At 35.9% G+C, this 107,240-nt stretch carries 98 protein-coding genes, 2 pseudogenes and 1 riboswitch; of the genes and pseudogenes, 9 read left to right on the top strand and 91 right to left on the bottom strand.

Annotated features, from left to right (window positions below; all coding sequences use genetic code 11):
• Both V7147_RS02295 and V7147_RS02300 read right to left on the bottom strand, forming a co-directional pair.
• The coding region (locus V7147_RS02295; protein WP_335366237.1) for an NAD(P)-binding domain-containing protein at positions 1-279 on the bottom strand (279 nt) is incomplete at its 3' end.
• Between the two features lie 145 nt (positions 280-424).
• Positions 425-772, bottom strand: a complete 348-nt coding sequence (locus V7147_RS02300) for a hypothetical protein (RefSeq protein ID WP_335366238.1) — start codon at positions 770-772, stop codon at positions 425-427.
• Between the two features lie 219 nt (positions 773-991).
• Here V7147_RS02300 and V7147_RS02305 point away from each other — a divergent pair, with 219 nt between their 5' ends.
• On the top strand, positions 992-1,618 hold the full coding sequence (locus V7147_RS02305; RefSeq protein WP_335366239.1) for a hypothetical protein: 627 nt from the start codon (positions 992-994) through the stop codon (positions 1,616-1,618).
• 136 nt (positions 1,619-1,754) lie between these two features.
• On the opposite strand, the gene V7147_RS02310 is transcribed toward V7147_RS02305, so the two are convergent.
• The 7 genes from V7147_RS02310 to V7147_RS02340 form a co-directional block, all read right to left on the bottom strand.
• Entirely contained in the window at positions 1,755-4,907 is a 3,153-nt protein-coding gene (locus V7147_RS02310; protein WP_335366240.1) for a glycoside hydrolase family 2 TIM barrel-domain containing protein, read from the bottom strand.
• A gap of 84 nt (positions 4,908-4,991) precedes the next feature.
• Complete coding sequence (locus tag V7147_RS02315) at positions 4,992-5,825, bottom strand: carbohydrate ABC transporter permease (RefSeq protein WP_335366241.1); 834 nt, start codon at positions 5,823-5,825, stop codon at positions 4,992-4,994.
• Positions 5,825-6,691, bottom strand: a complete 867-nt coding sequence (locus tag V7147_RS02320) for a carbohydrate ABC transporter permease (protein WP_335366242.1) — start codon at positions 6,689-6,691, stop codon at positions 5,825-5,827. The genes V7147_RS02315 and V7147_RS02320 overlap by 1 nt, the downstream gene beginning before the upstream one ends.
• A gap of 69 nt (positions 6,692-6,760) precedes the next feature.
• Entirely contained in the window at positions 6,761-8,035 is a 1,275-nt protein-coding gene (locus V7147_RS02325) for an ABC transporter substrate-binding protein (RefSeq protein ID WP_335366243.1), read from the bottom strand.
• Positions 8,036-8,285: 250 nt separating this feature from the next.
• On the bottom strand, positions 8,286-9,296 hold the full coding sequence (locus V7147_RS02330) for a LacI family DNA-binding transcriptional regulator (protein ID WP_335366244.1): 1,011 nt from the start codon (positions 9,294-9,296) through the stop codon (positions 8,286-8,288).
• 200 nt (positions 9,297-9,496) lie between these two features.
• On the bottom strand, positions 9,497-10,486 hold the full coding sequence (mgrA, locus tag V7147_RS02335) for an L-glyceraldehyde 3-phosphate reductase (protein WP_335366245.1): 990 nt from the start codon (positions 10,484-10,486) through the stop codon (positions 9,497-9,499).
• Positions 10,487-10,564: 78 nt separating this feature from the next.
• Complete coding sequence (locus V7147_RS02340) at positions 10,565-12,061, bottom strand: methyl-accepting chemotaxis protein (protein WP_335366246.1); 1,497 nt, start codon at positions 12,059-12,061, stop codon at positions 10,565-10,567.
• A 240-nt stretch (positions 12,062-12,301) separates the two neighbouring features.
• Here V7147_RS02340 and V7147_RS02345 point away from each other — a divergent pair, with 240 nt between their 5' ends.
• Both V7147_RS02345 and V7147_RS02350 read left to right on the top strand, forming a co-directional pair.
• Positions 12,302-13,537, top strand: a complete 1,236-nt coding sequence (locus V7147_RS02345; RefSeq protein WP_438824533.1) for an MFS transporter — start codon at positions 12,302-12,304, stop codon at positions 13,535-13,537.
• Positions 13,538-13,826: 289 nt separating this feature from the next.
• A complete protein-coding gene (locus V7147_RS02350; protein WP_335366248.1) occupies positions 13,827-14,006 on the top strand; it encodes a Fur-regulated basic protein FbpA in 180 nt (59 codons plus the stop codon).
• 220 nt (positions 14,007-14,226) lie between these two features.
• On the opposite strand, the gene V7147_RS02355 is transcribed toward V7147_RS02350, so the two are convergent.
• The 9 genes from V7147_RS02355 to hpf form a co-directional block, all read right to left on the bottom strand.
• On the bottom strand, positions 14,227-15,036 hold the full coding sequence (locus tag V7147_RS02355) for an energy-coupling factor ABC transporter ATP-binding protein (RefSeq protein ID WP_335366249.1): 810 nt from the start codon (positions 15,034-15,036) through the stop codon (positions 14,227-14,229).
• Positions 15,033-15,587 carry an energy-coupling factor ABC transporter ATP-binding protein gene (locus tag V7147_RS02360; protein ID WP_335366250.1) on the bottom strand — a complete coding sequence of 185 codons (555 nt, stop codon included), beginning with the start codon at positions 15,585-15,587 and terminating at the stop codon, positions 15,033-15,035. Before V7147_RS02360 ends, V7147_RS02355 begins: the two co-directional genes overlap by 4 nt.
• Before the next feature lie 23 nt (positions 15,588-15,610).
• Positions 15,611-15,874: an ATP-binding cassette domain-containing protein gene (locus V7147_RS02365; protein WP_335366251.1), complete on the bottom strand. Its 264-nt coding sequence runs from the start codon at positions 15,872-15,874 to the stop codon at positions 15,611-15,613.
• Positions 15,871-16,641: an energy-coupling factor transporter transmembrane component T family protein gene (locus V7147_RS02370; protein WP_335366252.1), complete on the bottom strand. Its 771-nt coding sequence runs from the start codon at positions 16,639-16,641 to the stop codon at positions 15,871-15,873. The genes V7147_RS02365 and V7147_RS02370 overlap by 4 nt, the downstream gene beginning before the upstream one ends.
• Before the next feature lie 12 nt (positions 16,642-16,653).
• Positions 16,654-17,256: an ECF transporter S component gene (locus tag V7147_RS02375; protein ID WP_335366253.1), complete on the bottom strand. Its 603-nt coding sequence runs from the start codon at positions 17,254-17,256 to the stop codon at positions 16,654-16,656.
• A 543-nt stretch (positions 17,257-17,799) separates the two neighbouring features.
• A protein-coding gene (gene prfB / locus V7147_RS02380) for a peptide chain release factor 2 (RefSeq protein WP_335366254.1) occupies positions 17,800-18,901 on the bottom strand; the annotation gives its coding sequence in 2 pieces (ribosomal slippage) (positions 17,800-18,828 and positions 18,830-18,901; 1,101 coding nt in all).
• Positions 18,902-19,026: 125 nt separating this feature from the next.
• Complete coding sequence (gene secA / locus V7147_RS02385) at positions 19,027-21,537, bottom strand: preprotein translocase subunit SecA (protein ID WP_335366255.1); 2,511 nt, start codon at positions 21,535-21,537, stop codon at positions 19,027-19,029.
• A 309-nt stretch (positions 21,538-21,846) separates the two neighbouring features.
• Entirely contained in the window at positions 21,847-22,914 is a 1,068-nt protein-coding gene (locus V7147_RS02390; protein ID WP_335366256.1) for a GGDEF domain-containing protein, read from the bottom strand.
• A 155-nt stretch (positions 22,915-23,069) separates the two neighbouring features.
• Positions 23,070-23,630 carry a ribosome hibernation-promoting factor, HPF/YfiA family gene (hpf, locus tag V7147_RS02395; RefSeq protein WP_335366257.1) on the bottom strand — a complete coding sequence of 187 codons (561 nt, stop codon included), beginning with the start codon at positions 23,628-23,630 and terminating at the stop codon, positions 23,070-23,072.
• Positions 23,631-24,163: 533 nt separating this feature from the next.
• Here hpf and V7147_RS02400 point away from each other — a divergent pair.
• Both V7147_RS02400 and V7147_RS02405 read left to right on the top strand, forming a co-directional pair.
• Entirely contained in the window at positions 24,164-24,652 is a 489-nt protein-coding gene (locus V7147_RS02400) for a CBO0543 family protein (protein WP_335366258.1), read from the top strand.
• Positions 24,649-25,122: a CBO0543 family protein gene (locus V7147_RS02405; protein ID WP_335366259.1), complete on the top strand. Its 474-nt coding sequence runs from the start codon at positions 24,649-24,651 to the stop codon at positions 25,120-25,122. The genes V7147_RS02400 and V7147_RS02405 overlap by 4 nt, the downstream gene beginning before the upstream one ends.
• Positions 25,123-25,151: 29 nt before the next feature.
• On the opposite strand, the gene V7147_RS02410 is transcribed toward V7147_RS02405, so the two are convergent.
• From V7147_RS02410 to V7147_RS02580, 36 genes and pseudogenes are all read right to left on the bottom strand, one after another.
• Positions 25,152-26,237, bottom strand: a complete 1,086-nt coding sequence (locus V7147_RS02410; RefSeq protein ID WP_335366260.1) for a sensor domain-containing diguanylate cyclase — start codon at positions 26,235-26,237, stop codon at positions 25,152-25,154.
• Positions 26,238-26,248: 11 nt separating this feature from the next.
• Positions 26,249-26,336: riboswitch (cyclic di-GMP riboswitch) on the bottom strand.
• 285 nt (positions 26,337-26,621) lie between these two features.
• The gene (locus V7147_RS02415) at positions 26,622-26,969 is read right to left on the bottom strand and encodes a hypothetical protein (RefSeq protein WP_335366261.1); all 348 of its coding nucleotides are present in this window, start codon (positions 26,967-26,969) and stop codon (positions 26,622-26,624) included.
• A complete protein-coding gene (gene fliS, locus V7147_RS02420; RefSeq protein WP_335366262.1) occupies positions 26,969-27,370 on the bottom strand; it encodes a flagellar export chaperone FliS in 402 nt (133 codons plus the stop codon). Before fliS ends, V7147_RS02415 begins: the two co-directional genes overlap by 1 nt.
• A gap of 34 nt (positions 27,371-27,404) precedes the next feature.
• Positions 27,405-28,910 carry a flagellar filament capping protein FliD gene (fliD, locus tag V7147_RS02425; protein ID WP_335366263.1) on the bottom strand — a complete coding sequence of 502 codons (1,506 nt, stop codon included), beginning with the start codon at positions 28,908-28,910 and terminating at the stop codon, positions 27,405-27,407.
• Positions 28,911-28,924: 14 nt separating this feature from the next.
• A complete protein-coding gene (gene flaG / locus V7147_RS02430) occupies positions 28,925-29,296 on the bottom strand; it encodes a flagellar protein FlaG (protein ID WP_335366264.1) in 372 nt (123 codons plus the stop codon).
• A gap of 330 nt (positions 29,297-29,626) precedes the next feature.
• Positions 29,627-29,860: a flagellin gene (locus V7147_RS02435; protein WP_335366265.1), complete on the bottom strand. Its 234-nt coding sequence runs from the start codon at positions 29,858-29,860 to the stop codon at positions 29,627-29,629.
• Positions 29,803-31,356: a flagellinolysin gene (locus V7147_RS02440; RefSeq protein WP_335366266.1), complete on the bottom strand. Its 1,554-nt coding sequence runs from the start codon at positions 31,354-31,356 to the stop codon at positions 29,803-29,805. Before V7147_RS02440 ends, V7147_RS02435 begins: the two co-directional genes overlap by 58 nt.
• 479 nt (positions 31,357-31,835) lie before the next feature.
• Positions 31,836-32,792 carry a glycosyltransferase family 2 protein gene (locus V7147_RS02445; protein WP_335366267.1) on the bottom strand — a complete coding sequence of 319 codons (957 nt, stop codon included), beginning with the start codon at positions 32,790-32,792 and terminating at the stop codon, positions 31,836-31,838.
• Positions 32,793-32,835: 43 nt separating this feature from the next.
• Positions 32,836-34,143, bottom strand: a complete 1,308-nt coding sequence (locus tag V7147_RS02450) for a glycosyltransferase (protein ID WP_335366268.1) — start codon at positions 34,141-34,143, stop codon at positions 32,836-32,838.
• 9 nt (positions 34,144-34,152) lie between these two features.
• Positions 34,153-35,409 (bottom strand): UDP-glucose dehydrogenase family protein, encoded by a 1,257-nt coding sequence (locus V7147_RS02455; protein ID WP_335366269.1) that lies wholly within the window; start codon positions 35,407-35,409, stop codon positions 34,153-34,155.
• 23 nt (positions 35,410-35,432) lie between these two features.
• Positions 35,433-36,611, bottom strand: coding sequence for a glycosyltransferase (locus V7147_RS02460; RefSeq protein WP_335366270.1), 1,179 nt, complete (start codon positions 36,609-36,611; stop codon positions 35,433-35,435).
• 23 nt (positions 36,612-36,634) lie between these two features.
• Positions 36,635-37,732, bottom strand: coding sequence for an FkbM family methyltransferase (locus V7147_RS02465; protein WP_335366271.1), 1,098 nt, complete (start codon positions 37,730-37,732; stop codon positions 36,635-36,637).
• 21 nt (positions 37,733-37,753) lie between these two features.
• Complete coding sequence (locus V7147_RS02470; RefSeq protein ID WP_335366272.1) at positions 37,754-38,887, bottom strand: FkbM family methyltransferase; 1,134 nt, start codon at positions 38,885-38,887, stop codon at positions 37,754-37,756.
• The gene (locus tag V7147_RS02475; protein ID WP_335366273.1) at positions 38,881-39,966 is read right to left on the bottom strand and encodes an NAD-dependent epimerase/dehydratase family protein; all 1,086 of its coding nucleotides are present in this window, start codon (positions 39,964-39,966) and stop codon (positions 38,881-38,883) included. Before V7147_RS02475 ends, V7147_RS02470 begins: the two co-directional genes overlap by 7 nt.
• A gap of 31 nt (positions 39,967-39,997) precedes the next feature.
• Positions 39,998-40,777 (bottom strand): glucose-1-phosphate cytidylyltransferase, encoded by a 780-nt coding sequence (gene rfbF, locus V7147_RS02480; protein WP_335366274.1) that lies wholly within the window; start codon positions 40,775-40,777, stop codon positions 39,998-40,000.
• Positions 40,778-40,804: 27 nt separating this feature from the next.
• On the bottom strand, positions 40,805-42,544 hold the full coding sequence (locus tag V7147_RS02485; RefSeq protein ID WP_335366275.1) for a glycosyltransferase family A protein: 1,740 nt from the start codon (positions 42,542-42,544) through the stop codon (positions 40,805-40,807).
• A 50-nt stretch (positions 42,545-42,594) separates the two neighbouring features.
• Positions 42,595-44,469 (bottom strand): glycosyltransferase, encoded by a 1,875-nt coding sequence (locus tag V7147_RS02490; protein ID WP_335366276.1) that lies wholly within the window; start codon positions 44,467-44,469, stop codon positions 42,595-42,597.
• 136 nt (positions 44,470-44,605) lie between these two features.
• On the bottom strand, positions 44,606-45,418 hold the full coding sequence (locus V7147_RS02495; protein WP_335366277.1) for a flagellin: 813 nt from the start codon (positions 45,416-45,418) through the stop codon (positions 44,606-44,608).
• Between the two features lie 185 nt (positions 45,419-45,603).
• On the bottom strand, positions 45,604-45,837 hold the full coding sequence (gene csrA / locus V7147_RS02500; RefSeq protein ID WP_335366278.1) for a carbon storage regulator CsrA: 234 nt from the start codon (positions 45,835-45,837) through the stop codon (positions 45,604-45,606).
• 3 nt (positions 45,838-45,840) lie between these two features.
• Positions 45,841-46,287, bottom strand: a complete 447-nt coding sequence (gene fliW, locus V7147_RS02505) for a flagellar assembly protein FliW (RefSeq protein WP_335366279.1) — start codon at positions 46,285-46,287, stop codon at positions 45,841-45,843.
• A 15-nt stretch (positions 46,288-46,302) separates the two neighbouring features.
• Positions 46,303-46,875: a DUF6470 family protein gene (locus V7147_RS02510; protein WP_335366280.1), complete on the bottom strand. Its 573-nt coding sequence runs from the start codon at positions 46,873-46,875 to the stop codon at positions 46,303-46,305.
• A 50-nt stretch (positions 46,876-46,925) separates the two neighbouring features.
• On the bottom strand, positions 46,926-47,813 hold the full coding sequence (flgL, locus tag V7147_RS02515; RefSeq protein WP_335366281.1) for a flagellar hook-associated protein FlgL: 888 nt from the start codon (positions 47,811-47,813) through the stop codon (positions 46,926-46,928).
• A gap of 9 nt (positions 47,814-47,822) precedes the next feature.
• Positions 47,823-49,412: a flagellar hook-associated protein FlgK gene (gene flgK, locus V7147_RS02520; RefSeq protein WP_335366282.1), complete on the bottom strand. Its 1,590-nt coding sequence runs from the start codon at positions 49,410-49,412 to the stop codon at positions 47,823-47,825.
• A 20-nt stretch (positions 49,413-49,432) separates the two neighbouring features.
• The gene (locus V7147_RS02525) at positions 49,433-49,924 is read right to left on the bottom strand and encodes a flagellar protein FlgN (RefSeq protein ID WP_335366283.1); all 492 of its coding nucleotides are present in this window, start codon (positions 49,922-49,924) and stop codon (positions 49,433-49,435) included.
• 88 nt (positions 49,925-50,012) lie between these two features.
• Positions 50,013-50,273 (bottom strand): flagellar biosynthesis anti-sigma factor FlgM, encoded by a 261-nt coding sequence (flgM, locus tag V7147_RS02530; RefSeq protein WP_335366284.1) that lies wholly within the window; start codon positions 50,271-50,273, stop codon positions 50,013-50,015.
• A 77-nt stretch (positions 50,274-50,350) separates the two neighbouring features.
• Positions 50,351-50,755 (bottom strand): TIGR03826 family flagellar region protein, encoded by a 405-nt coding sequence (locus tag V7147_RS02535; RefSeq protein WP_335366285.1) that lies wholly within the window; start codon positions 50,753-50,755, stop codon positions 50,351-50,353.
• Positions 50,756-50,838: 83 nt separating this feature from the next.
• Entirely contained in the window at positions 50,839-51,543 is a 705-nt protein-coding gene (locus tag V7147_RS02540) for a ComF family protein (RefSeq protein ID WP_335366286.1), read from the bottom strand.
• A 3-nt stretch (positions 51,544-51,546) separates the two neighbouring features.
• Positions 51,547-51,828 (bottom strand): late competence development ComFB family protein, encoded by a 282-nt coding sequence (locus tag V7147_RS02545; protein ID WP_335366287.1) that lies wholly within the window; start codon positions 51,826-51,828, stop codon positions 51,547-51,549.
• Positions 51,829-52,081: 253 nt separating this feature from the next.
• The gene (locus V7147_RS02550; RefSeq protein ID WP_335366288.1) at positions 52,082-52,669 is read right to left on the bottom strand and encodes a class D sortase; all 588 of its coding nucleotides are present in this window, start codon (positions 52,667-52,669) and stop codon (positions 52,082-52,084) included.
• A gap of 66 nt (positions 52,670-52,735) precedes the next feature.
• Entirely contained in the window at positions 52,736-54,226 is a 1,491-nt protein-coding gene (locus tag V7147_RS02555; protein ID WP_335366289.1) for a DEAD/DEAH box helicase, read from the bottom strand.
• A gap of 63 nt (positions 54,227-54,289) precedes the next feature.
• Entirely contained in the window at positions 54,290-55,132 is an 843-nt protein-coding gene (locus V7147_RS02560) for a DegV family protein (protein ID WP_335366290.1), read from the bottom strand.
• Positions 55,133-55,271: 139 nt separating this feature from the next.
• The gene (locus V7147_RS02565) at positions 55,272-55,643 is read right to left on the bottom strand and encodes a hypothetical protein (protein ID WP_335366291.1); all 372 of its coding nucleotides are present in this window, start codon (positions 55,641-55,643) and stop codon (positions 55,272-55,274) included.
• Positions 55,644-56,244: 601 nt separating this feature from the next.
• A complete protein-coding gene (locus V7147_RS25145) occupies positions 56,245-57,192 on the bottom strand; it encodes a methyl-accepting chemotaxis protein (RefSeq protein WP_438824534.1) in 948 nt (315 codons plus the stop codon).
• Positions 57,184-58,245, bottom strand: a pseudogene (locus V7147_RS25150) (cache domain-containing protein); the annotation flags it as partial. The pseudogene V7147_RS25150 and the gene V7147_RS25145, both read right to left, overlap by 9 nt.
• 218 nt (positions 58,246-58,463) lie before the next feature.
• Positions 58,464-59,420, bottom strand: coding sequence for a DUF4145 domain-containing protein (locus V7147_RS02575; protein WP_335366293.1), 957 nt, complete (start codon positions 59,418-59,420; stop codon positions 58,464-58,466).
• Between the two features lie 122 nt (positions 59,421-59,542).
• Positions 59,543-59,716: pseudogene (locus V7147_RS02580) on the bottom strand (LuxR C-terminal-related transcriptional regulator); the annotation flags it as partial.
• A gap of 131 nt (positions 59,717-59,847) precedes the next feature.
• Here V7147_RS02580 and V7147_RS02585 point away from each other — a divergent pair.
• Positions 59,848-60,549, top strand: a complete 702-nt coding sequence (locus tag V7147_RS02585) for a class I SAM-dependent methyltransferase (RefSeq protein WP_335366294.1) — start codon at positions 59,848-59,850, stop codon at positions 60,547-60,549.
• A gap of 34 nt (positions 60,550-60,583) precedes the next feature.
• On the opposite strand, the gene V7147_RS02590 is transcribed toward V7147_RS02585, so the two are convergent.
• A complete protein-coding gene (locus V7147_RS02590; protein WP_335366295.1) occupies positions 60,584-61,273 on the bottom strand; it encodes a response regulator transcription factor in 690 nt (229 codons plus the stop codon).
• Positions 61,274-61,535: 262 nt separating this feature from the next.
• Positions 61,536-62,675: a sensor histidine kinase gene (locus tag V7147_RS02595; RefSeq protein WP_335366296.1), complete on the bottom strand. Its 1,140-nt coding sequence runs from the start codon at positions 62,673-62,675 to the stop codon at positions 61,536-61,538.
• A gap of 358 nt (positions 62,676-63,033) precedes the next feature.
• Here V7147_RS02595 and V7147_RS02600 point away from each other — a divergent pair, with 358 nt between their 5' ends.
• On the top strand, positions 63,034-63,669 hold the full coding sequence (locus V7147_RS02600; protein ID WP_335366297.1) for a YigZ family protein: 636 nt from the start codon (positions 63,034-63,036) through the stop codon (positions 63,667-63,669).
• A 25-nt stretch (positions 63,670-63,694) separates the two neighbouring features.
• Entirely contained in the window at positions 63,695-64,777 is a 1,083-nt protein-coding gene (locus V7147_RS02605; RefSeq protein ID WP_335366298.1) for an LCP family protein, read from the top strand.
• A gap of 23 nt (positions 64,778-64,800) precedes the next feature.
• On the opposite strand, the gene V7147_RS02610 is transcribed toward V7147_RS02605, so the two are convergent.
• From V7147_RS02610 to V7147_RS02765, 33 genes are all read right to left on the bottom strand, one after another.
• Positions 64,801-65,487 (bottom strand): hypothetical protein, encoded by a 687-nt coding sequence (locus V7147_RS02610; protein WP_335366299.1) that lies wholly within the window; start codon positions 65,485-65,487, stop codon positions 64,801-64,803.
• Positions 65,456-66,949 (bottom strand): O-antigen ligase family protein, encoded by a 1,494-nt coding sequence (locus tag V7147_RS02615; protein ID WP_335366300.1) that lies wholly within the window; start codon positions 66,947-66,949, stop codon positions 65,456-65,458. Before V7147_RS02615 ends, V7147_RS02610 begins: the two co-directional genes overlap by 32 nt.
• Positions 66,950-67,016: 67 nt before the next feature.
• Entirely contained in the window at positions 67,017-68,126 is a 1,110-nt protein-coding gene (locus V7147_RS02620) for a DegT/DnrJ/EryC1/StrS family aminotransferase (protein ID WP_335366301.1), read from the bottom strand.
• Positions 68,127-68,154: 28 nt separating this feature from the next.
• A complete protein-coding gene (locus tag V7147_RS02625; protein ID WP_335366302.1) occupies positions 68,155-69,264 on the bottom strand; it encodes a glycosyltransferase family 4 protein in 1,110 nt (369 codons plus the stop codon).
• A gap of 288 nt (positions 69,265-69,552) precedes the next feature.
• Positions 69,553-70,887: a nucleotide sugar dehydrogenase gene (locus V7147_RS02630; protein ID WP_335366303.1), complete on the bottom strand. Its 1,335-nt coding sequence runs from the start codon at positions 70,885-70,887 to the stop codon at positions 69,553-69,555.
• A 167-nt stretch (positions 70,888-71,054) separates the two neighbouring features.
• Entirely contained in the window at positions 71,055-71,963 is a 909-nt protein-coding gene (locus V7147_RS02635) for an NAD-dependent epimerase/dehydratase family protein (RefSeq protein ID WP_335366304.1), read from the bottom strand.
• 30 nt (positions 71,964-71,993) lie between these two features.
• Positions 71,994-73,322 (bottom strand): flippase, encoded by a 1,329-nt coding sequence (locus tag V7147_RS02640; RefSeq protein WP_335366305.1) that lies wholly within the window; start codon positions 73,320-73,322, stop codon positions 71,994-71,996.
• Positions 73,303-74,568 carry a glycosyltransferase gene (locus V7147_RS02645; RefSeq protein ID WP_335366306.1) on the bottom strand — a complete coding sequence of 422 codons (1,266 nt, stop codon included), beginning with the start codon at positions 74,566-74,568 and terminating at the stop codon, positions 73,303-73,305. Before V7147_RS02645 ends, V7147_RS02640 begins: the two co-directional genes overlap by 20 nt.
• A 156-nt stretch (positions 74,569-74,724) precedes the next feature.
• Positions 74,725-76,464: a cell wall-binding repeat-containing protein gene (locus tag V7147_RS02650; RefSeq protein ID WP_335366307.1), complete on the bottom strand. Its 1,740-nt coding sequence runs from the start codon at positions 76,462-76,464 to the stop codon at positions 74,725-74,727.
• A 207-nt stretch (positions 76,465-76,671) separates the two neighbouring features.
• Complete coding sequence (locus V7147_RS02655) at positions 76,672-78,879, bottom strand: N,N-dimethylformamidase beta subunit family domain-containing protein (protein ID WP_335366308.1); 2,208 nt, start codon at positions 78,877-78,879, stop codon at positions 76,672-76,674.
• A 149-nt stretch (positions 78,880-79,028) separates the two neighbouring features.
• On the bottom strand, positions 79,029-81,248 hold the full coding sequence (locus V7147_RS02660) for a SpoIID/LytB domain-containing protein (RefSeq protein WP_335366309.1): 2,220 nt from the start codon (positions 81,246-81,248) through the stop codon (positions 79,029-79,031).
• Between the two features lie 197 nt (positions 81,249-81,445).
• Positions 81,446-82,084, bottom strand: coding sequence for a sugar transferase (locus tag V7147_RS02665; RefSeq protein WP_335366310.1), 639 nt, complete (start codon positions 82,082-82,084; stop codon positions 81,446-81,448).
• Positions 82,085-82,092: 8 nt separating this feature from the next.
• Positions 82,093-83,244: a DegT/DnrJ/EryC1/StrS family aminotransferase gene (locus V7147_RS02670; RefSeq protein ID WP_335366311.1), complete on the bottom strand. Its 1,152-nt coding sequence runs from the start codon at positions 83,242-83,244 to the stop codon at positions 82,093-82,095.
• Between the two features lie 14 nt (positions 83,245-83,258).
• A complete protein-coding gene (locus V7147_RS02675; RefSeq protein WP_335366312.1) occupies positions 83,259-84,485 on the bottom strand; it encodes a glycosyltransferase family 4 protein in 1,227 nt (408 codons plus the stop codon).
• 16 nt (positions 84,486-84,501) lie between these two features.
• The gene (locus tag V7147_RS02680; RefSeq protein ID WP_335366313.1) at positions 84,502-85,212 is read right to left on the bottom strand and encodes an acyltransferase; all 711 of its coding nucleotides are present in this window, start codon (positions 85,210-85,212) and stop codon (positions 84,502-84,504) included.
• A 26-nt stretch (positions 85,213-85,238) separates the two neighbouring features.
• Positions 85,239-87,113: a nucleoside-diphosphate sugar epimerase/dehydratase gene (locus tag V7147_RS02685; protein ID WP_335366314.1), complete on the bottom strand. Its 1,875-nt coding sequence runs from the start codon at positions 87,111-87,113 to the stop codon at positions 85,239-85,241.
• Positions 87,114-87,417: 304 nt separating this feature from the next.
• A complete protein-coding gene (locus tag V7147_RS02690; protein ID WP_335366315.1) occupies positions 87,418-88,917 on the bottom strand; it encodes a cell wall-binding repeat-containing protein in 1,500 nt (499 codons plus the stop codon).
• A 154-nt stretch (positions 88,918-89,071) separates the two neighbouring features.
• Entirely contained in the window at positions 89,072-90,952 is a 1,881-nt protein-coding gene (locus tag V7147_RS02695) for a cell wall-binding repeat-containing protein (RefSeq protein WP_335366316.1), read from the bottom strand.
• A 270-nt stretch (positions 90,953-91,222) separates the two neighbouring features.
• The gene (pssE, locus tag V7147_RS02700) at positions 91,223-91,708 is read right to left on the bottom strand and encodes a PssE/Cps14G family polysaccharide biosynthesis glycosyltransferase (RefSeq protein ID WP_335366317.1); all 486 of its coding nucleotides are present in this window, start codon (positions 91,706-91,708) and stop codon (positions 91,223-91,225) included.
• Entirely contained in the window at positions 91,705-92,181 is a 477-nt protein-coding gene (gene pssD, locus V7147_RS02705) for a PssD/Cps14F family polysaccharide biosynthesis glycosyltransferase (RefSeq protein ID WP_335366318.1), read from the bottom strand. Before pssD ends, pssE begins: the two co-directional genes overlap by 4 nt.
• The gene (locus V7147_RS02710) at positions 92,159-93,271 is read right to left on the bottom strand and encodes a glycosyltransferase (protein WP_335366319.1); all 1,113 of its coding nucleotides are present in this window, start codon (positions 93,269-93,271) and stop codon (positions 92,159-92,161) included. The genes pssD and V7147_RS02710 overlap by 23 nt, the downstream gene beginning before the upstream one ends.
• Positions 93,272-93,293: 22 nt before the next feature.
• On the bottom strand, positions 93,294-94,595 hold the full coding sequence (locus tag V7147_RS02715) for an O-antigen ligase family protein (protein WP_335366320.1): 1,302 nt from the start codon (positions 94,593-94,595) through the stop codon (positions 93,294-93,296).
• A 147-nt stretch (positions 94,596-94,742) separates the two neighbouring features.
• Positions 94,743-95,420 carry a sugar transferase gene (locus V7147_RS02720; RefSeq protein WP_335366321.1) on the bottom strand — a complete coding sequence of 226 codons (678 nt, stop codon included), beginning with the start codon at positions 95,418-95,420 and terminating at the stop codon, positions 94,743-94,745.
• A gap of 391 nt (positions 95,421-95,811) precedes the next feature.
• Positions 95,812-95,937: a hypothetical protein gene (locus tag V7147_RS02725; protein ID WP_335366322.1), complete on the bottom strand. Its 126-nt coding sequence runs from the start codon at positions 95,935-95,937 to the stop codon at positions 95,812-95,814.
• A 231-nt stretch (positions 95,938-96,168) separates the two neighbouring features.
• Positions 96,169-97,173 (bottom strand): acyltransferase family protein, encoded by a 1,005-nt coding sequence (locus V7147_RS25155; RefSeq protein WP_438824532.1) that lies wholly within the window; start codon positions 97,171-97,173, stop codon positions 96,169-96,171.
• A gap of 609 nt (positions 97,174-97,782) precedes the next feature.
• Positions 97,783-98,109 (bottom strand): hypothetical protein, encoded by a 327-nt coding sequence (locus V7147_RS02730; protein ID WP_335366323.1) that lies wholly within the window; start codon positions 98,107-98,109, stop codon positions 97,783-97,785.
• A 36-nt stretch (positions 98,110-98,145) separates the two neighbouring features.
• A complete protein-coding gene (gene galU / locus V7147_RS02735; RefSeq protein WP_335366324.1) occupies positions 98,146-99,027 on the bottom strand; it encodes a UTP--glucose-1-phosphate uridylyltransferase GalU in 882 nt (293 codons plus the stop codon).
• Positions 99,028-99,072: 45 nt separating this feature from the next.
• Positions 99,073-99,474, bottom strand: a complete 402-nt coding sequence (locus V7147_RS02740; protein WP_335366325.1) for a hypothetical protein — start codon at positions 99,472-99,474, stop codon at positions 99,073-99,075.
• 84 nt (positions 99,475-99,558) lie between these two features.
• Positions 99,559-100,599, bottom strand: coding sequence for a glycosyltransferase family 2 protein (locus tag V7147_RS02745; protein WP_335366326.1), 1,041 nt, complete (start codon positions 100,597-100,599; stop codon positions 99,559-99,561).
• Between the two features lie 18 nt (positions 100,600-100,617).
• Complete coding sequence (locus V7147_RS02750) at positions 100,618-101,268, bottom strand: acetyltransferase (RefSeq protein WP_335366327.1); 651 nt, start codon at positions 101,266-101,268, stop codon at positions 100,618-100,620.
• Between the two features lie 43 nt (positions 101,269-101,311).
• Entirely contained in the window at positions 101,312-102,364 is a 1,053-nt protein-coding gene (gene rfbB / locus V7147_RS02755; RefSeq protein WP_335366328.1) for a dTDP-glucose 4,6-dehydratase, read from the bottom strand.
• 55 nt (positions 102,365-102,419) lie between these two features.
• The gene (rfbA, locus tag V7147_RS02760; RefSeq protein ID WP_335366329.1) at positions 102,420-103,295 is read right to left on the bottom strand and encodes a glucose-1-phosphate thymidylyltransferase RfbA; all 876 of its coding nucleotides are present in this window, start codon (positions 103,293-103,295) and stop codon (positions 102,420-102,422) included.
• Positions 103,292-104,452, bottom strand: a complete 1,161-nt coding sequence (locus tag V7147_RS02765) for a DegT/DnrJ/EryC1/StrS family aminotransferase (RefSeq protein WP_335366330.1) — start codon at positions 104,450-104,452, stop codon at positions 103,292-103,294. Before V7147_RS02765 ends, rfbA begins: the two co-directional genes overlap by 4 nt.
• Before the next feature lie 170 nt (positions 104,453-104,622).
• On the opposite strand from V7147_RS02765, the gene V7147_RS02770 reads away from it, so the two are divergent.
• Positions 104,623-105,558 (top strand): amidohydrolase family protein, encoded by a 936-nt coding sequence (locus tag V7147_RS02770; RefSeq protein ID WP_335366331.1) that lies wholly within the window; start codon positions 104,623-104,625, stop codon positions 105,556-105,558.
• Positions 105,559-105,693: 135 nt separating this feature from the next.
• On the opposite strand, the gene V7147_RS02775 is transcribed toward V7147_RS02770, so the two are convergent.
• Both V7147_RS02775 and V7147_RS02780 read right to left on the bottom strand, forming a co-directional pair.
• Positions 105,694-106,752 carry an ABC transporter permease gene (locus V7147_RS02775; protein WP_335366332.1) on the bottom strand — a complete coding sequence of 353 codons (1,059 nt, stop codon included), beginning with the start codon at positions 106,750-106,752 and terminating at the stop codon, positions 105,694-105,696.
• 16 nt (positions 106,753-106,768) lie between these two features.
• Positions 106,769-107,240 (bottom strand): ATP-binding cassette domain-containing protein (locus tag V7147_RS02780; RefSeq protein WP_335366333.1); only part of this gene is annotated, 472 nt, incomplete at its 5' end.

Here is a 107,240-nt window from a genome sequence, read left to right on the forward strand (position 1 = left end):
AATTGAATTTGATTTAATTCCATATAACACTCCATTTTCACCAAGGACTACCTGTCGAACAATATCCGGGTTAGGGAGCATACATATAATAATTTCTGTAATTTCAGCAATAGCTTTAGGATTGGGCTGAATTACTGCACCTTTGCTCTTAAGTGATAAACATAAAGATTCTTGTACATCGTAAACATGTACTTCCATTCCTTCTTCTAATAAATGACCAGCCATTAAACCACCCATTGCACCTAAACCTATAAATCCAATTGTTTGCTTTTTATTCAAAATAATAACCACCCTTAATTTATTCTATTAGTTCTCTACGCCTTCACTTTGGAAACCTTTACAAAAATCTTTAATAAAAAAGTCAATCATTAGTTATTTGTCAAAACACTTTTTCAAAAATNNAACTAGAATTTATTAAGGTATATTAATGATTTCTTAAGGAAAAAAGAAAAAAACTGGCAGTTTCTAATGTTAACCTGTTAGAAAGCCCCAAGTATGTCTCGTTGATTTTTTCAACTAATCGATTCATTGTTTCAGACATGTTATCCACAGATGCCTGGAAGTCTGTGATTTTTGTGAGTAAAAGATCAATCGTTTCATTCCCAATGTCAGCCGCCTGAATCACATTTTCCGTTTGAGTACTCAGGTGTTTGAAACCTTTTACAAGCTCCTGGACAACTTTGTTAAGATCATCGCCGGATTCGGTTATGGTCGTAGCTGCTTCATTTTGCGAATTCATTCCGGATGAGATTCCAGAAACCGCGATCGTCATCTCATAAAAGGAATTTCTTCGATAAAAATGAATAATCATTCATATTTGAAATTTAGGTCAAACCAACAGCTAGGATTCAAATCATATTTAACCTACTCTTTCTTTTAAGAGAACTTTTTTAAAAATAGAGCAGTCTTTACCTATTAGAAACCACTTTAATAAAGTATAAGAACCCTTGGTATGTGTTAGCTTAAATAAAAATGGCTTAGGAGAGCTAATATGCAAAAGTCTGCATTTATGCTTTTTGCTCTATTCGTGTTGTTTCTAACTGCATGTTCTGGAAATAAGGAAGAGAATAACACAAATAAGAACAATGAACCTCCAGAACAAGCAAAAGATGAAAAGATCGGTGTTGACAAAGGTTTATTAAATGTCGAAATTACACTACCTGCTTCCATGTTTGAAGGGGAAGATATCGATCAGTTGATAGCCGACGCGAAGGCAGAAGGAGTTAAGGAAGTTATCCAAAATGAGGATGGCTCCCTGACATACAAGATGTCAAAGGCAGAACATAAGAAAATGATGGATGAAATGAAAACATCAATCCTTGAGACAATCGAAGATATGAAAACAAGTGAAGATTATGTATCAATCAAAGATGTGACCTATAATAAGGGTTTCACTGAGTTCACCTTAGTCGTCGATAAAGCCGCGTACGAAAATAGTTTGGACGGGTTTGCCGTTTTCGGTCTTGGAATCTCAGAAGCCTATTATCAATTGTTTAATGGTGTAAATGAAGATGATTATAAGGTAACCATATCCGTAAAAGACCAGGCTACAGGTGAGGTTTTTGGTAAAACGGTTTACCCAGACGATTTAGAAAATCTAGATACAGAAACAGAATAAACGGTTACGTGACGGGAATCCCACCCACTATATATTGCGACCCTGCCCGGTCGCTCGCACAGTGTACCTGTCCCTCTGTCCCACTAAAAATGCCTGTCATCACAGGAAATATCCCATAATGACAGGCATCAAAAAATTACATCATTTTACTTAATACAATCGGTGATTGCTCTCTTTTTGAAAAGGCACGGAAGCTTACTGTGAAATGGAAATCCTCATTTTTTAATTGATATTGCTCGAGAACTCCAGGTCCACAGCTCGCTGATCCTAAACCTTGTTGCTTGTAATCTACGTTAAAGGTGATAAAGTCATCCTTCACTAAATCATAGGTATGGTTCGCCTTTTCTAGCGTTTCAGTCGAATAATAGCTTGCACTAAAATCGAAGCCTGGTTTTCCAGCTACTAGTATCCCAACTCCTGATAGGTCTGTTAACGATGCCCATCTCACTTCATGACGATTTCCATTTTCCTGCGGAACAACATAGGATGTGTGCAGCTCATCTACCGTCTTCGACCAAACCCCAAAACGATTTGCTAGTTTACTATCGGAATAAGATTCACCTGGACCTCTACCATACCAGTCGACCTGATCCAACTGAGGCTTCAATTTCATTTGTAGGCCTAGCTTCGGTAATGTAGTCGATGACTCACCTTGTTTCTTTCCGTCCACTTCAATCCTCATAGACCCACTATTGGAAATCGTATACGTCATTGCTGTATCAAAGCCCCAGGCATGTGTAGAAGGAGCTAGTCGAGATTTCACGTAAATTTTCACCTGATCCTTAGTTGGTGATAGCTCATACTCAACCACTAATACGCGACTTTGCATACGATCTAGACCGTATTGTCTCCACTCTGCCGCCTCTTTTTTAACACTAAATTCTTCTAAGCCTAGTCTGTCGTTTTCTGTTGGCGCTCTCCAGATGTTAATCTTTGGGCCTTGTTCTACTAATTCGATCCCTTCGTGCTTCCATGATTCGAGTACCCCATACACTTTATCGAAGCCATACTCGAAAGACTCTCCGCTTACGACAAGCTTATGTTCAGTTTCCTCCACGACTAAAGGACGATACTCCCTACTATCATTCACTTCCACAGGCTTCGTAACAGGCAATTCAAATTGGGCCCAAGCAACTTCATGACCCGCTTTTGCCCATTTTGTATCAGTTGACTGATTGAACTGAAGGTTTAACCAGTAATCGGTGTTAGCCATTTTCACGATTGGCCATGCAAAAGGAATGGAAATTTCCCCTGACTCTCCAGGAAAAATAATAGGCATCTCTAGCATTCCACCATCTAATACGTTTCCATCTGAAACAAGAGACCATGAAATCGTGAGGTGATCTAATGTATTAAAATTGTACAGGTTCTGTAAGCGAACAGTTCCATTTGTAAGATCAATCGCCTCAACTCTTACAGGTTCAACCACTTTTTTATATTCTAATAAAGCTGGAGATGGAGTGCGATCTGGCATGACAAGACCATCGATAACAAATGTGCTGTCATGAGGGGTTTCCCCAAAATCGCCGCCATATGCAAAATATTCCTTGCCATCTTCTGTATATTGGCGAATACCATGGTCTAACCATTCCCACACGAACCCACCTTGAAGGCGTTCATACTTATAAAATAAATCAAAATACTCTTTGAACCCACCAGGTCCATTCCCCATTGCATGGGCGAATTCACATAAAATATGTGGTTGAGCCAAATCCGTTCGGCTACCTAATTTCTCCATAATGGCATGAGGCGTATACATGGTTGAGAACATATCAGCCGCTTCATGCAGACGTGTTGGGTTATTATTCTCTTGCGTCATAATGAAACGAGTTTCCCCTTCATAATGAACAAGTCTTGTTGGATCCTTTTCCCTTACCCACTTGGCCATTTCGATGTGATTTTGCCCAAATCCAGATTCATTTCCTAACGACCAAATAATAATAGAAGGATGGTTTTTATCTCGTTCTACCATTCTCTTCATTCGGTCTACATACGCATCCTTCCATTCCGGATCCTGACTTAATTGGTGTGGCTTCCCAATAAAATCAAATCCATGACACTCGAGGTCTGCCTCATTGATGACATATAACCCATACTCATCACATAAATCGTAAAAACGCGGGTCATTCGGGTAATGCGCCGAACGCACTGCGTTGATGTTATGCTGCTTCATAAGCTCAATATCTTTTATCATCCAGTCGAGCGGAACTGCACGACCTAAGTCTGGATGGTGATCGTGACGGTTGACCCCTTTAAAAAGAATCGGCACCCCATTCACCTGTATTAAGCCATCCTTTAATTCCACCTGTCTAAATCCAACCTTCGATGGGATTACTTCGATAATATTTCCCTTGTCATCCTTTAACGTCATAACCAGGTAATATAAATACGGAGTTTCCGCAGTCCATTTTGATGGATTAGTCACTGGTATACGAGTATCGAACTTTGCTTCACTTGACCCGTCCAATTGAAATTTTACTTCCCGTTTCGCTTCTGCAATCTCACTATAGTTATGATCAAACAGCTGAATGTCCAACTGATATTCCGCTGAACTTCCGACACGTGAATGCACGACAGATTCAATCTGTAATTCCGCATCTTTATACGTTTTATCCAAGTTCGTTTTTACAAAGAAGTCGTGTGTATATACTTTCGGTTTTGCAAGTAAATACACATCTCTAAAAATACCACTTAACCACCACATGTCCTGATCTTCGATATAGCTACCATCTGACCACTGATAAACCCGAACGGCAATGGTATTTTCCCCTTCATGAAGAAAGTCTGTTACATCGAATTCAGAAGCCATGCGACTCCCTTGACTGTAACCTACAAACTTACCGTTGATCCACACATGAAAGGCACTATCTACCCCTTCAAAACGGAGAAAGACTAGATCACTTAGCATTTTACTATTTACATAAAATTGACGTCGATACGATCCCGTCGGGTTTACAGTCGGTACATAGGGAGGATCGACAGGAAATGGATAGCGGAAATTTGTATAATGGGGGTTACCATACCCATGTAACTGCCAGCTCGAAGGAACCTGTAAATCATCCCACTTACTAGTATCATAGTCATTTTCATAGAACGAAGCCGGGGCATGTTCAGGAGTTTCGGCATAGTGAAATTTCCACATACCATTTAATAAGGTAAAACCATAGGCACGGCCTCTTTCAAAACTAAGTGCATCCTCTACACTCTGATAAGACATAAAATAAGAACGATCTTCTAATCTGTTCCTATGAAGTATATGTTGATTTTCGTAATCGCTTAACTGCATCATTTTTACCTCCATGTCACAAGGGTTCTGGTCCCTCGTCCCACCTTATTTTTAAAGGGACAGTGAACCTGTCCCCATGTCTCTTGATTATTTAATTGCACTTCCAAGCATGCCTTGGATAAAATGTTTTTGTAGTGCAAGGAAGAATATAATAATTGGGACTGTTGCAATCAATATCCCAACATTGATTTGTCCATAGTCAATGATCGAAACACCCCGTAGACTCGATAACGCAACTGGGAATGTGTACATATCAGTTGAAGTCGTTACTACTAATGGCCACAGAAAGTTATTCCATTGGGACAAGAATAAAAAGATGGAAGTAGCTGCAAGCGCTGGCTTCATAGACGGAACCACGATACGAAAGAAAATCCTCATTTCTCCTGCCCCATCCATACGAGCCGCTTCAATCAATTCTGTTGGAAAAGCCAAAAAGTTTTGTCTCATCAAAAAGATGGCAAAAGGCGTAACAACAGTTGGCAAAATAAGTGCTACATACGTATTTAATAATCCGTAATCCGCCATCATCCTAAACTGAGGAATAAGGAGCGCCTGATACGGAATCATCATTGATAATAGAAAAGTCGTAAAAATAAACTTATTTCCTTTAAATTCAAATTTCGCCAAGGCATAGGCAGCCATTGTCGAAACAATTAGTGCCAAAATCACATAAACACCCGAAACAAATACGGAATTAAACAACACGCGCCAAATATTAAGGCTCTCATTTAAGTTCGTAAAGTTCGTTAAAAATTGATCTCCAAACGTCAAAGTCGGGGGATTTGAGAACATTTTACTCGTATGATTTGTTGCACCAACTAGCATCCAATAAAATGGGAAGATTGAAATCAAGATACCAATTACCAAGAGAAGATAAAGTCCTGCTTTTCTCGAGAATCTTGATGCTTTATTTTCCTGCATTATTTACCATCTCCCGTTACTTTTGATTGAATAAGTGATAGAACCGCAACGATAACAACAACTACATATGCAATTGCAGAAGCATAGCTAAAGTCATAATATTTGAATCCATAATTATAAATCATCAGACCAAGCGTTGTAGTTGAATCCCCAGGTCCACCTTTTGTAAGGTTAAATGGTTCATCAAACAGCTGTAAGGTCGCGATTGTTGAGATAATTGAAGTGAATAATATAATTGGCTTCAATTGAGGTATTGTGATGGAGAAGAATTGTCGAACCTTCCCAGCACCATCCATGGAAGCTGCTTCATAGGTTTCCTCTGAAATATTTTGCATTGCAGCAAGATAGATAACCATGTTATAGCCCGTCCATCTCCATGTCATTGCAATAATAATTGAAACCTTTGCCCAAAATGGGTCATTCAACCAAGGTATAGAATCAATACCCAATAGACCTAAAAATTGATTCAAAATACCTTTATCCATCAGAATGATAGAGAATAAAATAGAGTATGCAACTAATGAAGTTACAGCTGGCAGAAAGAACCCTGTACGGAATAACCCCTTAAACTTTAATAGCTTACTATTTAATAGAGCTGCAAGAATAAGTGCAAATAGAATCATAATCGGCACTTGAACTATGAATATGATAAAGGTATTAAATAGAGCTTGATGGAATGTTGTGTCCTTGAGCAATCGTACATAGTTATCAAGTCCAGCAAATACGTAGACCCCACCTTCAGAGGTTTGAAAGCTCAAAATAAAGGAAGAGATAATCGGGTACACCGTGAATATAAGAAATAAAATGAGCGCTGGGGCTAAAAATAAATACGGTGTCAATTTTGTTTTGCTGATTCGATTCATCATGTTGTTGTCTAACCCCCTAATTCATGGGAGGGGTAACGAAAGTCTCTTTTGTTACCCCAGCTTTGTTCATTATTTTTTCATTCGGTTTTCAATATTTTTCTTTGCCTGTTGCATTGCTTCTTTAGCACTCTTACCGTTCAATGCTTCACCTTGTGCTTTTACAATCTCATCACGGGCAATTGGATCATTTTTTGTATAAGTGATGGTTGGAATCTTGTCCATTTCGTCTGCTAAGAAACGCCAAATTTTTTGATTTCCGAAGAATGGTACTTCTTCATCAAACATTGCAGATTCAAACACCGGTGCATAGGTAGGGAATAATCCGCCATCCATTGCAATCTCTTGTGCCTCAACACTTGTCGTAAACCATGATAAGAAATCATATGTTTCTTGAACCTTATTACCAGTTGATGGAATTACAAATGAACTACCACCTTGAACAGATGAACGAGATCCATTTTCCTTATGTGCTGGTAATGGCATTAAGCCCCACTTACCGTCTGTGTCAGGCGCTTGTTGTTTAATCGTTCCAACTAACCAACCACCCGCAATAACAGATGCAGTATCTGAATTCGCGAATGAAGTTACCCATGCATCCCATCCAGTCACACCCAGAAGAGCATCTTTATCATGTAAACCTTTTAATACTTCAAGAGCATTTACAGAAGCCTCACTACCAACGGTTAGATTATTATCCTCGTCGTAATAACCTTCACCTTCCTGGTTTAAAATGATTGTGTATACATTCGCATCTGCTTGGTCAAAGCTAAGCATCGCTTTCCCAGTTGCTTCTTTAATTTTTCCACCAGCTTCTACGTAATCATCCCACGTCTTGATCTCTTCAGGATTTACGCCCGCTTCTTCAAAAAGATCCGTACGATAAAATATAGCAGCTGGGCCTGTATCAAAAGGCATTGCATAAATATTTCCGTCTTTTGAAGCAGCATCTATCTTAAATTCAGGAAAATCCTTCTTGAATTCGTCATAGCCAAGTTCACTTAAATTTGCAAATGCACCAGGGAAGGCTTCTAGTTTACCTTGAAGCTCATCGTCTGTTTGAAGCATTCCATCCGGTAAGCCTTTCCCACCAGCTTGCAAACCTGTTGTTGTTTTACTCTTGATGTCCTGACCACCTGTTTCAATAATTTTCACTTTAAAATCAGGGTGATCTTCTTTATAAATTTCAGCAGCTTTTTCTAAAACTGGAACGTTAATATTGTTTGCCCAGATTGTGATGGCATCGTCCTTTGATGCACCTTGTCCACTTGAATTACCACTTCCACAAGCAGTTAAAGAACCAGTTAGTAAAATACCAGCCATTAGCAAACCAAATTTATTTTTCATAAAAAACACCTTCCTTTTTTAGCAAATTGTTTACTAATGGAATCATAACATTTTTAACTAAACATGTAAACGGTTAATTTAAATTATTTTACTAAAACATTATTCACTTTTTTACTAATCATTTGACGTTTTTTCCATTACATAACAAGAGTCATTTTTACTCTCTCCACGCAATATATATTTCATACTATGAGTTCGGGTATGCTGAAAAAATGATTCAAAAAGCACAAAAAAAGCGAGCTAGTTCTGCTCACTTTTTCTCATCTATTGACGGTGTACTTTTTCGAAAAACTGGTTTCCCTTGTATATATACCGTTTTCGCCGTTGTTCTATTTTTAGTAAGCCTTTCCTCTACCAAATCCAACCCAGTTTCACAAAGAGTTGGAATATCAATATGAAAGGTTGTTAATGGTGGGGAAACATATTTCGTTACACTAATATTATTAATACTAAAGAATGCGACTCTTTGGGGGATGGGAATTTGCATTTCATTAAATGCTTGAAGAACCCCAATCGCTAGTGGATCTGTCGCAACACAAAATGCTTCTGGGAGATTATCTCCCATCTCCTCAATTGCCTTCATTGCAATTTTATAGCCATTTTTCACCGTACTTGACGGCACGATTAAGATATCCTCTTCTATTAATTTGTTTTTTTCACGTTGATAGTTTCTGAATGTAATCTCCCTTAACTGGGGAATAGGTTCTTTTGTCTCAACATCATAATCATCCGCTCCAATAAACCCTATCCGGTTGTAGCCAAGCCCTTCAAAAAACTGAATCATATACTCAGTCATCAGCTTCAAATCAGGTAGTACAGCATCTAGATTTTGAGGGTCCCTGCTTGTATTTAAAAACACGCCATGAGGGGTAATTTCCTCTAAGTATTTGATTTCCCGATCTGTTAACTTTCCAATTGCAATAAATGCAGTTGAATTTTTATTTACCTTTTCAATACCATCGTCGATGTGATAACGAACCAATTCAATTTTCCGTTGTTTTGCTTGCTTTTCAAGCTCTGTCCGAATTCCCTTAAAAAAAACGTCTTCCAGTTCTTCTTCATTGGATATCCAATATAGAAAAGCAATATTATTTAATTGTGTGACGCCTTGTTTCTTCTTATATCCCATACCATCTGCAACCGCTTTTATTTTATCTCTTGTTTCTTCACTAACAGATAGATTCGCATCATTGTTTAGTACTCTCGAAACAGTCGCAATTGAAAAGCCAGACTTTTGGGCTATATCACGAATCGTAGCCATATTTTTCTCATCCCTTCTGTCTTTCCTCTACTTATATAGTATACGTGAATTGACGCAAAGTAAACAATTTTAGTAAACAAAATATTTTTTTAGTATAGGTAAATAGATGGCACCTTCTTTATTTGAAAAAACAAAAGAGGAGTAACCTGAATGAGCAGGCTACTCCCCTTTTATTATGCGCTGTATTAGTATGACTTGTTTTAGTTTAAAATATCCTCAATATCTGTTAATTCTTCTTCTGTAAAATGGAGGTTATTTAAGGCAGCTACATTATCCTCGACCTGGCTCACTTTGCTCGCACCAACTAAGGCTGATGTAACTCGTCCCTTACGCAGAACCCATGCCAGCGCCATTTGGGCGAGGCTTTGTCCTCTTTCTGTTGCAAGCTCGTTTAGCCGTTGGATTTTTTGTAAGACATCCTCTGTAATTTGATCTTTTTGAAGGTATGTATTTTCCTTCGCAGCCCTTGAATCGGTTGGAACACCGCCAAGATATTTATTTGTTAATAATCCTTGTGCCATCGGAGAGAATACGATGGACCCTACACCATTATCGGCCAACACGTCCTGCAGACCGTCCTCAATCCAGCGGTCAAACATTGAGTATCTTGGTTGATGAATGAGGAGTGGTGTGCCTAACTCTTTTAAAATGCGAACTGCTTCTGATGTTTGAGTAGGGTTATAGTTGGAAATTCCAACATACAGTGCTTTTCCTTGTCGTACGATATGATCAAGTGCTCCCATAGTTTCCTCTAAAGGCGTGTTCGGGTCTGGACGGTGTGAGTAAAAAATATCAACATACTCAAGACCCATACGTTTTAAGCTTTGATCAAGACTAGAAATCAAATACTTCCGTGAACCCCAGTCTCCATAAGGACCTTCCCACATATGGTAGCCTGCTTTTGTCGAAATAACCATCTCATCACGATATGGTGCAAAATCTACCTTCATCATCTTTCCAAACATTTCTTCCGCACTGCCTGGGGGTGGACCATAGTTATTCGCCAAATCAAAATGGGTAATTCCAAGATCAAAAGCCCTTCTTAAAATGTTTCTACCATTTTCAAACGAGTCAATACCGCCGAAATTATGCCACAATCCCAAAGAAATCGCGGGCAACAACAAACCAGATTTTCCAACACGATTATACTTCATTTCACTATATCGATTTTCGCTAGCTTGATAGACCATATATATCTCTCCTTCAATGGGACAGAGGGACAGGTCCCTCGTACCATTTTATGTTTATAGGGACAGTGGATTTTTTCCTTACTTTTCTTTAAAAATCTCCATCAATTCGGCAGTGGCGTCGTCTGTGTTTTGGACGTAGGAGACAAGGTGCTGCATTTGGCTGTTTTGAGTTTCAATGGACGCGGAAATTTCCTCGATTGATGACGTTGTTTCCTCAATAATAGATGCAAACTCATTGATTGAGGTTTCAATTGAAACAGAACTATTTCCAAGCATTCCCGAGATTACCTTCGCATGTGTTGTTGAACCATTTAACTCATTAACAGTTTGGTCAATTACAGTCAAAACATCCTTAGCAGCATTCGAAAGCTTTACACTTTCATGCATTTTTTCGGCATTTTCAGCCATCTGCTGTTGCGTGAGTGTTGTGCTTTTATTTACTTCTATTAAATTCTCAGATATTTGGTTTGCTGTATTTGAAGTAACCTCTGATAGTTTTCGTATTTCAGCTGCCACAACAGAAAATCCCTTTCCACTTTCACCAGCACGTGCTGCCTCAATTGATGCGTTTAGCGCAAGTAAATTGGTTTGTGAAGCAATTTCTTGAATTCGATCGGTAAATCCATTTGTCTCATTGATTTTTTCTACTAAATGATTCATTGTAGCCGCCATAGAACTTACAGAAGCTTGGAAGTCTGTCAGCTTTGAAAGTAAAAGGTCGATAGTGCTAGTACCATTGTCAGCAGCTTGCTTTGCATTTTCCGTCTGGTTATTAAGATGGGCCGCGCCTTGTACAAATTCTTGAATACTTTTGTTTAGTTCCTCCACAGATTGGGTAATCGAACTAGCTGTTTCAGTCTGTGTATTCATTCCAGCTGATATTTCCGAAACTGCAATCGTCATTTCATGGAAGGAATGCATTTGCTCCTCCCCCTGGCGACGAATGTTTGAAATATTTTCACTAATGGTTCGGCTGGTAGCCTCAAGTTGAGTAGCATGTTCCTGCCTCATTTGTAATAGAAGCTCAGTTTTCTCTTTGGTAGATTGAATATCATGTGTTAGTCGTCCAGTTACAAAGCTTTGGAAAAACAAGGTCATAATGATAACTGAAAAGATTAAGTAGTAGATAATAAGTTCCTTCGGTGTATAGCCAAATTCCTGACCTTTTGTAACGAAAAATAGAACGGTTATCACGGTGGCACAAGCCGCACCAAAGAATAACGTTTTTCGCGTATTGTAGATTGCAACCGTAGTTAATAGATAGAATGGTAAAAGGATGATGGGCGCTGATTGTGAGCTAGACATAATGACAAACAAAACCACCGATATTCCTATTACGGAAAAATAAGGGGTTTGCGTTAAAAATAGATTCCTAGCAATCAGTAAGTGTAAGATTGATAGAAATATCGCCCCACCAATTGCGATCGTAATAATCATTTGAAGCGGCTGCCCAATCGATAATTCAACAATGATTGCCAGTATTACAGAAATAAATGAAACAAGCCCGACCAATTTGTTTTTTCGAATAAGATCCTCTCGTTTTAGCTCTTCAGTGCTTAAAATTTTATCCCCCATAGATATATGTCCCCCATCGTATAATCTACCTCTATTTTACAATTCTTTCATAGATTTGAAAATAGGGATACTGGGAAAAATGGGTTTAAACATACGTTTGTTTGGAGTTTAAGCTATGGGGCGCAGGGGATCGAGAATTTAAACAAGCGTTTGTTTGGATTTGGGGATGAGTTAACATTAATGATGAAAAACGAGATCGAGTTTACTATATTTATAGAATGTGTTTATGAGGAGGTTTACATTGTGTTCAGTCGTAAAGCCAATTATGCCATTTTATTATTTGTCGTCTTCGGCGGTTTTCTTATATTTGGGTTATCAGAAAATGTGAAAGGTCCTGCATTACCAAGTATGGAATCAGAGTTTTCGCTTAACGAAACACAACTTGGTATACTACTATCCCTTAATTCGTTAGGCTATTTGCTAGCATGCTTCTTTACTTCAACTCTCGCTAATAAGATTGGAATTAAGCTGACTGGGATTCTAGCATTTGCCTCGATGGCAGTGTCGGGTGTGTTTTTGTACCTTTCAAATGGGTATCTTTCCTTAATGGCCTCATACTTTTTACTTTATATCGGAAACGGAATGCTCGAAATTGGTCTTGGAATCATGGCAGCTCATATTTTCACCAAAAATACAGGAACAATGATGAACCTTTCTCACTTTTTTTATGGACTGAGTTCGGTTGGTGCTCCGATTATCGGCGCATCGATGATGGGATGGAACGTCCTCGATGGTGAACTTGGATGGCGCGGTATGTATTTTATCATTCTTTCTTTATCCATTTTGCCAATCATCCCCGCTCTTTTGGGTAAATTTCCAAAGGCTGATCAAGATGAAAATGAAGGCGAAGCAACATCATTCCGTGGTCTAATGCGTGATCCGATTGCATGGTTAATTGTAGCCGTACTGTCATTTGGAGTAGTTTCTGAATTAGCCATTGGAAGCTGGCTAGTCTATTATTTACAGCATGCCTATGATTGGTCTCTAAAAAAATCGTCGGAAATGCTATCCTTGTTTTTCTTATTTTTTACACTCTCTCGTTTGTTTGCAGGTCCAATTACCGACAGAATTGGCTACACGTTGTCAACAATGCTCTTTTCTGTCTTTTCTGGGCTTTGCAGTTTGGCAGCCGTTCTTATCGGGGAATCTGCTGCTATTTTGTTTGCTATTGCTGGTATTGGAATTGCCCCCATTTATCCTACCGTTATGGCACTGCTTGCTAAAAAGTATGCAAATGGAGTCGGAACCGCAATCACGTTCACCGTTACGCTCATGGGAGTTGCAAGTGTGATAGGTAACCTCCTGATTGGGGTAATTATCAACACAGTAAATCAGTTATTTGGAAAAAATCCTATTCACGATCTCATTGGTCTTCAAGCTGGCTATATGTTCATTGCGCTACTAGCCATCCTTTGTTCGGTTTTCTGTGTGGTTTTATATAAAAAGCTTCGAGTTCAAAAGGGCGGAGTTATTTAAAAATTGGAGCTACCATGCGAAGGCAGCAATACCGGAATTACGGCATTGTTGCTTTTTCTTTTTTCAAAACACTTATATTACAAGTTTTTCTTATTATTAAGGGAGGATAACAATTCATTTAAGAGTTGTAAATTCCAGATAAATCGACAAACTTCATAATTTTGCTTATCTATAATAACAGGTGTCAAGGAGATAGAAGTAAGAATTAAATTAGACCATTAATACATATTTTGTATTTCAATAATACCGTGTCTAACCTAATCATGATTTACAAATAGAGGTGACAAAATTGGGAAATTTTCTACGCCAAGCTGTTCAGTTAAAAAAGAAAGAAGTCATAAACAAGCTAATTAAACAAGGAATATATAAGAAAAATGACAAGCATCTGTATGAATTGACTTTGAGTGAGCTTGAAAATGAGTTGCAAATGACCACGAATGACCTTGTGACGATTTCAAAAGGTAGATAACACCTTAAATTTAGCCAACTTAACATTTTCCTTTATTATCCATACAATGAATGTAACAAGCATAGCATAAAAAAAGAGAGAACCAGGTGCTACTGGCCCTCCCATTGTATAGCTCTTGCAAGAACTGCGGTGGCTCTAAAAGGTAGAAATAAACCCACACCTAATTCATAGCCACCAGGGTGGGTTATTTCATTTGGTTTTAAAGACAGCACAGGCATCCCTATGCTTCCATCCTCTTCCTCAATGCTTTAATCAGCTTCTCATCTGTCAAATAACTTCCTTCTACCCCAAGTTCATCGGCGATTTGGGCGATATGTGGTTGTTCTAGATAGGCTTGCTTTAGTTTTTCTTTATATGTAAATACTTCAAGACTAGATCCATCCATTAAGACTTTACCTTGATTGAAGACAATCGTTCGGTCAAATACTTCTGCAGCGAAATCCATATCGTGAAGAATACAAATGACTAGCCTTCCTTGATCACGAAGTTCATAAATGATTTCCTTTAATTTCTCTCTTCCCGCAAAATCTTGCCCCATCGTTGGCTCATCAAAAATCACAATATCCGTATCCATCGCTAAGATCGAGGCAATAGCAATCATTTTTCGCTCGGATAAACTTAAATCATATGGATTCGTTTCCAAATGCTCTACAAGGTTTACCTTTTTCAGCATTTGAATCGCTTTTTCCCTCGCCTCTTCTTCGCTATAACCAATATTCAATGGGCCGAACATGACCTCACTAATCACGGTATTTTTAAAGATTTGATCGTTTGGGTTTTGAAAAACCATGCCAATATCCTTTGCAAGCTGAGCTGCTGTATAATCTTTGGTATTATTACCGTTGAATAGAATTTCTCCCTCTGTTGGATACAACAAACCCTTCAATAATTTAACAAAGGTAGATTTTCCAGCTCCGTTTTGCCCAATAATTGCCGTTGTTGCCCCATCTAATCGTAAATCTATCCCTTTTAATACTTCAACCTCGGGTGTATAGGAAAAATGCAAATTGTTTATTTCTAATCGGCTCATACCTTACCACCAATTTCCGTAGCTAATTCTTTGATCGTTACAGGATAATATCCTGTATTTTTATTCTTTATTCCTAATGCTTTACTAATTCTTGTTGCTGCAGGAGCTTCAATCCCATGCTCTTGTAAATCATCCCTTGAAAATATTTTTCCAGGAACATCAAAATCAACAATCTGACCATTGTCCATTAGTAAAATTCTGTCGGCATAACTTGCCATCTTGTCCATTTTATGTTCTGCCATAATAACGGTGATTCCTTCTTTAGCTAGATTTTCGACTACCCTAAAAACCTCTTCGGAACCTTGTGGATCTAGCTGTGAGGTCGGCTCATCCAAAATTAAAATCCTAGGTTTCATCGCGATAACACTAGCAATCGCCACCCGTTGCATTTGCCCTCCAGAGAGGTCAAATGGATTTTTATCCTTTATCGTTGTAATATCTAATAATTGTAGGCTTTCTTCCACTCTATCGATAATCTGCTTTCTTTCCAGACCAATATTTTCTAAACCAAAAGCAATTTCCTCAAAAACGGTATATTTGGAGCCAGTCATCTGCGAAAACGGATTTTCAAATACTAAACCAACATGAGTGGAAATCTCCCAACTTCATGCTTTCTTATTTCTAGACCATCAACAATCACCTTTCCCCCATACCCTCCATTAAAAAAATGAGGGACGAGTCCCGATAACGCAAAGCATAGAGTTGATTTTCCAGCTGTATTTCTGCCAGCTATTCCAATGAATTCCCCCTCTTCTACTTCGAAGGAAATGTCACGTAAAGCTAATTTTTCCGTATCTGGATATTTATATTTTAATCCATCCACTTGAATGATGCTCATGATAGTATCCTCCAAACAATCGTCGCAATGAGTGCTACCCATAGTATTACTTGGATAAGCCCCTGATGGTGGTATTCCTTGGCAACATTTAAAAAGGTCTTTTTAATCCCGGTGTTAAATCCTCTTACTTCTAGCGCAATTGCACGTTCACGTGTATTATTTAATGAATTTAACACGACTGGGACAATTAATGGGAAAAATGCTTTCATTCGCACACGAAGATTTCCTTTCGTTTCCAACCCTCTTGCTGCTTGAGCATCGGTTATTTTTCCCATCGTTGCCCGCATTTGTGGAATAAGTTGTAATACAGATAGTAGGACATAACCTATTTTGGGCGATAAACCTTTTTTAATGAGAACCTCTACTAATTCATCGTGTTTGGTTGTCAAAATTAATATTCCAAACGCCATAATCATATTCATGACACGGAGCGTTAAGAGTGCTGCATAGCTTAGCCCTTCTTTATAAAAGGTTAGAATTCCAATCGAAAAAAGCACTGTCTCGTTTTCAGGATGAAAAAATCCTTGAACAATAATAATAGAAATGATTAATAACATACTAAGCGCCAGGATTGGAAGGATTTTACGGAATACTTTTCCTACCACTAGTACGATCCCACTAAAAATTGCGACAGATACTACAAATGGTAAATTTGGATAGATGTATGTGATGGCAATACTCACCATCACATACAATAGTTTTGTTAATGGGGCTAATTTGTCATGGATGAAAGATTTTCTGTCTACGTAAAGTGTCATCGTACTCATGTAAGCCAGCCCCTATAATTCTTCAATTTTATCTTTGCCGCGGAAAATAGAGATTAAGTTCTTTGGCAATCCTTTAAAAATGAAATAACTAATAATAACCGTTGCTACTTTGTCCGGAACATCTACAACGATACTATCGCCAAATGATGCTAACCAAATAGGAAAATCTTTCGACACTAGGAACGCATAGAATGCATCTCCCCACACATTTCCTGTTTGTCCTCCCCAGAAAATCACGTTTAACGGAGTGGAAATGACTGCAGCAATAAGACCAACAACTAAACCGACGACAATGACAGTCTTCAAATTTTTTAGCCAGCCTTTATAGGCCATGATCCCAACCACTAACCCAATTGCTCCACTTGTAACTGCATAAACAGTTGAAATTGGATCTACTGTGACGCCATATATTACGTTATTAATAATTCCAGAAAGAGCGCCTATAATAGGTCCTGCAAGCATACTTGATAGTACAGTGCCAATGGAATCAAGCCATAGCGGTAATTTCAGTAACCCCGCAAATAATTTCCCTAAGTAATTTATGCCGATTGCCGCTGGAATTAGGGCAATAGCCGCTGTTGACAACTTTAATGTCCACATACTTTTCTTACTCATCACACATTCCTCCTTTTATTGTGAAACATAATCAAAATTTGTAATTCTCCCCCTTTTATTTTACTACACCTCCATTTTATAATATTTGTAAAATACAAAAAAGTATATTTATCCTATATTCATGATTGGTATATTCAAATCATACAATATTTTCAGAAAGAATGTTTGAACGGAAAATTTTTGGCGGGATAGCTCTGTTTATGGGCTAGTAACTTAAAATTAGGGAAAGGCAGCTTTACTTAATTGCGTAGGTGTGCACGGATTTGCGTCGGTTCGAACATATATGCGTCGATTGCCACGGATTTTCGTCAACTCAACATATATGCGTCGCTGAAGGATATGTGTCGTCTTCTATTTATTTAGAGAGTTTACCAGGAAAGGTACAATCTCCGTCACTTAAGCTCAGCTATTCCAAGTGATTTGGTCAATAATTCATTTTTATGGCCGTTGGCAACAATTCTATAGCCGTTATTCACTTTCTATGGTCATTAGCCTATTTTCCCCCATTAAAAAGGGGCAGCCACCGGCTGCCCCTCACAATTATTAATTCAATTTAGATCTCAAATACGCATCAATAAACATGTCAATCTCGCCGTCCATGACGCTTCCGGTGTTACCAACCTCTACATTCGTGCGGTGGTCTTTGACCATGGAGTATGGATGGAAGACGTAGGAGCGGATTTGGCTGCCCCAGCCGATTTCTTTTTGTTCGCCGCGGATTTCATCCAACTCGGCTTGTTGTTTCTCGATTTCAAGCTGGTACAATTTCGATTTCAACATTTTCATCGCTTGTTCGCGGTTTTTGATTTGTGAACGCTCAGTTTGACACGTAACAACGGTATTCGTTGGTACGTGTGTAATACGTACGGCTGAGTCAGTGGTATTGATGTGCTGCCCACCCGCTCCACTCGCGCGGTACGTATCAATTTTCAAATCTTCACTACGAATGTCAATTTCAATGTCATCGTTAAACTCTGGCATAACTTCACAAGACACGAATGAAGTGTGACGGCGACCCGATGAGTCGAATGGTGAAATCCTCACCAAGCGGTGTACCCCTTTTTCTGCCTTCAAATAGCCGTAAGCATTATGTCCTTTGATTAAAAGGGTCACACTTTTTATCCCAGCTTCATCCCCAGGAAGATAGTCCAATGTTTCAACCTTGAATCCTTTTTTCTCCGCCCAACGAGTATACATGCGAAGGAGCAATGAGCCCCAATCCTGTGATTCTGTACCACCCGCACCTGGGTGAAGCTCTAAGATCGCATTATTTTTATCATAAGGCTCACTTAAAAGGAGCTGTAGTTCAAATTCACTTAAGCTCTTAGACAATTCCTGAATTTCCTCGTCTAGTTCTGCCTGTAAATCTGCATCTGGCTCTTCCTTCACAAGCTGATAGGTAAGCTCTAAGTTTTCATAGGATTCATTTAGATTTGTGTATTCAACTACCTGATCCTTTAATGCATTTGCTTCGTTAATCACCGTTTGTGCAGCATTTTGGTCATTCCAGAAGTCCTGCATGGACATCATTTCATCAAGCTCAGTAATACGCGCTTGCTTGGCCTCTAAGTCAAAGAGACCCCCTGAAGCCCGCTAATTTCTTAGCCATTTTATCAAGTTCATGCTTAATATCTACTAATTCCATATATTTTCCTCCAAGATGTAAGTCTCTAAATCCTTCTTTTATATCTTACTCATTTTTGAGGGATTAGTCCCGTTTTTTTTCGAAAGAAAAGGTGAGTAGCTTGGCTCTCACCTTTTCAAAAATTATTATTGACCATGACAGTTCTTGAACTTTTTACCGCTGCCGCAGTAGCAAGGGTCGTTACGGCCGATGTTAACGGCTTTTTGAACTGGGCGTTTCTTTGACTTTTCTTCGCCGCCTTCTTTTGGTTGAACGGCATGACCTTTCGCCACTTCTTCACGTTGAAGATTGTTGCGGATTTGCGCCTTCATCACAAACTTCGCCACATCATCCTCGATCGAAGCAACCATGTTTTCAAACATCGCAAAGCCTTCGAAATTGTATTCGCGAAGTGGGTCATTTTGACCGTACGCACGCAAATGAATTCCTTGACGAAGCTGATCCATTTGGTCGATATGGTCCATCCACTTGCTATCAACAGAACGAAGCACAACAACACGTTCAAATTCACGCATTTGTTCTGGCTCGATTTGAGCTTCTTTTTCATCATAGCGAACTTTAACCTTTTCAAAAATTAGTTCGGTCATTTCTTCAGGCTCTTTTCCGCGAAGATCATTCTCTGTCACGTCGCCCTCATGTAAAAGGTTCGCATTGACATAATCAACGATTCCTTTGTAGTTCCAGTCTTCCTCCACCTCATCCTTTGGAGTTTGGGCGTGAACTACTCGGTCGAGTGAGGACTTAATCATACTCTCAACAACATCACGAAGATTCTCAGAAGCAAGAACCTCATAACGCTGTTTGTAAATAACCTCACGTTGCTGACGAAGCACATCGTCATATTGTAAAAGCTGTTTACGAGCATCAAAGTTATTGCCCTCAACGCGTTTTTGCGCAGATTCAACCGCTTTTGAGACCATTTTACTTTGGATTGGCTGGGTGTCATCCATGCCAAGGCGCTCCATCATATTTTTCATATTGTCAGAACCAAAACGGCGCATCAGCTCATCTTCCATTGAAAGATAGAACTGCGTGATACCTGGGTCCCCTTGACGACCTGAACGTCCACGAAGCTGGTTATCAATACGACGGCTCTCATGGCGCTCTGTACCAATAACTGCTAGACCGCCAAGCTCCTTCACACCTTCACCAAGCTTGATGTCAGTACCACGACCAGCCATGTTTGTCGCGATCGTAACAGCACCTGCTTGTCCGGCATGTTCAATAATTTCTGCCTCGCGTGCGTGATTTTTCGCGTTCAAGACATTATGCTTAACGCCTTTTTTCAATAAAAACTTAGAAATGATTTCAGACGTTTCAATCGCAACCGTACCAACTAAGACAGGTTGTCCCTTCGCATGTCGCTCCGCAATATCCTCAGCAACCGCGCGGAACTTACCTTCAATTGATTTATAAATTAAATCAGGACGGTCATCACGGGCAATCGGACGATTCGTTGGAATCACGACAACATTCATATTGTAAATGTTGCGGAATTCCTCTTCCTCAGTCTTCGCTGTACCCGTCATACCTGAAAGCTTCTCGTACATACGGAAATAGTTTTGGAATGTAATCGTTGCTAGCGTCATACTCTCATTTTGAATTTCGACGCCTTCCTTCGCCTCAATTGCTTGGTGAAGGCCTTCACTATAACGACGCCCCTTCATCAAACGACCAGTGAACTGGTCAACGATGACGATTTCCCCTTCATCCACCACATAATCAATATCTCGGTGCATACTTGCATTTGCTTTTAACGCTTGGTTGATATGGTGAATCAAAGCCACATTTGAAATATCAAACAGGTTTTCAATGCCAAACACTCTCTCAGCCTTTGAAATCCCATCTTCAGTAAGCTGTACACTCTTTGTTTTTTCATCATAAGTGTAGTCTTCTTCTTTTTTAAGAGTGGTCACAAATCCGTTCGCCTGCACGTAAAGGGATGTCGACTTTTGAGCAGAACCGGAAATAATCAGCGGTGTGCGAGCCTCATCAATTAAAATCGAGTCAACTTCGTCAATTACGGCAAAATAAAGCGGACGCTGAACCATTTGTTCCTTATAAAGGACCATGTTATCACGAAGATAGTCGAAACCAAACTCATTGTTCGTACCATAAGTAATATCAGCGCGGTACGCATCAATTTTTTCTTCACGAGACATTGAGTTTAAGTTCAACCCAACACTTAGACCTAAAAATTCATAAAGCTGACCCATCTCATGCGCATCACGACTAGCAAGGTATTCGTTGACAGTAACAACGTGAACTCCTTTACCAGTGATTGCATTCAAATAAACAGGCATCGTAGAGGTTAAGGTTTTACCTTCCCCTGTTTTCATCTCAGAAATATTACCTTCATGCAGGGAAATACCCCCCATGAGCTGTACGGGGTATGGGTGCAGACCCAAGACACGCTTTGCCCCTTCACGAACAACAGCGAAAGCTTCAACTAATAAATCATCAAGTTTTTCACCTTTTTGATATCGTTCCTTGAACTCTTCGGTTTTGTTGCGAAGGTCCTCATCCGAAAGCTTCTCCATGTCAGGATGAAGTGCCTCAATTTTATTGGCAAGTGATTCCAAGCGCTTGATTGTGCGTTTGTTTGGATCAAAAACTTTGTTTAAAATTCCAAGCATTGTGTACGCTCCTCTATCGTGAAAATGTGCTATCAGCCGATCGGCTGACTTGATTACAAAAAATAAATTAGGCTAAAACGAAATATCTTCTATTTTACCACTAAATAGGACAAGGGTAAAATATTATTGGGTTTCGCGATGTGAGGGGATTCGACAAAGACGAAAAGTAGAAGCGCCTGTCCAGCCCTGACAAGCACAAGACGAGACGGCATGAAGGTTGTCCTTTGACCTTCCTGACGGATTGGCTTGTGACCTCGAAGGGCTTGGTGCTGAACTAGACAAGTATAAAAAAAGTACCCCGAAGGATACTTACATCGCATAGCTGATTTGATTTCGACCATTTTCCTTCGACGCATATAAAGAGTTATCCGCTTTTTCAATCGCTTGGTAGAGATTTGACGAGTCGATAAGCTCCGCAACCCCAATCGATACCGTTACTTGAAGCCTCTGGTCCTCCACATAAAACGGAGTTCGTTCAATCCCGCTACGAATCCCAGAAACAATGTTCATCAACCTATCCTTCGAATCCACCTCTAAATACAAAATAAACTCCTCACCACCATATCGTCCTAGCAAGGAAAGGTGCGACGGAACAAGTTTCGTTAACGTGAACGCCATATTTTTTAAAACTGAATCACCGTGGAGATGACCAAACGTATCATTAATCTTTTTAAAATGATCAATATCAATCATTACAATGTACTTCTGTTGAGAACTTGTCCCTTTTTTCATATAATTTTCAAAATAACGCATATTATAAAGCCCGGTCAGAGGATCACGCTCCGCATAAAACCGTAGTTTTCGCTTTAACACCACTTCCCTGTCCAGCTGGCTAATGAAAAAATACAGAATAAATGCCGACACTTGGAGTGCCAAAATCCGCACAAAATAAATCTCACCGAACACTTCCACACCATTTGGCACAAGAAAAAGAATCGGCAAATCAGAGGCAAGCCAGCACGCCGTCATGAGTAAGAACAACGAAAACGGGCTTGGCATCGCTCTTTCTTTTTTATGAAAAAGAAGAGCCAGTAAAACGGGGAGAATCATACCGAATAACACGCCTGGCATAGCTCCCACTCCTCCCATGCCGAGCCTCCAGCTAACTGTTAACACGAGAGCAGGAATCGCATGCTTCCACCCCAACAAAAGGGTGAAGATCACCAAAGGAACAAGGCGAAGATCAAACTGGTAGCCCTCATAGCGGATCGGCAAATAAAAAAGAAAAATCACACATGCCGAAGTGAGGAGGAGAACGCTCCCTGAAAATATATATTTATTGATGGACTTTCGATTCGTCACCAAGATGCTTATGCATAAATACATGAACAAAATAATCGCAATATTAGAAAGGGTTGGTTGAAGTATAGTAATCATAGATATCCCTGCTTTATTGAAAGTTCGATAGGCTACGAGTTGCCCGCAATTAGTATTATCTACGATGTAAATGTTTTTGGCTATGGGGGTTTTCCCCTATTTTTTCAAAAAAGAGGCAGCCTAATGAAAAGGCTGCGCTCTTGGAAATTTGTTATTTAGCTAGGTTCAATAATGCCGTACTTGCCATCCTTCCGGCGATACACGACATTTGTCGTATTCGTCTCCGCATTTGTGAAAACGAAGAAGTTGTGGCCGAGCATATTCATTTGCAGAATCGCTTCTTCACTATCCATCGGTTTCAAATCAAAACGCTTCGTACGAACTAATTCGTAATCCTCATCCTCCGGTGCTTCCTGAACAGCTGTCATCGTTCCAGCTCCACCATTAGCGAACATCGTCTTGGTAGAACCTTTCTCACGAAGCTTACGGTTGACTTTTGTTTTATGCTTGCGGATTTGACGCTCAAGCTTATCGGTCACAAGATCGATTGCCGCGTACATATCCTCATTAGACTCCTCAGCGCGAAGCACAAGCTGCGGCATCGGAATCGTAACCTCTATTCTATGATCCTTTGCATTATTTACTTTTAAGTTAACATTTACTTTGGCATTTGGAGTGCTGTCAAAATAGCGTTCAATCTTTCCGAGTTTCTTCTCAACATACTCTCGTAATGCTGGAGTTACCTCAATGTTTTCACCACGAACGTTGTAATTCATACATGAACTCCTCCTTTTAACTCTAATGCATTGGACACAGCCAAGACCCTTTTTAGGGTATCCAACCTGTGTATCAATATAACCTCTTATAAATTAAGGTTATATGTACTAATTCTACACACACCTCCCCAATTCCTGCTTTTTCGTAAAGGAAATTTGAAGAAATTGTGAATTTGTAAACATTAATTATGAGAGTGCGATGTCTAGTGATGGAACACCATTTGGTCAGGGGTCAGGCAAATCATCCCATTAAAAATGGACATAGTAATCCCACTACTCCTTTTTTATGAGTTTAATGTAAATTTGTAAACAATATGTGTAGGTGTAAAAATATATGCATGTCTAAGGCGAGTTATGAATGGAACTTGTGTGGTTTCTAAGATGAATGTGCTCGAAGAATTCTTCAGTAGTAGTATGTCCAAATTATGGGGGGAATATTGGCAAACTGGAAGTTATTTAACAGTAGTATAAATATGCAGGACAATGGATAAATTTTATCATCGCCTCACATATTAATTTTAAGGGTGATAGATATGAATTTCGACTATTATATACTTATATTATTGTGGATTGGCATACCGGTTGTGCTTTGGAAAGGGGTGCCCCGAAGCAGACTACGTGAAGCAATTGCTACCTTTTTATTTTTTCAAATGTTGACCTGGGTATTTGCCATCGGGCTCACATATGCAGGTTTACTTGAATCACCGGTTCGGTTTTTTCCACATGCATCAAAGGTCAGTTTCACAAATGAATTTTTAGTTTTTCCTAGTGTTGCTGTCTTTTTTCAGCTAAGCTTTCCCAAAAATGCAGCATATAAAAGGCGAGTGTTCCACTACATGCTATGGGTTGGCATCATTCTCTTCATTATGCTTTTATTGGGGACATTTACAAATACGATGACCGTAAACAAAGAAAGTATGTTAAGAAGCTTCTTTAATTTTATCATTGAATTATGGCTATGCCGCCAATATGTGTTATGGATAACCGAACAGCCTCTTCCTAGTGGGGTTAGAAGCTCATGAAGATGGAGCATATGATTTTATACATGATTTATGGATGTACTTTCATTTCATTAGCCTATATTCCAAAGAGTAAATGGAGAGAAGCAAGCATCGCCTTTTTGTTTCAACAGACTGTTACGTGGTCTCTTGGGTTAATACCTGTCGAATTCCATTTGCTTGAATACCCTGCTAGGGAACTCTCCAGCGTCAATGGCACTAGCTTATTATTTGAATTCTTAGTTTATCCGATTATCGGTAGTTTCTTTTGTATCTATTATCCACGAACAAATAAGAGGTGGAAGAAGTTTTTATATATAAGCGGCTTCTGTTCGGTACTAACCATATTGGAAGTCATCATTGAAAAATACACGGATCTTATTCATTATATCCATTGGGACTGGTATGTTAGCTGGCTATCTATGTACGCTACCTTATATTTATTATGGGTATTTTATAGCTGGTATTTTAAAATAGAAAAGAACCACACATAGTAGGAAAATTCTAAAAGTGTGGTCACGAATTAGTCACCTTTGAAAATTTGATAGTTGTTTTTTCCACGTTGTTTCGCCTGATACATCGCCATGTCGGCAAATTTTATTAATTCAATAGCATCTTTACCGTGCTGAGGATATAGGGCAATTCCTATACTAGGTGTGACCACTACATTTTTCCCCAGAATCACAATTGATTGAAATTGTTCGATAATCCGATTTGCCACCATCACACACTCATTCTCATTTGCGTCAGGCAATAAGACCATAAACTCATCACCCGCTAGCCTTGCTACTGTATCTTTTTGTGCAACGCTTTTTATTAGGTAATCCCCCGCTTGTCTAAGGAGCATGTCGCCTCCTTCATGCCCAAGTAAATCATTTACTTGCTTAAATCCGTCCAAATCAATAAACATCATACCAAACGTACCCTTGTTTTTTTCTGCCGTGGACATAAGATCATCCAGTTTATCCATGAATGCTCGGCGATTCGGCAAACCAGTTAACGCATCCTGATACGCCATTTGCTTGATTGTTTCAAATTCCTGATGTTGCACGGTGATATCCCGAGCGATCAATTCCCGAGCAGGATGTCCCTTAAAATCAACAACAGTAGATAAAGTCTCTAAGTCCAAGGTTGTTCCATCAATTCTTTTGATTTTAATATGATATTTAAGATGGCTGTTAGGATTTTTATTTAATTGTTCCCGATATTTGTTAATACTGTCCTCCGAATCGGGATGAACAAAGTCTTTTAGGTCACGGTTCAATAATTCAGATGAACGATTTGAACCCAATAACTTAACGCCGGAATCATTAATATAGAGGATTTTCCCTTTCCTATGGACAATAATCGCTTCAGGCGAAAATTGAACCAAGCGTTGATATTGCTCCTCTTGCTCATGCAATTGGCGAAGAATTTTCTTACCAGTATACAACGCCCAAAACAACAAGGCGATTTCGATTAGAGGACTCATAAGGTCGATAATGACTTCATAGTAACCCTTATCTTTAAAATGAAGAAATGTAATCACCTTATCATCTAGAAAATCCGTGATAGATAAAAATAAGATAAGAATAGATATGACAATAATCCGTTTACCGTATAACTCCAATACAGTCTCCTTTCGGCAATCCAGCCGTCTTAGCAGAAACCCCACCTTAGACCTGTGATTTTGCGCCCTCACCTTTTAGCAAGTTTGCCCTTATCGTTTTAAGCAGAACAAACTATTAGTAGTATGCAATGATTTGAAGGACGAGTAAATGAGTAATTATTGTTAATTGGCGTGAAAATAGAGTCAGCGCATGAATTTGTCCATGCGCCTCTCATAGATCGATACGTGCTGATCATTTATAAGCGTTGTTTGAATGGGGGCTTACATTTCTTCAGTAGTAGTTTATCTAAATTGTGGGGGGAGATTATTGGTTATATAGGAAAAAATGCCACCTTGAAAAAGATGGCATTTAAAGGGCAAAACTTATAACTCAAAAATGAAATTTCAATTTCTTTTATCAAAGAAACTACCATCCAAATTATAGGATTCATATGGGTTGCGGTATTTTTTTTGAGGTTCTTTTGATTTATTTAAAGTCAAAATATCTTGCTTAATTTCTGTAAAAAGGACTGTAAGCTTTTGTTTAATCACTTTGTCCATTTCGACAATTTTTTCTCCAATTCGTTTATCCTCTAAATTACTCGGCTGAACTATTTTAGTTAATGCCAAATCTCGTTTTTCTAAAAGTTCCATTATTTTTTCTATATACTCTTCCCTTTTTTCCTGATCAGGTTGTTGCTCCAAATGTAAAAGGAGTTTTTCGGTCAGAATATATAACTGGTTAATAGCCATTAAGCCATTCCACCCGTTTTAAATTGTTTAGCTCTATTTATACGAATAACCTCTTTCCAGGTATCACGAAATTCGATAACTAGATCCTCAGCTTCTTCTAATAGTTTTATATCATTATTGATATTAGCTTCAATTAATTTTCTATTAATAAAATCATATAAACGACGCATTTCCTTTGAGATTTCATAATCCATGTTTAAAGTAACCATTAGTTCACTAATAATGTTTTGGGCCTTACTTATATTAGTATGCTTACCCTCAATATTCTTTTCTTGTATTGATTTTTTAGCTAATGAAATAAACTTGAGGCATCCATTATATAGCATAAGTGTTAATTCACCAGGGGTTGCAGTAAAAACAGAATTATCCTGATACGTTTGATATGGATTGTGTACAGACATAAATCATTCTCCTTTCAATAATGCTAATTACTCCTTAGAAACCCATCATTCCCATAATGCTACTAGATTGCTCATTAAACTTTGCAAGAGCCTGTTCCATCGCAGTGAATTGTTTCCAATATCGATTTTCAATCATTGCTAATTTATTTTCCCAGACCTTCATACGGTCCCTAAGTTCAGATAAGTCTTGACCAATAACACTATTATTTAAATTATCTGGGCTACCGACACGACCAGCCTTCTTATTCAACTTGTCAATTGAGCTATTTACTTCGTTATAAATCCTTGAAGCTATTCCATCTTCTTTGGTAAAAAGATTCATGATTTCATCAGGGTTATCTGTAATTGCTGCCCGTAATTTTTCTTCATTAATCACAAGTTTACCATCTGTTGAAAGATATTCCGTAGTTATGCCAATTTCAGAGAGCATTCGGATATTCCCTGTTGGAATACTATCAACTGGACTGTACATACCCACACGTAGTTCATTCAACGTTCCTCTAATAATAGAGTCATTGGAAAGAAGCCCCTTTTTGGCTGCCTCATCCCATTTTTCAACTTCCTTTTCTGATAAGGCTTCCCGTTGCTCATCCGTTAATGGAGGAAAATCTCTGTTACGTTTTTCTTTTAACTTTGTGTTTAAACTATCAATTAGGGAGTTATAGTCATCTACAAATTTTTTTATATTATCAAAAATTGATTGAGTGTCGGAGGATATACTTACATTTGTTGGACCTCCAGATTTTAACACCTTAATGTCCATACCAAATACACTCAAATTATTAGTTGAACTAGTAACAGTAGCTCCATTTACTACAACTTCAGCATTCTTACCAGCTGCCTGTGGTCCTGTAGGCGTCAATGTTGTTGGTGTAATTGCTCCACCATTTACGATTGCATTTGCAACCCCAAAAGTACCTCTATCTGAAATCGTAATTTTTTGATTCGCACCTAGATCCTTTGTCGAAATGACAAACCTTGATGTAGCCTCATCAAAGCTTGCACGTAAGCCAAGAGATTTCCCGCTTGCATCAGTAAGGTTAGCAATTTTACTTGCAAGACTACCATATGTAGTCGTGTCATCAATAGTTATATCTTGATTTCCTGTGGCAGTTTCAATATTTATAACCGTTGTTTCTCCTGTTGCTAGAATCTTATCGTTTAGCTTAACATTGCTACCACCAGACGTAATTGCATTGGCAGATGTAACTTTGGCTACTTCCGCAATTGAGTTTACTGATAAAGTATAATTCCCTGGTACTGCGGATCCTTTTGCAGTAACCGACGCCAAACTTGAATCTGATGCGGATGCCTTATAGCCGTTAAACGAGTATTGAAATCGTAGTTTATCCACGCTTTTATTAAAAGTGGCTAGTTCTAGATTTACATCTCGATACGCGTCACGTTGCCACTCTAACCATTCCCTCTTCTGAAAAAGATTATCAAGAGGCATTCTTTCCGCTCTCATCAAGTCAGTTATGATCTGTGTCGTATCTAACCCCGAAGCAAAACCTGTGATTCTCATTTGGTTATTTACCACCTAGAGCACCTCCATTAAATTTTATTATCAATAAATAACCCTAAGTATTCTTTCATTGAAGCATAAATATCCAATAGCTTTTTGGGTGGTATCTCCCTAACTATCTCTTTTGTCTCGTCATTAATTAATGAAACATAATAGCTCTCCAGTTTTTCATGGTACACATATTTTAACGAAGTATGTGTATTACCTAACATAGAGTTCATATCTTTAACAATTTTATCTAATTCTTTTACAGTAATATCTTTTTCATTTATCTCTTGTTGTAATTTGCTTTCAGGCTGTTGGTCTAAGTTGTTATGTTTCTCTTCTATTAATTTAGTAGGAGAAGTACTAATTTTTACCTCTCCAATTGAATTCCTTGAAATAGAATCAACAGAGCCCATATTTATCCCCCTAAAAGGTTTTTCTATCTTTTATATCGGTAGATTCTGATTAAGTTTTACATATTATGTTCATTAATCTTTTTTTAACTGGTTCATATTGAAATTAGCAGAAGAATAATGTTTGGCATATTACACTTCCTTTACTTCATAAATCGACTTGATATTTTATTTGCTAATGACCAAATATATCTTTCAATCTTCCATTAATTAAAATAATGATAAAGGTTATACTAACTTCATGTTCAAAAAAGAAGAGCAACCATTTTCTTAATAATGGTTTGCTCTTCTGTTACTTCTGATCAATGCTTTAAGATGAATATATCTTAGTCTTTATCTCAAGAGTTGTAAAATGGCTTGGGGTTGTCCATTTGCTTGGGCTAACATTGCCTGGGATGCTTGTGTTAAGATATTTCTCTTCGTTAGATTCATCATTTCAGACGCCATATCTACATCTCTAATTCTTGATTCACTTGCTTGCAAGTTTTCTTTATAATTTTCATTGTTATTCAAAATATGCTCCAAGCGATTTTGCTGAGCCCCAAATGTTGCTCTTTTTTCTGACACAGATTGAATGGCTTCATCAATCGCCCAATTGCTTCACTCGCTGAATTTACAACATCTACCCCACTTACTCCTAATGAGGAACTGGTTACGTCAACTAAATCAATGGTTATAGTTTCACCTGCATTAGCCCCCACTTGCAAGATAATTGGTGGCGAGGTTACGACATAATCCCATTTTTCTGTAAAGGAGTTTACAACATCAAAGTTCGTATCTGTTGTATCTGCGGTCCAGCTTGTGTAAGACCCAGTTTCTTCTATGATGCTTTCAGCAGTTAAAATACCTCCACCGTCTGCATCTAAACCACCTATTGCACCGGTGTCGGTATTCGTTAAATCAATTTTATAATCATTGCCACCAATAAATAGATTTTTAGCGTCTGCTTTAAATTTAGTAACAAAATCATTTAGACCTGTAAATGCCCCAGACGAAGCAAGACGAAGTGCATCATCTAGATCATCGGATTCATTATTATCTAAATGTTGTAAAATCGTTCGTATACCTGCACTATCCCCAGCATCTTTGATTTTTTCATGAATGTAACGAACCGCTGTATATCCCATTGAATAGTCGAGGCTAGTTTGTCCCCAATATGCATCAGTTCCGTCACCAATACGATTAATCATTTCATTCATTTTCGAAACGCTGATTGCTCCATCCCTTACACCATCTTCCGAGTCAAGCCTCTCATCAGCTCCATGGATAAACTCAGCAACCCCTTCTGTAAACCACTTTGGCAATGCAGTAAAATTCATTGTTCTTCCCATAATCGCATGAACCATTTCATGTGCAATAATACGATCATTATACATAGGAGCAGTTCCACCATCATCACTCATAACAGGAATAAAATCTGAAAGGTCAATGTGTAATTCAAGGTCATCCAGCTTTCCAGTTCCACGATCATAACCTCTTACAAATGCTAATGTTCCACCTTTAGCCCCTTGATCAAATTTAATTGTCAGTTGAACATTATCAGCTGTTAATCCATACTCAGATTCCACTCGATTAACAGCCTCCGCTAACCAACCTCCTTGTTGTAAACCTGCGACCACCTTATCAACCTCAGCTTGATCAAAAGTTACCGAATTCAAGATATGTCGATTGTTAAAATGAGTATTGATTGTAATATTATCTATTTCTTTATTTAACTGTGAAATTTCAGCTTGCATTTTTTGTTTATCTTCTTGCGTGTACGTAGAGTTGGCAGCTTGAACGACTAATTCACGCCCTCTTGAAAGCAGTGAATGAATTTCCTGTAATCCACCTTCTGCTGTTTGCAATAGAGAGATTCCATCTAACGTATTCCTTGTAGCTTGGTCTATACCTCTTAATTGATTTCTCATTTTCTCAGATATTGCTAGCCCTGCTGCATCATCTGCAGCACGGTTAATGCGATAACCGGACGAAAGCTTTTCAAGAGAACTTTGTGCATATATAAGATTATTTGTACCAAGCCTGTGAGCATTTATTGCTGTAAGATTGTGTGTGATTCTCATGGTATTCACCTTTATAAATAGTGTATTGTCTTTATATTATATCGGCAAAAGTCTTCCATTTTTTAATGACAAAAACTTGCTTCGAATTTAAAAAGTAGTTTAGCTAACCTTGGATGGGTAGGAACAAACGCTATAATTTTACCAAGTGTTACAATTGGGGATTGAACCATAATTGGTACTGGAGAATTGGTAATAGAATCCGTGGTAACAAAAAATATTACCTCTCTTATGCAGAAGTTGGAGGGTTTCAGCTCAAGAAATAAAATTTCCTTTTTAACCAATTGATCATAGACGCTTTTACTTAAGTTTAATTGGACGACAGTCATTCCGAGTTTTCAATAAATCAGTCATGATTGATTTACCGCAATCCTCCTATTTCAAGCAAATGCATTTATAAGGAACAATTCGCATAAAAGCACCTCCTTAATTGATACGATTTTGTACCAAGGGGTGCTAGGGCTTACATTGCAAGAGCAAAATTATTCACAAATTTTTAATGTATTCTTAATAATATTTATTTCTCTATAGGTTAAATACTGGCTATTAAGTAAATCTGAAATATTATTTTGTAATTCTTTAATCATAAAATTATAAATGGAGTAACAGTTTGTTAATTGATTCTTTTTAATTTTTTCACACATCGAAACCATATATGACCATTCAGAGTATCTAGCGTGATCTCTAATTTCAGGTACTTTTTTAGAAAGATATTCAGTTCGCGTTTGAAAAGCATATAAGTATTCACTTAACAATTGAGGTGAAAGCTGTTCTGTTTGGATAAACCGTGTCATATTGCTTGCGTGTTTTGTAAAACGATAAAGTGGTTTTCCTCTAACGACAATTTTATTGGCATTTGCAAAAACTCTGTAAACAACGTGTATATCATCAACAAGTACATTGTCAGGAAATCTAATATTGTTAAATAGTGTTTTACGAAATAACTTCGTAGGAGGTGCAGTATTATATTTTTCTCGCTTGAGAAGCTCATCAATTCCTTGTAACTTGTTATACACTTTATACTCATCAAATATAAAATATGGTTCAAGATTTCCATCAAAGTCATTCCAACTACCACAGATTGATATGTCTGCCCCATTTTCACTTATTAAATCCCATAAAAATGCTAGCAGCTGCGGCTCGCAATAATCATCGTCATCAACAATTGTTACATATTCACATGACGCATTATCTAATCCAACATTTCTTCCGTTGGAGGCTCCTTGGTTTTCTGAGATATGAATCAGTCTTATTCTACTATCTTTTTTAGCATATTCTTCACAAACTTCATCACTTCCATCAGTTGAACCATTATTCACTAAAATTAATTCAAAATTTGTGTATGTCTGTGCAAGGATACTTTCTATTGACCGAGACAAAAAACATTTTCTGTTATATGTGCACAAGATAACACTTATCATAGGTATTTCATTACACACTAGAAAATCTCCCTTATAAAAAAACTCAAATATTACTCTTCCTTTATTCATAAATTCTTATAGCAAATTGTGAATCCTCAATTCCCATTTCTCTAATTTGTTTCACGATTGAATCCACAACTTGTTTTCTTTGAGAAGCAACAATGATAAAAACATCCTCGAGTGTGACAGGATACAATTCTATTAGACAATTGGGTAAACATACAGGTATGCCATTAATAATACTTCCACTTTTTTGTTTACTATTATCTATAAATCCTTTTACCTTATAACCTGCATTTTGAATAATTCGAGCTGTACCTTCACCATTGTAACCAGTTGGAAACACATATACATCTTTATTCTGTTTACCTTCAACCAAGCGTAATGTACTTTCTTTAACTAAAGATTGGTATTGAAGAAGACCTTCAAAAACACCAAAACTCTCAATGTAATCAAACAATTCATTTTTAAGTGATTTAGCAATATCAGAAGCTAATAAATCACTGTAAGCATTTAAAATTTTAGCTAACTCTTTTATTTGTTCAGTGGTATAAGTATCACACCTGGTTGCAAACAAACCAAGCAAAAAGTTCGCCCTTCTAATAAGTAATTCCCTTCGGGCATCTGTATATTTTTTTCCACGTGCAAATTTTAATAAGTGTAAGGCTACAACTAAATGAGATTTGCTGTTTAAATATGTCTTACTTGATGTAACCGAACCAATAGCTCTTGGTCTATAGTAATAAAATGGGTTACTCAATAAAGCAAAGTTTTCTGCACAGCAAATTACTTTAGGAAACCACTCCTCATCTTCCGAGTGATACCCTTCAGGAAATTTAATATCATTTTCTAGTAAGAGTTGGCGTTTAACTATAAACCTCCACGGGGTACATAGTAAATTCGGTAAACTAACAAGATATTTAGCAACCTCATTTGAATTAGCATTTAAAAAAAAGGTTTCATCTAGAGGAATATCTGAAGTTATAAAGGCTCCTCGCTCAGGTATACAGATAAATTGGCCAAATAGTACAGAAGGTGATAATTTAATCAATTCATTTGCTATGCGAGAAAAACTAGAATCAACATAATAGTCATCACTATCACAAAAATGGATATACTCTCCAGCAGCTATTTCAAATCCTGCATTGCGGGCACCTGCAGGAAGAGCATTGCTCTCGAGTTTAATAAGTTTGATGTTTGGATATTTTTGAGCATAGACCTTACAAATTTCTCCACTACGATCAGTTGATGCATTATCAACCAGGATAATCTCATAATCTCTAAATTCCTGTTTTAATATACTTTGTAGACATTCATCAATATAATTTTCTACATTATAAACAGGAATAATAATACTTAATAAAGGCATACATTCACCTCATAGGAAATATCTACAATCTACAACCGGCTTATCTGGGTATTTTTTGTTAATATTCGAAAAAACATCCCAAGCAGTGACGAGAACAAGAACATCAGAATCATCACAAGTACCTTTTAGATTATCATAGTATTTTATTTCTTTAATATCATATACTCTTGCAAATTCGTTGTTAGCAAATGGATCATAAGCAAAAAAATTCGTATATCCATTATCTAACAAGAGTTTGATAATTTTTGCTGAAGTGCTGTCCCGTACATCATCGGAACCAGGTTTAAATGATAATCCAAGTATACCAATTTTGTCATTTGTATTAGCAACTTGCATAATTTTATCCACCATAAACTGCGGCATAGAGTCATTAGTCGTAATAACATTTTTAAGGATTAATGGTTCGTAACCTTTCGATAGGGACTTTGCATACATTGCTTGTGTATCTTTAGGCAAGCAGTAGCCACCATAACCTGCACCAGGATAAATGTAGCTTGACATATTACCATTACCCCATCTTCGATCTAAATGTAAGATTTCAAATGCTTCCTTAATCTGAATGTCACCGATGGCATGTCCTATTTTTGACATCTCGTTTGAAAAACTAATCATAGTAGCAAGCATTGTATTGGATAAATATTTTATATATTCACCTGTATTTAAGGATACAGCGAAAAACGGGGAGTCGAAACTACTATATAACGATCGTAGCATACTTTCTCCTTTCTCATCAGCAACACCGCAGACTATTCGATCAGCATTCATCATATCTTCCCAACATTTACCTTCCCGTAAAAATTCGGGATTATTTGCGATACTAAATGTTTCACCGGGAATTATTTGTTTTGTTTTTAAATAAGGGATAACCCTTTCTGATGTTGTAGATGGGGGAACAGTTGATTTCAAAACTATTACACGATGTTTATCATCATTTAATATTGATGAAAACATATCAATTGCAGAAAATATATATTTTAAATCTGCCTCACCATTTCTCCCTTGAGGAGTACCTACACATAAAAATACAAAGTCACTTTCCCGAACATTTGCCTCTACCTCATTTGAAACAAAAAACTGTTTATCGATATGTCTAAGTAAAGCCGAGTCTAAACCTGGTTCTACAAAAGGCAACTTTCCTGAGCGAATAATGTCCCTTCTATCACTATCAACATCAAATCCATATACTTTATGCCCTTTTTCTGCAAGTGCCAATGCGGTAGTCAAACCAACAAATCCAAGCCCCATAACAGTTACGGTATATTTCATCTATTAAACCCCTTATTAATTATTTATTTACAGGCATCTTTATATTTAACACCATTCAAATAAACCTCTTGCATCCGTGGTGCCACGTTCTTTACATCATATTCCATTAATTTTTTTAAATTAACCCTCCTATTATCTGGCTTTTCTATTCTAGAGAGGATATAATCCGCCCAATACTTCGCATCTTTTTCTAATGGAATATAATCGACAAGTCCCAGATTTGGCTCTGGCTGACATGCATCTGAGACATAACAAGGTAGCCCAGCTGCCTGTGCTTCAATTAACACATTACCAAATCCTTCATATTTTGAAGGTAGTAAAAAGTAGTCGGAAGCACTTAAAGCATGAGGAATATTCGTATTTTCTCTCAACATTGTAACTTTATCTTCAATTTCTAATTTCTTTATGTGATCCCTTATTTCCTCTTCAAGTGTTCCAGGTCCTGTTAGAATTAAATGTATGTCTTTCCTCACTCTTAACATTTCTGCAAAAAAGTCCAGGAGAAATATTTGGTTTTTTTGAATAGCATATCTTCCAACGTTAATGAAATTTATTGTTTCAAAGGGTATCTCCAGTTCTTTACAAGCATCAACTTTTGGATAAGATGAATTTATAAAGTCTGATATTTTCACAGGATTTTTTGGCACATCTGCCCTAAAATCCTCCATAATATTTTTGCCAAATAAATATTGACATGCAGCTCTTGAGCACCCCCATATATGTGTTGCGAAATGCTTACAAAAAAATAATCTTAATCTCCTTGTAAATAAAATTCTACGATTTGGCTTATTTTTATCATCAAATCCTGTATTTCTACTATGAACAATCCTCACAGGAATTCCCATAAGTTTAGCTACGATAATTAAAAATCCATCAAGATGGGGATAGACTATGTGTATAGCTGAATAAGCTTCGTTAATTTTTAATATTTTATAAAAATAATATATTGAATAAAGATCCATAAAAACATTCCACTTTTTATTTCCCTTATGACTTGTCCTCTCAAATAGATTAAGGATCCTTCCACCATAGGATTCTATTTCATCATGAAAAAACCCCCTTTGGGGCTTTCTAACTATAAAGTCAATTAAAATCTTCTCGCGGTCTAAATTACGATATATTTCCATAGTAGTTTTCTCTATACCACCTACATCCATAGGGACTCCACTTACAAATAATACTCGCTTTGGCACTTTATCCATTTGTTTAACCCCTTAGTCTCATACTAGTCAGCCACAGCATAACAAACTGTTTCGTATATATTAATGTTGTAGTGTCTTAGATATATTTTATACTCAGGTACTATACTTTTTAAATATAAGGGAATTTCTATAAAATCAAGAGGTTTATGATATACGCAAATTGCAAGTTTAGGTTTATATTTTTTTATACTCTTTTCCGCACCTTTTAATGCTTCTAATTCTGCACCTTCAATGTCCATTTTGATAAAAGTTATTGGTTCATTATTAAGAATTCTATCCACATTGTCTACAGGTATTTCAATATTTCCATCTTCGTTAATGTTACTCGATCCATCGTTTGTTCCACTGAATCGAAATACATCTTTACTACTCCATAGCCCATAAGGTAGAAGTTTTATTTTTTCATTACCTTTAAACTTCTTTAAAAATTCTATATGCTTTGTTTCTTCAGGCTCAAAAGAATACAACTTTTTGAATTCACCCTTAGTTTGTCTAACAAATTCCTCAACCGTATCCCCCGTATAGCCACCTCCATCCACAAAAACCTCATGAGAGGTTAACTTTATAATTTCCGGATCAAAATATTGAGGTGTCTTACTCTTTAAAGGAATAAGATATTTAGGATTACCACTTATACAACAGTTTATTCTGTCTGTAAATATTTGTTTTGAACGATTATCAGAAAGAAAATTATAGACCAAGGAAACCTTATCTTTATTTTCATTTATGACTTCAGGGAAGTCACGATACTCATCTTTAGTAAATCCTGCAATTGGTAAAACTATTCTACTTTCAAGTTTTTTCGACTCTAATAATTCATAAATTTCTTCAAAGTAATCCAATGAAGTTATAGTTATAAAATAGTCCTTATACCTTCTATTCACTTCATCAAAACTAATAACAGGTATGCCTTCGATAGTTGTTCCCCATTTTAAAGGACTGTTATCACAAAAGATAATTTCTGAACAATATCTTTTTATTACCTTTAAATAATATTCCCCCCATTTACCAGCACCAAATAATATCATTGGTTTACTATTTATATGTTGAATGATTTGATTAAACGATTTAAAAAATTCTGGTCTCTTCTCAATATTTTCAATAAAAAATGTGTTATTCATTAATCGGTATCCTCACTTCACCTATTTAACAACTGCATAACAAACTGTCTCTGATGCACTGTTATTATAATGTCTCAATTTAAAACTGTACTCAGGTACAATCGATTTTAAATAGAGAGGTATTTCAATTAAATCCAGAGGTTTATGATAAACACAAATAGCAAGCTTTGGCTTATATTTTTTAATTGTCTTCTCTGCACCTTTTAGAGCTTCAATTTCAGCACCTTCAATATCCATTTTTATAAATGTTACAGGCTCTCGCATTAACGTTTCGTCAATAGAAACAACAGGTATTTCAATATTTCCGCATTGAGTTACTTGACTACTTCCGCTATTTTCGGAGCTAAACCGCAGAACATCATTACTTTTCCATAGACCAAAAGGTTTAAGCTCAATATTGTTATGTGAGGAAAGTCTTTTAAAAAATTCTTGGTGTTTAGTATCCTCTGGTTCGAAAGCGTATATTTTCTTATATTTCCCGTTTACAGCTTTTAAAAATCCCTCTACTGTATCACCAATATAAGCACCACCATCTATAAATATTTCATCATTAGAGAAGGAAATAACCTCAGGATCAAAATATTGAGGTCCAGTACTTTGTTTAGGGATAAGATATTCATTATTCGCCGTAATACAGTAGTTAATTCTCTCATAGAATATATCTTTGGATTCGTCATCAGATAACATATTAAAAACTTCAGTAAATTTTTCTTTATTTCTTTTTACCACATTATAATAATTTTTGAATACTTCATAAAAAGGTGTTTCTGATACAATCACATTTTTCGAAGATGGATTAATAATATTCTCTTCTAGATTAGACTTTAATAGTTGACTATAGATTTCATCTCGGAATTGAAAAGTCGAAATTATAATATAACTTTCTCTATATTTGGTCACTAATTCCTCAAAACTAATAACATTAATTTCATCTATTTTTGAACCCCATTTATTTGAATCATTATCACAAAAAAGTATTTTCTCAGCTTTACAGTATTTTTTACAGTAAGCTAAATTAATTTTTCCGATAATACCCGTTCCAAATAAAATAATTGGTTTTTGCTGTTTATTTAACAATTCGTTAGCATTACTAATTAACAAATCAATTTGATTGGTCTCTTGCCTAAGATATTCAAGTGAAAACTTTCTTACCAAATGTATTCACTCCTTTCACATTCAAAAAGATAACTTAGATACCTTCTAATACCTTCTTCAATGTGGATTTGAGGTTTATATCCTAGTAAAGTTCTCGCCTTTGTTATATCTGGGCAACGGCGATTAGGGTTGTCTGTCAAATACTCTTGGTCGGAATGAATTTTAAAAGAAATATTCCCTTCATAACCAAATTCTTTGCCAATTAACTTGTATAGTTCTGCTAATTTCAAAATGGAAATCTCCAAATAATCAGAACCTATATTAAAAACTTCAAATTCTCCGTAAAGTGCACATTTTATATAACCTATGGTTGCGTCGGGAATATAGTCAAAAGTACGGGTAGGAGTACCGTCTGAAAATATTATTATATCTTCCTTATCAATTATGGCTTTTGCAAAATCAGCTACTACTCGCTGGTCATTTAATCTCATACCTGGGCCAAAATTGTTAAATGGGCGTACTACCGTTATAGGCATCTTAAATTGACGAGCGAAATAATAACACAGGGTTTCTCCAAACCGTTTAGACTCATCATAGCATGCCCTCGGTCCACATGTATTTACATTCCCCCAATAAGATTCCTTCGTCGGAATATGTTCTGTTGTCGGGTCACCATATATCTCACTACTTGAATAAAAAAGAAACCCCTTTAACTGTCTTCCTTTAAAGAAATCTAATAGCCTTCGTAGCCCTGTCACATCAGCATCAATTGTTTCGATAGGATGCTTTCTATAAAACACGGGTGATGCCAAAGAGGCCATATGAAATATTAGATTAGCATCTTTGGTAAACTCCAAGTCGCAATTTATTATATCTAATTTCCTCAAATCAAATATTGGATTATTAGATATTCTCTCTAACCACTTTGGTTTTCCAAACATAAAATTGTCTATTCCATATACTTTTGTAACCCCAAGTTTTTCCCCATATATTGCAAAAAAATGCAAAAGTGTATATCCTAGTGACCCGGCATAGCCTGTAACTAATATTGTTGAATTTTTTAATTTTTCTTTGTCCTCGTTGGATAATGTTTCATAAATAAATTTCATATCCATGGATGTAATTTTTGGTGTGTTCACATTATTTTACTCCTTTTACTTATAATGAATGTTACTTCCAGACTTTCCAAGGCGCCTTCTTCATTCTCCACAGTTCTTCTAATACTCCTTTATCACGCTGAGTATCCATACACTGCCAGTAACCATAATGCTTGTAAGCATTTAGTTTACCTTCATTTGCCAACTTCACCAATGTGCTTTTTTCAAAAACTGTGTTATCACCTTCAATGTAATCAAACACTTCGGGCTCTACCACCATATACCCTCCATTGATCCAACCACCATCTTCTATGGACTTTTCTACAAAGCGCTCTATTCTGTTGGATGAATCATTTATTTCTAGCATTCCAAATCGTCCGCCTGGTTGGGTTGCGGTGATAGTAATATAACCTCCTACCTGTTTATGGAAATTTTCTAAATCATTAATGTCTACATCGGACACACCATCACCATAAGTTAACATGAATGGTTCATTTCCAACATATTTTTGTATCCTCTTTATTCGTCCACCTGTCATTGTATCTAGTCCTGTATCTACTAATGTTACTCTCCAAGGTTCCGATACATTATTATGAATAGTTAACTTATTGTTATTTGCAAAATCAAACGTTACGTCCGATGTGCGGAGATAATACTCAGAAAAAAATTCTTTTATCACATATCCCTTATATCCGAGGCAAATGATAAAATCATTATAACCATAATAACTATAAGTCTTCATAATATGCCATAGGATTGGTTTTTCTCCTATTTCTATCATTGGTTTGGGTCTTAAATGACTTTCCTCACTTATTCTAGTTCCGTATCCACCAGCTAAAATTACTACCTTCATATGATTGATCACCTCATGTTTTACATCTTAGATTGTTCCTAATTCCTCTAAAATTTGTCTTTTTTCACTTTCGTCCTTACACAGGTCATATGCTTTTTGTAAATATATCTTTGCTTTTTCTAAATGTCCTGCAATAGCATATGCCTTTGCTACAAGCCACATCGATGTACTGTCATCTGAATAGAACACTGTTAAAACAGTAGCAGTTTCAATGGAGGTTAATACATCATCATGTAAAATTAACAAATAAAGTTTATAGCATAAAGCATCCTTATCAAGAGGGTAATTTTCAAGAATTTCGAATGTCAGATCTATTGCTCCATCAAAGTTATTTGTGCTTATTTCATTTTCAATTTGGAACTTAGTTTCTTGTATTGAATTAATATCCGCCTTTGTACTTATTAGTTTAAGCTCCTGTTTAAGTAAACCATACTCTGAAGTTTTATATCTTTTTTCAAAATTTCTTATAACTTCTTTATAATCTTTATTTACAAGATCTCTTATCGTACTAGTATTTAGAGTAAGAACCTCTCCAGTAAGATTCATTTTTTTTATATTTTTAAATTCCATCCTGTTCATAAACAACATAAAGTCAATAAAAACAACTCCGCCAAAATGGTTTACATTTTTTTTATCGAAGAGTGATGATAAATATAACAAAAATGCATTGTGTTTATTCCCATTAACAGTGGTTGCCATCTTTAAAGATAGGTATAATCTAAAAACATAACTCTCCATTGCAATTATTAGGTCTTTTTTATCCAGGTATTGGAAAATTTTATCAACAAACACTCTGAAATCCATGAAAAGATTATTCAAATACCCACTTTTCTCCAAAATTTCAATTATATTTTTATCGGAAAGTATTTCTTCGAAAACTTCTAATCTATCACTTATTTTGACTGAACCAGCATTAGTAGCTGCTGACATACAATCTTTCATCGAAGAATATAGTACACCTGCAATGAACTTTAGATTTTCATTACTTAGTTTTCCCCAGTTCTCAAGTAGTTTTTTCGTTTCATCATAAATAAGTTTATAATCTTTATACCTATACTTATCAACTTGCGAATGTGAAAGTGAATCCATTCTAACCCTGTAATAATGAAGCACTTTACTAACCCCTACAACAGAGTTTGAATGCCTTATCCAATCGAGACAAAATATGGTGTCCTTACCGTTTTTAATTTTTATTTTGTTGTTTTTACGAAATAATTGTTGCTGCTTAACTACTGTATACTTAATTAGTTTTCCCCACATTGGTCTAAAACACCCATATATTTGTGGCAATATATCACCAAAACTAGTAATATCATTAACAATAAAATCTGGAGGACAACGAGTTCCTAGCAAACGGGAGTCTTCCTCTTTAAACATTGACGTACCACCAACAGCAATATCTGCATTACTTATCTTTGCACTTGTATATAATTCCGTTAAGAAATCAATATGGAGAAAGTCGTCACTATCTAATACACAAAAATACTCTGTTTCCAATTTATCCAAATAATCGAGGTAATGTTTATTCGGGGGTTCATCAAAAAGGATAGTGTTCCTTTTATTTCTAAAGAGTTTAATCCTATTATCTTTTTCTGCATACTCTATTAATATTTCACTAGTCTTATCAGTAGATCCATTGTCTATTATAATCCATACAAAATCTGTAAAACTCTGTTTTATTACACTTTCTGCACATTCGCGAATATAGTTTTCAACATTATAGGCAAACGTTTGAATGGTTACTGCCGGTATCTCTTTTTTTTTCACAAATAGAGCTCCTTTAAAAATATTCAAGCAAACTAAATACATCCAGTCTTCTATTTTATCCACCTTGATAATGGATATTTTTGTTTTATTATACTCTCCACAAGTCTTAAACCTTCATTATCGTTTAGTTCTCTATAAACTCGGTAAACTTTTTCATAAAGTTGATATTTACTTTCTAAATTGATTGCACGGTCATAAAAAGACAATGCCTCAATAAACTGTTTTTGTTTCACACATGTGTCTGCTAACAATTCAACTACTTTAAGGTTATTAGCATTCTCTTTATAACTATCCAAAAGAATATTTTGCGCTAATTGGGTGAGAGTGTTAGTATGCAACACTTCTGCTAATTTGAATGTTGAAGAACTAGAAGATGAAAGGATGTTAAGTAAATATTTGAGATTTTTTTCCTCATTCATATAGATGAGTCTTTCCACTAAAAATATTAGTATTTCTTCTAACTCCATACTTATTTGTGAAGGTTCTATTTCCTCTTTGTTAACTATTTTTTTTAATAGTTTCCATTCCTTAGCACGCAAATTAAAATGATTTTTACATTTATCTAGTAATTGATCTTTGATAAGTAAATAGCTTAGTAAAATGATGTCCTTAGCCTGACTATTTTCAATTTCATTATATTTAGACCATAAACTAAATGCTCCCTTATAATCCTTTGCGTATAGCTTTGAAATCGCTAGAACTGAATCATCAACCGTTAGCTTATACAGATCAATATAATGTGTTAATAGCGGACTTTTCGAAACTGTCATTACAATAACTAGATTTCTAATATCATCTGTATTCTGTATTGGATAGATCGTTTGTAAGTGTTCTTTCACTTGATCGTTAGGTATTTTTGTTTTTTGAACAACTTGAAAATACATCATTAGTGCTGGCATATGATGTTTATTATAATTCAGTGCATCTATAGCCATATCAAATGCATCTAAATTTTTTCCCTGTTTAATATAAATACTCCCTAATCTTACACAAGATAAAAAGCTTCCTACGCCTTCTAAAGTTTGGAAAAGTTTAACTTCACCTAGTTTCAAACATTGCTTATAAGCTCTTTCAGCATCTATAAAATAATTTAACTCCTCGTAGATTTTACCTTTCAAGAAATAAAAATCTGTATAATTCGGAAAGCTTTCAATAGATGCATCTACTACATTTAACGCATCTTCATAACGTTTTAACTGTCTTAAGCAGTCAATCATATTATAAAGAAGAGTTTTAACATACAATCTATCCTTTGATAGCGGATATGCAATTTGATATGCATCAATAGCCTTTTCATATTCATGATTAGCTTTATATTGAGTGCCAAGGTTGTAATAATTATATCCACTTGGGTTATTTTCTACTTCTTCAAGTAATAGTTTAATATTCCGTTCATGTTTTTTCTTTTCTATCACAATTTCTTCTTTGTAACCTTCATGATTGATTAACATATTAGCAAATTGATGAGTTAAATTTAGTGATTTATCCTCTACATTTAAATGCTCATGAATTTTCCCGAAATAGTTTAACCCTCTATTATTTTTAAATAAACGAACTGCTAAATGAAAGATAGCCCCCCCGCTTGTTAGGTGATTTTTGATTCGAACTGTATAATGATCCACTTCTGTCTCAAGTATGTTTTGGATATTACAAGTTTCATCCAAATATTCATCAGCATCTAGTACTAAAATATATTCTGAAGTCGCTTTTTCAATTGAAGCATTTCGTGCGTAGGAAAAGTCGTCATTCCATTCCAAATCAAAAACTTGTGCATTAAACAGATGTGCAATTTCTTTAGTCTTATCAGTAGAACCAGTGTCAATAATGATTATTTCATCAACTTTACCCTTAACGCTTGAAAGACACCTGTCTAAAAACTTTTCTTCGTTTTTAACAATCATACATAGACTAATTGTTTTTCTCATTCTATTTGCTCCTACATTTCGACATTTTCTACTATTATTATCGGAGTTTTCATAAATAGTTTTAGAAGTATAATTTTTCCAAAAAAAAAAAAAAAAAGCCAGATCTTATGAAAAGATCTAGCAATATTAATACTAATTATCTTAAAAGTTGTAGTACACCTTGTGGTTGTTGGTTAGCTTGAGCAAGCATTGCTTGTGCAGCTTGAGTAAGAATGTTATTCTTAGTCATGTTCATCATTTCACTTGCCATATCTACGTCACGAATACGAGATTCAGCGGCTTGTAGGTTTTCTGAAGTAGTACCTAAGTTATTAATTGTGTGCTCTAAACGGTTTTGAACAGCACCAAGGTTAGAACGATTTTCCGCAACAGTATTGATTGCTGTTTGAATTGCATCCAATGATGCTGAAGCAGTAGCTTGTGTACCATCTACCGAAATAGCATTCACACCTAGAGTTGCTGCTGTTGCATCAACTAAACTCATGCTAATAGTTTCATTGCCATTAGCACCCACTTGGAATGTTAATGTGTTCGTATTGTCTAAAAGGCTCTTCGTATTGAATTTAGTTTGAGTAGCAATTGAACCAATTTGAGCAGTTAACTGATCAATTTCAGCTTGAATTTTTTCAGCGTCAGATCCTGTAATTGTTTCATTGCCGCCCTGAACCGTTAACTCAGCCATACGTTGAAGCATTGCATGGGTTTCATTTAAAGCACCTTCAGCAGTTTGAATTAAAGAAATAGCATCTTGTGCATTTTTTGAACCTTGCTCAAGTCCACGAATTTGGTTACGCATTTTTTCAGAGATTGCTAGACCTGCTGCATCGTCTGCTGCACGATTGATACGGTATCCAGAAGATAATTTCTCCATAGATTTTGATGCATTAGCGTTGTTGTAAGATAATTGACGATGAGTGTTCATCGCTGAGATATTGTGATTAATTCTCATTTTGTAATTCCTCCTTGAGTTTAACCCACATCCATGTGGTATGTTTTTTTGAGCAGTTGTAAAATAAAGTCGGCCGCACTTTATTCTACCACTGCCTTCAATACTATTATCGACAAGATTTTTAGATGTTTAATAGATTAATAAATATTTTTAAAAATAATTAAAGACTCATCACTCGACGAGTCTTACAGAGATTTTTCACTTTTAACCCCTATCTTTTTAACTAGTTCAACATTTACATTGGACGCTTCTATATTCTCTTTTATTATTTTTTCAAATATTTCTTTGCGATGGATTTCAATATTCTTCGGTGCTTTTATACCCAATTTCACTTGGTCCCCATCTATATCTACAACTACTATTTCAACATCTGGTCCAATCATAATGGACTCATTTAACCTTCTTGTTAAGACTAACACAGACTATCCCTCCTGCCCGCTGGAGGATTTTCGATAAATTTTATGTTTTGTTCTGTATGTAGATTCATTTAATATGATTTGCTTTCCTTTATTTTTATTACGATTTATTACTAAAGGAGCTTGTAAATTTGCGGTAGTTTCTTCAATAGGTTCAACTAACGTAATAACGGTGAAGGTCATAACATCATCCTTTGTTTCAATTAATAAATTTTCGAGGTCATCCTTTGGAATGTCATATTCATACTCTTTAAAGTGTATAAATGGTTCTGAAATAATAAACGCTAACCCGTCAGAATTAACAGATTGAAGGATGAAGAACACGGAATCATCTGATAAGGGCAATATGACATATTCCTTTTCGTCAGGAAATCCTGGTATTCCAAAATCAAATGAAATAACATCTTTTACATCAATTTCTACTTCACCATGATATTTTGTTTTAATTTTCATAAGTTATCACCAAAATTATTTTATTTGATCAAAATTTAACCCGACATAATCAATTGAAAGGGAATTTTTCGGGTTCACATATGCTACTACTTTACCTGGGGTATATGTATGAACTGGTCTATTTACATCAACTTCGATCTGTGGCTTATTTGTCGTCCAGTTTATTGAAACATGTGCTGGATCATAGTTTACATTCACACTAAACTGAGAAGGTGTTGATCCAGTATTAAAAAAGGTTTCATTTTGACTATTTCTTATAGCTTGCTCAATTATAGGGTTTCCCCCATTTTCAATTTTCATTAATTCATTTCCCTCTTCAGCAATTCTACCAATAGCTTCAAAGGAAATATTAATTCCATATTGAGCGTTCTCCTCAGCTCTTTTTAATGGAGGCTTCAAGTCTAAGTTTTCCCATGCAAGTGTCTGATCAATTGTTAGTCTTCCGGGTGTTCTATTTATATTCATTTCCGCTGACGGCTGCTCGATTGTCATTTCTGCAGGACGTTGTTCAATTTCCTGGATAGGTTTCTGAATATCTAAGTTTAGTTTTGCATATTGAGATTCGATACGAATTTGGGGTAATTGCATAAGTTCTTTCTCCTATTAAAAAAGCTATCTTCATCGATAGCTTTTTTATCTTATCTTATAAAATCAACAAGTGTTGGTTGGATAATACTTGACCCAACACTTAAAGCCGCTCTATGAATACTTTCTTGTGTTTTTAAATTCATAATCACTTCTTCAACATCGATATCTTCATTGTCTGAAATCATTTTTGTAGCAATTATTTTTTGTGAACTTAATCGGGATTCAATTAATTCTGCACGATTTGTTGCTGCTCCAATTTTTGAACGAGCAGCTGTAATCGTGTCAAGATGACTTTGAAACCCTTCAATGAATCTACTTAAATCAGGATCATTTTCACCTAATGCTGGGTCATTTATTGCAATTTGAAAATCATGTAAATCTTTTAACGCTCCAGCAAAAAGAGTATCAGCTGTTTGGTTTACCTGTAATTTGACTCCCTTGGATACTTCAATCTCAATTTTATCTTGATTCCCATTATATGTGTAGTTTGTACCATCATAATTAATTGGCTGTTCATTTGTGTTGGACCCGCCAAAAATGTATTTTCCCGCAACTTGAGTATTTGCTATTGATAACATATGTTCCTTTAACTGTTCAATTTCAGTATTGATCTTCTGACGGTCATTATTTGTTAATGAACCATTATTGGCCTGTGTAACTAATTCACTTACGCGATGAATGACATCACCAGCTTTTTCAAGGGAGTCCTCACTGTTCTCAAGCCAACTATATACATTTCCTAAGTTTCTCTCATGCTGTTCAACTTCAATTAAACTTGTCCGGTTTTGCATCCCTTTTATCGCGACTACAGGATCGTCGGATGGACGGGTAATCTTCTTTTGAGTGTAAAGCTGTTCTTGATACTTTGCCAATCTCCCATAGCTACTATTTAAATTACGAAGCATATTATTAGAAAGCATTGTCTGGGTTATTCTCATTTATTTCACCTATCTCCCAACGTGGCCCATTCCATTAATAATTTTATCTAACATTTCATCTATCACTGTAATTTGTCGTGCTGAAGCATTATAAGCATGCTGGAATTTAATGATATTTGTCATTTCTTCATCTAGTGATACAGCCATGACTGATTGCCGTCGCATTTCTACTGAATCCTTCGTATACTCTGCATTAGATTTTCGTAGATTTGTTTCACGTGCTGTTACTCCTAGTGTTCCAATCATTCCAGCGTAAAATGATTTAACATCTCCCTGTATCTCTAAATCAGAAGGTATCTTTCCCGATCCAGTAAACGTCGTAAAATTCTTTGTCAGTACATCTGCCAACGCATAGGCATTTCCGCCATTACCTATATTTGTTTGAGCATTATTCGGAGAAGCAGCAATGTCGTCTCTGTTTGCAATGGCTACTTTTAGTTTTGACGCTGCTCCCATCCAGCTTGAAGGATTTGCCGCATCAGAATCGATTGCATTATTTCCTTCATACTCAAAAAATGCTTGTCCTGTTGAACCATTTAGTGCCTTTCCATTTTGATGTACTTGGTTAAACTCAGTTGCAAATGCATACGCTAGTTTGTCTAAGTTTTTCAGAGTATCAGGATATACTCCTGCCATCTTCCCATCATCTTTGACATAACCATATGATTCTATTAAACCCTTAAGCTTGCCATCTGAAAAACTTTCTGTTGATATAGCTGTACCATTCAAAGCTATCTTATCTATATATGTTTTGTTTGTTGGGTCGCCAGTCTCGGTAGCTGTTGTTATGCTCACAGGATTTGTTGAAAGGTTTTTACCATCAACTAGTGTACCTAAAGATGTACCATCATCACCTAATATTTCGATTGTATATGTTCCAACTGCCTGTGGGTCTTTATTTCCACCACTAGGATTTGGAGTAATTTTCACATTAACAAATTCGGACAACTGATCAATTAGACGATCACGTTCATCATATAAATCATTAGGTAAATAGCCAATTGGTTCTATACTATTAATCTGTTGATTTAACCCGTTAATTTGTGCTGCAATGGAATTAATAGTGCTAACCGAAAGATCAATTTCACTCTTAATATTGTCACGTACCCCATTCAATGAGTCCGCAATGTATTTAAAAGAATCTGCTACAGCTTGTCCTTGGGTAAGTACAACATCTCTAGCCCCTGTATTTTGAGGATCAGCTGCTAAATCCTGAAGCTTTTTCCAAAATTCATCCAATGAGGCCGATAAGCCTTCTGTAGAGGGCTCATTCATGATTTCTTCCATTCTTTCAAGCGCGTCAGCACGTGCTCTCCAATAACCTAATTTATTATTCTCGTCACGAAACTGTTTATCTGAAAATTGGTCACGAATACGTTGAATCGAACCCGTTTGAACGCCAGTTCCCATTTGACCAGGGATTTTGGGGGCATTCATCCCTACACCAGGGAAAGAGGTAGTCGTTTCAAAATTAACACGTTGTCTTGAATAACCTGGAGTATTTGCATTTGATATATTATGTCCAGTTGTATATAACGCACTTTGTTGAGTGTTCAAACCACGCCGTGCTGTCTCTAATCCATGAAAGGTTGATACCATTATTTTATCCTCCGAATGCTCTATGCTTTTGAATCAAACATAGAACGATGTTCTTTTTTACTTTGATCGGCCAACGGATTTCCGTAATTCACCGTTTTTTCAGTTGGATAAAGCATATCAAGTGTCATATTTACAAACTGTAAAGCTTGATTCGTAAGCTGTTGATTTAAATGATTTCGATCTCTTAATGCGTATACAATGCTAACGATCTCTTTTTGTAGGTTAGATAAGATTGATTTGCTAGGCTCATCACTATGTTCAATTACGTTGGTTAATGTGTATTCATTATCAAAAATAGACTGATTGTCAAATAACCTTTTAACTACTGCTGTACGTTCATTTTCAAGTTGCTTTATCGCTAATATATACTTTTGTTCATCTTTCATATGTGCACTGAGGGCATCGATGTCATCTTTTTTTAGAATTTCTGTCTTTTGCTCAGAAAGCTTATATAATTTTTTGTGTAAAGTTAGTATCTTTTCGAGCAAATCGATTAAATTTTCAACTGACACGTTATCCCTCCTTTTGTTTTTTAAAACATTAGAATTCAGCCATTTCTAATCTTGTAAAAAACAAAATCAGTACATGTGAATACTGATTTTATTTTTTAAAATAAAAATCGTATACGCTTTTCGCGGTATCCTCTACGTTCACCTTATAAGTTCCATTTTGCACCTGCTGCTTTAGCGCTTCTACCTTTTCCTGACGTGCAACCATGATTGGTGAAGTTTCTTGTAGATGTTTTGCAGCTGAAGAAATTTCAACCTTATCTGTCTGGGTTGATTTTTCTGTTGCAGCAATTTTGTTCATTTGCTTTTTATATGGATTCATTCCTACCGGTCCGAACTGGTTAATTTTCATGGTAAAACCTCGCTTTCTATCCGAACTTCATGTCTTTTTCTTTTATATCGGCAAAGGCATGAAAATGTTTAGAAATTTTAATCTGCAAAATACGTTCTTTTTTCACGTTCCCGTATCTCTTTTTTTCGTTCTTCTTCCTGTTCAAAAATTGATAGTTCACTGCGAAGTTCATTTGAGCAATCATCACATAAAACGCCTTCACGTATTATGGTGTGACATTTTTGGCATGGATATCCAAGGTTTGGGAATTGCGCTAGTTTCAGTTTACCTATTCGGATAAATTTGATGATTAATTCTTCTTCGACACCTGTTCCTTCAGCGGCCTCCGAAATCGTCGCTGTGCGATTTTCTCTTTTTCGAATAAATTTATAGACCGTTTCAAATGCTCGTTCTTCTTCTTTATAGCATTTTTCACATACATCACGTAGATTTGTTTTTACAAAAAGACTGCCACAACTCGGGCAATTCATTAATTCTCCCACGTTAACTCTCCCCTTAAGTACCTTTTTCTATCTATTATATCGGTGTTTTTAGGTGAGTTTATAGTGACAGAATTTTGAAATTGCTATCCCCTCATTAATGTCAACGAAGATACCGACTTCGCCCCCGCCTTCAACAGCACTGCAGCCGCATGTCGCAATGTCGATCCCGTTGTATAAATATCATCTACTAATAAAATATCCATATCCTGAACTACATCAGTCACTCGGAACACGTTTTCACCCGAAATCCGCTCATCGCGGCTCTTTTTCGATTGTTTCTCCAAATGGGTCCGCGCTAGCACCTCGTGAACAGGCACGTCCAATAATTCAACCAAACCTGAAGCCTGGTTAAACCCGCGCTCATACAAACGCTCGTCACTTAATGGAATCGGGACAATTAAATAAGAAGGATTAAAATGAGTTTTGAGGGCTTTTTTCAGAAGTGTTTTAAATATAGAAGAAATGGCATGGTCACCGCGGAATTTGTAGAGGGAGATAACATCTTTTGCAAAGTCATTATAAAGGTAAATCGACCGGTTCTTCGTGAGCACACCCTGCCACTCAGGTTCCTTTTCCCAGCGGACACAATCATAACAGAGATTTCCTTCACGATACTCATCGGACAGTTCCGAAAAAGGACGTCCGCAAATTTCACAAAGTTCACCTTCAACTTTTTCAAATTTTTCACTGCAGGTTGAACAAAGTGGATCTGGTTCCGCCAACGAAAACAATGTCGACCAGGAATCTACTTCTTCAAAATAAGTGTGGCAAAGTATACATGTGGACATCGTTCAACTCCTTTTCACATTTTCGCATTGAGGATTTTTCGCGACGATGTTGACGGCTTCTGCAATTTTTACGTAGATGTTGGCCATCATTTGTTTATTAAAATATTGCGCTCGGACATACGCCACACCGTTATCCTTCGAGACATAACGTGGTGTTAGATTATTTAAGGTGAGGGCAAAAACATCATTTTTACATTGTTCGCATTTGCAGGGCAAGTTGTATTCAGACCAGTTTTCATTGATTGCTTCAGCTACAAGTGGTTCCATTGCATTAAAGACCTTCACGCTAACCTCTCCATTCTCTCTATCATTTTTTATTATCACACAATAAACATTAAATGGAAATAGTTTTGTTTATACAAAAACCCCTAAGCTAGATTCTTCATCCAACCTTGGGGTCGCAATTAATCAAATACGCCAAGGCGTATTTGCGCCCGGATTTTTTCGAGCTTGCTCGAAAAGATTCCTTAAAAATCTGTGGCATCCGCCGGAGGCTTTAACTTTATTTTGCTCGGTTTTAAACCCGAGCGAAATAAAGTTAATCTACCTTTTTCCCATAAAAAATGAATCGTTGTGGTGCGTTTCCTATGTAACTGAATGGATAACAAGTAGTTACAACGAGTTCCTCGTTTGGCGCCGTTGATTTGATGATGGTTCGGTCATCCGCATCCACAATTTTTGTATCGACAATTTCATAAGTAAAGTCGCCGTATTCTAAATGCACAACAAAGGTATCACCGATTTCAAGCTCATTAAATCGTCTAAATACTGTGTCGCGGTGGCCTGAGAGAACGATTTGATCATTTTGAGTAGGTAACGCGGTGCCAAGGTAATGTCCAACACCTTTTTCCAGTTCCTCATCATCTGTCCCTTCGACAATTGGCATTTTCTTACCGAGCTTCGGAACCTCTAAAACTCCCATTGTATCTCCTTTTTCAAAGGTTGGAATGACAATTTCCTTTTCTGCTTTTGCCTCGGTCGGTGGTGTGGAAATGAGCACTTCCGCCTGAACCAACGCTTCTTTTTGCGCATGATTTGATTCCCAAATTTGAAAAATCGAGTATCCTGTCAATGAAACTCCGCCGATGATAAATAGAAGCGCAATCGTATAAACAACCTTTTTCACTGGAACTCACCGCCTGATCCGTTCTTTGTCTATTTCCTCTAATCATAATAAATATGGACTGTGAAATCAATCGATGAAGCCGTTTTGAATGGCTTCTTTGTTCATTATTTCGATATGTTTTTTTGCCTTGATCATTTCTCTTGTTTTCCCATAGTGAAAAAATAAAATCTCACCAGTCGAAAATTGTGCACTGCGTCCAACCCTGCCAGAAATCTGTACAAGGGCACTCTCTGTAAAAATTTTATCCTCTGCACCTAATACAGCAACATCAATATTGGGCACGGTTACGCCTCTTTCTAAAATCGTCGTTGTCACAAGAATTGGGGTTTCTCCGGAGCGGAAACGTGCTACCTTGTCTTTTCGGTCGGGATCCTCGGCGTGGACGCCCTCAATTCGGTGATCAAGTGATTGCAAAATACTAACAATCCTTTCTAGATAAGTAATCCGTGGTACAAATAAGAAGGCTTGCTTTTCAATTTCGAGATGCTCCTTAATCCAAGCCATTACATTCCGAGGGAGCTTATTCTTTTTCAATATTTCCTCCCAGTTCCCACACCAGATCAATTCCGGAACTGGTAATGCGTGGCGATGGTATCTTGCTGGAATGGTTACAGCTTTTCTTTTACACGCTGCGATTTCATTTTTCCAGGTTTGATTAGGCGTTGCGGTAAGGTAGATAGTTGAGGAGACATCTTTTTTCGCTTGGTTGACGGCATATTGCAGCATTGGCTCGGCTGAATACGGAAAAGCGTCGACTTCATCGATAATGATCATGTCAAAGGCTTTGTAATAGCGGAGGAGCTGGTGGGTTGTGGCAAGTGTGATGGGGGCAGTCTTGCTGCGGTCCTCGCTTCCACCGTACAAGGCGATGACATCGACTCCTGGGAATGCAGATTTTATCCGAGGCGCAAGCTCAATCACGACATCCGTTCGCGGTGTTGCGAGGCAAACCTTTTTACCTGACTGGAGTGCGGTTTCGATTCCTTCAAAAAGAGTTTCGGTTTTTCCTGCTCCACACACAGCCCAGATTAACAACTGGACATTGGCCTGAACCGCCTTAATTAACTCAGTCGAAGCCCTTTGTTGTCCCGGAGAAAGTGTTCCCTCCCAGGCAAGTGGTTCTTCAGGGATCTCAACAATCGTACTTGGTCCAGTCCAACTTACCAATACTGTGCACTCACTCATTCGCCCCATATTGATGCACTTCCGGCAATATGCGCATTCGTTTTTACATCTTGCACAGTCAAAAGATGCGAAAAGCTTTTGATCGGAATTTCCACACCGAATACAATCATAACCATCCTTCGTTTTTGAGATGCATTTTCGATATTGCAAATACCCATTCAAATAGTGTTGATGTATGACTTTAAGGGAAAGTGGAATTTCATCGAGTAGTAGTTGCTTGCCGTTGAGTAAAAGTTGGAGTTCAGAGGAGTAATTAAATATGGGATTCAGTGTTTGAGGATAGCAAGTTTCAAAATCGGTAATTCGCTTGGCATCGGACTTATCCGATAATCGTTCGGGGATTAATTTTTCGTTTTCAAGTAAAAATCGCATGAGAACCTCCATATTTTTATTCGGATTAAAAACAGCGCCGCACCCAAGAGCGGCGCCAATTCTTTATTTCTTATACCAACCTAACCCAATCGCACCTTCACCCAGATGAGTTCCAATTACAGGTCCGAAATAGCTTAGCAAAAATTCAACATGTGGGTATTTTTTCTCAAGTTCAGCCTTCATTTCAATAGCTTCAGCCTCGATATTCCCATGGATAAGCGCTGCACGCATCGGCACACCCTGGCTTGCATCTTCATCAAACAACTCAAACACTCGGTTCAACGCTTTTTTGCGTGTGCGGATTTTTTCAAAAGGTACAATGACTTTGTCCTCAAAATGAAGGATTGGTTTTACCTGCAACAAGCTGCCAACAAAAGCCGCGGCACCGCTCAAGCGACCACCACGCTGAAGATTCGCGAGATCATCCACCATAAAATACGCTTTCATCGACATTTTCATTTCTTCTAGTCGCCCCATAATTTCCTCAACCGGCTTTCCTTCATTCGCCATTTCTGCTGCCTCCAGCGCATAAAAGCCTTGCACTATACAACTGATTTCAGAGTCGAATGGATAAACCTTCACACCATCAACCATTTCACCAGCTGTCACAGAACCCTGATAGGTCCCACTAATGCCGCTAGATAAGTGAATACTAACGACAGCATCGTACTCCTGCGCTAGCTTTTCAAATAGCTCAACAAACTCGCCAGTTGGTGGCTGTGAAGTAGTTGGCAACTCTTTATGTGCCTTTAACTCCTCGTAAAACGCCTCAGCCGTAATATCGACTTCCTCACGATAGCTTTCTCCGCCAAATACGACACTAAGCGGAATCATATGTATATTAAGTTTTTCACGAAGTTCCTTTGGTATGTAAGCTGTACTATCAGTTACAATCGCCGTTTTCATATCATTTACCTTCCTGTCCTGTTTCTTTATAATTTCCATTTTAAATGAAACGGACAGGGATGTCACTTGTTTATGAATTCGCACATTAAATGGAGGTAGTAGTTTTCATTTCGCAATCGAAATCTGAATAAGCATGTCCTTAGACAGATTTGTTCCAAATCTCATATATGTATCTAGCATCTGCGGTAAGCCATTTTTGAGCCTCTGGTCTTTCCAATAAAGCTCGATGTTCTTCACAAATTCTTTTCGCAGTACGAAGCTGGAGTTCTTTAATGTACCTGTTGACTAAAATTAAGACTTTTTTATCTGAATCCGTTAAAGTTCCAAAAGTACCTTGTTCTTGCTCCGCTTTAATTATTTTTATAAACTGTTGTGCATTAGAATTTAAGTGAACATAATTATGAGCTTCTGTTAAACGATTCCATTCTTGAATGATCATTGCTCTGGCATTAGGGAAATTTTTTTCAGAAACCATTATGTTTACTAAACGGATAACGCTTTCGATTTTCAAATTATATCCACCTTCTTAGGTCTTTTATCACATAAATTTTATACCCACAAAAACCAAAGGTCAATAATTATTCGAAAATTTAGGTATTTATCAATAGGTAGTTAGTCTTAATATAAAAGAAAACACAACGAGATGCCGTCGATCAGTCCGCTGTGTTAAAAATGAATCCATTTACACTTTAAATCTACGTACTAATCCTTTTAACTCTTCTGCTACTTTGGAGAGATCTTCTGAGCTTCTCACTACCTCTTCCATAGTAGTACTTGTTTGTTCAGTTGATGCAGATGTTTGTTCTACACCCACTGCTGATTCTTCGGAAATAGAAGCAACTCTTTGGATCGTATTTTCTTTCCCTCCCTTTTTTCATTTAAACTAGCTTCCGTACAAGGAAGTACAAAGTGTTTGTGTTCGCTGTGCGTTATGCATATTCTCTATTATTCTATCGACAGATTTCCAAGGGCGATTAAGTCCAAAGCGTTGGTAAATATCCCATTAGAACTTCAACATATAAATCTATAACAACAAAAAAGCCAAGCCCCCAATCGAGAGCTCAGCTTTTCTATAGGACCACGATTTCGTAATCCTTTCTTTATTAAAATAGTTACAACCTAAACTTCCTAACCGCCTCCTGCAATTCCTCTGCCATATAAGATAACGAAGCTGCTGAAGATGCGATTTCTTGCATTGAGGCTAATTGTTCTTCTGTTGCTGCAGAAACCTCTTGTCCCTGGCCTGTTGTCTTTTTAGCTATTTCATCGATCTCACTTACCGATTCAACCACTTGTTGTGCTCCTTGCGCCATCTGGGCAATCGACGCTGAAACTTCCTGGATTTGAGAAGAAACTTCATCTACAAATTGTTGAATTTGTGTAAAGGATTTGCCTGCGTTATCGACTACATTAATTCCCTTTTCAGCCTCTTCTGTACCATGATTCATCGATTCAACAGCTTGTTTTGTATCTTCTTGAATAGTTGCGATCAACCCGCGAATGCTTTCGGTAGATTTTGCTGACTGTTCCGCTAACTTTCTCACTTCATCGGCTACAACCGCAAAGCCTTTTCCATGTTCTCCCGCACTTGCTGCTTCAATAGCTGCGTTTAAAGCTAAAAGATTCGTCTGACTTGCTATATCAGAAATCACATTTACAATCTGATTGATTTCTTCGGAACGCTCTCCTAATGAATAAATAATTTTCCCTAAATCAGCCACTGACGTATTGATATTTTGCATTTGTTGAATGGATTCCTTTATTGCTTGTTCGCCGTTCTCTACAATTCCAAGCGCTTCAGTTGCTGTTCGTGAAACATTTTGAGAATTCGCTTCGATTTGTTGAATGCCAACCGACATTTCTTTCACAACATCTATTGTTTGTCGAACCATTTCTGTCTGCTGCTCAGTGCCAACCGCAACCTCTTGGATCGCATTTGCTACCTGTTCCGTTGCTTGGCTATTTTGTTCGGAGCTTGCTGTCAATTCCTCAGAAGATGCTGCTAATGTCTGTGACTTTTCATCTACATGTGTTAAAAGTTCCCTTAATGAGTCCAGCATCTTATTAAAGCTAGTACCCAATTGTCCTACTTCATCATTATTTTTCACTTTTATGGACTGTGTAAGATCTCCATTACTTACTCTATCAGTAACCTTCATTAAGGCATTTAGAGGTTTCGTAATGCCTCTTACAATTAAAATGGCGATAACTAATCCAATAAAAATAAAAATGGCTACTATTAAAAATGTTGAAAGTAGGATGCCTTGAGTTGCCTCATCGATTTCACTTTGTTCCATTACACCTGCAATTTTCCAGCCTGTACTTTCGTTCGTCACAAACGTAGTCTCATATTTATTACCTTGAAATTCATCTGAAAGAATTCCACTTTGTTTTTCATATATTAATTTGCTATAGGTTTCACCTTGAGGTTCTGAACCAGTTTCTTGAGTTGGATCAACTAAATATTTTCTCTGTGCAGTTAGGATAAACGCATAGCCATTCTCACCAATTTTTATACTTGATGTCATTTTTCGTAGGGACTCTAAGTTGATGTCTAAACCGATAACGCCAGAACCATCATTTATCGTTTGCGCTAAGGTCACTAGGATACTACCCGTAGCCAAATCCTCATATGGTTCTGTAATGATCGCTTTACCCGGGTTAGCAATGGCCTGCTTATACCATTCTCTTTCTCTTGGGTCAAAATCATCAGGTAGGCTTGCATCCGGATATAAAAACATTTTACCATCTTTGGTTCCCGAAAAGATTGTCACAATATCAGGATGAAGAAGTGAATATTGTGTAAAGGCCTCAATTGTAGTTGGTATCCCAGACTCTACAAAAGACCCAGCATTAAGCTTGGATACGAAATACTCAACATCCGTGTACTTTGAGGAGATGTGATCAATAATATATTGATTTAGAAGATTTACACTTTTTGTAGAATTATCAAGAATTTGGTCTTTCATTTCCTTTTGTGCATTATTATAAGACAAAAAACCAATCGTAAAACTTGGTATCGAAATGATTAAGATAAAGGTTATATACAACCTCTTGCTGATTGTAAAATTAAATAATTTCTTTCTGTTACGATTTTCATGGTTGCTTTTCATAGTTGAATTTCCTTTCTAATATGTAATTATTGCTTTAGATTTGTCTTTCCTTTTGAAGTTATCTCCATAAAGAAAGCACAACGAATATTTTCCTCGTTGCGCCTTACACAATTCTATTTCTTTTATCGACCAGTTTTTTAATTTTTTTAGTTCCAATAGCAAGTAAATATTCCCAAATCAAAAAGCCAACCTCCTCATGAAGTTAGCTCTAGGAATTTCTATTTAATCATATATTTAGTCTCAAATTCTTCTGCAATCCGCTTCAATAAAACTTCAAGCTCGCCTTTCGTTTGGAATGTGAATGCATATCCATAATTTGATTTCAGTTGACCGTCTTCCTCTTTTTTCGGGAAGCTTTTTAAGGCAGTATTTTTCAGCGGTTTAGTCTGCACATCTTCAAACATTTTTGCTTGTTCCACTAGCCAAGGATGAATGGCAATAGTCGGCGTAACGTTATCTAATAAATACACATACCCCGTTTTAAAATCTGCAAATTGAAATTCAGCAGCTTTTTTTGATAGATTTCTATAGTTAAAATCAGCATCTTTAAAGGTTTGTTTGAACCTTTCTAAAGGGACATGTCTACCTTTGTTTTTAACCTGTTCTTCCATTTGGTTCCTCTTCTCCTTAACAATAGGGTGTTGCTTCTTTTCTTCCTTCAACTGGCTAAGCTGTTCTTCTATTTCCGAAATCCTAGCCTGCGTTTCTTTTATGTATTCATCCATCCATTGTTTCATTACATCCAAGTCTTGGCTTTGTTTAGATGGCAATTCATATGTAGGAGCACTGAACGTGTGGCTCACATAGACTTCTGCATACCAAACCCCTAAATCAAAAATAGCCCGGTGTGCTTCTTTTGCTACTTCTTGATCCATTTCCAATACCTGATGAGAGGCAATGTTCCCATTTTTCCTGATGAACTCTAGCTTTTTATAGATATCATCTTGGATCACATCATGTCTATATAATCGATTTATTTTTTCAACTAGCTTCAGTGGATACACTTCACTCATATTTTCTTGTTCAAAAATCATATTGACTAATAATTCTCCAAACAAGCGCGCCTGTGTCATCGCTGCTTGTGGTTGTTCCCATAAAAGCGAATCAACTCGTAAAGCCAACTCCTCTAACTGGCTAGAAAATTCTCCGATAAAATGAAATACAATGTTCTTCATTCGACAATCACTTCCTATTCACTGTTAGTTAAATCTTACTATAAACATAGGAATATTCCCATAAAAACAAAAAAGCCAAGCCCTCACAAACGAGAACTCACCTTTTCTACTAATCTATTCTATTATTTAACCTCAACCAAGCCATTCTTAATCGCTACAACTACAGCCTGGGTACAATCGTTTACGTTCATTTTTTTTAAGATGTTACTTACGTGATTTTTAACCGTTATTTCACTAATATAAAGGTCGTCACCAATGCCGCGGTTGCTTCGTCCGTCAGTCAATAGTTGAAGAACTCCTTATCCTTTTCTATTCCTAATTGGAATTTAATTTTTTCAACGCATACTTTCCTCTTTCTATGTATATCCAATTTAGTTATGGAGAAAATTGTAACTGTTGTTGTAAAATTTTTAGGAGGAACGTTTAAATGGCTTTACGATTAAGTGATGAAATGGTGCATGATATCATTGAATGGGATGTTGAAAATTGGAGACAATCTCTCGATTATTGGTTACAGCAAAGTACTCTTAACCTTTTAAATAGTAAAGGACTTGAAATAGGAAGTAGAAATGGTGGTTTGTCCTTATGGCTTGCACATCACGGCTGTAATGTTATTTGTAGTGATGTGAATGGTCCCACCGACAAAGCCTTAGAGAAGCATAATAAATATTCTTTATCAAATTTAATAGAGTATTCTTCCATCGATGCAACAGAACTGCCATACAGAGATGAAGAATTTGATGTTATTGTTTTTAAATCTGTACTAGGTGGAGTTGGGAGCAATAACAATATCCTTGCTCAAAAAAAAGCTATAAAAGAAATACATCGTGTCTTAAAACCAGGAGGAGAATTATTCTTTGCTGAAAATTTAAGCGCTTCACCGCTTCATAAAACATTAAGAAAAACACTTGTAAACTGGGGAAAATCATGGAGATATATTAATTTAGAAGAACTTAGCGAATTCTGTAGCGATTTTTCAAACGTAAATTATACTACGACAGGATTTTTTGCTACTTTAGGAAGAAATGAAAAGCAACGGAGGCTTCTAGCAAAATTTGATCAAAAACTCTTTAATAAAATTACACCAGACAATTGGAAATATATAGTTATGGGGGTTGCCAAAAAATAAAAGCACTAGACTAATCAAAAGTCTAGTGCATCATTTATTTAACCTCAACCCAGCCATTCTTAATCGCTACTACTACAGCTTGGGTACGATCGTTTACGTTCATTTTTTGTAAAATATTACTTACGTGGTTTTTAACCGTTTTTTCACTAATATATAGGTCGTCACCAATGCCACGGTTGCTTCGTCCGTCAGTCAATAGCTGAAGAACCTCACACTCTCTTCTTGTTAACAGATGTAGTGGACGGCGAATCTCCAATGCTACCTGTGAATGTGCAGTAATGGATTGGCCACTTGCAACCGCAAGTCGACGGAATTCCTTCACTAAATTATGCGTAACTCTTGGATGCAAGTATGATCCACCTTCTGCGACGACTTTGACCGCTTCGACTAGAGAATCCGCATCCATTTCCTTTAATAAATAACCAGTTGCTCCAGTTTTTAGGGCATGCGTCACATAGCTTTCGTCATCGTGAATCGATAATATAATGACCTTCGTATCAGGGTATGTGTCGATTAATTGTTTTGTTGCTTCGATTCCGTTCAAGTGTGGCATGTTAATGTCCATGATGACAACATCGGGATTATGCTCCTCAATTAGGGCTACCGCCTGTTCCCCATCATCACCCTCTGCAACTACTTGAAAGGTTGGTTCAAAATCTAGTATTCGTTTTACACCCTCGCGAAATAATTGGTGATCATCAATAATAACTATGCTTGTTTTCATGTACTAACGCCTCCCCCTTTCATTTTGACAATCGAGGCAATTTCGGTCAATACTCCTTAAGCAGTATTAACAGACCAAATTAGTAGGTTTTTTCTTATTTTTCCTATATAAATAAGTCATTTATAGTATCGAGACCATTTCTTGTAACGTATCATGAATAACCGGAATTTTCTCACTTATAGAAAAGGAGGCCCCACGATGCGGGTCACAAAGACGAAGACATCAGGATGTGGCGTTCTTAGTCTTTGATCATTGAATCCATTTAAACTTCTATCGGCACCTGAATCATCACAATCGTTCCTGCGCCAACACTTGAATCAATCGTTAGATTCCCATCGAGTAAATCTACCCGCTCTCGCATTCCTATTAATCCAAACGAGTCTTTTTTCTTCTCACGAATATCAAAGCCTTTTCCATTGTCTTTCACGATAACTGTTACATGATTTCTACTCATCTCAAGCTTAACTACAATTTCACGAGGATCCGCATGCTTCAATGCATTTTGGACAGCTTCCTGGACCATTCGGAATAAAGCCACCTCGAATTTTGACGGAATTCTTTGCTCCGAACCAATAAACGTAAATGAAATCGTAGTGTCGCCATTATATTCTTCGATAGTAGACAGGTACTTTTTGAGGGTCGGAACTAATCCAAGATCATCCAGTGCCATCGGACGCAGGTCATAAATGATCCGACGTACCTCATACAATGCGGAACGGACCATTTTACGTAAATCATGAATTTCCTTCACACCTTGCTCCTGACTTTCCTTATAGACCTTATCAATAATTTGCGAACGCAGCATGACATTTGCGAGCATTTGGGCTGGTCCATCATGAATTTCACGAGAAAGCTTACGTCGCTCCTCTTCTTGAGCCTCAATAATCTTCAGACCAAACGCCTGCTTTTGCTTCGCGTCCTCTAAAATTTCGCCAACCATCTTAAAATCACTATTTAAATAATTGAGAACAACGGAAATTTGACTAACAAGATGATCTGCCCGTTCAATTGTCTCATTTAAACCAACTAGACGTCTTTCCAGCTCATCCCGACGTTCACGTAGCTGCTTTTCCTCCTGCCTAACTACGGTTAACTGCATTTGCAAATCATGTGCTTTTTCATACGCATTCCGAATTTCATCTTCTGAATACTTATTAAAATGACTGCTTACCTCAGAAAGGCGCTTCCGAGCAAAACGAGAGTGGTTTTCCAAACGATCCGCATCATCAATAATCGTCCCAACCCGTTCCTTTATATCCTTTAACTCATCCGTCAAGGTCACAAACTCATTGCGAGACTGCTCGCCAATCCGGAAAATCTCTTCTTTACTATGATCAACGGTGTGCACCATTTTTTCCAATATAGAATCAAGAACTTTAATATCAAGCCCTTTAGTAGCCATGCTTCCACCTCCAATTTAATCAAATACGCCTTGGCGTATTTGCGCCCGATTTTTTTCGAGCTTGCTCGAAAAGTTTCCTTTTAAAAATCGTGGCATCCGCCGGAGGCCTTAGCATATCTAGGAGAAGTGGGCCTTCTGCTAGATATGCTAATTATATACCGATTTGTTTTTTGTAGTGTATCATATCAATTACATTTGTATTACATTCAACCTATGCCAAAAACAAACCATTGATGTAAAAATTATGTCGCTTTATAATAGAAGAATGGGCAAATTTTTATAGAAAAACTCGGTCAGTGCCGAATTTTGTCACATGACATGAACCTTTCGTAAGCGCCCCGATAGGAGGTATTACGTAATGCTTCATTCCTATTATACAGTAAAAGGGTATGGCGAGCATGAAATAAATATTCAAAAATCACGCTTTATTGCATATATCGACCGCGCAACAACCGAAGAAGAAGCGCTAGAATTCATTCAAAAAATAAAAAAACACAACTGGGATGCAACCCACAATTGTTTCGCTTATCTCATTGGGGAAAACGACCACATTCAAAAAGCAAATGATGATGGCGAACCAAGTGGAACTGCTGGTGTACCGATCCTTGAAGTCCTAAAGAAAAAACACCTAAAAGATACAGTTGTTGTCATAACTAGGTATTTCGGTGGAATAAAATTAGGAGCAGGGGGACTAATCCGTGCATACGGAAAATCAACCTCAGAAGGCCTTCAAGCAACAGGTATCGTTGAACGTAAGTTGATGAGAGTCATGCATACAAAAATCGATTACACTTGGCTTGGAAAAGTAGAAAACGAACTGCGCTCATCGATTTACCAAATCAAAGAAATCAAGTATATTGACGCAGTAGAAATCGAAACCTATGTAGAAGAAGGCCAAACACCACAATTCACCGAATGGATGACTGAACTAACAAATGGACAAGCGGAAATTTCGGAGGGTGTTGTGGAGTATTTAGAAGAAGAAATAAAATGATTCGTACAATTTGAGGAGAAGTGGCATGGACAAATATGAAAAAAAGAACAGATCAGCCATAAAAAATAGACGAAAAAAAATAAAAAGACGACGAATACTTTCCGTATTTTTATTTCTATTATTAATTATAGGATCCATTGTGGGATATATATTTTATCAAACCTATAATGCAGCTAGCGAATCCTATACAGAAATTGAAAATCGCACAGATGGTAAGTCAAAATTAAGAGAAGAACCAGTACAAATTTCGACAGACCCAGTATCCATTTTATTATTAGGAATTGAAGATTATTCAGATGAATTCGATAAGGGAAGATCTGATACATTAATGGTTGCTACCTTCAATCCTTCACAAGGAAATATGAAGCTTCTTAGCATCCCAAGAGATACACTTGTTAAAATTCCAGGTAGAAAAAATAGAGATAAAATTAATCATTCCTTTTCTTACGGCGGTAAAGAACTTACAATTGAAACCGTTGAAGACTTTTTAGATATTCCAATTGACTACTTTGTTACAGTAAACTTTCAAGGCTTCATTAATATAGTAGATGAATTGGGTGGAGTTAACGTAGAGGTACCATTTGATTTCTCTGATATAAATAACAAATGGGATAGGTTCTATTTTAAAGAGGGCAAAATGCACTTAGACGGTGAAGAAGCCTTGGTTTACGCGCGTATGCGAAAATACGATCCACGAGGCGATTTTGGCCGAAACGACCGTCAAAAACAGATTGTCATGTCTGTTATTGATAAATTATCCACACCAAAAACCTTACTAAAAATAGATGATATTGGTGCTGAAATAGGTAGGAATGTTGAGACTAACTTACGAATACGTGAAGCCTTAGCATTCAGAAAAAAATACTCAGATTTCAACTCAACAAAGATCGAAACATTAAATATAACAGGCTATGATAAGTATATTAACGATGTTTATTATTTCGAGCCAGATGATGAAAATATTGCAACTATCAAAGAAGAACTCCAGAATCATTTACATGGCAATCAAATGGCTAATTCATCTGAAAATGAAAGTGGCTTTACAACTGAAAATGGGAACAATGAACCTACGGAAAGTGAAAAAAGCTACAGAACCGATAATAACTAAAGAATAAAAGGGACTGACAAATGTCAGTCCCTTATTGGTTCTTCTCTAAAGATTTCAGGAGTTACCAAGATAATGATATTAATCATTAAACCAAGTAAAAATCCTAAAGTAGCTCGATTCATAGGATTAGGTTGATTAACGTTAACCTTAACATCTTCACTAAGTTCTGTTGCCTGCAAATTTAATAGGTTTATGTCTGCTTTATCATAATTCTCTATCTTATTAATAGAAGCAAGTGCATCCCCCGATGTATCAACTTTATCAAGTTCCTTAATTACCTTAGCGTAATGTTCTTGTTTATCACTAAATTTCTTGTTACTTTCAGATAAAAAGTAGTCCTTCACAATGTTCACTATCTCTTCTCCCCTAATTTGATCGGTGGAGGTATATGACAAAACAATCATTTTTGTAGCTAATGGTGAAACTTGTAATTTACCTAAAACTTCGGATACCCAAGTGTCAGGCAAACCCTCTTTCTCTTGTATCTTTTTTATATATTCTTTTGTCTTCAATTTATCAGATGCAAATTTTTGATCAGTATATCTCTCATTTTCAAAATTACCTAAAATAATTTCGGCGGTTGCCGTATAGGTAACCGGCTGCTGTGATTCGAAAATATATCCGATTACTCCTGTTATTATGGGTAATAATATCATTACCCAAAGAAGCCGTTTAGCCCTATTCTTTATTCGATTCAGTATATTTTTCATCTTGATCCTCCCTACTTTGAACAAAATAGTAGTTAATAAATCCTATTGAAAATGCGATAAGTACCCAATTATAGTTTAATGCCATGAAAGAGTTAGGACTAATACTAGCCAAACTAAACGCAACTAAGGCACAGGACAGGGCCTCACTTATCATCCGATAATTTCGATTGCGTGTCTCTCGATTAATCCTATATAGCTTGTAAATCAAATAAATAAATAATAGAATATAACCGATAAAAATGAAGACACCATAATGAACGGCTATCTCCGCCCACCAGTTATGAACATTATAATTATGAAACGTTTCATAAACTTGGAAGTTTTTCATATAATATTCTGCATTCCCTGCTCCAACACCAAAACCTAGGGTATCTCCGACAAACACTGCTACATTCTTTAATAAATTTTCTCGAATATCAACAGAATTACCCGTTTCTTCCCGTTCAATTAAAGTATGGATTTCCTCAAATCCCAATGCATAAACTTTACTTAACTGATCAGTAAATAAAAGATTTGCAAGGACGAAAAGAATCATCGCTCCATATAGTACAATCATCTTTTGCCTATTTCGTAAAATAAAGAAAAACCAAAATAGTAGCCCTAACATTACCGCCAGTAAATTGGCACGAGATGAAGTTACTAATATTAAGTACGTAATAAGTGGTATGCCTAGAAGTCCGATAATCTTTAAAATAGGCACCTTTCCATTCATAATCAATGCCACAAAAAAGAAGATACTAATCGATAAAAAGCTCGCAAAATCATTTTCATTTGTGAAAACGGCTGTTGGGATTGATTTCTGGTAGTCATAAACATTATTAATTCTCGAAACAGGTAAGTGATACTGGAATAGATAATTGATATATCCAATACCAACTAATAATATGGTCATTAACACCCAAATATAATAAAACTCAACATACTTCATTTCACCTTTGTATAGAAATGTTACATAAAATACAACTAAAATACCTGTTGTTAAATAAATGATTTCCTTAATTCCATCTTCCCAAGATATTGACCATGAGATAGATAATAAACCAATACACAACCAGCTAAGGATAAAAAGGATGATTGGCATGACTCTTATTTCGTTCATCAATACGAGTGGTCCCCTGTTCACGATATAAATGACGGTTAAAGCAACCAATAGCATAAGGATTAAACGAAAAGGAAATATACTAATCGGACCTACCGGTACAGCTAGCAAGCCTGACCCTAAAAAAGAAGTAATCAGTAAAAGGCTGACTAATCTTTCAAGAAATGTACTATTCACCCAAAAAAGATTTTTATAAAAAACGAACCCAATTAATCCTATACAAAGTAAGACTACAACTAAACTCATAAGTGGAATGTTAGATTCAGATATATAAGAAAACGAAAATTTGCTTAATAAATATACAAATCCTACTGTCAGTGCTAATTGCACGGGTAGGCAAGTTAACCACTGTGTCTTTAGCATCGTGTCACCTCCACTATCAAACATGAAAAGGCTGCTTCCGAAACAGCCTTTCCTTCATCAAGCCTTTTTATCTTGTGTAAAACTCTTTTATTTTACTAACCACATATTCCTGTTGCTCTAGTTTCAATTCAGGGAACATCGGTAAAGAAATCGCCTCATTTGAAGCTTTTTCGGTTTCCGGTAAATCCCCTTCCTTATACCCTAATTCTGCAAATACAGGCTGTAGGTGAAGTGGTTTTGGATAATAAACCATCGTTTCTACACCGTTTTCTTTCAAAAACGCTTGTAGCTCATCACGTTTTTCTACCCTTATTGTATATTGATGATAAATATGATAGTTGTGCTCCTCTTTAAAAGGTGTTACTACATGTGGTACATGCTCATTCAATAAGCGAGTATAATTATCAGCATTTCTGATTCGCTGTCTACTCCAATCATTTAAATGTGGGAACTTTACATTTAATATCGCTGCTTGTAATTCATCCAAGCGGCTATTATATCCAAGAACATGGTGATAATATTTTGGCTTACTTCCGTGGACACGAATCACTCTCATTTTTTCAGCGATGTCCTCATCGTTTGTAACGATCATTCCACCATCACCATACGCACCTAAGTTCTTTGTTGGGAAGAAGCTATAACAAGCTGTCGTACCTAGCTCCCCTGGCTTTTTCCCTTTATACTCAGAGCCAATTGCTTGTGCAGCATCTTCTATTACAAATAGATTATGTTCTTTTGCGATTGAAGCAATCTCGTCCAATTCTGCCATTTGCCCATATAGATGAACTGGTATAATCCCTTTTGTTTTTTCTGTAATAGCAGCTTTTATTTTTTCAGGATCAATATTAAACGTTTTTGGATTGATGTCTACAAATACCGGTGTTGCACCTGTCCGAGCGACTGCTCCTGCTGTAGCAAAGAATGTAAAGGACGGAACAATGACCTCATCACCTGCTCCTACACCACATGCTTCTAAAGAGATGTGTAAGGCATCACTACCATTTGCCACACCTACACCATAGTTCACATTGCTATATTCAGCTATATCACTTTCCAATTGTTTAACATTTTTCCCTAAAATAAAATGAGCGTTCGACATAACCTCTTCCATTGCATCATGGATTTGCGGTTTTAAAGTTTGATACTGCTCAGTTAAATCTAACATAGGTACTCTCATCTTACTTACCTCGCTTTTAAATAGTTTTCTAATTAAATTTCTGATATAAATTTGTAAGGGTAATACTTTCTGTTTCCCAATTATACTTATTTTCAATGGCTTTTCGACCATTTTCCCCCATCTTTTTTGCTTCTTCTGGATGCTGTAAAATCCAAATGATTGCATCCGCAATGCTCTTTGGATCTAGAGGGTCCACACATAGGCCACAATTTTTTCCTTCAACAATCCCTTTCCAAAGAGGAAAATTAGAAGCGATTACAGGGACACCGGCTGACATGTATTCAAATAATTTAATCGGGTAGGAAACGACATATCTAGGTTCAGGTCTTAGCAGTACAAGCCCAATACTTGATTTACTTAACTGTTCCTTTACTTCGTTACGTGTTAACCATCCTACATGATTGATATATCGCCAATCTGGATGGCTTTTCATTTCATCTTCCAAACTCTCTGGCGAAAATTTGCCGGCTAAAGCTAAGGTTGAATCAATGGTTTGATTGACAATTCCCATTGCCTCAACCATTTCTTCAATCCCACGCAATTTTGTGATACCGCCAATGTAGAGAAGATCTTCTCTTTTTACATCACTATTTTCCACACTGCCTGCCAATTCATTCAGGATTGGAAAATTATGTACGATTACCGAGTTTTTATTATATGTCACAAATCTATTATTAATGGTAGGAGTTGCTGTTATAACAGCATCAAACCGCTTAGATGCAAATTTTTCGACTGATTTTACAATCGAGGAAATACTTTTTCGTAAGAATCCTGGGATCCATTCCTTTGATAGTACTTGTTCAGGGACATCCTCATGTACATCGTATATTACTTTCTTTCCTCTTTTTTTCAGTAATAATCCAATTGGAATTAACTCCGGGTCATGAAAATGATAAACATCTGCATCTTGCCTAATTGCCTCATCATAAATAGCTCTTGTACTGGCAATCATCCGTGTGATTCTATTACCTGCAGGAGCATTAACACTTTTAATTGTTACGCTATCAACAACCTGTGATTCCTGATTGGCAACAATTAGTGTGACTTCATGTCCAGCCCGTTGTAGTGTCTTACATTCTTTTACAAATATCCGAATATCTAACGCCGGATGAACCGAGGTTAAATGACAAACCTTCATTTTACTCACTACTTTCGAAATTTACGAATTAAAGAATCAAATGCGCCCTGGCGTATTTGCGCCCGATTTTTTTCGAGCTTGCTCGAAAAGTTTCCGCTGAAAAATCGTGGCATCCGCCGGAGGCTTTTACTTTATTCAGCCGGGGTTTAAACCCTATTGAATTGTTACTCCTATTGCATTCATCCACCATTTATAGTAATGAGATGCTGAATAAAGTAAACATTTTTACACAAGGATAACCAGCCCAATTTCAATTAGCCTGGTTATCCTCCAACATAATTTCTTCTTTTATAATCGATAATAATTAGCTGAAGAATCTTTATGTTCTTTCAATGCATTACGTGTATCAAAAATCGCATTTGAATGCTTAGCCACCATTTCATAATCGAAATTACTGTGGTTAGTTGTAATAAGAACTAAATCTGCAGATTCAATTAACTCTTTTGTTAGTTCAACAGGCTCTACAACCTGCCCATTAAATCTGAAGTTCTTCACATGTGGGTCTACAGTAACCCAGTCTGCTCCAGCTCTTTCAAGTTCATTTAAAATTAATAATGATGGAGATTCACGTACATCATCGATATCTTTCTTATAAGCAACCCCAAGCATGACTATTTTTGAGCCATTAAGAGATTTTCTTTCTTTATTTAAGATTTGCATGCAACGGTCAATAACAAATTCAGGCATGCTATTATTAATTTCCCCAGCCAGTTCAATCAAACGTGTATGGTAATTGTATTCTCTTGCTTTCCATGTGAGATAGAATGGATCAATTGGAATACAGTGACCACCAAGCCCCGGTCCTGGATAGAATGGCATAAATCCGTATGGTTTTGTTGCAGCTGCATCAATAACTTCCCATACATCAATCCCCATTTTGTTACATAAAATAGCCATTTCATTTGCTAGGGCAATATTGAGATGTCTAAATGTATTTTCAAGGATTTTCTCCATTTCTGCAACTGCAGGACTAGATACTTGGTGAACGTCCCCTTCTAATACATTTTTGTACATTTCAGCGGCGATTGCCGTACAAGCAGGCGTGATACCCCCAACAACCTTAGGCGTATTTTTCGTATTATAGCTCTTATTACCTGGGTCTACACGTTCTGGTGAATAAGCAAGGAAGAAGTCTTCACCACAAACTAAGCCCGATGCTTCCAAAATAGGTTTTAACACCTCTTCAGTTGTACCAGGATACGTAGTGCTTTCTAAGACGACTAACATGCCTTTATGAAGATACTTGGCAATTTCCTTCCCAGAGCTTTCAACATATGATGTATCTGGCTGTTGGTAAGTGTCTAAAGGAGTAGGTACACAAATTGCAACAGCATCTACTTCCTGAATACGTGAATAATCTGTTGTAGCCACTAATCTTTTTTCAGAGACAAATTTAGATAGTTCTTCATCGACTACATCACCAATATAGTTAATTCCCTCGTTAACCATATTCGTTCTTTTTTCTTGGATATCAAAACCAATTACATTGTATCCAGCGTTTGCCTTCTCAACAGCTAGCGGTAATCCTACATAACCTAAGCCAACTACACCGATGGTAGCTGTTTTGTTTTCGATTTTATTTAATAATTCTTTTGCATTCGCATTTAATTGAATTTCACTCATTATTAAATCTCCTCACTTTCCTGCCTAAAAAATATAGCCAGGATGTTTAAATGAATAAATATTCCTAAGTATAGTCTTTCAAAATCACCTTATTTATATTATCAAAAATAAACGAATTCAGGTAAACTCATTTATTACAATTTAAATACAAAAAGGTAACCGAATGATTACTTAAGTGAATCGTACGTTTCTTTAATGCCTTCTAAGACAGAATATACAGGTTCCCAACCTAGGTTTGTTTTGATTTTACTGTTGTCGAGACAACTTTTATAAATATCTCCTGCACGTTCCTCTGTATAAATTGGTGATAATTCAACCTGTGTCGTTTCTTTAATCCAATTGATTAATTCATTAACACTAATTTCTGTGTTTGTACTTACATTATAAATACCAGATGGTACTTCTTTTAATGCCGCTACGTGTGCTCTTGCAATGTCCTCAACAAAGATAAAATCCCGCGTTTGCGTTCCGTCTCCAAATATTTGTGGCGGAACACCCTTCATCATACAATCAAAAAAGATTTTGATAACTCCACCTTCGCCATCCTTACTTTGCTTTGGACCGAATACATTTGCAAACCTAAAGATAATATAAGTAATGTCATGTAATTTACAAAAGGATTCAATATACTTTTCAGCAGACATTTTTGAAATGCCATACGGAGAAGTTGGTTGTAATACAGCCTCTTCTTGAATCGGAAGGGACTCATTGTCGCCATATACAGCTGCAGAAGATGCAAAAATAAACTTTTTAATACCTAATTCTTTTGCTACCTGTAAAACCTTTATCGTTCCCTCAATATTAATACTAAGATCATTTAAAGGATCCTTTATGGAAATAGGTACACTAGTTTGAGCTGCTAGATGGATAATAACTTCGATGTCATAAGGTAGTAGCTTTTGAGTAATAGTGGAATCTCTGATATCACCTTCAATAAAAACCTCATCATCCCTAAGATTTTCTCTACTGCCTGATTGAAGGTTATCAAGAATCACAATTTTATGCCCTTCCATTTTGAGCAACTTTTTTGTAAAAGTTCCTATAAAGCCCGCTCCGCCAGTTATTAATATATTCACAGAAATACCTCCATTTCCGTTACCTTGCAATTATACCTTAACTCGTAGTTTCTTGAAAATAGTTCGATATAGTTCGACATCATGTTTTTTTATAATAAGAATGGAGGATATGCTTTCACCAGATTCTTTTTTAAAGATAAATACTTTCATGATAAAGCTAATGATATACGTAATTGTACTTGCGATGGCAGCACCTTCAATTCCATATGGCGGAATCAAAATCAAATTCAGAATCACATTTAAAATCACATTCACAAAGGAAACATACATATTTAATTCAGGTTTGCCCCGTCCTGCCAGGTCATTGGACAATACTTTTTCAATTGATAGGACTGCCAAACCTGGTAGTAGCAATTTCAAAATAATCGAACTTGAACTATACTTCGGTCCAAATAATAGTTGAAAAACAAAATCAGACAAAAAGAACAAGACTAGAGATAATAGGATGATGAACAATGTTAGGTTCCTAGTGACAATTGTCGTAATTTTGTTTCGACCCTCTGTAGTGTCTAATGATGCTACTCTTGGAAGCAATACACTAGAAATAGCCTGTGAAAAAATCGAAATCCGTTCCCCTACATTCAGAGCGGCCGAATAAATTCCCACTGAAGAAAGATTTAAAAAATAACCAACTAATAAAAGATCCAATCGGTAATTTAAAAAGGTCATCATGTTACTAACATGGGCCTTCAATCCGTATCCAATTGTTTTTTTTAGGAATGGGACCGAAAAGTATTTTATATGAATTGTCACATTGTATTTAGTAATAAACACTATAAAGATAACAACAACTGTTATCGCAAAGCCTATCATAAATGCAAGTAATGAACCGAATAAATGGAAATCAAAAACGACAATTAACACAGCAACAAACAACAAATTAGAGAACTGCTGAATGACCAAAATAGTGTTAAACATCTTAAAGTTCTCTAAGCCTTGAAATACGGTCTGTAAAAAAGTCATTAAAAACATGAAAGGTAACCCAGCCAATATTAAATACAGATAGGCTGGATCAATCTCAGAAAACTTACTATCTCCTAGTAGGAGAATTGTAATTACTCCAATAATCATCCCAATTAAGGACAATAGTAGTGCAGTAAAGACATTCGTGTTAAATGCTGTATTTATGTCTACCTCTTTACGACTTACATAATAGATGGTCGCGGAATTAATCCCTAAATTTAGAAATGTAAGGAGCATTTGGGGTAATAATGTGATTAGTGTATACTCCCCGTAAGCTTTGTCTCCAAGAAATCTCGCCAAAAGTACGAGTAATAAAAGACCAAATATAATTCCCAGAAATTGTCTTACAAGTGTAATTGTACTGTTTTTTATAAAACTATTCCCCTGTGTTGGCATATGTGTTCAATTCCCCAATTTTCTTAGTTGCTTGTGCAAAATCAGTATAATTTCTCTCGGCATTATAGGTTGTATCCCATGTTTCAATTGCATTCCTGATCTTTGCTTTCTTCTCATCATCGGATAACAAAGCATACTTCTCGATTTCAATCGTCAATTCCACTGGATCAATATTTTTGGGTAAAAGGACACCATTCTGTGCGTTTACGAGTTCTGAAGTACCTCCTACATCTGTAGCCATAACTGGAATCCCACAACTAAATGCTTCCATGATTGTGACAGGTATCCCTTCACTTTCGCTTACATTTAAAAATAAATCAAATGTTCCATTCTCATAAACCCTTCTTACTTCTTCATTAGGAAGATTCCCCAAAAACCGTACCATCTTATTAGACGATAAAAGCTTTGTTTTTGTTTCAATCTCATTTCTTAATTCCCCATCACCTATATGAGTCCACTCGATCGGAATCGAACACTCACTAAGGGCGCTGACTAAAAGACCAATTCGCTTAACAGGTTTTAAATAGGAGCATGTCACAATTCGTAAAACTGAATCGGTTGACTGTTTGCTAAACCCTTTAGAGGCGCTTGTCCCCAATCTACTAACGACCAATTTATTGGCGATGTTAGGGTTCTGATTGGATAGATATTCGTATCCATCCTTTGAAATGGTGTACACCCGATTCAAAGTATTTATTACTCTCATTTTAAGAGGTAAATATGGTGGGGAGTGACGATAATCGTATAAGTCTCCACCGTGCGTTCTAGATACTGCGATTAGATTCGGGTTGGTTTCCTTCATCATGGCAGCTGCAACAGCTGATGGTGTTAACCAATAGGAATAAATATAAATTTTACTTCCTTCGCTATCCAATCCTCCAACCACTTCTTCAATTTCTTTCTTAATATGATTTGCGTATCCTAGCCAATTTATAAGATTTAAGAAACCTTTCATCCCAAATTTTATGGCTGAACGTGATTCGTTTAGCAACCAATTCATACTTTGTTTATTTCGTAGAACTTCAAATGTTCTTTTAACTCTTGAAGAAGTTTTTGGATTCTTATGGACATACACATTTTGTGGCACATCCCTTACTGAACTTTCATCAAAGCTACTAGTAGGAATGATAACTATTTCATCAAATTCTTTTGACACAAACTTAATTTCAGTTTCAATAAATTCCTCACCAGGTTTATATGGATATCTACTTGTTAAGAAAATAAGGATATTCTTTTTAGTTGCCATTTCGATAACTCCTCAAAAAATATGTCGATTCCTCTACAATCATATCATTTTATCACACTGTTTGATTTTATCAATTTGTTACAATAATTACTTCATTACTATATAAAAAGAAAAAAGCTCCTGCAATTCACACTGCTTAGGAGCTCTCCTCGTTGTTTAGTAATAAAATAAGGTATATGTACTATTTTTCATCGAATCAAATTGTGACTGTACGGAATGATAGCCAGTTGCATATATACCTTGTTTAGGATTATAGTTCAAATAAATTTGTATACTGCTTTGAACAAAGGTTGAATCATTTGGTACTTGAAGCTTTTGTACATATACTTTTTCCTTTAGCTTTTTATATGCAAAACGATCCGTATAAATGGATACAAAATACCGAGTCTGTAATTCATCAAGTATTCCTTCTCTCTCCAAATCTTCAAGAACACTTCCAATCATAGCATGAGCTATGTGTAAATCATGTTTAGACATGGTTCTAAATTCGCCATTTGGGTACAAGTTAACGTATTTTTGAACGACACCTCTGACAACCGAAGAATAGTAATTTCCTAGTGAAATCGCATCAGCAGTAATAATATGATCAGTTGGAACTCCAAGGGCTTGTCCTGCACGTTTGAAATCTTCCATTCTTACTTCCCCAAATTCAGCCTCACTTAAGTGACCATGCAGAAAGCCTTCTTGTGTTGGATTATGATAAGTCTTATGCCAACTACACCATACCTTTTGTCCTGCTAAATCACTTCGATATGATTCTGAATCATATGCACCATTCGCAATTTCCCTGGCAAAGGAGTCTTCCCCTTTAGAAAGTAAGACTAGAAATACTTCTCTTCCTTTTTGAATTTCATTTCGAATATCAACAGAGTAGGTTAACACTTCGTCATCTGCATGTGGAACAAAATAGACGATAGGTGAATTTCGATATGGATTAACGATATCGTAGACAGCAGGTTCTTCAACGGAGCCGCGGCCACCAAGAATGACAAAGCTTGACGATTCCGGACGATTCGCAATTGCTTTTGTTTGATCTGGTGCATGGTTTGATTTTGTTAATAATATTGGAGCATTTTCTTTTGCAGCTAGAATCGAACCTGTTAATGCATCAGCAAACGTTAATCCTGTTGCAACGTAAACTTTATTAGTCGGTAATCGAAATTGCTTTACGATATTTGCAGCAACTTCATATCTATCTTTACCACCGATACGAGTTGCTCCTGGTAATTGATCAAAAACCTGTCTCGACACACTACCTTCTCCACCAACCACAGTTGTCTTTGTTACATTTCGTTCTACAAGTGCTTGTTTCGTTTTAGATGGTAGGTCGCTCGTTTTCGTAAGTAAGATGGGGATTCCATTTTTAGCTGCATAAGGACCTATTGTTAAAGCATCTGCGAACGTTAATCCGTAAGCGACAACCGCATTTTGATTAGATGGCAATTCCTTTGAAATGTTGTATGCAACCTCATAACGGTCTATCCCGCCAATCCTTCTAACATTCGGAATGCCTAATCCAGCAAGTTCAGAATTGATACGATCAGAAACACTTCCCGGTCCACCAACAATAATTACATTACTTGGCGAGAGTCGTAAAATCTCATTTCTAGTCGTCGGTGTAAGCTTATCTTGATGAGTTAGTAGAATTGGAGCATCATTTTGATATGCCAATGGGGTAGAAGCTAGTGCATCTGCAAATGCATTATAAAATGATAGAATTACAGTGTCACTTCCCTGTGGCCATCCTTTTTTCGAAGCATTTACCGCAACTTCAAAACGGTCTAAACCATCAATTCTCTCATAACTCTTTTCAGCAGCAAATGCATATGTATGAATTGATAAAATGAGTAGGAAAAATAATGTTGCTATTGTGAGTCTCTTTTTAATTTTAACCACCTCTTAATATAATTAACTCTTATAACCTAGCAAAAAAGTCCTGTAGTTCTATTATACTAGAAATTTAAGTTTTTTTGTAAAAAAAATGTAAAAATCCCTCATGTTTTCCAATAAATTATCGTTCTTTGTGATTTATTCATAAAAAAAGAGAACATAGGCTAAGCCTAAGTTCTCTTTTTTTATTGGCAGGTCAATGAATCCCTATTATTAATTAATAAACTTATTTAAAACATTTTCAGTCATCTTTTCAAGATTAGGATTGTAACTTGACTGAGTTTCATGTCCATACGGATCTAGGAACCAGTTCCAGTAAAAAGTTCCTACAGCAAAAACCTTTGATCCAGATGGTTTCTCCACCCATACTACATTTGCGAAGGAATTATTTCCATATAATACGACCGGGGAATGCCCAATAACTTCAACTCCAGGAATCGCACTATCATATCTATCTATTTCGCCACCTACAACACTGGGGATTTGGTCACCATTTTTTAGAGTTGTTCCGTTATATATCCAATGGGAGCTATTCGTGACAACAAAGGGCATCGTTCTTGATGGTATCCCCTGGTACATTACTCCAAATAGTTCACTTTCTGGCCTATTAACAGGTGCTTGTCTAAACATAGCCGTAACTTGACTTGGATCCGTTAAGTTAAATGGATCCTCATTAGCCCGATCTTTATAACTTACAAGTAGACGGTCATTATTTTCATATCTAACTTGCCAGTAACCTACATTCGCACTAAACACACCAATGTCCATATTTCCATTCATATGCTTATTTTCAATATGATCTCTCATTTGTTTCGACCAATATTCTCCATGGCCAGCTACAATTAGAGATTTAATATTTGCGTTTGCCAAATATCCTTGATGAATATCTGTATCAGTTACATAGTTTAGGTTGTAACCCTTCTTCTCCATCCATCTAATGAGATTATATTCATAGCTGAAAAACTGACCCGCACCATTTTCCTCATTATATGGACGATTATAAGATATCTTTATGGCAGGTATTTTATTTGAGCTATTGTACCCATATAAACTTTTTCCGCCCCAATTATTGTATGCCTGATACGTATTTGTTGAAATTAAAACTGCAAAATCTGCATTAGGCTGTCTATCCTTTATCACAAAAGGAATATAGCTTTCCATTTTATCATTGCTTACTATTTTCACTAAATAGAAGCCACTACTCCAATTGGATGGAATTTGATATTGATAAGATTGAGTCCAATTTGCATCCATTGTATTTGGATCAGATTTACTATTTTGAATAGAGGCTCCCCTACCAGAAATCGTCGTTAAATGTTGTGCCCCTTTTCCATTATTGTAACCCATTCGATAAAATTCCAATTGATAGGACGATGGACTTTTAATATAAAAGGCAATGGATTCTCCTGGAATATACGAAGTCTTAGAAGTGTATCCTTGTAATGTATTTTTTCCTGGTTTCTTGATTGTCCATACCCCTGGAATATACATATTACTGCCAACAGACCCGGTACCGCCTAAAATAGTAATATTTAAATTAGGCTTCCTAAGCATAGCATTTTCTGTCGGTTGAGGCAGTTTATCCTTATAAGTAAGCAGAAGAGATGCAGTTTCTTTTGCAGCTAACACTGAGCCTGTAAGGGCATCTGCAAAGGATGCACCAGTCGCAATAAACACATTGCCAATTTCCTTATTATAGGTATTGTCTATGTTTGCAGCGACTTCGTAGCGATCCTTTCCACCAATTCGATATGGACCTGGTAGACTATTTGCAACATTCTTCCCTACACTACCTTCTCCCCCCACAATAATTGTGCTTTTAATTTGCTTAGAGTTTAAAGAATCCTTTGTGAATTGAGGAAGATTATCTTTTTTTGTTAATAAAATTGGATATCCATTTCTTGCCGCATATGGAGCAATTGCTAGAGCATCTGGATAATTTAATCCATATGCAATGACAGCCTTTCCTGTATTTGGAAGCCTGCTGGCCACTTGCTTTGCAACTTCATATCTGTCTATTCCACCGATACGTTCCACATTCTTGATATTCATGGACTGAAGATCCGTAATAACTTGATTATGAATACTGCCAGGTCCACCCACAAGAATTACTTTTTGCGGGTTTAACCTTTTCAATTCTGCTTTAGTAGTATCTGTTAACTTATTGGGATGAGTAAGTAGAATGGGTCCATTTTCTTGATAGGCTAATGGAGTTGCAGCTAATGCATCTGCGAAGGCTAGGTAATTTGCTAATATTACTGTATTTGCACCCGCGGACCATCCTTTTTTTGATATATTAACAGCAACTTCAAATCTATCTTTTCCTGCAAAGCGCTCTACTCCTTCTTCTGCGTTTGCTTCAACTGAGTTTGTTGCAAGAATTAGTAGTAGGAATAATAGGATTGTACTTATTTTTTTCAATTTCCGCCCCCCTGTTTCATTTTTCATGTGTATATTATACTAAAAAAATGTCGAAACATCCATTTTTCTGGAAGATGCAGATTATTTAAACTTATCCCACTTCCATGACAAATAAAAAAGAACCTAGAGATTTCTAGGTTCCAGATAAACTAGTTTCCAAGAGTTGTTCCTGGATAGTAGAATTGTAGAATTTGTTGATAGGTCTGACCAGCGTTCGCACGACTATTTGCACCCTGTTGACTCATACCAACACCATGACCGAATCCACGACCTGAAATTTTGAATGCATTGTCATCGACTTGAATATTATCAACTAGTGTACTTCTCATATTAAGTGTTCCCAGTAACTTCCTTAACTCAGTAGCTGGAATTTGCTTTTCTAATGTTCGAAGCTGGATCTCGCCACCATTTAATGGATATGCGGAAGTTGCACCAGGATATACATAAAAATCTACTTTCAGTACGGCTGTTTTACTTCTACCGCTACTGTGCTTATCTCCTGTTACGGCAATATTTGAGATGTTTATTACCTTAATATCCTCATTCTGATATCCATAAGTCTTAACCCAATTGTTAAGGTTTTGGAAGATTGTATCATTGATAGGTTTTCCATTTAAATCGTAACCATCTACTAGATTTGAAGGTCCGTCCCACCACCAATATCCAGGGTTTTTCAGATCCTTCCCCTCCACATTAAACTGCTTTTTATTTACAGTTAAATTCCAAGTATAAGTATCATAGGAGTCTGCTTTTACCGGTAGATATGGAAGTGCTGTTGAATTCCATTCATTTGCATTTGATTCAGTCATACCACCGTTACTTGATGAAAATACAGCACTAATCAATTTTCCGTTGTGACGTAATACCTGGCCTTTTGTAGCATCAACCGCCTGACTAGATCTATGTTCAAATGGGTAGGCATCTTTTAACCCCCAAGTATATCCACCATATACCTGGTAAGATTGATTATCAGGGACTGTTTTCCCTACATCATCAATAGAATAGGTTCTAGCAGCGACAGCTTGTGCTTTAAGAGCTTCAACATGCCAGCTTGCAGGCATTTCTCTTGGAACAACACCTTTTAAATAATCTTCGTATGGAATATTACGGTTAATCGGGCGAACATATTTACCACCATCAAGATTAAATTCCATATTACCAATATAAGAGACATTGTTTATTTTGATCTGATTACTGCCACTATATGCACTCGGAATCAAGGTAAATGGTGCAGTGCCAAAATCTTTTAATCTAGTATTCCCGTTATATAGTGCTAATCTAGCATTTTCAACACGGACAGAATAATTCACACCTGGCGCTAAGTTTACTTCATTTGGTAGCATTCCAACTACCTTTTCACTAACTGAACCAGTTCCACCTAGGATTGTAAAACTAGATGTGCCTTTTTCTTTAATAATCGTTTGAATAAATCCTGGCAGTTCATTCGGTTTTGTTAAAAGAAGTGGTGCGCCCTCTTTTGCAGCTAACACAGAGCCTGTTAGAGCATCAGCAAATGAAAGGCCTGTTGATATGAAAGCTGAATTGGCAGGTAGATTAAAGTGTCTAATAATATTTGCAGATACCTCATAACGGTCTTTTCCACCAATACGTTCTTTTTGTGAAGTTCCCAGAGAAGAATATACCTGAGGACTCACACTACCTTCTCCACCGATAACAACGGTTTTCGCTTTGCCATTCAAAGCAGCTTTTGTCTCATTTGGCAAATTGTCTTTCTTAGACAAAAGAATAGGATATCCTTTTTGAGCAGCATATGGAGCGATCGAAAGGGCATCTGCAAAGACTAATCCATTCGCCACAAAAGCAGTATCCGGATTTCCCATTTGGCTAGCAACACCCTGCGCTACTGCATAACGATCATTTCCACCAATACGTTGTACATTAGAAGTAATTTTCTTTAATTGGCCCTCAACCGTTGATGAAACACTTCCCGGGCCACCGACGATAATAATTTTTTGTGGTTTTAATTGGCTAAGTTTTGCATTTGTTGCTGGTGTTAATTGATTTGGGTGTGTTAACAAGATTGGTGCATTATTTTTATATGCGAGTGGAGTTGCAGATAACGCATCAGCGAAAGCTAAATAGTTAACAATTACAACCGTATTTGAGGTGTTCCAACCACTTGATGCTACATTGTTAGCAACCTCAAATCGATCCTTCCCCCCGAAACGGATATTTCCATTTTGCAGCTTATAGTTCCCTACTGTTTGGACATTAACCGCAGTTGAATTTCCAATATAATTAGATAGAGAAACGGAGATAGTTGATGCTCCCGCAACTGCCGAACCTAATGGAGATAAAGCCAAACACGCGGAAACGGCTATGGCCAAGGAAATCTTCTTAATATTCAATTTGCATGAATCCTCCTTAAAAAATTTCAAAATGTTACAAGATTTGTCGTTTTTCACCTCTAACAATCTATGAAAATGAATATCTATGTATAAATCTATCAAAATTTGTCATATAGGTAAATGGTTAATTTCACCGCACTGGATCTTAAAACAAATAAAAAGGCGGTAGAACCAACTGTTCTACACGCCAAAATTTGCTAAATAATTTTTTTTATTGTTTTAAAAATAATCAGGAAATCCTCAAAAACCGATCTTTTCCTCAAGTATTGTAAATTATACTTTAGTTTATCAACCATTATTTCCTCAATATAAGTCTTCTCTGGGTCTGAGCTTCTCCCAAGCAATTCACTTTCATCACTATACTTAATGGAGGCATAATCCGTAATCCCCGGACGAATTAGGAATATTTGCCTTTGTTCATTATTGTAATACTGAGTGTATTTCGGAACCTCCGGACGAGGACCCACTAGGCTCATGTCACCTTTTAATACATTGATTAACTGAGGAAATTCATCAACCTTATATTTTCTAAGGAAATGACCTACCCTCGTTATCCGCCGGTCTTTCCCAACCGTAATTTGCTTACCGAGCTTTTCAGCCTCAACAACCATAGTACGAAACTTTAGAATTTCAAACTTCTTTTCAAATTGTCCGACCCTCACTTGTTTAAAAAACACAGGTCCTTTTGAATCCAATTTAATGAATAAAGAAATAAGTAGAAGTATAGGTGATAAGACGATTATTCCGATGGCGGCTACGATGATATCAATGGCTCTCTTCACTACATCATTAAGGTTGTTCCCTTTTTTACCATATAGAAAAGCTTTCTCTTCCACATTATCACCTATTTTCGATATGTTGTTGCAATATCAGTTACAGCATCAATTACCTGCTGCACATCTTGTTCACTCATTTTTGGATACAAAGGTAGTGATATTGCCCCTTTGTATGCTTGAAGTGCATTTGGATAATCATTGATATCATATCCTAAATTTTTATAGTATGGATGCATTGGAACTGGAATAAAGTGAACACTTGTGCCAATGCCCTTTTCCTTTAGTTTTTCAATAAACTCAGCACGGTCAATTGTGAATAAATCCTCGTTTACTCTTATGACAAATAAATGCCAAGCGTGACGATTGATTTCATCATGATGTGGTAAAGTAACTCCCTCAATATTAGCTAATCCACTATAATAGGCTTGAGCAATTTGGTCCCTTTTATTTTGCATACCTTCAAGCTTATCTAATTGAACAATTCCAAATGCTGCTTGAATGTCGGTCATATTGTATTTGTAACCAGGGTATTCTACTTCATAATACCAAGTTCCTTTATCACCATAACGATTCCATGCGTTTTTGCTCATTCCATGCAAGCTCATAACTCGAATTTTATCTGCCCATTCTTCATTATGAGTGGTTACAAGCCCACCTTCACCTGTCACTAGGTTTTTAGTCGCGTAGAAGCTGAAACAAGTAAAGTCACCAATGCTACCTACCATTTTCCCTTTATATTTTGTATAAATAGCATGGGCAGCATCTTCAATTACAACTAGATTATGCTTTTTAGCAATTTCCATAATCGGATCCATGTCACAAGGATAGCCTGCAAAATGTACTGGAATAATAGCCTTCGTTTTGGAAGTGATTTTACGTTCAATTTGTTTAGGATCAATATTCATTGTTACGGGATCAATATCAACAAAGACCGGCTTTGCCCCCGTGTGAATAATGGTGTTTGCTGAAGCTACAAACGTATATGGAGTAGTTATAACCTCATCACCAGGTCCTATCCCTGCAGCCAACTGTGCTAGATGAAGACCAGCCGTACATGAGTTTAAGCCAATTCCATATTTTGCATCAACATAGTTTGTCACTCGTTTTTCAAATTCAACCGTTTTAGGACCTTTACTTAACCAATTTGAATGTATCGTATCGATTACTTCTTTAATTTCTTCGTCACCGACTAAGGGAAGTGCATAAGGAATTGTTCCCATTTTCTTCACACCTTCTAGTTTAATAAATGTAAAAATTTATCAGCAAGCACCTTGTAATCATGGTTTTTCATCACAAAGTCCTTCCCATTTTTTCCTAATAATTGTCTTTCTGCATCTGTTTTTTTGTACATCTCTTTTATCGCATCGGCAATTAATCGTGGATCTTCAGGCAATACAGAAATACCACAATTAGCCTCTTTAACTAAATCATTTCCTGCCTCAATGCTATGTACAATCGGTTTTCCAGACATCATATAGTCTAATAACTTATTTGGACTAACCCCAAATTGATATAGCGGGCTTTTTCTCCATCCAATAAATAAGCAGTCCATTCTAGATAAGAAATCAGGAATGGCATTTTTATCGATTACAGGTAAAAAGTGAACATTGGCTAAACCCTTTTTCTTTGCTTCTTCAATAAGCTTTTCTTTTTCAGGACCTTTTCCGACAAGAACAAATTCAATTGGTTCTTCTTTTAGTAGCTCTGCTGTTTCAATTACGTACTCCATTGCATTTGAGATCCCATGACCACCAGCATAACCAACAAGAAATTTATCTTTGCTTTTTAATTCATGTATTACCTTTTGATGTTCAGCAGGTATTTTTTCTGTTGCACTGTTCCATTCGTCAACGACAATCCCATTTGGCAAAAATGCAAATTTATGTAAATCCATTCCATGATCAAACATATGCTGTTTTGCATTTGGCAATAAGGAAACTACCTTGTCTGCCTTTTTATACGCAAAATTTTCTCCTCTTTGCATCAAAAAGATAAACGGGTGAAGTGAAGACATATTCCCTAATAATTTTGGAGTTAACGGCCATAAATCATGTACCTCAAAAACAAGCTTTGCTTTTGCCTTTTTAGCAGTTTTATGTGCCGGATACATATCCAATGGATAGGTAGAAGATCCAATGACGACATCTGGTTTTACAAGTGAAACAATTTTATTACTATTAAGCATTAGCTCTTTAACAAATGAAAAGATATTAATGACACGCTTAACTCCGTTACCTTCATAACTCGGTGTATCAATCCATATATAGCGAATGCCATCAATTATTTCTTCAGTCCATTTACCATTCATTTCAGGCTGAATGGTTCTTACATGGGACTGGGACGAGGCAAGTATTGTGACTTGGTGTCCCATCTTTACCCACTCTCTGCTTAGGTAGTACGGTCGATACTCCATACCATGTTTATTCGAACCAGCATAGTGGTTAATCAATAATATGTTCATCATTCAATCCTCGGATCTATTGATTTTTTAAAAGCTGATCGTCGGGTACATTTCGTAACTTTCGTGCAGGAGACCCTACCACTATTTCTGCTTGATTAACATCTTTCGTAACGATACTTCCTGCAGCCACAGCTCCATCTTCTTCAATTATTTTACCTGGTAAAATGGTTGAATTTGCTCCAATTCTACCGCCGTTCTTAATAGTAACACCCTTAAAATGTTTATACCGCTCTTTTGACCTTGCCATATAGTTGTCGTTTGTTGTAACAACACACGGGGCAATAAAAACATAATCCCCAAGTTCAGAATAGGCTGTAATGTAGGAGTTTGTTTCTAGCTTACAGAAGCTTCCTACTCGACAATCATTTTCAACGGCTACGCCTCTGCCAACAATCGTTTTATACCCAATTGTAACTCTCTCTCTAATGGTAGCTAAATCAGCAATAAATACGTCATCGGCTATATCGGCATTTGCATAGATAATAGCAGATGTACCGACTGTTACCCCACTCCCTATTTTTGTTGGAGGTAATTGTTTAACGTCTGGTAGTATTGAATTTTTAGCTCTCGTTGGTTGCTTACCGATTACTGCATTATCTTGAATAATAACATTATCGCCAATGGTAACACCATCATATACGATTACGTTATGACCTATTATAACATTCTTACCAAAAGAGACATTTTCACCAATTATGACATTATGGCCTTTTGTAACTTCCATCATAGGCAATTCTTCCTTTACACAATTTTTTAAACAGGTAGGATCTCATTTTTTAGTTTTTGGTGTTTATTATCTTGTTGATCTTCTTGTTGATGCTTTTTCTTATTCGCAATTTCTAATAACAGGTTACGCAAATCTTCTTTATCATCAACTACTTTATCAATGCGCTGCAAAATAACATCTGCATTTTCTTGTGTTGCTTTTCCAATATAAATCTTTGGATAGATTGTTTCAGGAAGTATTTCATCCTTGTTTAAAATCTCTTCGTACATCTTTTCACCAGGTCGTAAACCAGAGTACTCGATTTTAATTTCATCTTCAGTAAATCCAGATAGCTTTATCAGCTTTTTGGCAAGATCAACTATTTTTATAGGCTCACCCATATCAAGCACAAAAATCTCCCCACCACGTGCAAGTGAACCTGCTTGGATGACAAGACGAGCTGCTTCGGGAATAGTCATAAAATATCTTGTTATATCTGGATGAGTAACTGTTATTGGTCCACCCTTAGCAATTTGTTTTTTAAATAAAGGAACGACACTTCCTCTACTACCTAGTACATTTCCGAAGCGAACTGCAACGAAGCGAGTCTCACTGGTACGATCAATATTTTGAATAATAATTTCCGCAATCCGTTTTGTTGCCCCCATTACATTAGTAGGGTTAACAGCTTTATCCGTTGACACTAAAACAAATGTATCTACCTTAGCTGCAGAAGCAGCTTCAGCGACATTTTTGGTTCCATAAATATTATTTTTAACTGCCGCTTCGGGATTTCTCTCCATCAAAGGAACATGCTTATGTGCTGCCGCATGAAAAACAAATTTTGGCATGTGATGATTCATAATTTGTTGGATTTTAAAGGCATCTTGAATATCAGCGATTTCTGTAACAAATTCGATTTGTCCTTTGTACAGACTTAAAAGCTCCATTTCGATATTATAAATACTATTTTCACCGTGGCCTAATAACACCAATTTTTTCGGATTGAACAAACAGATTTGACGGCATAATTCGGAGCCAATTGAACCGCCAGCCCCCGTAATTAGAACCGTTTGACCTTCCATTTTTTCTGCGATGGCTTTTGTATCAAGTTCAACTGGTTCACGACCGAGTAAATCCTCAATTGAAACATCGCGAATATGGTTGATTGACACCTTTCCTGATGCCAAGTCACCTATTAACGGTAATATTTGAACATCTTCACATAGCTTTTTTGCTTCTGTAACGATTTCATCCAATTTTTTCTTCGTTAACGATGGGATGGCAATGACCACATGTTCAATTCGGTATCGTTTTATGACCTTAGATAAATCATTAGTCGTTCCTACAACTGGTATTCCACTGATACTAAGCTGTTGAACTTGGCTATTATCATCTAAGAAGGCCACAGGTTTAAGCCCTGTAGTTGGGTGATCTTTTATTTGGCGGACTAACATTCTCCCTGTTGAACCGGCCCCTAAAATAAGGGTTCTTTTTGTCTTCACAGGTTTAATATCCTTCGTCTTAAAATAAAAAAGGATAGTTGAGAGAAATTTAGTCCAAAAACGCATTCCTCCGAGGAAGAATATATGCAATAAGTAGGTTATAGAAAGTGCACGTAGATATGCATTATCATATACAATCTTTTGTAATAGTGCTGTTAGTGCAATTGAACATGTTACAACTAATACTAAACCAACCAATTCCTCCGTACTCGCATACCTCCATACCTTTCTGTATAGACCAAAGAGATATGAAAAAACATAATGAGAAATAAGCAACACTATTGAGCTTAAAAATACACGGTCATCTTGAAAATATTCCGCAAAAGGGTTTAGGAAAAAGTGTGACAAATATATAGAAAATAAAACTACAATTGAATCAGCTATAAAAAGGAAAAACACCCTTGTTTTATAGGTCATTATTAATCCTCCTCATTAAACTCACTAACAGGAAATGTCATCAGACATTCTTGGAGGTTAGTTGTTACTAATTATCTTTTGATTTTCGTCAGTAATTATAACATATTTATCATTTAATACACTAATAATATTGGATGCAGACTAATAGTCAGAAAAATCGATGTGACAATATACCATTCGTTTCTTATTTGGAAAAAGTAGGGGTACATAGATTAGTCACATTTATTAAAAAAAGGTTACAATTAATTCTTTCTAGATAAAAATAAAACAAACAGAACACAAGGCTCTGTTTGTTTTATTTGGTTTAATTTTTCCCGTAATAGTTGAGAACGCCCTGATATATGGCATTTGCAGCCTTTTCACGAAATTCCGGAGAACCTAGTTTCACTGCTTCATTTTGATTTGAAATGAATGCAACCTCAACAAGGATACTTGCCATGGTTGATTCACGAATAACCTTGAAACTAGCCTCCTTAACACCTCGATCACGTGTGCCAAGTTGTCTAATTAATTCTTTTTGAATTTCCGTTGCAAGCTCTTTACTCTCTGCACTTGCATATTTGTCATTCCAGAAGGTTTCAGTTCCATTAGCAGACTGATTAGTAGCAGCATTATTATGAATACTTATAAACGCATTTGCACCTATAGAATTAGCAATTTCAACTCTTTGATCTAATGTAACGTATACGTTAGATTCTCTAGTCATCACAACATTTGCGCCAATTGGTTCTAATTTTGACTGAACTCGTTTTGCAATGTCTAAAACAACATCTTTCTCATTTAGTCCATGACCAATAGCTCCTGGGTCAGAGCCACCATGACCAGCATCGACTACAATTGTTAAACCTGCCAGCTTACCCGAAACTTGAGATACAACTCTTTGTGGGACAGAACCCAGTCCACCTAGAATTACAAAATTTGAAATGCCTCGTTCTTTAATAATTTGACGAGTATAATCTGGGAGTGTATCATTTTTTGACAATAAAATCGGTGCATTTTCTTTCGCAGCTAATACTGAACCAGTTAATGCATCAGCAAAGGTTAAACCTGTTGCTAAATACGCTTTTTCTGTTGGCAAATTAAATGTTCTAATGACATTGGCTGCTACTTCATATCGGTCCTTACCTGAAATTCTCATAGGTCCTTTTAAATTTTTAAAAACAGACTCAGAAACACTAGCCGTTCCACCAACAACAACTGTATTAGTAACATTACGTGTTGCGAGAATCTGCTTGGTAACTTCGGGCATTAGATTTGGTTTAGTTAGAAGTATAGGAATTTTATTTTTAGATGCATATGGAGAAATAGCAAGTGCATCAGGAAAATCTAAACCATTCGCTAATACTGCACGATTATTATTTGGAATTTCTTTGGCAATTCTTGCTGCTACTTCATACCTATCTCTTCCTCCCAAACGCCAAACATCTGATACACCCATTTTCCGTAATTCAATCATAACACTATCATTAATGCTTCCAGCGCCACCAACTATAATTACCCTTTTTGGGTTCAGTCGTTTAATCTCCTCTTTTGTTACTCCAGTAAGAGAGCCTGTGTGAGTTAAAAGAATTGGAGCATCATAGTGGAAGGCTAATGGCCCTGCAGCAAGAGCATCGGCATAAGCATTATAAAATGCGAGCACCACAGTTTCGGAATGTTTTGGCCACCCCTTCTGAGATAGGTTTACAGAGACTTGAAACCTATCTTTCCCATCTACTCGTTCTGCCGTGTTATCAGCAAAGGTGCTGCTTGAAAACAAGAGTAGTAGAAACGGAAGAACTAGTAAAATAAAAATTTTTTTCAACTTTGATACCTCCCCAAAAAAAACGTATAACGTCAATATACCAAATATTTCTCCTTTTTTCAGCAAATAAACCAAAATAAATACAAATTCATTACTTTTGTAAAAAAAAAAGCGTAGATACATAAGTCTACACTTTTTTACTATTAATCTATTATTATTTAATTTCTTTACTTCCCAATGCTTTATCAATCTTATACATGTGACCAGCAACTCTTGAACCCCAATTTGGATCAGAAGCATACCATACATTTACACCTATACCTTTATGCCCCGGGTATGGACCTTCATTTTTCCAACTATTTGGGTTCGTATAACCATCTTTCATGTAATCTTTAGCAAATTGATTAATACTATCTACATATTTATTATAAATCTCACCAGAGGTAGGATTTGAATCATGCACTTTAATTCCAAAAAGGTTTTTATCTCTAAATGCAATATCACTTACTCCCCAAGCACTTTCGTGTATAGCTGCTGCTAGAATAAATAAAGCGTTAATATTATAAGTATCTTGAGCTGCGAGCATTGCATCAATAATTTCAGGGTCTCTTAATGGACTTCCATTAATCCTTCCCATTTTTCTCTCCCAGTCTTTTAACTCTTGACTTGAATTAACATAGGATAGTAATTGATCTCTAGAATATGAGGTCTTAGAAACTATCGATGACTTCAGTTGAAAGTATTGCTCAAATTCCCCAACCTTTTGATTTGACGCATTGTAAAATACAACACCATCCAAACTGTAATATTTCTGGTTGGTATTTATAAATGACGGTGCTTTTCCTACAATTGTTTGAACACCTTTTACAACATGGATTAAATCTGTTCCATTTGAAATATAATAAGATCTACTACTATTCATTGTTGCACTAGGTATAAGAGAAACTTCAGATGATTTGACCCAACCTTCTCTATTTGCTAATTGCACTTTTACTTTCGATGAATCAACTGATATATACTTCATTTCTGTACCAGGCGATACATAGGTAGATCTCTGCCAATCATACATTTGAGACCCAGAATAAAAATTAACAGTCGCATTTCCATTAGACGGTTTAGCTATTACCATTCCAATATTAATAAGGTTTGCAACAATATTTTGAGGAACTGAACCCGTTCCACCTAGTACTGTTAAATTAAACATTTGATTTTCAAATATTGCTGACTGCGTTGCTGGAGAAACGTAAGTTGGACTAGTAAGGAGAATCGGTGCCTTATTTTTAGCAGCAAGTACTGATCCAGTCAAAGCATCAGCAAATGTAAGTCCTGTCGATAAATATGCTTTATCCGTATTGTAACCGAATCTTTCAATAATATTTGCTGCAACTTCATATCGATCCTTCCCTCCTATTCTAGAAGGTCCTTTTTTCAATTCATTTTTAACTTGAAAATATACACCCCTACTTATACTTCCTTCCCCACCAATAACGAATGTATATTTTATAGAGGATTTTGAAAGTGCTGCTTTTGTTTCATCAGGTATAGAATCTTTACGAGTTAATAAAATTGGAAATCCATTTTCTGAGGCATATGGAGATATTGCTAAAGCGTCAGAAAAATTAAGTCCAGATGCTAAGATAACACTGTCTTTTGCAGGTAATTCAGCAGCTATATTTTCAGCAACCTCATATCTATCTTTTCCGCCAATTCTCCAAACACTCTTTATCCCCATATTACGTAATTCTCTCATAATATCATCAGATACACTTCCCGCTCCTCCGACTACAACTACTTTATTTGCTTTTAAACGGGAAATTTCATTTTTAGTGACTGGTGTTAATTTATCTTTATGAGTAAGTAAAATCGGAGCATCATAATTATATGCTAATGGACCAGCCGCTAATGCATCTGCATATGCATTATAGAATGCTATTATTACAGTAGATGAGGTACCCCATCCTGTTTGCGAAACATTAACCGCAACCTCAAATCTATCTTTACCGTCAATCCGTGTTAAATTAGTTTCTGCTTTTGCAATATCTACGTTTAGTACTAATAAGATTGATAAAATAATTAAAAATTGAATTTTCCGCAATACTATTTCCTCCAAAAATTTAAATTCTAAGAAAAAGTGTGATAAATGAACCTAAAAATCTATTAAACACTTTTTCTTCTACTCTCACCACCTCTCTTAAAAAATTTATCAGATTTTGTCAAAATGGTAAATAGCTAAATATAAACCNNCTGGATGAAACTTCTATAATCAGATTTATTATTATTTTTATCTCAAATATTTATTGTACAGTAAAAAAGGTTGTTTGTTTGAGTAGAAGTCTCAACAAACAACCTTCCTAAGGTATCATATTCACTTTATAAAGCCATCGATATCGTTTCGAATAGAGCTTAATAAAGATCTATTATCAAAGTTATACTGATTAAATTCCTTTTCCCTAACTAATCCAATAATATTAACTAAATTATCTATATTATCAACTACCTCAATAAATCCTAAGTCATAAAACATCGAGGCAATTTCTTCCTGATGATTATCCACATGCTCTCCAAATTCCTTTTTTCTCGGAACAACAATTACTTTTTTTTCGTATTTTAATGCCTGAATAATTGAACTTGTCCCAGCATGACAAATACATATTTCTGAATCAGATAAAAATGTAGAAACCTCTTTTGAAGAAAGCATTTCGTAATGTTTGTAATGCTTTGGCTTATATGTTGAATAACCAATCTGAGATATTATTTCATCTTGGATTTTATTTTCTTGCTTTAATTCATCCAACTTTTGAAATAGACGATTAAACTGAAACTTTTGAGTTCCAACTGTAACAAATATCAATAAATCCCCCCCTTAAAAATGGCCCTAGGATAAAATTGAAGCATACTCTCCCATTGCACATAGAATTTATCGGCAAATTTGTAAACAATCTTACCCGTCAGTGTGGGCGAATGAATTTTAGCAAAACTTTCTATAAAGATAATCTTTTTTCCGAGAAGTTTACCAAAAAATAATAAAGGGAGTGTTGCTCCGGCTCCTGTTGAAATAATAACCTTAGGATTTGCTTTTACAAGATAGCTAAAAGATAAAATCAAATTTAGAAGAAAAACAAATAAAAAGTTTAGTTTTTTTCTATCCTGTTGGAATAAAAAATTAATTTCGTATCTTTTTTCAAGACCGTCAGTTGTTTTGTTTTTTTCTGTAATAATCGATATATTATACTCTTCCAATGTTTTTACTATCTGCATTAGTTGAGCAAAATGACCACCAGTAGAACTCACCAGTAAAACATCAATTTGTTTTTCGCTTTTCATGTATATATCCCTTCTCAAAGAATTCAAGGAAGTCCCCCATTACTTTACCGTTAAAATATTCCATCGAAGTCAAATAAGCATTCATTTTCATCTGGTTGCGCTGTTCATCACTCATATCAAAAAAATGTTCTATGCATTCAGCCAACGCTTTGTAATCACCTGGTTCAAATAGTATGCCATTTTCATTATTAATAACATACTCGGGTAATGCACCAATATTTGTCCCAATAACTGGACATTTGCATGCCATAGCTTCTATTCCAACCAGACCCAAGCTCTCGTATCTTCTTGTAGGAAAAACTAGCACTTCCAGCAAATTATATATTTCGGAGAGCTTATCATGAGGCAATAAATCATATAAATGCAAATAATCTCCAATATTATTCTTATTTATATAATCCACTACTTCAGGATAATATTTTCCGTTTCCTACTAAAACAAATCTCATATTTCCAATTTTGTTTTCTTTAACAAGTATATTAATTGCTTTAAGAAAATCATCCCAACCTTTTCCTTTATCAATCCTACCAACATACCCAATATACTTCATGGATGGTGATAATCCAAAGTTACTAAAGTGGACAGCCCTAGGTTGAAATATCTTTTCTGAGATCCCACCTGATGGGGATATAAATATTTTTGTACTTTCTAAATTGTACTTGTCCTGGACTACTTTTTTGAAGTATCCCGAGGGAACAATTATCTTTTCGGAGATATAAAGTAGCCTCTTTACTAAAAATTGCATTTTCTTTTTATAGTTTGTCTCTGGAACAACATCACTTCCATGAACATTCACGTAAATTACACTATTCTTTTTTAATGTTTTCCCTAAAATAATGGGTAAAGCGTTGTGGGATGCATAGTGCACATAAATGATATCATTTGATTTAAAAACAAAATAAAATAGTACCATTAGGTAATGTTTTATATAGGCAAAAAGCTTTTTTATTTTTGAATTTTTTTTATAAATAACAATCTTGGTAACATCATGACTACCATTAATTAAAAAGTCTTCTGTCTTTTTAACGAAGATTCCATATGAGGGATTTTGATCATCAGGATACATATTTGATACTAAAAGTATTTTCATTCTATCTAACCTTCCAATTTTTTCAAAAGAATGGACGCTTGTTCAGGTATAACCAATATTCTTTTGCTGTTATTTTTGCACAAATTAATGCGAGGAAGCTTCCAGATAAAGCAGAATACAGAACATGCCCGCCTAAAAAACTATATAGAAACACTAAACAAAAACTCAAATAAAATGGAAATCCTACACGCTGACCGATTTTTATATTACTTAATATAATTAAAATAAAATACCCATATATCAATATTGTTCCTAATAATCCATAACTAAAAAAAGTATCAAAAAAATCCATCTCAATTTGCATTGTTTCTTTATCAGCAAAAAAATGTTCAGCTGTTCCTAATCCGTGACTATAGTTCCCAATGCCGAAATTAAACCTGAAAAATTTATGCTCAGATTCATTATAGTCATCAATAGCCGCATCTAAAAATGTATCTCTTCCCGTAACTATAAAAGAAAATAAATCATTTTCATTTTGTACTTGCTTTTGAAAAAAATATGAATGGCGGTCGATTGATTTTGCTATTTCATCATTAAATATTAGAAATAATGCTGAACAGATGAAAAGCAAACCAACTAATAGATACAAATATATTTTCGGGGTTATTTTATCTTTATACTTTATATATAGGACAATTAAATAAATTAAAATAGTTAGACCAGTAAAAGCAACACTTGATTTTGATCCTAATAATAGTAAAGACAAGAGTAAACCAAGTGTAATTAAAGAGTAAATCAATATCGACTTTTGATTTCTTATTTCAATACTAGTAATTAATGAATTACTTGAAAATATAAACAAAACCATTAAAACAACATTCAAATCATTAGCCGCATAAAAAAAACCACTAAACCCTACATTTCCCGAGTACATGGAATAACCAGTATTGAAAACCTTGGGTATTAATATAAATAATGGAAAAGCAATTAAATTAATATATAAGACTTTTTCTATTAAAGGTGAATTACTTCCTTTTCTTTTTAGAGCCATGAATGCTTCTATAATTAAAACGATTAATAAAAGCTTTGAAAGATGTATTAAATCCTTCATCAGACCTTCTAAGGACTGATGAACAAAAGCAAAATATCCGAACTGTTGCAAAACTAAAAAGGATCCCATAAGAACTGGGTAAATTCTAAATTGCTTGTACTTAAAAATTATGTGAATTAAAAATAAGATTAATAAGCCCCTATACACTTGACCAACACTAAAAGGAAAATCGATGTTCCTTATGAGGTATCCATTAAGACTATCAACAGCAGCGATGATAATAAAAAATAAAACAAAAACTTTTTCTTCATTGATATTAATCATTTTATTCATTATTTAAACTTCCTTGTTTTAAAGTATACTTTCCCAAAGAATTTATAAATCTATTCCTAATTATTATTAGAATTGCCATACTAAATATGCATAATAAAGTTAAATTAAGAAATCCCTGATAATAATCAGGGATTCGATATAACTATTTTAATAAGCACCTTCTGAACCAAACATAACTTTTACTGTCTTTAAAATAATCTTTAAATCATAGAAAAAACTTCGCTCTGAAATATATTTAAGATCCAATTCAACCATAGATTCAAAGCCAATGTTACTTCTCCCACTTACCTGCCACAATCCAGTACATCCTGGGGTTACTGCTAATCTCTGCTTATGGTAAGAATTGTATTGCTCTACTTCTCTAGGCAAAGCAGGTCTTGGTCCAACTAAACTCATTTCTCCTCTTAGTACATTCCACAATTGGGGAAGTTCATCAATACTAGTTTTTCGAATAAAGTTCCCAACCTTGGTAACCCGAGGATCCGACTTCATTTTAAACATCGCACCACTGGTTTCGTTTAAATGTTTTAATGAATCCAATAATTCTTCTGCATTTGAAACCATTGAACGAAACTTAAACATTTCGAATTCTATACCATCTTTTCCAACCCTTTTTTGCTTAAAAAACACTTTACCTTTTGGATCTTCAATTTTTATTAAAGTAGCAACAATTAGAAATAATGGCAATAGTAATAACAACCCAAATATAGAACCAATTAAATCAATTGTTCTTTTAGCAAAAAGAAATCTGGCATTGTTTATTGATAATTTTAGTTCATAACTATTATTATATTTTTCTTTAACAATTCCTTGTGAAACCTTCATTAATTGATTCCCCCCTATATTTATCTGTTTCTTTTATTTTATTACATAACTTGCTACCCTAGTTTTCTATATTTCTAAAAGGTTAACTCAAATATTTTACAAAATAGTATTTTTGTACTACAAACTCTAAACACCAATGATAATATTAACATATTTATCTACAAAGTTCTAGAAATAATAATGTATATATAATTTTTTATCAACGAATGTTATTTTAATATAAATAAATGATGAATTGTACCCACTAGAAACAATTACAAAAATTTTACAATTAAACCCTTGTTAAAATATAGGTATAAGAATCATAACTACCCTTCCAAAGTGCGTTTTCTCCACTGCTACAACCCGTTTGCGACAGGTCGGCGTTCTCAATGCGTTGGCATTCATTTATTCAAACCTCTAATGCCTTTGCCGCTTTTGCCACACCAGACGGGGTATTTTTATTTCCAGCTACCCTTTGAAAGACACTTAATTTTTCCAATGCAATATCTAAATTTGCATGCTTATCAAACATCATTGTTTCAACAACTTTCTCTGCCTACGGGGAGGCTACTATACGAACCACTGCATTTTCAAATCCAGGTCTAAACGACTTTGTATTCTTTGCTTGCAATTTTAGGTCGACCTAATTGCAAAACTCTGTAATTTCATTTGGCAATACACATGTGTCAAAACTGTTTACTTTATTGGCCAATTTACTTTATACATCATTCTATTATCTAATTATATTTATAAAGCTGTATAGAGTCTAATCAATAATCTTGTTAAGAGTTTTATTAATATTTTTCACAAAAAAGTTTTCTATTGGCTTATACAACACTATTGAGAGCACTATACAGAGAAATGTAGAAATAAAGTAATATGACTTAAAAGCATAGTAAGGATATCCGTTATAAATATAAAATTTATTAATAATTTCCAAAATAAAAATATGAAGAATATAAATTTTTAAAGAGTGTTTTCCTAATTTCGATAGTAATGTCTGTTTTCCAGGATTGTTAACACAAAAGACCATTAAAGAAAACGTAGCTAGTATAAGGAAAATTATCTGAATTTGAGAATTCATTTTATAAAGAACACTAAAAATGCTGATAAAAAAAATGAACAAAAGAATTGGATGGTTTATGATAACTTTCTTGTTGCCTAAATAATACCCTAATGATAAAAAGAAAAAAGCTTTTCCTACACCTCCATGTTTATAAATATTATGTAGTAAAGTTAATTCAGATATAAACGCTAAATAAAATAAAAAGGAAATTAAAAAAATGATATTTGGACTTATAGAAAATTTTATAAAAAGATGTAAAAACAAACAGGCCAATATTAAAGAGGTTAAGTACCATAAGTGAAATGAACCAATACTTCCATTAATAAAATCTTTAATACTAGGGCTTTGTGTCAAACTCACAACTCTTTCCCAAAAGGGCTTGTTTAAATATAATCTATCTGAAATTAATAATAGGTATTGAAAAAAAATATAGAAAACTGAAAATGAAACGTATATTTTAAAAATATTTTTTGAATACCTTAGTATATAGTTTTTGTTACCTTCCCTAATTTTAAGCGAAATAAAGTAACCTGACGCAGCAAAAAAGAACGGAACAGCGATTTCCAATGTGGGCCTATAGAAATAATAATTATAGACTGTCGCCATATTATTTTGATAAATATAAAAAGTTGTATGTATTGCGACCACAAAAATTGCACAAATAAATTTTAAAGTATCCATATTATGATTGTATTTGTTTTCCATATATATATATATCACCTCCTAATTAAATTGTTTACATTATATGATCTAAAAATAAACAGATTTTTCATATAAGGAATTTTCCCGATTACAGTGGTTAGGATTTATGTAATAATAAAAACGAAAATATCATAGATTACGAGTCCTACTACTGGATTAAGTGAACTATCGTAGATGAATTTAAAAATAATGCCATCTCTAAAAATTTCAATGACTAAAATATGAATCAAATAAATCCCAAAGGTTTTTCGCTTCACGCATGTTCCTTTACAAAAGGACAGACGAGCTCAACCACTTCTCCCTTCATTAAATCGAAGGCAAACTCTTCCTCAACACAACCAGAGACTCCGACCTCATTTCGACAATCGATTCATTTAAATTTTCTCATTTAATCCAAATGGATCTTCTCCATCTAGTACTTTTAGAAAACATCTTCCAATAACCATCAAGGTGCTTTTTAAGTAATTGTTTAATGATCCCATTATTCTTTTTATTTCATAAGCCAACCCGTAGTTCATTCAACTGCTAACATTATCCAAAAATCGAGAATTTTATAATTTCTCAAACAATAAAATGGTTGTCTTTTTAAAAAAAGACAACCCAGTAATTTAATTATTTATTTATTTCTTCCAGAATCAATTGTCCATTGTCGTTTTGAATATATCTAACCACAACAGTATCTCCTTCTTTCAATTCCGAAAGACTCTCTTCTGTTTCTTCATTAATCCTTAATGCCAAAGGACCATCAGCAGTAATTATTTCTATTGAGTTAGTATCAATTTGACCTTCATAAGTCCCAGTAACCTCATTTATATCTCCCAATAAAGACTCATCAGAAAGTTCATTTGAATTATTTGAGGTATTTTCAATATTATCTTGTTGAGTACCACAGCCAGTAAGGTAGATTATAGTAATAACAAATAATAACAACTTTTTCATTACTTATCCCCATCTCTAAAAATGATATTATTTATTTTATTTTTTTATTCCTGATATTGTATTGGTTAAATATCTAATCAAATCATCTCTTAACTCTTGATTTTGCAATCCGAAGTCAATTGTAGCTTTTATAAAACCAAATTTATCGCCAACATCATACCTTTTACCATTAAAATCTAAGGCGTATATGTCTCGACCTCTAGCTAATTGGTTTAACGCATCCGTTAACTGAATTTCTCCACCAGCCCCTGGAGCTAAATTTGAGAGAATAGAAAATACTTCTGGTGTTAATACGTAACGACCTATAATACCGTAGTTTGAAGGAGCATCTTCAATTTTCGGTTTTTCGACTAATGTATGTACTTTAATTACACCATTATAAAGTTTTTGTGCAAAAGGATCGATTATTCCATACTTATCTAAATTTTCTTTTTCGACTTGTTGAACACCTACCACAGAAGTTTGAACTTGCTCGTAAACGTCAATTAATTGTTTCAAACATGGGGTACCTGATTGAACAATATCGTCTCCCAACATAACAGCAAAAGGCTCATCTCCCACAAAACGTCTTGCACAATAAATTGCATCTCCTAATCCATTAGGCTCCTTCTGTCGAATATAATGAATATTTGCAAGTTGCGAGATTTCTTGTACCTCTTTTAAAATGTCCCATTTTTCTTTCTTAGCTAAAGTTTCCTCTAATTCATAAGACTTATCGAAATGATCTTCAATTGCTCGTTTTCCTCTTCCTGTTACAATTATAATATCCTCTATTCCGGAAGCTACTGCCTCTTCAATAATGTACTGTATTGTAGGCTTGTCCACAATAGGGAGCATTTCTTTTGGTTGTGCTTTAGTAGCAGGTAAAAATCTTGTTCCTAATCCTGCTGCTGGTATAATAGCTTTTTTTACATGCACGTTACAAAACCTCCAAATAATAAAATCTTTTTCAATCATATGTAGTTATTTTGAATTCTTTTTCTTAATTAACTTTATAATTATTTGTGTTATAAATTTTATAATTAAAAGGCCAAGAAAAAAAGTTAAAAAGCCATAAAGGCCAATTACCGCATCAGCAAATTCCATATTTCCTCTACCTGTTATCTTTTGCTGAATCTCAATTGCAAAAACAATTACAAGTAAGACTGTAAAAGTATATACAAAAGATATCGCAGTAATACTCCATTCAGCAATCCATTTAAACGTTATGTGAACAATTATAAATATTAAAAAACCAATTATTCCAATTACCCAAAAATGCAAATCCTTATCATTAAGGTTTAAACCAAAAACTTCAGCTAGTTCCTCAATAATATCATGAGCAGTATTAACTATTTCTGTTATAAGCAAAATAATTTCTTTCATAAGCAACTTACTCCAAAAAAGTAATAATATTATATCTAATGTAAGATTTAACTAATCTCCGTACCCAGAGTTGTTAATTCTTTTTTAAGCAAAGACTTTTTTATATAAATGCTTAATAAACAGATAGTTTATATGTGAAGATTTTGGTTTCACCTTTAACACCTTACAAACCTTCTTATATAAATTCAACTTGGAAATCACACTTAAATCATGCTTACTTAACGAAAAGACAACGGAATCTTCAATAATATTTACAAGAATACTTTCCACAAAGTTTTCACTTTTTTGGTTTTCAAGCAAAAGTTTCTCTACTATGCTAGGAATGGAACCCTGTGTATCATTACTTAATCTACTTTGCGGATTATCATTAAAAAATTCATTGTATGATTCCAATTCTTTCTCTGACAATTTAAAATTGTAGTAATTAATAATATCGCTATGAATAGAGTCAATAATTTTTTTCCTTTGTATCGCTTTATTGCCTTTTGTATTTTGGGTTATATTCAAATGACCTGTCCTATATTTCAAAAGTACCTTAGGTAGAATCTCAAGCTTGCCCACTTTTGAAAGTTGCACCCAAAAGTCGTAATCTTGTGCTACAAAATAATTTAAATTATAGCTAAGGTTATATTCTTTAATTTTCTCCAATCTAACAAAGGATGTAGGATTCCCAATTGGGCTAGAGAAAAGAAGTTTAGCCTTAACTTCTTCTGAGGAAGTGTATTTTGTCTCAAAAGTCCTCTTTAATCTTCCGCCAAACATTTCATAATAGGTTCCAATTGCATCTATATCTTGGTTTTTTTCCATAAAATCAACTTGGATTTCAATCCTATTCAGAACCGCAATATCATCTGCATCCATAATCGCCATATATTTCCCATTAGAATTTGTCAGTCCTACATTTCGACTAAAGGGGATACCTCTATTCTCTTTATTACTGATTATTCTAATCCTTGAATCATTAAAAGACTTTATTATATCAATTGATTTATCTGTTGAACCATCGTCTACAATAAGAATTTCAATATTTGTATACGTCTGATTAAGGATACTATCTAAAGATTCCTTAATATAAACCTCACTGTTATAAACGGGGATAAAAACCGTAACTAAAGGATTTTCCATAATTACACCTCCTTATTATCACACATATTTTTCATTTATCTCTCTGGTTCTTACAACTTTGGCAGGTATACCGTAAGCCAATACCCTACTGGGCATATCTTTAATTACCGTCGATCCAGCACCGATTAAAGTACCATTCCCAATGTTAATTTTTTGAATCACATTTGCTCCCATGGAAATCACCGAGAGATCACCTATCTTTACATTGCCTCCAATAGTCGCACCAGGCGCGACAGTTGAAAAGGCTCCAATTACAGAATCATGGTCAACTGAAGATTTGGTATTAATAATACAATTCTCCCCTATGGAGGTATTAGTATTTATAACTGCTCCGGCAGCAATAACGGTTCCATCTCCTATTTTTACATCATTGCCAATTATAGAATTTGGATGGATTGCTTTAACAAACGTAAAATTTGGATCGATACTTTTAATTTTATTTACAACTAAAGACCTTCCATAATTATCTCCAATTGCGACTATTCCCTTTGTTGATGAACCATAAAACTCTGCAATTTTCCCTAATATTGGATAACCCATTAACTTAGTTCCTACCATATTGGGAGTATCCACAAAAATTCCTTTTATTTGATACTTCTTTTGTTTTTCTATAATATCTATTATTACTTTTGCATGCCCACTAGCACCAAAAACTAGTATACTTTCCATAGTTTCACCCCATTAATTTTGTTGTATGGAAAGGTTAATGTAATCATGCTCGATTTTTATACATTTCCTCATAATATTTCATATACTCACCTGAAACTATTTCTTTCAACCAAGTAGTGTTTTCTAGATACCACTTAATCGTCTCTTCAATTCCCGTTTCAAAGGTATAAGAAGGCGCCCACCCTAATTCACGAGTGATTTTTGAATTATCTATTGCATATCTTCTATCATGACCTAGACGATCGGTTACATGCTCGATTAGATCTTCATTTCTCCCTAAATACTTTAGTATAAGTCTTACAATTTCAATATTTTCTTTTTCATTATTTCCACCGATATTATATACCTCGCCACTAATCCCATTATGAAGAACTGTTTCAATTGCAATACAATGGTCTTTTACATGTAGCCAATCCCTTATTTGCTTTCCATCCCCATATACAGGAAGTTTTTCACCTTTTAATGCATTATTTATCATTAACGGAATTAACTTCTCCGGGAATTGATAAGGTCCATAGTTATTAGAACAACGAGTAATATTAATTGGAAGACCATATGTTTCATTATAAGATCTTACTAATAAATCTGCTGAGGCTTTAGACGCAGAGTAAGGGCTGTTTGGCTGAAGACATGTCTCTTCAGTAAAATATCCTTCTTTACCCAAAGTTCCATAAACTTCATCCGTGGAAACTTGGATAAATTTCACTCCATCTCTAAAGTCCCTACTATATTTATCTGATGAGTTTACTTTCCAATAATTCTTTGCAACCTCAAGAAGGTTATGAGTCCCCATAATGTTAGTACGTAAAAATAACTCAGGATTTTCAATACTTCTATCTACATGTGATTCTGCTGCAAAGTTAATAACTACATTAATATTGTAACGAGAAAAAATATCGTTAATTAGTTCCTTATCTGCAATATCTCCCTTAATAAAATGATAATTTTCACTTTGGGAAATCCCTTCAAGATTCTTCAAATTTCCAGCATATGTGAGTAGGTCCAAATTTATAATATTATAATCATATTTAGAAATCATATGTTTAACAAAATTGGAACCAATAAACCCAGCTCCACCAGTTACTAATATGTTCATTTTAAACTCCTTTTTTAACTTGTTGATTTTAAAGTCGGAATACATCGGCAAATAATTATGAACGTAAACCCTCTGCAATCTCCACGAGGTATTTTCCATAGTCAGTTTTAATTAATGGCTTTGAAAGTTCTAACAACTGTTCTTTTGAAATATATCCTCTTCTATAAGCGATTTCTTCTATACATGAGATAAACAGTCCCTGCCGCTTTTGAACTGCTTCAACAAAATTAGATGCTTCAAGAAGTGACTCATGGGTACCCGTATCAAGCCATGCAAGTCCTCTGCCCATGATTTTGACTTTTAGTTCACCCATCTGAAGATATTCATCAATTACTGATGTGATTTCTTTTTCTCCTCTATCAGATGGCTTTACACCTTTTGCTATCTCAACTACTCTTTTATCAAAAAAATAGAGACCCGGTACCGCATATGATGATTTTGGTTGTTGAGGTTTTTCCTCGATTGAAATAGCATTCATTTCTTCGTCTACTTCAACTACTCCATATGCTCTAGGATCGTTTACATAACAACCAAAAATGATTCCACCAGTTGATAATGTTGCTGCATCTCTTAAGATGTTACCGAAATTAGAACCGTAGAATATATTATCTCCTAAAACTAATGCTACTGAAGAGTCCCCAATAAACTCTTCCCCAATAATGAAAGCTTCTGCAAGACCATTTGGGTTTTCTTGAACAGCATATTCTAATTTCATACCAAGTTTACTCCCATCACCAAGTAGGTCTTTAAAACCAACAACATCTCTAGGAGTTGATATAATCAATATCTCTTTAATACCTGCCAGCATTAGGGTTGATAATGGATAATATATCATCGGTTTATCATAGACGGGTAATATTTGTTTTGAGACTGATTTAGTAAGTGGATATAATCTAGTTCCAGAACCACCCGCTAATATAATTCCTTTCATTCCACTTCTCCTTTTCCCTCACTAGTTTTTTTACAAAATGACTTTAAAATACTACAGATTGCCGCAACTGATTCTAAATCCAATTCTCCATAGTACGGCATTGATAATACTTGTTTTACTGTTTTATGAGCCTGAGGAAGATTCTTCGGTTGGGCGGAATCCAAATGTTTATACCATTCAAAATCGCTACATAACGGGTAAAAATATCTTCTTGTAAATACATTATATTTTTTTAGTTCTTCGTGAACCCAGTCCCTTGATCGTCCAAATATATCTTCATCAATTTCAATAACAAAATATTGGTAGCTACTATTTTCATTTTCCATCTTTGTAACAACCCTAATTCCAGGTATGTCTTCTAAACCTTGTTCGTACGTTTTTTTAATTTTATCCCTTTTTACTCTCTCTTCCTCAACCTTCTTTAAAACTTCAATACCTATTCCTGCTTGTACCTCATTCATTTTCGCATTTAGACCTGATAATACGACTTCCTCTGGCCCTGACAACCCGAAATTTTTCAGTAGATTTAGTTTCGTATTTAACTGTTCATTATTACAAGCAAGTCCTCCACCCTCTACCGTATTAAAGAGTTTTGTCGCGTGGAAACTAAACATAGTCATATCGCCAAAACTACTGATTGGTTTTCCATTTATTTTTGTTCCAAACACATGTGCACCATCATAAATAACTTTTAAACTATATTTATCAGCAATTTGTTGGATTTTATCGACGTCACAGGGATTACCAAAAACATGCACTCCAAGAATTGCACTGGTCTTTTCAGTAATCAATTCCTCTATTTTATTTGCATCTATATTTAATGATGTTGGGTCGATATCACAAAAGACCGGAGTAATACCATTCCAGTCAAGTACTTGCAGTGTGGCTGGAAATGTAAACGGAGTAGTAATAACCTCACCAGTTAGTTCTAAAGCCCTGATCCCTAATAATAAGGCTAACGTCCCGTTACTAAAAAGAGAAATATATTCTGTTTGAAGATACTCTTTTAGTTTTTCCTCTAATTCTCTATGTTGGGCACCGTTATTTGTTAGCCATTTACTATCCCAGATTTGTTTTACCCTTTTGTTTACATCTTCTAATTCAGGCAAAAGTGGACGGGTAACATATATAGGCTCAGTAAAATAGTTTTTTTTCATAGTTAATTCTTCCCTTTTTAATTTCATTTTTTTGCAATGAGTTTTGTCGAATAAGTCACAATATTTTTAATTCTGTCTTTTCAAGCACTCACTTCTTTGCTATATTACGAACTATGGAGCAACAGTAGCCTATAAAATTTGTTATAGAGTTTAATAAGGAGGAATAAACAATGTACGATTTCCATACACATTTTATCCCGCCTGATGTCATCACATGGCTCAGGGATAATCAAAAAACGGTTAAAGCTAAATGGATTCAGAAAGAAGCAAACAAAGATGAATTTTTAGTGGTGAATGAAAAATGGGGCTTTGAGCTTAAACAAGCTTTTATTGACAGTCACCTCTATTTAAAAGAACAAGAGAAAGCAGGTGTTTCCCACTCTGTTGTCTCACCGATTCCACAGCTTTTCTTATATGATTTTCCTGATGATATTTCATCAGAAATTTCTAACGTATATAATCGTTCTTTAGCCGACTGGACAAAAACAACACCTCAGAAAATCTCAGCACTTGGAACTGTCCCACTTACGAACCCAGAAAATGCTGCACAAATTTTACATGACGGAATGAATCTTGGACTTAAAGGAGTGATTATCGGGCCTGGCTTACCTGGTCACATGTTATCGGATGAATTTTTCACTCCATTCTTTGAGGAAGCAAATCGGCTAAATGCCATTGTTTTCGTCCATCCACTTTTAGCAGAAGACCCACGTCTACAAAGAAGAATGATGCCGAACTTAATTGGAGTTCCGTGGGAAACAACGGTTTGTGCGACAGATTTTTTGTTAAGCGGATTGATTGATCGATATCCGAATGTAAAAGTCCTTTTTGCACATGGTGGCGGATTCCTTCCTTATCAAATTGGAAGACTCGATAAAGGTTATGAGCAATGGAAGCTTGTATCCTCAAACTTACAGGCACCACCATCTGAGTACATAAAACGCTTCTGGTATGACACAGTTTTGTGGAATCAAGAAAGCCTTGATTTCCTTTGTAAGGTAGTCGGAGAAGATAGACTCGTACCAGGTTCGGATTATCCTTTTGACCTTTCTGTTTGGCCACCAGAGGAAAAATATCAAAAGGGCGCAGCCTCGTTACTTGGATAATTCAAAGGTAAAACTCCTTATTGCAAAATAAGGAGTTTTACTTTTTTCCTTATACCGTAAACGTTGTCTGAATCCTTGAGAAAAAAAATACACCACTTATATGTAAGTGATGTACGAATATTTATCAGAAGTGCATTATGAAGCTTTCTCTTTCTTCTGCAACAAAACAGCTGCGATTACAATTACGCCTTTGAATGCTTCCCTTAAAAACGGAGGTACCCCGAAAAGATTAAGGAGATTATTCATTACGGCAATAATCAACATACCGTATACAGTTCCCAGGATGAAACCTCTTCCGCCCATCATATTGGTTCCTCCGACAACCGCTGCAGCAATTGCATCCATTTCCATTCCTCTTCCTGCATTCGAAAAGTCCATGGAGCCAATACGTGAAACCTGGATAATGGCTGCAATTGAAACAAGTAGCCCCATCAAAGCGTATACACGCAACTTCACTTTTTCTACTTTAATACCGGAAAGCTTTGCAGCCCTTTCATTGGATCCAACCGCAATGATATGTCTTCCGAAGGTTGTTCTTTTCGATACATAGTAAAGTATATAGGCAATGATCGCCCAATAAACAATTGGCATAATCATATAATTTCCAATTTTAAAGCTAGCAATCTGTAAAAATTCTACTGGAACAGTAGGATTATACCCTTGCATAAAATGCTGTGTCACACTTCTAAATATCATCATTGCTCCTAATGTGGCAATAAACGGGGGAACATTACCCTTCGTAATACTTACCCCAATCAGTGAACCTAAAAGATATCCTGCTAGTAATACGAGTAAAATCGTGATGATAAATGCTGGTGCACCTGTTATTCCCATAATTCCGAGGAACCCTTTTGTACCGGTATCTAAGAGCATCATCGAAAAAGCCCCTGTGACAACTAAGGTCGAACCTACGGCTAAATCAATTCCACCTGTCATAATAACAAACGTCATCCCTAAAGCAACAATTGCTATACCTGCATTATTTCGTAAAATATTAACCCAGTTGTTAATCCATGATTGAAACCATTCTCCAACAGAATCGTAATCAAAACCTAAAACCAAGGTTTGTAAAATAATCATAATGATTAAGGCAATGGCGATACTGAATAAGGGATCATTTGACCATTTATATGTAAACCATCCAAAGAAATTCTTTTTGTTTTTTATCGTTGATTGATCTATACTCGGCTTCATTTAGCTTACACCTCCCTCAGGTTAAATCCCCACCCGTAGCAAGACTCATGATGGAATGCTCATTCATATCTTCTCCAGCAACTTCCCCCTGAATGGTTCCATGGTACATGACGATCGCTCGGTCACAGACGCGAATAATTTCCTGCGCTTCACTGGAAAGAACAACAACTGCAATGTTTTCTTCTGCGAGTTTCAAGATTATATCATAAATATCTTCTTTTGCACCTACGTCAACGCCTTGGGTAGGATTGTCCAGAATAAGAAGTTTTGGGTTAGCCGCCAACCATTTTGCAAGGACAACCTTTTGTTGGTTGCCTCCTGATAGACTCGTGATGCCGTCTGTAAGCTCCCCCATTTTTAATCGCAATGCTTTCCTTTGCTCTTCAAAAATCACTTGATGCCTTTTCGTATTGATCGTGCCTCGTTTTGAAAAAGTCGGCCATGTAACAATAGAAGCATTTTCTAAAATATTCATATCCTTGATAATC

It is taken from the genome of Bacillus sp. JJ1521, from assembly GCF_036965165.1.
Taxonomy (GTDB): domain Bacteria; phylum Bacillota; class Bacilli; order Bacillales; family Bacillaceae_L; genus Ferdinandcohnia.

Bases quoted from the DNA above. Each gene is read 5' to 3' on its own strand.
- V7147_RS02300 (WP_335366238.1), bottom strand. From the start codon at position 772: ATGACGATCGCGGTTTCTGGAATCTCATCCGGAATGAATTCGCAAAAT.
- V7147_RS02305 (WP_335366239.1), top strand. From the start codon at position 992: ATGCAAAAGTCTGCATTTATGCTTTTTGCTCTATTCGTGTTGTTTCTA.
- V7147_RS02310 (WP_335366240.1), bottom strand. From the start codon at position 4,907: ATGATGCAGTTAAGCGATTACGAAAATCAACATATACTTCATAGGAAC.
- V7147_RS02315 (WP_335366241.1), bottom strand. From the start codon at position 5,825: ATGCAGGAAAATAAAGCATCAAGATTCTCGAGAAAAGCAGGACTTTAT.
- V7147_RS02320 (WP_335366242.1), bottom strand. From the start codon at position 6,691: ATGATGAATCGAATCAGCAAAACAAAATTGACACCGTATTTATTTTTA.
- V7147_RS02325 (WP_335366243.1), bottom strand. From the start codon at position 8,035: ATGAAAAATAAATTTGGTTTGCTAATGGCTGGTATTTTACTAACTGGT.
- V7147_RS02330 (WP_335366244.1), bottom strand. From the start codon at position 9,296: ATGGCTACGATTCGTGATATAGCCCAAAAGTCTGGCTTTTCAATTGCG.
- mgrA (WP_335366245.1), bottom strand. From the start codon at position 10,486: ATGGTCTATCAAGCTAGCGAAAATCGATATAGTGAAATGAAGTATAAT.
- V7147_RS02340 (WP_335366246.1), bottom strand. From the start codon at position 12,061: ATGGGGGATAAAATTTTAAGCACTGAAGAGCTAAAACGAGAGGATCTT.
- V7147_RS02355 (WP_335366249.1), bottom strand. From the start codon at position 15,036: ATGAGCCGATTAGAAATAAACAATTTGCATTTTTCCTATACACCCGAG.
- V7147_RS02360 (WP_335366250.1), bottom strand. From the start codon at position 15,587: ATGACTGGCTCCAAATATACCGTTTTTGAGGAAATTGCTTTTGGTTTA.
- V7147_RS02365 (WP_335366251.1), bottom strand. From the start codon at position 15,874: ATGAGCATCATTCAAGTGGATGGATTAAAATATAAATATCCAGATACG.
- V7147_RS02370 (WP_335366252.1), bottom strand. From the start codon at position 16,641: ATGAGTACGATGACACTTTACGTAGACAGAAAATCTTTCATCCATGAC.
- V7147_RS02375 (WP_335366253.1), bottom strand. From the start codon at position 17,256: ATGAGTAAGAAAAGTATGTGGACATTAAAGTTGTCAACAGCGGCTATT.
- secA (WP_335366255.1), bottom strand. From the start codon at position 21,537: ATGCTTGGAATTTTAAACAAAGTTTTTGATCCAAACAAACGCACAATC.
- V7147_RS02390 (WP_335366256.1), bottom strand. From the start codon at position 22,914: ATGATTACTATACTTCAACCAACCCTTTCTAATATTGCGATTATTTTG.
- hpf (WP_335366257.1), bottom strand. From the start codon at position 23,630: ATGAATTACAACGTTCGTGGTGAAAACATTGAGGTAACTCCAGCATTA.
- V7147_RS02400 (WP_335366258.1), top strand. From the start codon at position 24,164: ATGAATTTCGACTATTATATACTTATATTATTGTGGATTGGCATACCG.
- V7147_RS02405 (WP_335366259.1), top strand. From the start codon at position 24,649: ATGAAGATGGAGCATATGATTTTATACATGATTTATGGATGTACTTTC.
- V7147_RS02415 (WP_335366261.1), bottom strand. From the start codon at position 26,969: ATGGCTATTAACCAGTTATATATTCTGACCGAAAAACTCCTTTTACAT.
- fliS (WP_335366262.1), bottom strand. From the start codon at position 27,370: ATGTCTGTACACAATCCATATCAAACGTATCAGGATAATTCTGTTTTT.
- flaG (WP_335366264.1), bottom strand. From the start codon at position 29,296: ATGGGCTCTGTTGATTCTATTTCAAGGAATTCAATTGGAGAGGTAAAA.
- V7147_RS02440 (WP_335366266.1), bottom strand. From the start codon at position 31,356: ATGAGAATCACACACAATCTTACAGCAATAAATGCTCACAGGCTTGGT.
- V7147_RS02450 (WP_335366268.1), bottom strand. From the start codon at position 34,143: ATGCCTTTATTAAGTATTATTATTCCTGTTTATAATGTAGAAAATTAT.
- V7147_RS02455 (WP_335366269.1), bottom strand. From the start codon at position 35,409: ATGAAATATACCGTAACTGTTATGGGGCTTGGATTTGTTGGTTTGACT.
- V7147_RS02460 (WP_335366270.1), bottom strand. From the start codon at position 36,611: ATGGATAAAGTGCCAAAGCGAGTATTATTTGTAAGTGGAGTCCCTATG.
- V7147_RS02465 (WP_335366271.1), bottom strand. From the start codon at position 37,732: ATGAATAACACATTTTTTATTGAAAATATTGAGAAGAGACCAGAATTT.
- rfbF (WP_335366274.1), bottom strand. From the start codon at position 40,777: ATGAAGGTAGTAATTTTAGCTGGTGGATACGGAACTAGAATAAGTGAG.
- V7147_RS02490 (WP_335366276.1), bottom strand. From the start codon at position 44,469: ATGAGAAAAACAATTAGTCTATGTATGATTGTTAAAAACGAAGAAAAG.
- V7147_RS02495 (WP_335366277.1), bottom strand. From the start codon at position 45,418: ATGAGAATTAATCACAATATCTCAGCGATGAACACTCATCGTCAATTA.
- fliW (WP_335366279.1), bottom strand. From the start codon at position 46,287: ATGAAAATTAAAACAAAATATCATGGTGAAGTAGAAATTGATGTAAAA.
- V7147_RS02510 (WP_335366280.1), bottom strand. From the start codon at position 46,875: ATGCAATTACCCCAAATTCGTATCGAATCTCAATATGCAAAACTAAAC.
- flgL (WP_335366281.1), bottom strand. From the start codon at position 47,813: ATGAGAATAACCCAGACAATGCTTTCTAATAATATGCTTCGTAATTTA.
- flgK (WP_335366282.1), bottom strand. From the start codon at position 49,412: ATGGTATCAACCTTTCATGGATTAGAGACAGCACGGCGTGGTTTGAAC.
- flgM (WP_335366284.1), bottom strand. From the start codon at position 50,273: ATGAAAATTAACCAGTTCGGACCGGTAGGAATGAATCCATATAAAAAG.
- V7147_RS02540 (WP_335366286.1), bottom strand. From the start codon at position 51,543: ATGTCCACATGTATACTTTGCCACACTTATTTTGAAGAAGTAGATTCC.
- V7147_RS02555 (WP_335366289.1), bottom strand. From the start codon at position 54,226: ATGCGATTTTTACTTGAAAACGAAAAATTAATCCCCGAACGATTATCG.
- V7147_RS02560 (WP_335366290.1), bottom strand. From the start codon at position 55,132: ATGAAAACGGCGATTGTAACTGATAGTACAGCTTACATACCAAAGGAA.
- V7147_RS25145 (WP_438824534.1), bottom strand. From the start codon at position 57,192: ATGCTGGACTCATTAAGGGAACTTTTAACACATGTAGATGAAAAGTCA.
- V7147_RS02575 (WP_335366293.1), bottom strand. From the start codon at position 59,420: ATGAAGAACATTGTATTTCATTTTATCGGAGAATTTTCTAGCCAGTTA.
- V7147_RS02585 (WP_335366294.1), top strand. From the start codon at position 59,848: ATGGCTTTACGATTAAGTGATGAAATGGTGCATGATATCATTGAATGG.
- V7147_RS02590 (WP_335366295.1), bottom strand. From the start codon at position 61,273: ATGAAAACAAGCATAGTTATTATTGATGATCACCAATTATTTCGCGAG.
- V7147_RS02595 (WP_335366296.1), bottom strand. From the start codon at position 62,675: ATGGCTACTAAAGGGCTTGATATTAAAGTTCTTGATTCTATATTGGAA.
- V7147_RS02600 (WP_335366297.1), top strand. From the start codon at position 63,034: ATGCTTCATTCCTATTATACAGTAAAAGGGTATGGCGAGCATGAAATA.
- V7147_RS02605 (WP_335366298.1), top strand. From the start codon at position 63,695: ATGGACAAATATGAAAAAAAGAACAGATCAGCCATAAAAAATAGACGA.
- V7147_RS02610 (WP_335366299.1), bottom strand. From the start codon at position 65,487: ATGAAAAATATACTGAATCGAATAAAGAATAGGGCTAAACGGCTTCTT.
- V7147_RS02615 (WP_335366300.1), bottom strand. From the start codon at position 66,949: ATGCTAAAGACACAGTGGTTAACTTGCCTACCCGTGCAATTAGCACTG.
- V7147_RS02620 (WP_335366301.1), bottom strand. From the start codon at position 68,126: ATGAGAGTACCTATGTTAGATTTAACTGAGCAGTATCAAACTTTAAAA.
- V7147_RS02625 (WP_335366302.1), bottom strand. From the start codon at position 69,264: ATGAAGGTTTGTCATTTAACCTCGGTTCATCCGGCGTTAGATATTCGG.
- V7147_RS02630 (WP_335366303.1), bottom strand. From the start codon at position 70,887: ATGAGTGAAATTCAATTAAATGCGAATGCAAAAGAATTATTAAATAAA.
- V7147_RS02640 (WP_335366305.1), bottom strand. From the start codon at position 73,322: ATGCCAACACAGGGGAATAGTTTTATAAAAAACAGTACAATTACACTT.
- V7147_RS02645 (WP_335366306.1), bottom strand. From the start codon at position 74,568: ATGGCAACTAAAAAGAATATCCTTATTTTCTTAACAAGTAGATATCCA.
- V7147_RS02670 (WP_335366311.1), bottom strand. From the start codon at position 83,244: ATGGGAACAATTCCTTATGCACTTCCCTTAGTCGGTGACGAAGAAATT.
- V7147_RS02675 (WP_335366312.1), bottom strand. From the start codon at position 84,485: ATGAACATATTATTGATTAACCACTATGCTGGTTCGAATAAACATGGT.
- V7147_RS02680 (WP_335366313.1), bottom strand. From the start codon at position 85,212: ATGATGGAAGTTACAAAAGGCCATAATGTCATAATTGGTGAAAATGTC.
- V7147_RS02685 (WP_335366314.1), bottom strand. From the start codon at position 87,113: ATGACCTATAAAACAAGGGTGTTTTTCCTTTTTATAGCTGATTCAATT.
- pssD (WP_335366318.1), bottom strand. From the start codon at position 92,181: ATGAAAAGCGAAAAACAAATTGATGTTTTACTGGTGAGTTCTACTGGT.
- V7147_RS02710 (WP_335366319.1), bottom strand. From the start codon at position 93,271: ATGAAAATACTTTTAGTATCAAATATGTATCCTGATGATCAAAATCCC.
- V7147_RS02715 (WP_335366320.1), bottom strand. From the start codon at position 94,595: ATGAATAAAATGATTAATATCAATGAAGAAAAAGTTTTTGTTTTATTT.
- V7147_RS02720 (WP_335366321.1), bottom strand. From the start codon at position 95,420: ATGAAGGTTTCACAAGGAATTGTTAAAGAAAAATATAATAATAGTTAT.
- V7147_RS02725 (WP_335366322.1), bottom strand. From the start codon at position 95,937: ATGATGTTTGATAAGCATGCAAATTTAGATATTGCATTGGAAAAATTA.
- V7147_RS25155 (WP_438824532.1), bottom strand. From the start codon at position 97,173: ATGGAAAACAAATACAATCATAATATGGATACTTTAAAATTTATTTGT.
- V7147_RS02730 (WP_335366323.1), bottom strand. From the start codon at position 98,109: ATGAAAAAGTTGTTATTATTTGTTATTACTATAATCTACCTTACTGGC.
- V7147_RS02740 (WP_335366325.1), bottom strand. From the start codon at position 99,474: ATGAAAGAAATTATTTTGCTTATAACAGAAATAGTTAATACTGCTCAT.
- V7147_RS02745 (WP_335366326.1), bottom strand. From the start codon at position 100,599: ATGGAAAATCCTTTAGTTACGGTTTTTATCCCCGTTTATAACAGTGAG.
- V7147_RS02750 (WP_335366327.1), bottom strand. From the start codon at position 101,268: ATGGAAAGTATACTAGTTTTTGGTGCTAGTGGGCATGCAAAAGTAATA.
- rfbB (WP_335366328.1), bottom strand. From the start codon at position 102,364: ATGAACATATTAGTAACTGGTGGAGCTGGGTTTATTGGTTCCAATTTT.
- rfbA (WP_335366329.1), bottom strand. From the start codon at position 103,295: ATGAAAGGAATTATATTAGCGGGTGGTTCTGGAACTAGATTATATCCA.
- V7147_RS02765 (WP_335366330.1), bottom strand. From the start codon at position 104,452: ATGAAAAAAAACTATTTTACTGAGCCTATATATGTTACCCGTCCACTT.
- V7147_RS02770 (WP_335366331.1), top strand. From the start codon at position 104,623: ATGTACGATTTCCATACACATTTTATCCCGCCTGATGTCATCACATGG.
- V7147_RS02775 (WP_335366332.1), bottom strand. From the start codon at position 106,752: ATGAAGCCGAGTATAGATCAATCAACGATAAAAAACAAAAAGAATTTC.